The sequence below is a fragment of the Microbacterium sp. UMB0228 genome (assembly GCF_002871415.1).
GTDB lineage: Bacteria > Actinomycetota > Actinomycetes > Actinomycetales > Microbacteriaceae > Microbacterium.
Genome location: NZ_PNFU01000001.1, coordinates 121,264 through 234,894 on the forward strand (window position 1 = coordinate 121,264; position 113,631 = coordinate 234,894).

At 70.3% G+C, this 113,631-nt stretch carries 111 protein-coding genes and 3 tRNA genes (2 of these 114 cut by a window edge); 81 read left to right on the forward strand and 33 right to left on the reverse strand.

The annotated features are described in order from the left end of the window. On the forward strand, positions 1-2,593 hold the 3' portion of the coding sequence (locus CJ226_RS00670; protein ID WP_102208039.1) for an AAA family ATPase. 401 nt of this gene lie to the left of the window's left edge; the window shows 2,593 of its 2,994 coding nt (coding positions 402-2,994); the start codon falls outside the window, past its left edge; the stop codon is at positions 2,591-2,593. A gap of 2 nt (positions 2,594-2,595) precedes the next feature. On the opposite strand, the gene CJ226_RS00675 is transcribed toward CJ226_RS00670, so the two are convergent. Beyond that, entirely contained in the window at positions 2,596-3,153 is a 558-nt protein-coding gene (locus CJ226_RS00675) for a nucleoside phosphorylase (protein ID WP_062635665.1), read from the reverse strand. A gap of 110 nt (positions 3,154-3,263) precedes the next feature. Here CJ226_RS00675 and nadE point away from each other — a divergent pair, with 110 nt between their 5' ends. The 3 genes from nadE to CJ226_RS00690 all read left to right on the forward strand — a co-directional run bounded on the left by nadE (position 3,264) and on the right by CJ226_RS00690 (position 8,451). After that, positions 3,264-4,082, forward strand: a complete 819-nt coding sequence (gene nadE / locus CJ226_RS00680) for an ammonia-dependent NAD(+) synthetase (RefSeq protein WP_062635667.1) — start codon at positions 3,264-3,266, stop codon at positions 4,080-4,082. A gap of 86 nt (positions 4,083-4,168) precedes the next feature. Next, the gene (locus CJ226_RS00685) at positions 4,169-7,651 is read left to right on the forward strand and encodes a bifunctional RecB family nuclease/DEAD/DEAH box helicase (protein WP_102208040.1); all 3,483 of its coding nucleotides are present in this window, start codon (positions 4,169-4,171) and stop codon (positions 7,649-7,651) included. Beyond that, a complete protein-coding gene (locus CJ226_RS00690; RefSeq protein ID WP_102208041.1) occupies positions 7,648-8,451 on the forward strand; it encodes a GNAT family N-acetyltransferase in 804 nt (267 codons plus the stop codon). The genes CJ226_RS00685 and CJ226_RS00690 overlap by 4 nt, the downstream gene beginning before the upstream one ends. A gap of 24 nt (positions 8,452-8,475) precedes the next feature. Here the strand turns inward: CJ226_RS00690 and upp are convergent, their stop codons facing one another. Next, positions 8,476-9,108 carry a uracil phosphoribosyltransferase gene (gene upp / locus CJ226_RS00695; RefSeq protein ID WP_025104476.1) on the reverse strand — a complete coding sequence of 211 codons (633 nt, stop codon included), beginning with the start codon at positions 9,106-9,108 and terminating at the stop codon, positions 8,476-8,478. Between the two features lie 81 nt (positions 9,109-9,189). Between upp and CJ226_RS00700 the strand changes: the two genes are divergently transcribed. Further along, complete coding sequence (locus CJ226_RS00700) at positions 9,190-9,645, forward strand: nucleoside deaminase (protein ID WP_102208042.1); 456 nt, start codon at positions 9,190-9,192, stop codon at positions 9,643-9,645. A gap of 4 nt (positions 9,646-9,649) precedes the next feature. Here the strand turns inward: CJ226_RS00700 and CJ226_RS00705 are convergent, their stop codons facing one another. After that, a complete protein-coding gene (locus CJ226_RS00705) occupies positions 9,650-10,621 on the reverse strand; it encodes a cation diffusion facilitator family transporter (RefSeq protein WP_062635673.1) in 972 nt (323 codons plus the stop codon). Between the two features lie 59 nt (positions 10,622-10,680). On the opposite strand from CJ226_RS00705, the gene proC reads away from it, so the two are divergent. Further along, the gene (gene proC / locus CJ226_RS00710) at positions 10,681-11,520 is read left to right on the forward strand and encodes a pyrroline-5-carboxylate reductase (protein ID WP_062635675.1); all 840 of its coding nucleotides are present in this window, start codon (positions 10,681-10,683) and stop codon (positions 11,518-11,520) included. Positions 11,521-11,838: 318 nt separating this feature from the next. Here proC and CJ226_RS00715 read toward each other — a convergent pair whose 3' ends face one another. The 4 genes from CJ226_RS00715 to CJ226_RS00730 are packed head-to-tail and all read right to left on the reverse strand — an operon-like array spanning position 11,839 to position 16,341. After that, complete coding sequence (locus CJ226_RS00715; RefSeq protein WP_102208043.1) at positions 11,839-13,431, reverse strand: hypothetical protein; 1,593 nt, start codon at positions 13,429-13,431, stop codon at positions 11,839-11,841. Next, positions 13,413-14,189 carry an ABC transporter ATP-binding protein gene (locus CJ226_RS00720; protein WP_062635679.1) on the reverse strand — a complete coding sequence of 259 codons (777 nt, stop codon included), beginning with the start codon at positions 14,187-14,189 and terminating at the stop codon, positions 13,413-13,415. Before CJ226_RS00720 ends, CJ226_RS00715 begins: the two co-directional genes overlap by 19 nt. A 57-nt stretch (positions 14,190-14,246) precedes the next feature. Beyond that, positions 14,247-14,918 (reverse strand): TrkA family potassium uptake protein, encoded by a 672-nt coding sequence (locus CJ226_RS00725; RefSeq protein ID WP_025104470.1) that lies wholly within the window; start codon positions 14,916-14,918, stop codon positions 14,247-14,249. After that, entirely contained in the window at positions 14,911-16,341 is a 1,431-nt protein-coding gene (locus CJ226_RS00730; RefSeq protein ID WP_025104469.1) for a TrkH family potassium uptake protein, read from the reverse strand. Before CJ226_RS00730 ends, CJ226_RS00725 begins: the two co-directional genes overlap by 8 nt. A 104-nt stretch (positions 16,342-16,445) precedes the next feature. Between CJ226_RS00730 and CJ226_RS00735 the strand changes: the two genes are divergently transcribed. Beyond that, entirely contained in the window at positions 16,446-16,862 is a 417-nt protein-coding gene (locus CJ226_RS00735; protein ID WP_025104468.1) for a helix-turn-helix transcriptional regulator, read from the forward strand. A 180-nt stretch (positions 16,863-17,042) separates the two neighbouring features. On the opposite strand, the gene CJ226_RS00740 is transcribed toward CJ226_RS00735, so the two are convergent. Together CJ226_RS00740 and CJ226_RS00745 are read right to left on the reverse strand one after the other, a co-directional pair. Continuing rightward, positions 17,043-17,870, reverse strand: coding sequence for an ABC transporter permease (locus CJ226_RS00740; RefSeq protein WP_082802904.1), 828 nt, complete (start codon positions 17,868-17,870; stop codon positions 17,043-17,045). Beyond that, the gene (locus CJ226_RS00745; RefSeq protein WP_180964501.1) at positions 17,867-18,769 is read right to left on the reverse strand and encodes an ATP-binding cassette domain-containing protein; all 903 of its coding nucleotides are present in this window, start codon (positions 18,767-18,769) and stop codon (positions 17,867-17,869) included. Before CJ226_RS00745 ends, CJ226_RS00740 begins: the two co-directional genes overlap by 4 nt. A 102-nt stretch (positions 18,770-18,871) precedes the next feature. Between CJ226_RS00745 and CJ226_RS00750 the strand changes: the two genes are divergently transcribed. The 10 genes from CJ226_RS00750 to CJ226_RS00795 all read left to right on the forward strand — a co-directional run bounded on the left by CJ226_RS00750 (position 18,872) and on the right by CJ226_RS00795 (position 24,751). Then, complete coding sequence (locus tag CJ226_RS00750; protein WP_062635684.1) at positions 18,872-19,804, forward strand: TetR/AcrR family transcriptional regulator; 933 nt, start codon at positions 18,872-18,874, stop codon at positions 19,802-19,804. Positions 19,805-19,830: 26 nt separating this feature from the next. Next, the gene (locus tag CJ226_RS00755) at positions 19,831-20,757 is read left to right on the forward strand and encodes a cyclase family protein (protein ID WP_102208045.1); all 927 of its coding nucleotides are present in this window, start codon (positions 19,831-19,833) and stop codon (positions 20,755-20,757) included. Positions 20,758-20,832: 75 nt separating this feature from the next. Beyond that, positions 20,833-21,024 (forward strand): helix-turn-helix domain-containing protein, encoded by a 192-nt coding sequence (locus CJ226_RS00760; RefSeq protein WP_025104463.1) that lies wholly within the window; start codon positions 20,833-20,835, stop codon positions 21,022-21,024. Positions 21,025-21,138: 114 nt separating this feature from the next. Beyond that, positions 21,139-21,237, forward strand: coding sequence for a 30S ribosomal protein bS22 (locus CJ226_RS00765; RefSeq protein ID WP_003792170.1), 99 nt, complete (start codon positions 21,139-21,141; stop codon positions 21,235-21,237). A 79-nt stretch (positions 21,238-21,316) separates the two neighbouring features. Further along, on the forward strand, positions 21,317-21,619 hold the full coding sequence (locus tag CJ226_RS00770) for a rhodanese-like domain-containing protein (RefSeq protein ID WP_025104462.1): 303 nt from the start codon (positions 21,317-21,319) through the stop codon (positions 21,617-21,619). Continuing rightward, complete coding sequence (locus CJ226_RS00775; RefSeq protein ID WP_102208046.1) at positions 21,616-21,912, forward strand: glutaredoxin family protein; 297 nt, start codon at positions 21,616-21,618, stop codon at positions 21,910-21,912. Before CJ226_RS00770 ends, CJ226_RS00775 begins: the two co-directional genes overlap by 4 nt. Further along, positions 21,909-22,211: a Dabb family protein gene (locus CJ226_RS00780; RefSeq protein ID WP_062635688.1), complete on the forward strand. Its 303-nt coding sequence runs from the start codon at positions 21,909-21,911 to the stop codon at positions 22,209-22,211. The genes CJ226_RS00775 and CJ226_RS00780 overlap by 4 nt, the downstream gene beginning before the upstream one ends. 143 nt (positions 22,212-22,354) lie before the next feature. Further along, the gene (locus CJ226_RS00785) at positions 22,355-23,167 is read left to right on the forward strand and encodes a basic amino acid ABC transporter substrate-binding protein (RefSeq protein ID WP_062635689.1); all 813 of its coding nucleotides are present in this window, start codon (positions 22,355-22,357) and stop codon (positions 23,165-23,167) included. A 34-nt stretch (positions 23,168-23,201) separates the two neighbouring features. After that, positions 23,202-23,999: an amino acid ABC transporter permease gene (locus CJ226_RS00790; protein WP_060921705.1), complete on the forward strand. Its 798-nt coding sequence runs from the start codon at positions 23,202-23,204 to the stop codon at positions 23,997-23,999. Continuing rightward, positions 23,996-24,751, forward strand: a complete 756-nt coding sequence (locus CJ226_RS00795) for an amino acid ABC transporter ATP-binding protein (protein ID WP_025104457.1) — start codon at positions 23,996-23,998, stop codon at positions 24,749-24,751. Before CJ226_RS00790 ends, CJ226_RS00795 begins: the two co-directional genes overlap by 4 nt. Before the next feature lie 100 nt (positions 24,752-24,851). Here CJ226_RS00795 and CJ226_RS00800 read toward each other — a convergent pair whose 3' ends face one another. The 5 genes from CJ226_RS00800 to CJ226_RS00820 all read right to left on the reverse strand — a co-directional run bounded on the left by CJ226_RS00800 (position 24,852) and on the right by CJ226_RS00820 (position 29,453). Continuing rightward, a complete protein-coding gene (locus CJ226_RS00800) occupies positions 24,852-25,943 on the reverse strand; it encodes an ABC transporter ATP-binding protein (RefSeq protein ID WP_102208047.1) in 1,092 nt (363 codons plus the stop codon). Continuing rightward, a complete protein-coding gene (locus CJ226_RS00805) occupies positions 25,940-26,731 on the reverse strand; it encodes an ABC transporter permease (RefSeq protein WP_062635693.1) in 792 nt (263 codons plus the stop codon). The genes CJ226_RS00800 and CJ226_RS00805 overlap by 4 nt, the downstream gene beginning before the upstream one ends. Next, positions 26,728-27,666: an ABC transporter permease subunit gene (locus CJ226_RS00810; RefSeq protein WP_082802905.1), complete on the reverse strand. Its 939-nt coding sequence runs from the start codon at positions 27,664-27,666 to the stop codon at positions 26,728-26,730. The genes CJ226_RS00805 and CJ226_RS00810 overlap by 4 nt, the downstream gene beginning before the upstream one ends. After that, positions 27,663-28,802, reverse strand: a complete 1,140-nt coding sequence (locus CJ226_RS00815; RefSeq protein ID WP_102208048.1) for an ABC transporter substrate-binding protein — start codon at positions 28,800-28,802, stop codon at positions 27,663-27,665. Before CJ226_RS00815 ends, CJ226_RS00810 begins: the two co-directional genes overlap by 4 nt. A gap of 135 nt (positions 28,803-28,937) precedes the next feature. Then, positions 28,938-29,453, reverse strand: coding sequence for a GNAT family N-acetyltransferase (locus CJ226_RS00820; protein ID WP_062636062.1), 516 nt, complete (start codon positions 29,451-29,453; stop codon positions 28,938-28,940). 105 nt (positions 29,454-29,558) lie between these two features. On the opposite strand from CJ226_RS00820, the gene CJ226_RS00825 reads away from it, so the two are divergent. Next, the gene (locus tag CJ226_RS00825) at positions 29,559-30,332 is read left to right on the forward strand and encodes a TSUP family transporter (protein ID WP_060921721.1); all 774 of its coding nucleotides are present in this window, start codon (positions 29,559-29,561) and stop codon (positions 30,330-30,332) included. 101 nt (positions 30,333-30,433) lie between these two features. On the opposite strand, the gene aspS is transcribed toward CJ226_RS00825, so the two are convergent. Beyond that, complete coding sequence (aspS, locus tag CJ226_RS00830) at positions 30,434-32,212, reverse strand: aspartate--tRNA ligase (protein ID WP_102208049.1); 1,779 nt, start codon at positions 32,210-32,212, stop codon at positions 30,434-30,436. A 132-nt stretch (positions 32,213-32,344) separates the two neighbouring features. Between aspS and CJ226_RS00835 the strand changes: the two genes are divergently transcribed. From CJ226_RS00835 to ccsB, 6 genes are all read left to right on the forward strand, one after another. Continuing rightward, entirely contained in the window at positions 32,345-32,734 is a 390-nt protein-coding gene (locus CJ226_RS00835; RefSeq protein WP_025104449.1) for a DUF5684 domain-containing protein, read from the forward strand. Between the two features lies 1 nt (position 32,735). Beyond that, positions 32,736-33,377, forward strand: a complete 642-nt coding sequence (locus CJ226_RS00840; RefSeq protein WP_102208050.1) for a histidine phosphatase family protein — start codon at positions 32,736-32,738, stop codon at positions 33,375-33,377. A gap of 124 nt (positions 33,378-33,501) precedes the next feature. After that, positions 33,502-34,152: a TlpA disulfide reductase family protein gene (locus CJ226_RS00845; RefSeq protein ID WP_102208051.1), complete on the forward strand. Its 651-nt coding sequence runs from the start codon at positions 33,502-33,504 to the stop codon at positions 34,150-34,152. A gap of 16 nt (positions 34,153-34,168) precedes the next feature. Then, positions 34,169-34,936 (forward strand): cytochrome c biogenesis CcdA family protein, encoded by a 768-nt coding sequence (locus CJ226_RS00850; RefSeq protein ID WP_025104444.1) that lies wholly within the window; start codon positions 34,169-34,171, stop codon positions 34,934-34,936. A gap of 16 nt (positions 34,937-34,952) precedes the next feature. Then, a complete protein-coding gene (locus tag CJ226_RS00855; protein WP_102208052.1) occupies positions 34,953-36,734 on the forward strand; it encodes a cytochrome c biogenesis protein ResB in 1,782 nt (593 codons plus the stop codon). 9 nt (positions 36,735-36,743) lie between these two features. Beyond that, positions 36,744-37,724 (forward strand): c-type cytochrome biogenesis protein CcsB, encoded by a 981-nt coding sequence (ccsB, locus tag CJ226_RS00860; protein WP_062635707.1) that lies wholly within the window; start codon positions 36,744-36,746, stop codon positions 37,722-37,724. A 106-nt stretch (positions 37,725-37,830) separates the two neighbouring features. On the opposite strand, the gene CJ226_RS00865 is transcribed toward ccsB, so the two are convergent. The 3 genes from CJ226_RS00865 to CJ226_RS00875 form a co-directional block, all read right to left on the reverse strand. After that, the gene (locus CJ226_RS00865; protein ID WP_257996425.1) at positions 37,831-38,421 is read right to left on the reverse strand and encodes a 2'-5' RNA ligase family protein; all 591 of its coding nucleotides are present in this window, start codon (positions 38,419-38,421) and stop codon (positions 37,831-37,833) included. 124 nt (positions 38,422-38,545) lie between these two features. After that, complete coding sequence (locus CJ226_RS00870; protein WP_062635709.1) at positions 38,546-40,513, reverse strand: YhgE/Pip domain-containing protein; 1,968 nt, start codon at positions 40,511-40,513, stop codon at positions 38,546-38,548. After that, positions 40,510-43,296 carry an efflux RND transporter permease subunit gene (locus CJ226_RS00875; protein ID WP_102208053.1) on the reverse strand — a complete coding sequence of 929 codons (2,787 nt, stop codon included), beginning with the start codon at positions 43,294-43,296 and terminating at the stop codon, positions 40,510-40,512. The genes CJ226_RS00870 and CJ226_RS00875 overlap by 4 nt, the downstream gene beginning before the upstream one ends. 129 nt (positions 43,297-43,425) lie before the next feature. On the opposite strand from CJ226_RS00875, the gene CJ226_RS00880 reads away from it, so the two are divergent. Then, on the forward strand, positions 43,426-44,052 hold the full coding sequence (locus CJ226_RS00880; protein ID WP_062635712.1) for a TetR/AcrR family transcriptional regulator: 627 nt from the start codon (positions 43,426-43,428) through the stop codon (positions 44,050-44,052). On the opposite strand, the gene CJ226_RS00885 is transcribed toward CJ226_RS00880, so the two are convergent. Then, a complete protein-coding gene (locus CJ226_RS00885; protein ID WP_062636066.1) occupies positions 44,049-45,035 on the reverse strand; it encodes an o-succinylbenzoate synthase in 987 nt (328 codons plus the stop codon). The genes CJ226_RS00880 and CJ226_RS00885 overlap by 4 nt on opposite strands. 112 nt (positions 45,036-45,147) lie before the next feature. On the opposite strand from CJ226_RS00885, the gene CJ226_RS00890 reads away from it, so the two are divergent. The 12 genes from CJ226_RS00890 to CJ226_RS18565 all read left to right on the forward strand — a co-directional run bounded on the left by CJ226_RS00890 (position 45,148) and on the right by CJ226_RS18565 (position 56,326). Continuing rightward, positions 45,148-46,386, forward strand: coding sequence for a Fic family protein (locus CJ226_RS00890; protein WP_102208054.1), 1,239 nt, complete (start codon positions 45,148-45,150; stop codon positions 46,384-46,386). Between the two features lie 142 nt (positions 46,387-46,528). Further along, on the forward strand, positions 46,529-46,861 hold the full coding sequence (locus CJ226_RS00895) for a PadR family transcriptional regulator (RefSeq protein WP_029989612.1): 333 nt from the start codon (positions 46,529-46,531) through the stop codon (positions 46,859-46,861). A gap of 1 nt (position 46,862) precedes the next feature. After that, positions 46,863-47,822: a permease prefix domain 1-containing protein gene (locus tag CJ226_RS00900; RefSeq protein WP_062635717.1), complete on the forward strand. Its 960-nt coding sequence runs from the start codon at positions 46,863-46,865 to the stop codon at positions 47,820-47,822. Positions 47,823-47,827: 5 nt separating this feature from the next. Next, entirely contained in the window at positions 47,828-48,748 is a 921-nt protein-coding gene (locus tag CJ226_RS00905; RefSeq protein WP_102208055.1) for a 1,4-dihydroxy-2-naphthoyl-CoA synthase, read from the forward strand. Positions 48,749-48,763: 15 nt separating this feature from the next. Beyond that, complete coding sequence (locus CJ226_RS00910; protein ID WP_180964502.1) at positions 48,764-49,915, forward strand: AMP-binding protein; 1,152 nt, start codon at positions 48,764-48,766, stop codon at positions 49,913-49,915. A 105-nt stretch (positions 49,916-50,020) separates the two neighbouring features. Then, a complete protein-coding gene (locus tag CJ226_RS00915) occupies positions 50,021-50,812 on the forward strand; it encodes a class I SAM-dependent methyltransferase (RefSeq protein WP_102208056.1) in 792 nt (263 codons plus the stop codon). Between the two features lie 54 nt (positions 50,813-50,866). Beyond that, a complete protein-coding gene (locus CJ226_RS00920) occupies positions 50,867-52,048 on the forward strand; it encodes a sensor histidine kinase (protein ID WP_102208057.1) in 1,182 nt (393 codons plus the stop codon). Further along, on the forward strand, positions 52,045-52,680 hold the full coding sequence (locus CJ226_RS00925; RefSeq protein ID WP_102208058.1) for a response regulator transcription factor: 636 nt from the start codon (positions 52,045-52,047) through the stop codon (positions 52,678-52,680). Before CJ226_RS00920 ends, CJ226_RS00925 begins: the two co-directional genes overlap by 4 nt. A 168-nt stretch (positions 52,681-52,848) precedes the next feature. Further along, on the forward strand, positions 52,849-53,610 hold the full coding sequence (locus CJ226_RS00930; protein ID WP_025104429.1) for an ABC transporter ATP-binding protein: 762 nt from the start codon (positions 52,849-52,851) through the stop codon (positions 53,608-53,610). Next, positions 53,607-55,067 (forward strand): ABC transporter permease, encoded by a 1,461-nt coding sequence (locus tag CJ226_RS00935; RefSeq protein WP_102208059.1) that lies wholly within the window; start codon positions 53,607-53,609, stop codon positions 55,065-55,067. The genes CJ226_RS00930 and CJ226_RS00935 overlap by 4 nt, the downstream gene beginning before the upstream one ends. Before the next feature lie 18 nt (positions 55,068-55,085). Then, positions 55,086-55,745, forward strand: a complete 660-nt coding sequence (locus CJ226_RS00940) for a 2-phosphosulfolactate phosphatase (RefSeq protein WP_062635727.1) — start codon at positions 55,086-55,088, stop codon at positions 55,743-55,745. A 26-nt stretch (positions 55,746-55,771) separates the two neighbouring features. Then, a complete protein-coding gene (locus CJ226_RS18565) occupies positions 55,772-56,326 on the forward strand; it encodes a DUF3054 domain-containing protein (RefSeq protein ID WP_082802908.1) in 555 nt (184 codons plus the stop codon). 25 nt (positions 56,327-56,351) lie between these two features. Here CJ226_RS18565 and CJ226_RS00950 read toward each other — a convergent pair whose 3' ends face one another. The 4 genes from CJ226_RS00950 to CJ226_RS00965 form a co-directional block, all read right to left on the reverse strand. Continuing rightward, positions 56,352-56,840, reverse strand: a complete 489-nt coding sequence (locus CJ226_RS00950; protein ID WP_062635729.1) for a SprT-like domain-containing protein — start codon at positions 56,838-56,840, stop codon at positions 56,352-56,354. A gap of 44 nt (positions 56,841-56,884) precedes the next feature. Further along, the gene (locus tag CJ226_RS00955) at positions 56,885-57,412 is read right to left on the reverse strand and encodes a hypothetical protein (protein ID WP_025104424.1); all 528 of its coding nucleotides are present in this window, start codon (positions 57,410-57,412) and stop codon (positions 56,885-56,887) included. Positions 57,413-57,493: 81 nt separating this feature from the next. Beyond that, positions 57,494-58,354 (reverse strand): spermidine synthase, encoded by an 861-nt coding sequence (locus tag CJ226_RS00960; RefSeq protein WP_102208060.1) that lies wholly within the window; start codon positions 58,352-58,354, stop codon positions 57,494-57,496. 30 nt (positions 58,355-58,384) lie between these two features. Beyond that, positions 58,385-59,650, reverse strand: a complete 1,266-nt coding sequence (locus CJ226_RS00965; protein WP_102208061.1) for an LCP family protein — start codon at positions 59,648-59,650, stop codon at positions 58,385-58,387. A gap of 147 nt (positions 59,651-59,797) precedes the next feature. Between CJ226_RS00965 and CJ226_RS00970 the strand changes: the two genes are divergently transcribed. From CJ226_RS00970 to CJ226_RS00990, 5 genes are read left to right on the forward strand one after another with little or no spacing between them, the layout of a single operon-like run. After that, complete coding sequence (locus CJ226_RS00970) at positions 59,798-61,087, forward strand: sugar ABC transporter substrate-binding protein (RefSeq protein WP_025104421.1); 1,290 nt, start codon at positions 59,798-59,800, stop codon at positions 61,085-61,087. Positions 61,088-61,102: 15 nt separating this feature from the next. Next, positions 61,103-62,077, forward strand: a complete 975-nt coding sequence (locus CJ226_RS00975; protein WP_025104420.1) for a carbohydrate ABC transporter permease — start codon at positions 61,103-61,105, stop codon at positions 62,075-62,077. Beyond that, positions 62,074-62,907, forward strand: coding sequence for a carbohydrate ABC transporter permease (locus CJ226_RS00980; protein WP_025104419.1), 834 nt, complete (start codon positions 62,074-62,076; stop codon positions 62,905-62,907). Before CJ226_RS00975 ends, CJ226_RS00980 begins: the two co-directional genes overlap by 4 nt. Continuing rightward, positions 62,904-64,412: a glycoside hydrolase family 3 protein gene (locus tag CJ226_RS00985; RefSeq protein ID WP_102208062.1), complete on the forward strand. Its 1,509-nt coding sequence runs from the start codon at positions 62,904-62,906 to the stop codon at positions 64,410-64,412. The genes CJ226_RS00980 and CJ226_RS00985 overlap by 4 nt, the downstream gene beginning before the upstream one ends. A gap of 14 nt (positions 64,413-64,426) precedes the next feature. Then, positions 64,427-65,302, forward strand: a complete 876-nt coding sequence (locus CJ226_RS00990; RefSeq protein ID WP_062635737.1) for a MurR/RpiR family transcriptional regulator — start codon at positions 64,427-64,429, stop codon at positions 65,300-65,302. Positions 65,303-65,314: 12 nt separating this feature from the next. On the opposite strand, the gene CJ226_RS00995 is transcribed toward CJ226_RS00990, so the two are convergent. Next, the gene (locus CJ226_RS00995; protein WP_102208063.1) at positions 65,315-66,235 is read right to left on the reverse strand and encodes a sugar kinase; all 921 of its coding nucleotides are present in this window, start codon (positions 66,233-66,235) and stop codon (positions 65,315-65,317) included. Positions 66,236-66,402: 167 nt separating this feature from the next. Between CJ226_RS00995 and CJ226_RS01000 the strand changes: the two genes are divergently transcribed. The 15 genes from CJ226_RS01000 to CJ226_RS01070 all read left to right on the forward strand — a co-directional run bounded on the left by CJ226_RS01000 (position 66,403) and on the right by CJ226_RS01070 (position 85,920). Further along, the gene (locus tag CJ226_RS01000; protein ID WP_062635739.1) at positions 66,403-68,076 is read left to right on the forward strand and encodes an ABC transporter substrate-binding protein; all 1,674 of its coding nucleotides are present in this window, start codon (positions 66,403-66,405) and stop codon (positions 68,074-68,076) included. Between the two features lie 82 nt (positions 68,077-68,158). Continuing rightward, positions 68,159-69,163 (forward strand): ABC transporter permease, encoded by a 1,005-nt coding sequence (locus tag CJ226_RS01005; RefSeq protein ID WP_025104414.1) that lies wholly within the window; start codon positions 68,159-68,161, stop codon positions 69,161-69,163. A gap of 34 nt (positions 69,164-69,197) precedes the next feature. Beyond that, positions 69,198-70,163 carry an ABC transporter permease gene (locus CJ226_RS01010; protein WP_025104413.1) on the forward strand — a complete coding sequence of 322 codons (966 nt, stop codon included), beginning with the start codon at positions 69,198-69,200 and terminating at the stop codon, positions 70,161-70,163. Continuing rightward, the gene (locus tag CJ226_RS01015) at positions 70,160-71,905 is read left to right on the forward strand and encodes an ABC transporter ATP-binding protein (RefSeq protein WP_102208064.1); all 1,746 of its coding nucleotides are present in this window, start codon (positions 70,160-70,162) and stop codon (positions 71,903-71,905) included. Before CJ226_RS01010 ends, CJ226_RS01015 begins: the two co-directional genes overlap by 4 nt. A 276-nt stretch (positions 71,906-72,181) precedes the next feature. Continuing rightward, positions 72,182-75,685 (forward strand): DNA-directed RNA polymerase subunit beta, encoded by a 3,504-nt coding sequence (locus CJ226_RS01020; protein ID WP_025104411.1) that lies wholly within the window; start codon positions 72,182-72,184, stop codon positions 75,683-75,685. An 87-nt stretch (positions 75,686-75,772) separates the two neighbouring features. Next, positions 75,773-79,648: a DNA-directed RNA polymerase subunit beta' gene (rpoC, locus tag CJ226_RS01025; RefSeq protein ID WP_025104410.1), complete on the forward strand. Its 3,876-nt coding sequence runs from the start codon at positions 75,773-75,775 to the stop codon at positions 79,646-79,648. Positions 79,649-79,830: 182 nt separating this feature from the next. Further along, positions 79,831-80,760, forward strand: a complete 930-nt coding sequence (locus tag CJ226_RS01030; RefSeq protein WP_102208065.1) for a PfkB family carbohydrate kinase — start codon at positions 79,831-79,833, stop codon at positions 80,758-80,760. An 86-nt stretch (positions 80,761-80,846) separates the two neighbouring features. Beyond that, positions 80,847-80,931 (forward strand) — tRNA-Tyr (locus CJ226_RS01035). A 72-nt stretch (positions 80,932-81,003) separates the two neighbouring features. After that, positions 81,004-81,495 carry an FBP domain-containing protein gene (locus CJ226_RS01040; RefSeq protein ID WP_025104408.1) on the forward strand — a complete coding sequence of 164 codons (492 nt, stop codon included), beginning with the start codon at positions 81,004-81,006 and terminating at the stop codon, positions 81,493-81,495. A gap of 45 nt (positions 81,496-81,540) precedes the next feature. After that, entirely contained in the window at positions 81,541-82,341 is an 801-nt protein-coding gene (locus tag CJ226_RS01045) for an enoyl-CoA hydratase/isomerase family protein (protein WP_062635745.1), read from the forward strand. Positions 82,342-82,457: 116 nt separating this feature from the next. Continuing rightward, positions 82,458-83,492 (forward strand): hypothetical protein, encoded by a 1,035-nt coding sequence (locus tag CJ226_RS01050; RefSeq protein ID WP_102208066.1) that lies wholly within the window; start codon positions 82,458-82,460, stop codon positions 83,490-83,492. Then, positions 83,492-84,286, forward strand: coding sequence for an inositol monophosphatase family protein (locus CJ226_RS01055; RefSeq protein ID WP_062636069.1), 795 nt, complete (start codon positions 83,492-83,494; stop codon positions 84,284-84,286). The genes CJ226_RS01050 and CJ226_RS01055 overlap by 1 nt, the downstream gene beginning before the upstream one ends. A gap of 119 nt (positions 84,287-84,405) precedes the next feature. After that, positions 84,406-85,674 carry a M23 family metallopeptidase gene (locus CJ226_RS01060; protein ID WP_102208067.1) on the forward strand — a complete coding sequence of 423 codons (1,269 nt, stop codon included), beginning with the start codon at positions 84,406-84,408 and terminating at the stop codon, positions 85,672-85,674. A gap of 68 nt (positions 85,675-85,742) precedes the next feature. Next, positions 85,743-85,814: transfer RNA gene (locus tag CJ226_RS01065), tRNA-Thr, on the forward strand. 32 nt (positions 85,815-85,846) lie between these two features. Continuing rightward, a tRNA-Met gene (locus CJ226_RS01070) sits at positions 85,847-85,920 on the forward strand. 372 nt (positions 85,921-86,292) lie between these two features. Here the strand turns inward: CJ226_RS01070 and CJ226_RS01075 are convergent. Next, positions 86,293-87,117, reverse strand: a complete 825-nt coding sequence (locus tag CJ226_RS01075; RefSeq protein ID WP_257996427.1) for a type II CAAX prenyl endopeptidase Rce1 family protein — start codon at positions 87,115-87,117, stop codon at positions 86,293-86,295. Between the two features lie 159 nt (positions 87,118-87,276). On the opposite strand from CJ226_RS01075, the gene CJ226_RS17940 reads away from it, so the two are divergent. Further along, positions 87,277-87,435: a hypothetical protein gene (locus CJ226_RS17940; RefSeq protein ID WP_168429010.1), complete on the forward strand. Its 159-nt coding sequence runs from the start codon at positions 87,277-87,279 to the stop codon at positions 87,433-87,435. 6 nt (positions 87,436-87,441) lie between these two features. Here the strand turns inward: CJ226_RS17940 and CJ226_RS01080 are convergent, their stop codons facing one another. Both CJ226_RS01080 and CJ226_RS01085 read right to left on the reverse strand, forming a co-directional pair. Continuing rightward, the gene (locus CJ226_RS01080) at positions 87,442-89,109 is read right to left on the reverse strand and encodes an MDR family MFS transporter (RefSeq protein ID WP_102208068.1); all 1,668 of its coding nucleotides are present in this window, start codon (positions 89,107-89,109) and stop codon (positions 87,442-87,444) included. Continuing rightward, on the reverse strand, positions 89,109-89,720 hold the full coding sequence (locus tag CJ226_RS01085) for a TetR family transcriptional regulator (RefSeq protein ID WP_102208069.1): 612 nt from the start codon (positions 89,718-89,720) through the stop codon (positions 89,109-89,111). The genes CJ226_RS01080 and CJ226_RS01085 overlap by 1 nt, the downstream gene beginning before the upstream one ends. Positions 89,721-89,895: 175 nt before the next feature. Here CJ226_RS01085 and CJ226_RS01090 point away from each other — a divergent pair, with 175 nt between their 5' ends. The 9 genes from CJ226_RS01090 (at position 89,896) to CJ226_RS01130 (ending at position 93,968) form a co-directional block, all read left to right on the forward strand. Next, positions 89,896-90,333, forward strand: coding sequence for an Asp23/Gls24 family envelope stress response protein (locus tag CJ226_RS01090; protein WP_082802921.1), 438 nt, complete (start codon positions 89,896-89,898; stop codon positions 90,331-90,333). Continuing rightward, on the forward strand, positions 90,330-90,521 hold the full coding sequence (locus CJ226_RS01095) for a DUF2273 domain-containing protein (protein ID WP_025104398.1): 192 nt from the start codon (positions 90,330-90,332) through the stop codon (positions 90,519-90,521). Before CJ226_RS01090 ends, CJ226_RS01095 begins: the two co-directional genes overlap by 4 nt. Continuing rightward, positions 90,518-90,859, forward strand: a complete 342-nt coding sequence (locus CJ226_RS01100; protein WP_102208070.1) for a hypothetical protein — start codon at positions 90,518-90,520, stop codon at positions 90,857-90,859. Before CJ226_RS01095 ends, CJ226_RS01100 begins: the two co-directional genes overlap by 4 nt. Continuing rightward, the gene (locus CJ226_RS01105) at positions 90,856-91,422 is read left to right on the forward strand and encodes a hypothetical protein (RefSeq protein ID WP_102208071.1); all 567 of its coding nucleotides are present in this window, start codon (positions 90,856-90,858) and stop codon (positions 91,420-91,422) included. The genes CJ226_RS01100 and CJ226_RS01105 overlap by 4 nt, the downstream gene beginning before the upstream one ends. Further along, the gene (locus CJ226_RS01110) at positions 91,419-92,117 is read left to right on the forward strand and encodes a hypothetical protein (RefSeq protein ID WP_102208072.1); all 699 of its coding nucleotides are present in this window, start codon (positions 91,419-91,421) and stop codon (positions 92,115-92,117) included. Before CJ226_RS01105 ends, CJ226_RS01110 begins: the two co-directional genes overlap by 4 nt. A gap of 14 nt (positions 92,118-92,131) precedes the next feature. After that, entirely contained in the window at positions 92,132-92,305 is a 174-nt protein-coding gene (locus CJ226_RS01115) for a CsbD family protein (RefSeq protein WP_025104394.1), read from the forward strand. A gap of 117 nt (positions 92,306-92,422) precedes the next feature. Beyond that, entirely contained in the window at positions 92,423-92,989 is a 567-nt protein-coding gene (locus tag CJ226_RS01120; RefSeq protein WP_102208073.1) for an RNA polymerase sigma factor, read from the forward strand. After that, positions 92,986-93,591 carry a hypothetical protein gene (locus CJ226_RS01125; protein ID WP_102208387.1) on the forward strand — a complete coding sequence of 202 codons (606 nt, stop codon included), beginning with the start codon at positions 92,986-92,988 and terminating at the stop codon, positions 93,589-93,591. The genes CJ226_RS01120 and CJ226_RS01125 overlap by 4 nt, the downstream gene beginning before the upstream one ends. Next, positions 93,588-93,968, forward strand: coding sequence for a hypothetical protein (locus CJ226_RS01130; protein WP_257996430.1), 381 nt, complete (start codon positions 93,588-93,590; stop codon positions 93,966-93,968). Before CJ226_RS01125 ends, CJ226_RS01130 begins: the two co-directional genes overlap by 4 nt. Positions 93,969-93,992: 24 nt before the next feature. Here the strand turns inward: CJ226_RS01130 and CJ226_RS01135 are convergent, their stop codons facing one another. Further along, the gene (locus CJ226_RS01135; RefSeq protein ID WP_102208074.1) at positions 93,993-94,838 is read right to left on the reverse strand and encodes an SDR family oxidoreductase; all 846 of its coding nucleotides are present in this window, start codon (positions 94,836-94,838) and stop codon (positions 93,993-93,995) included. Between the two features lie 93 nt (positions 94,839-94,931). Here CJ226_RS01135 and CJ226_RS01140 point away from each other — a divergent pair, with 93 nt between their 5' ends. The 7 genes from CJ226_RS01140 to glmM all read left to right on the forward strand — a co-directional run bounded on the left by CJ226_RS01140 (position 94,932) and on the right by glmM (position 101,066). Then, positions 94,932-95,297, forward strand: a complete 366-nt coding sequence (locus tag CJ226_RS01140; protein ID WP_102208075.1) for a helix-turn-helix domain-containing protein — start codon at positions 94,932-94,934, stop codon at positions 95,295-95,297. A gap of 98 nt (positions 95,298-95,395) precedes the next feature. Further along, on the forward strand, positions 95,396-96,934 hold the full coding sequence (locus tag CJ226_RS01145; RefSeq protein WP_062635769.1) for an APC family permease: 1,539 nt from the start codon (positions 95,396-95,398) through the stop codon (positions 96,932-96,934). Positions 96,935-96,971: 37 nt separating this feature from the next. Next, positions 96,972-97,820: a tRNA pseudouridine(38-40) synthase TruA gene (truA, locus tag CJ226_RS01150; RefSeq protein WP_025104387.1), complete on the forward strand. Its 849-nt coding sequence runs from the start codon at positions 96,972-96,974 to the stop codon at positions 97,818-97,820. A gap of 53 nt (positions 97,821-97,873) precedes the next feature. Beyond that, a complete protein-coding gene (locus CJ226_RS01155) occupies positions 97,874-98,542 on the forward strand; it encodes an endonuclease/exonuclease/phosphatase family protein (RefSeq protein ID WP_025104386.1) in 669 nt (222 codons plus the stop codon). Between the two features lie 192 nt (positions 98,543-98,734). Then, entirely contained in the window at positions 98,735-99,181 is a 447-nt protein-coding gene (gene rplM, locus CJ226_RS01160) for a 50S ribosomal protein L13 (protein ID WP_025104385.1), read from the forward strand. 26 nt (positions 99,182-99,207) lie between these two features. After that, positions 99,208-99,693 carry a 30S ribosomal protein S9 gene (rpsI, locus tag CJ226_RS01165; protein WP_025104384.1) on the forward strand — a complete coding sequence of 162 codons (486 nt, stop codon included), beginning with the start codon at positions 99,208-99,210 and terminating at the stop codon, positions 99,691-99,693. Between the two features lie 14 nt (positions 99,694-99,707). Next, entirely contained in the window at positions 99,708-101,066 is a 1,359-nt protein-coding gene (gene glmM, locus CJ226_RS01170) for a phosphoglucosamine mutase (RefSeq protein ID WP_062635773.1), read from the forward strand. Between the two features lie 35 nt (positions 101,067-101,101). Here glmM and CJ226_RS01175 read toward each other — a convergent pair whose 3' ends face one another. Further along, positions 101,102-102,541 (reverse strand): hypothetical protein, encoded by a 1,440-nt coding sequence (locus CJ226_RS01175; protein ID WP_102208076.1) that lies wholly within the window; start codon positions 102,539-102,541, stop codon positions 101,102-101,104. Beyond that, entirely contained in the window at positions 102,538-103,323 is a 786-nt protein-coding gene (locus CJ226_RS01180) for a glycosyltransferase family 2 protein (RefSeq protein ID WP_102208077.1), read from the reverse strand. The genes CJ226_RS01175 and CJ226_RS01180 overlap by 4 nt, the downstream gene beginning before the upstream one ends. Positions 103,324-103,382: 59 nt before the next feature. On the opposite strand from CJ226_RS01180, the gene CJ226_RS01185 reads away from it, so the two are divergent. Beyond that, complete coding sequence (locus CJ226_RS01185; protein WP_102208078.1) at positions 103,383-103,829, forward strand: GtrA family protein; 447 nt, start codon at positions 103,383-103,385, stop codon at positions 103,827-103,829. A 9-nt stretch (positions 103,830-103,838) separates the two neighbouring features. On the opposite strand, the gene CJ226_RS01190 is transcribed toward CJ226_RS01185, so the two are convergent. Further along, positions 103,839-105,281: a polysaccharide biosynthesis tyrosine autokinase gene (locus CJ226_RS01190; protein ID WP_102208079.1), complete on the reverse strand. Its 1,443-nt coding sequence runs from the start codon at positions 105,279-105,281 to the stop codon at positions 103,839-103,841. A gap of 73 nt (positions 105,282-105,354) precedes the next feature. Next, positions 105,355-106,722, reverse strand: coding sequence for a polysaccharide biosynthesis tyrosine autokinase (locus CJ226_RS01195; RefSeq protein ID WP_102208080.1), 1,368 nt, complete (start codon positions 106,720-106,722; stop codon positions 105,355-105,357). Between the two features lie 94 nt (positions 106,723-106,816). On the opposite strand from CJ226_RS01195, the gene CJ226_RS01200 reads away from it, so the two are divergent. Further along, on the forward strand, positions 106,817-107,917 hold the full coding sequence (locus tag CJ226_RS01200) for a hypothetical protein (protein WP_102208081.1): 1,101 nt from the start codon (positions 106,817-106,819) through the stop codon (positions 107,915-107,917). A 24-nt stretch (positions 107,918-107,941) separates the two neighbouring features. Here the strand turns inward: CJ226_RS01200 and CJ226_RS01205 are convergent, their stop codons facing one another. Beyond that, positions 107,942-108,538, reverse strand: coding sequence for a low molecular weight phosphatase family protein (locus CJ226_RS01205; RefSeq protein ID WP_102208082.1), 597 nt, complete (start codon positions 108,536-108,538; stop codon positions 107,942-107,944). 158 nt (positions 108,539-108,696) lie between these two features. Between CJ226_RS01205 and CJ226_RS01210 the strand changes: the two genes are divergently transcribed. The 5 genes in view from CJ226_RS01210 to CJ226_RS01230 are tightly spaced (at most 32 nt apart) and all read left to right on the forward strand, a layout consistent with a single transcriptional unit that may run on beyond the window. Further along, complete coding sequence (locus tag CJ226_RS01210) at positions 108,697-110,529, forward strand: nucleoside-diphosphate sugar epimerase/dehydratase (protein ID WP_257996431.1); 1,833 nt, start codon at positions 108,697-108,699, stop codon at positions 110,527-110,529. 14 nt (positions 110,530-110,543) lie between these two features. Then, on the forward strand, positions 110,544-111,662 hold the full coding sequence (locus CJ226_RS01215) for a DegT/DnrJ/EryC1/StrS aminotransferase family protein (protein WP_102208083.1): 1,119 nt from the start codon (positions 110,544-110,546) through the stop codon (positions 111,660-111,662). Positions 111,663-111,694: 32 nt separating this feature from the next. Further along, positions 111,695-112,288 (forward strand): sugar transferase, encoded by a 594-nt coding sequence (locus CJ226_RS01220; RefSeq protein WP_308409676.1) that lies wholly within the window; start codon positions 111,695-111,697, stop codon positions 112,286-112,288. Then, entirely contained in the window at positions 112,285-112,932 is a 648-nt protein-coding gene (locus CJ226_RS01225) for a NeuD/PglB/VioB family sugar acetyltransferase (protein WP_102208085.1), read from the forward strand. The genes CJ226_RS01220 and CJ226_RS01225 overlap by 4 nt, the downstream gene beginning before the upstream one ends. Then, positions 112,929-113,631 carry the 5' portion of a glycosyltransferase family 4 protein gene (locus tag CJ226_RS01230; RefSeq protein ID WP_102208086.1) on the forward strand. It continues 476 nt past the right edge of the window, so 703 of the gene's 1,179 nt are visible here — the first part of the coding sequence; its start codon is at positions 112,929-112,931; its stop codon lies beyond the right edge, outside the window. Before CJ226_RS01225 ends, CJ226_RS01230 begins: the two co-directional genes overlap by 4 nt.

The following is a 113,631-nucleotide window of genomic DNA, read 5'->3' on the forward strand; positions in this document are numbered from 1 at the left end:
CGTGGCGCACGAGCTCGACGACATCCTCCAGCTCAGCCGCGAGCAGTTCCTGCAGGTGATCCTGCTGGCCCAGAACCGGTTCTCGGAGTTCCTGCTCGCAGGCAGCAGGGACCGGCAGGCGCTGCTGCGCCGGCTCTTCGGCACCGAGCGTTTCGAAGACGTGCAGGCGCGGTTCGACGAGCGGCGGCGCCACGCCGAGCAGAGCCTCGGGGCGCGTCTCGCCACGGTGTCCGCCCGGCTGGACGAGGCCGAGCGCCTCGTGGCGGATGCCGACCTGGGGCGCGACGCCGGCGACGCCGACGGTGAGGTCGGACCGGAGGCGCAGGGGGAGGGCATCACGACGGCCGATCGCCTGGCGGAGCTGGAACGGGCGCAGGCTCGCGCTGCGTACCGGGCGGAACGGCGCGCTGCCGAGCGTCAGGAGGCGGAGAAGCGGTTCGAGGCCGCCGATGCTGTTCTGGCCGCCGCACGGGAGGATCAGCGTGCCCAGAGCGAGCGCGACCGTGCCCGTGCGGCGATGGCGCGCCTGGACGCCGAGGAGGAAGCCATCGCCGAGGCGAAGGCGGAGCTCGCCAGGGCGCGGGCGGCCGAGGTGCTGCGTTCCTCGATCACCGCGGCCGACCGTGCCGTGACGGCGGCTGATGACGCGGTGGCTGCGGAGAAGCGCGCACGCGCGGACTGGGATCAGCTCGGTGTCGAGACCGACGACCTCGATGCGTGGATCGCCGACCGGACACGGGCCTCCGGGGTCTGGGAGCGCGCCGTCGTGCTGGAGGCCGAAACACCACGCCGCGCCGCCGAGCGCGTCAGCGCAGAGGAGGCCGTCGCCACCGCCGAGCGCCGGTGCGCCGACGGCGAGGCGGAGCGCGCGGCGCTCCCCGGACGGATCGCCGCCGTCACCGCGGAGCGGGACGACGCCCGTCGGCTCGGCGACCGGCTCCCGGCCATGGAGAGCGCGCGCGTCGCTGCCGAGCTCCGCCGGGAGGCGGCGGAAGAGGCGGCACGTCTGCAGCAGGAGTGCGCCGCGGCCGACCGGGTCCTCGCCGAGGCGACGTCCGCGCAGGCCGCCGCGCAGTCGGCTCTGGCCGACCTGCGCCAGCGCCGGATCGACGGCATGGCCGGCGAGCTGGCGTCCGCTCTGATCGAGGATCACCCGTGCCCGGTGTGCGGGGCGCGGGAGCATCCGGCGCCGGCAGACCACAGCGCCGCGGTCTCCGTGGAGGACATCGCGGCTGCGGAGACCCGGAGGGACGAGGCGGCGCGCCGCGAGCAGCAGGCGAGCTCGACCTGCACGTCGCTGCAGGTCGAGCTCGCTGCGGCTCTGGCGCGCGCGGACGGACGAGACGTCGAGACGGCGAAGGCCGAGCTCGATGCCGCCGTGGCCGCCGAGAAGGAGGCCCTCGCCGCGGCCGAGGCCGCGCGGCTGCGCGACGGCGAGCTCGTCGAGCTCGGGGCCCAGCAGAGCGCGCTCGAGGAGCGGCGCGTCCAGGACGAGGCGGCCCTCGCCGAAGCCCGCGAGCAGCTCGCCCTGGTCGTCCAGCGCGACGAGGCCGCCCGTACGGCGATCGACGAGGCGCGATTGAGCTACGCGTCGGTGGCTGAGCGCATGGCGGAGGCCACCGCCCACCTCGCCGTCGCACGCCGCCTCCTCGACGCCGAAGCCGAACGGGCGCGGAGACAGCAGGCGGCGGCGGAGGCGGCTGCCGAGAGGGAGGCCGCCCTCGACGCCTCCGAGTTCTCCGACGTCGAGGCCGCCACCGCGGCGCTGCGTCCGCCGGCGGTGCAGACGGAGCTGGACGAGCGGGTGACGACGCACGCCGTGCAACGGGAGAAAGAGCGCGCCCTGCTCTTCGACCTCGAGCTGCGCACGCTGCCGGAGGAGCCGATCGACCTCGCGCCTCATGAGCAGGCGGCGCTCGACGCCAGAGCGGCGTGGTCCGCCGCCGTCGACGAGGCCACCAGGGCGGCGGGCGACGCGGTGCGGCTGGCCGGCCTCATCGACGCCGCGAAGGACGAGCACGCCCGCACGGCGGAGGATGCCGCGGCGTTCGAGGTCCTCCAGGCCCTCGCCGACACGATCGCTGGACGAGGGGCGAACACCCGCAAGATGACGCTGGAGACCTTCGTGCTGGCGGCGGAACTCGAGGAGATCGTCGATGCCGCCAACCGCCGCCTCCATGACATGTCGGAGGGGCGCTACCGCCTGCAGCACTCCGACGCCCTGGCTGCGCGCGGTGCCGCGTCCGGGCTGGGCATCGTGGTCGCCGACGCCTTCACCGGGCAGACCCGTCCGCCACAGTCGCTCTCGGGCGGCGAGACCTTCCTCACCTCCCTCGCGCTCGCCCTCGGACTGGCCGAGGTCGTGACGGCCCGCGCGGGGGGCATCCGCCTGGACACGCTGTTCATCGACGAGGGATTCGGGTCGCTCGACGGCGACACGCTCGACGTCGCGATGCGCACGCTCGACGAGCTGCGGCAGGGCGGTCGCACGGTCGGCGTCATCAGCCACGTCGAGGCGATGCAGGAGCAGATCCCGGCGCAGCTCACGGTCCGTGCGCTGCCGAACGGACCGAGCGTCATCGAGACGCGCTGAGGTCAGACCCCGTACTCGGCGCGGATCACCTCGCGCAGCTCGATGCTGCACCGGGCGATGGCCTCGCGGAAGTCGGCCAGGGCACCATCCTCCGCCTGGTCGGAAACGGCGCGGAAGGCGCGGATCGGCACGCCGAACTGCCCCGCCACCCAGATGTAGGCGTAGGTCTCCATGTCCACCAGGGCGGCACCCATCGGCCGGATCACGGCGGTGACCTCGGCGTCGTTCACGAAGTGGTCACCCGTGGCGATCACGACGCCCTCGCGGCCTGTGGTCACCTGCGGCGGAAGCGAGACGTGCCGTCCGACGACGCCGTCCAGGTCGATCACGTCGTGCTGAACCGCGGTCGCGATCTCGTGCACCGCGTACGCACGCCCCTTCTCGATGGAGCCCGCGGTGCCGACGACGACGACCTCCTCGTAGCTCTTCGCGTCGAGGGCGCGGGTCAGGGCGTACGTCGCCGGCAGCTTTCCCGGGCCGGTGACCAGCCGGTCGAAGCCGTCGAGCTCCTCGGGGAAGGCGGACAGTTCGGACTCGAGGGCGGCGACGAGGAGCTTCACCGCTTCAGTCTCTCAGGTCGCGGCCGGATACCGCGTCCCGGCGCAGTGGCGTGACCCGCACGAAACACGGAAGGGGGATACTGGAGCCGAACCGATGAGCGGAGGACAACGTGTCGTTGCAGAAGCAGATCGCGGAAGACCTGGGCGCCCGGCCCGACATCGATCCTGAAGCGGAGGTGGAGCGTCGCGTCGGCTTCCTCGCGGACTACCTGCGCACGACCGGCGCGAAGGGCTTCGTCCTCGGCATCTCCGGCGGACAGGACTCGACGCTCGCGGGGCGCCTCGCCCAGCTCGCGGTGGAGCGCGTGCGTGCGGAGGGCGGGGAGGCCACCTTCCTCGCGGTGCGCCTGCCCTACCGCGTCCAGCACGACGCCGACGATGCGCAGGCCGCGCTGGACTTCATCGCCCCGGACTCGTCGATCGAGGTGAACATCCAGAACGGCGTCGAGGGCGTAGAGAAAGACATCGAGTCCGCCGTCTCCAGCGACATCTCCGACTTCAACCGCGGCAACATCAAGGCTCGCCTCCGCATGGTTACCCAGTACGCCCTCGCGGGGCACGAGGGGCTCATCGTGATCGGCACCGACCACGCCGCCGAGGCCATCACCGGCTTCTACACGAAGTTCGGCGACGGAGCGGCTGACGTGCTCCCGCTGGCCGGTCTCACGAAGCGACAGGGCCGCGCCCTGCTCCAGTTCCTCGACGCTCCGGAGCGCCTGGCCTTCAAGGTCCCCACCGCCGACCTCCTCGACGACCAGCCGGGGCGCACCGACGAGGATGAGCTGGGGCTGACGTACGAGCAGATCGACGATTTCCTCGAAGGGCGGGAGGTCGACCCCGAGGTCGCCGGCCGCATCGAGGCGCGGTACCTCGCGACCCAGCACAAGCGTCACCTGCCGGTGACCCCCGACGACACCTGGTGGCGCTGACCGCGACCCCTGGTGCGGGACCGCCCGCTTTTCGCCGTGTCGGATGCCGCGGATAGTGTCGAAGCAGCCGACAGAACGGGAGAATCGTGCGGATCGACACAGAGGCGCAGCGGGTCATCTGGAGCGCGAGCGACCTCAAGGCGGCCGCCGAGTGCGAGTTCGCGTGGTCCCGGGCGATCGACGCGAAGCTGGGTCGGGTCCCCGCGGTCGAGGAGCCGGAGGACGCGACGCTCCTCCGCGCCGCCCAGCTGGGAGACGTGCACGAGCAGAACGTGCTCGACCGCTACATCCGTGAGCTCGGCGACGAACGGGTGCATCGGATCGCCAAGGTCTCCTCGAGCGATCCTGAGGCGCTCGCGGCCGCCGTCGACGAGACGCTGAGCGCTCTGCGGTCCGACGCGCTGGTCGTCTTCCAGGCGGCTTTCGCCACCGACGAGTTCGTCGGGTTCGCCGACTTCCTCCGCCGGGATGCGGACGGGCGCTGGCGGGTGCAGGACTCGAAGCTCGCGCGCAAGGCTCGGGTGACCGCGCTCATGCAGCTCGCGGCATATGTCGATCAGCTCGACCGACTCGGCATCCCCCGCGCGGACGAGGTCGACCTCATCCACGGCGACAACAGCGTCAGCACGCACGCGGTCGACGACCTCCTTCCGCTGTTCCGGGTGCGCCGGTCGCGGCTGCGCGCTCTCATCGCGGACCGCGCCGTGGCCGATGGCACCGCTGGGGCGCCCCTCGCGTGGGGTGACGACCGCGGCGACCTGCGCGTGGTCGCCTGCGGGCGCTGCGCCACCTGCGAGGAGCAGGTGCTGGCCCACCGGGACCTCCTCATGGTCGCCCGCATGCGTCCGGTGCAGCGGGCCCGTCTCCGCGCCGCCGGGATCCTCACGATCGACGACCTGGCTGCAGCGACGCAGGCCCCCGAGGGCATGAACGTCGACACCTTCGAGAACCTCCGCGCCCAGGCCCGCGTGCAGCTGCGGGCGGATGCCGAGGGCGCGGCGACGTACGACGTGCACTACGCCGCGGCGATCCACACCCTCCCGGTGCCCAGCCACGGCGACATCTTCTTCGACTTCGAGGGCGATCCGCTGTACACCGAGCCCGCCCCCGATGGCGAGGCGGAGTGGGGCATCGACTACCTGTTCGGCTGGGTCGACAACGCCGACCAGTACACCGCTCTCTGGGCGCACTCGTTCGCGGAGGAACGCCAGGCGCTGGAGACCTTCCTCGACTTCGTGAAGGTGCGTCGAGCCGCCCACCCCGGCATGCACATCTACCACTACGCCCCCTACGAGACCTCGCATCTGGTCGCGATGGCCGCCCGCCACGGCGTGCGCGAAGGCGAGGTAGACCGCCTCCTCCGCGAAGGCGTGTTCGTCGACCTGTACCCGCTGGTGCTGCGCACCGTGCGGGTCGGTTCGCGGTCCTACTCCATCAAGAAGCTCGAGCCGCTCTACATGGGGGAGGACGTGCGCACGAGCGACGTCCAGAAGGGCGACGACTCCATCGTGCAGTACGTTGCGGCGCGGGAGCTCGCCGCAGCGGGCGCGCAGGCCGAGGCCGACGCCGTGCTCGCCGACCTCGCCGACTACAACCGCTACGACTGCGTCTCGACCCGCCGGCTGCGCAACTGGCTCATCGAGATCGCGCGCGCAGAGGGCGTGACGCCGGCCCCACCGGACGATGCGGACGAAGTCATCTACGAGCCGTCGCCGCGTTCGCTCGCTCTGCTCGGCGACGCGGAGCGCGCGGTGGAGGCCGGTGACGACGGGCTCGTGCACCGGATCGCGGCGGCCGCCATCGACTACTTCCCGCGTGAGGCGAAGAGCTTCTGGGTCGCGCACTTCCAGCGGCTGCGGGAGCCGGTCACCATGTGGGACGGCACGCGCGATGTGGTGAAGGTCGATGCGACCCGCTCGCGGGTGCGCCGCGACTGGAGCATCGGCGAAGGCCGCCGGGTGCTGTCGCGGGAGCTCGAGATCCGCGGCGAGGTGTCCCCGGGCACGACGCTCGGCCCCGGCGCGCAGCCGTTCGCGCTCTACGACGTCCCGGCCCCGTTCGACACCGACGTCCCGTCGCGGGCCGTGCACGTGCCGCACGGGCTCACGGTCGTCGAGGTGCTGGACGACGGGTACCTCGTGGTCGAGTCCGCCGTGCAGGGACAGACCTGGGACGACCTCCCCGTCGCGCTGACCCCTGCGGCGCCGCCTCGCGTGGTGTCGCTGCAGCAGGCGATCGACGAGTGGGCGGACTCGGTGCACGCGGCCGCCCCGGACTTCCCCGAGGACGCCGCCACCGACATCCTCCGCCGCCTGCCTCCGCGCACGGTGTCGGGGAACGCGCTTCCGGCCGCCGGCGACGATCCGATCGACGCGATCGTCCGCGGAGTCCTCGACCTCGACCGCAGCTACCTCGCGGTGCAGGGGCCTCCGGGCACGGGGAAGACCTACACCGGCTCCCAGGTGATCGCCCGGCTCGTCAACGAGCACGGCTTCCGCATCGGCGTCGTCGCGCAGTCCCACGCGATCATCGAGACGCTCCTGGAGCGCGTCGTCGCCGACGGTGTCGCCCCGGGTCAGGTGGCGAAGTGCCCCAAGGATGACGACGCCGATCCCGGCTACACGGTGATCCCGAAGACCGGGATGGCCGCCTTCCTCGCCGAGCATGAGAACGAGGGGGCCGTCGTGGGCGGCACCGCGTGGGACTTCAGCAACACGCAGCGGGTCGCCAGGGGAGAGCTCGACCTGCTCGTGATCGACGAGGCCGGACAGTTCTCGCTCGCCTCCACCATCGCGGTGGCCGCCGGTGCGCAGCGGCTCCTGCTCCTCGGTGACCCTCAGCAGCTGCCCCAGGTCAGCCAGGGCGCCCACCCGGAGCCGGTGGACACCTCTGCGCTCGGCTGGGTGATGGACGGCGATCCGGTCGTGCGTCCCGAGTACGGCTACTTCCTCGCCCGTTCCTGGCGCATGCACCCGTATGTCGCGGCTCCGGTGTCGAAGCTCGCCTACGCCGGGAAGCTCGCGTCCGCTCCCGGTACCGAGCGGCGCGCGGTCGAGGGCATCGACCCGGGCCTGCACGTGGTGCCGCTGCGGCACCGCGGCAACGCGACCCAGTCCCCGGAGGAAGCCGCCGAGGTGGTGCGTATCGTCCGCGACCTCGTCGGTCGCACCTTCCACGACAACGACGCGGAGGGCACCGTCCGCCCGCTGACGCCGGAGGACATCATCGTGGTGGCGCCGTACAACGCGCAGCGGCAGCTCGTGCACGATGCGCTCGCGGCGGCCGGTTTCGGCGGGGTCCCGGTGGGGACCGTCGACAACTTCCAGGGCAAGGAGGCGGTCGTCTCTATCACGACGCTCGCCGCGTCGAGCGGTCGGGATGCCCCGCGGGGCCCGGAGTTCCTGCTGCTGCAGAACCGGCTCAACGTGGCGATCTCCCGCGCGCAGGTCGTGGCCTACCTCATCTACTCGCCGGCGCTGCTCGACGATCTGCCGTACACGCCCGAGGGCGTCGCGAGGCTCAGCGCCTTCGCCCGCCTGGTGGGCGCGGCTGAAGAGGAGGAATCATGATGTCGTCCGTCCCCCGGTCTGCTTCCGTCGAGACACCGACGGCCGATGAGATCCTGCGCGCCGCCGCCGCATGGGCGTGGTTTCCTCGCGGCAGCGAGGACGTCCGCGACGATCTGCTGCTCGTGCGCTACCCGGAGCGGTTCGGAGGCGGCGTCCGCGGCTCCCAGGTGACGTCGACGCGGCCCGCCGCCGAGGTGCTAGACGGAGCACTGGAACGCACCAGAGCCTGGGGCGAGAACGTCTTCACGTTCTGGACCAACCCCGCGGACGACCCGGACCTCGAGGACGAGCTCCAGCGCCGCGGTGCGGTGCACTTCGACACCGTCACGGTGTTCGCGCGTCCGACCATCGGAGCCGCGGTCGACGTGCCGCCCGGGGTCACCGCCGAGGTCGTGCGCACGAGGGACCAGCTCCGCGAGGTCGACGCGATCAACGTCCCCGTCTGGGAGCAGCAGCCGCTGGACGAGGACGGTCTGGACGCCGAGTTCGCCGAACTCACCGCAGCCCTGTCCGCGGGGGAGGGCTTCCGGGTGCTCGGCCGCATCGACGGCCGCGCGGTGAGCACCGGCGGCTGCACGATCGTCGACGGGTTCACCCGCCTGTGGGGAGCGGCGACACTCGAGGCCGACCGCGGGCGCGGTGTCTATCGGGCGGTCCTCGCGGAGCGCCTGCGACAGAGCGCCGCGCGCGGGGCCGCAACGGCGCTCGTCAAGGGCCGCGTCTCGACCTCGGCGCCGATCCTCGCGAGGGCCGGCTTCACGCGTTACGGCGAGGAGCGCGGCTACCGCCTGACCCTCTGACGCGAGTCGAGAGCGCGAGCGAGGTCAGACGGTGCCGTAGAGGCGGTCGCCCGCATCGCCGAGGCCGGGCACGATGTAGCCCTTCTCGTCGAGGCGCTCGTCGAGCGCTCCGAGGACGAGGGTCACATCACGGTCGCCGGCCATCGCCTCGATCGCTGCCACGCCCTCCGGGGTGCCCAGCAGGCAGATCGCGGTGACGTCCTTCGCGCCGCGGTCGAACAGGAACTGGATGGCCGCGGCCAGCGAGCCGCCGGTCGCCAGCATCGGGTCGATCGCGAAGCACTGACGGTCGGAGAGGTCGTCCGGAAGCCGCTCGGCGTAGGTGGTGGGCTCGAAGGTCTCCTCGTCGCGGACCATGCCGAGGAAACCGACCTCCGCGGTGGGGAGGAGCTTGACGAGGCCTTCGAGCATGCCGAGACCGGCGCGCAGGATGGGGACGACGATGGGCCGCGGCTCGGAGATCTTCACGCCCGTGGTCGTGGTGACCGGCGTCGTGATCTCGATCGGCGTGACCTTCACATTCCGCGTCGCCTCGTACGCGAGGAGCGTCACGAGCTCTTCGGTCAGCTGGCGGAAGACCGGCGACGGGGTGCGCGCGTCGCGCAGCACCGAGAGCTTGTGGGTGATGAGAGGGTGGTCGGCGACGTGAACACGCATGGATACAGGCTAATGCGCGCCGCGTCCGCGCACGACATCGGGCGCCGTGGCGGCCGCCCCGCGCTGCCGTAGGCTCGGGGCATGACCGCCGCCGACCGTCTCGCGATGCAGCGCGCACTCGAGCTCGCCGCCGAGGCCGCGGACGCCGCGGAGATCCCCGTCGGCGCCGTCGTGCTCGACGCGGATGGCCGTGTCCTGGCCGAAGGGCGGAACACCCGGGAGGCCACGCACGACCCGACCGGGCACGCCGAGATCGAGGCGATCCGCGGCGCGGCATCGGTCCGCGGGTCGTGGAACCTCGACGGCTGCACACTCGTCGTCACCCTCGAGCCCTGCGTGATGTGCGCCGGCGCGATCCTCCAGGCACGCATCGACCGCGTGGTCTTCGGCGCGTGGGACGACAAGGCGGGAGCGGCCGGCTCGATGTACGACGTGCTGCGTGACCGCCGCCTGCCCTATCGCGCGGAGGTGATCGGCGGCGTGGACGAGCACGCGTCCATCGCTCTGTTGCGCGCCTTCTTCGAGGACCGGCGCTGAACGCTCAGTCCGAGGACTTGAGGACGAACACGTCCGTCGAGGGCTCCGGATCGATCGCGGGACGGTAGACGTCCGGCTCGATGTAGACGACCCGGGCGACCGGCACGGCGGCGCGGATGCGGGCCTCGATCTCGTCGATGTCGTCGGCGACCTCGCGCAGCGGCTTGTCGGCGTTGAGCGCGATCTTCGCGGCGACCATCAGCTCGTCCGGCCCGAGGTAGAGGGTCTTCATGTGGATGATCTTCTCGATCTCCGGACCGTCGTTGATCGCGTCCACGATGCGGTCGTAATCGGCGGGGGTCGCGCCCTCGCCGACGAGCAGGCTCTTGGTCTCCACACCCAGCACGATCGCGATGAGCACGAGCAGGACGCCGATCATCACGGTGCCCAGGGCGTCGAAGACGGGGTTGCCGGTGAGGAGCGTGAGGCCGACGCCGAGCAGGGCGAAGGTGAGTCCGGTGAGGGCCCCGACGTCTTCGAGGAGGACCACGGGGAGCTCCGGCGCCTTGGACCGCCGGACGAAGGAGAACCAGGACTGGCCCTTCTCGCGGACGACGTTGCTCTCGCGCACGGCGGTGCGCAGCGAGAACGACTCCAGGCCGATCGCGATGAACAGCACGACGAGCGGGAGCCACCACCAGGTCTGGTCGATCTCATGCGGGTGGGTGAGCTTCTCCACGCCCTCGTAGATCGCGAAGAGCCCGCCGACGGAGAAGAGGATGATCGACACGACGAACGCGTAGACGTAGCGCTCGCGGCCGTAGCCGAACGGGTGCGCGCGGTCCGCGTGGCGCTTCGCCTTGCGGCCGCCGAGCATCAGCAGGAGCTGGTTCCCCGAGTCGGCGACGGAGTGGATCGCCTCGGCGAGCATCGAGGCCGAGCCGGAGAGGGCCCACGCGAGGAACTTCGCGAGAGCGATGCCCAGGTTCGCCAGGAACGCCGCGACGATGGCCTTGCTGCCTCCGGATGCACTCATGCGACGAGTCTAGGACGGGAGTCCGAGCGGCACAGGAGCGCCCGCCGTAGGATGACGACATGGCTGATGCGCTCCCGTCCCTCGCGTTCCTCGGTGCCGGATCCATGGGGGGAGCGATCCTCCGCGGCGTGCTCGCCTCCGGCGTCCCGGTGGACGGAGGGATCACCGCGACGAACCGCACGCCGGAGAAGGCGGAGGCGTTCGCGGGCCTCGACGGCGTCACCAGCATCGCGCTGTCCGAGCGGCCGGAGGGCAATGCCGAGGCCGTGGCCGGCGCACGGGTGGTCCTGGTCGGGGTGAAGCCGGCGATGGTCCCGGACCTGCTCCGCGAGATCGCGCCGCACCTCAGCCCGGAGACCGTCGTGGTGAGCCTCGCCGCGGGGGTCACGCTGCAGACCTTCGCGGATGTCCTCGGCCCGGAGACCCGCGTCATCCGCTCGATGCCGAACACCCCGTCGACGATCCGCAAGGGGGTCACCGGGCTCGCGGCCGGCGCCGCGGCGACCCCCGATGACCTCGCGCTCGTGCGCCGTCTGTTCGAGACGGTGGGGGCGGTGGTGGAGGTCCCCGAGTCGCAGATCGATGCGCTCTCGACGATCTCGGGCTCCGGTCCCGCCTACGTCTTCCTCCTCATCGAGGAGTTCACCGCGGCCGCGCGGGAGATGGGCTTCGCCGACGCGGACGCCCGGCTGCTGGCCGAGCAGACCTTCATCGGGGCGACCGCGCTGCTGGACTCGACGGGGGAGGACCCCGCCGAGCTGCGCCGCCGGGTGACGAGCCCGAAGGGGACGACGGAGCGCGCCGTCGCCGTGCTCCAGGACGCGCATCTGTCCGACACCTTCGCCGCCGCTGCCGCCGCCGCCCTCGCTCGCGCGAAGGAGCTCGCCGCCGGCGCCTGATCTCGCCTGTTCTCGCGCGCCTCCGCCTCGCGGAAACAGGCGATCACGCGAGTTCAGGCAGCCAGCACCCCTGGAGCCTGAACGCGCGTGAGTGCCTGTTGCGGCGAGGTGTCGCGGGAGCAGGCGGCCACGCGGAGACAGGCGATCACGCGAGTTCAGGCAGCCAGCACCCCTGGAGCCTGAACGCGCGTGAGTGCCTGTTGCGGCGAGGTGTCGCGGGAGCAGGCGGCCACGCGGGAGCAGGCCGCCACGCGGGTTCAGGCAGCCCGTGCCCCTGGAGCCTGAACGCGCGCGAACGCCTGTTGCGGCGAGGTGCAGCTAGGCCTCGCTGGCGACCTCGGCGAGCACCTCGGGCCAGCGCCGCTGCAGGGTGCGACCGCCGAGTACTGTGCCGCCCCACAGCGCGACACCACCGAGCACGACGGCTGATGCGAGGCTCGCCCAGCCCAGGGGCGGAATCCAGATCGACGCGATCGCGAAGCCGAGGGCGGGGCCGCCGAGCAGCAGGGTGATCGGCGACATGATGAGCATCGCGAGGAAGGACTGCGCGCCCCCGGAGGAGCCGCGTCCGAACGGGTTGGCCTCCGGCGCCGGAGCTCGCCCCGGCAGGAACGCGCCCACCCAGGAGCCCGCGCCCGCCGACACCGCCATGAGTCCGAGAGCAGCGCCCAGGCTGCCCGGAAGCAGATCCGGACGCCCGGCCAGCAGACAGGTCACGACGCACAGGAGGATCGTGATCGGCACCGCCACCAGCGCGAACCCGAGCAGGCGTCCGACGCGGTCGGCCGTCCCGCTCACCCCGGTGAGGATGTGCAGTGCGACGGCGTCGTTGTCGTAGGCGATCGCCATCTGCACGATGCTGCCGGCGAGGAGGGCGTTGATCGCGGGGATGAGGGTGATCGCGGGCGCGAAGCCGGTACTGTCCTGCTGCAGTCCGTTCATGAGCGCGAGCCCGAGGAAGATCGCGGGGAGCAGCAGGAGCATCACGATGTTGACGACCTGACGCGGGTCGCGGCGGAAGTAGCGGAGGGTCCGTCCCGCGATGGCGCCGACGGGCCCTGCGGGAAGAAGACGGTCGAGCACGCCTCCCGAGCGCACGCGTCCGCCTCCGCTCGACTGCAGCGGGGCGACGAGGCGCGCAGCGAGCATCCGGCGCGCGGCGACCCAGAAGACGACGAGGGTGGCGGCGGCGATGAGCAGCCGCAGGACGGCGGTGACGACGTCGCCCTGTGCCACGGCGGCGGGAACTCCGAACACGGCGGCGACCGGCGTCCACGCGGCGATCTCGGCGATCGCGGTGAAGGCGCCACCGACGTCGCGCACGGTCGACAGCGCCTGCAGACCGATGTTGAGGAGGAGGCCGGACGAGGCCAGCAGCACCACGCCGAGGGTGAGCACGAGGTCGCGCGTCCGCCGACGGGCGAGCCATCCCGCGAGCAGCCCGCTCACGACGCGGGCGCCGAGGACGCAGGTCGCGAGGGCCACCGGGACCATGAGCACCGCGACGAGGAGGGCCGGAACGCTGACCGACCATCCCACGAGCATGAGCAGCAGTGCCAGGGCGGTGCCGATGCCGCCGATCGTCGTCATCCCCGCCACGACCAGTCCGGGGAGGAGAGCCCGGGCGGTCACCGGGAGCAGGGCGAAGCGCTCGGGGGCCAGCGAGTCGTCCGCGCTGACGAGGATCGATCCGATCCACCACCCGAGCACGATGATGGCGCCGGTGAGCACCATCGCGGTCACGGCGGCGTCCGGAGCGCCCACCCGCAGCGCGATCAGACCCACGGTCAGCAGCCCCAGCATGCTCAGCGCGATGAGACCCACGATCACGAGGGTCACGATCATCCAGGGGTTGCGCCGGAGCTGATGTCCGAGCTGTCGCAGCCGCAGGCCTACGAGGAGCGCAACCACGCGAGCGTCTCCGTTCCGAGGTCGTGCGCGCCCACGAGGGTGAGGAAGCGCTCCTGCAGTGTGAGCCCGGCCCGCACCTCGTCGAGGGCGCCGTGGGCGAGCAGACGCCCTTCGGCGACGATGGCGACGCGGTCGCACAGCGACTCGACGAGCTCCATGACGTGGCTGGAGAGGACGACCGTGCCGCCGCCGTCCACGAAGGAGCGCAGGATCTGCCGGATCGTCTGTCCGGAGACCGGGTCGACGGCCTCGAGGGGCTCATCGAGGATCAGCAGCCGGGGCGCGTGGATGAGCGCGCAGGCCAGGCCGATCTTCTTCTTCATCCCGGCCGAGTAGTCGACGACGAGGGTGTCACCCGCCTCCGTCAGGCCGAGCGCGTCGAGGAGCTCACCGGAGCGGGAGACGACCTCGGCCTCCGGCATCCCGCGCAGCAGGCCGGTGTACCGCAGCAGCTCGGCGCCGCTGAGCCGGTCGAGCATCCGGATGCCGTCGGGGAGCACGCCCATCCGCGCCTTCGCGGCGGCAGGGTCCTGCCAGACGTCGGCGCCGAGCACCCAGGCCGTCCCGGCGTCCGGGCGCAGGAGCCCGGTGGTCATCGCGAGCGTCGTCGTCTTGCCGGCACCGTTCGGGCCGAGCAGCCCCAGCATCGAGCCCGCGGGGACGTCCAGCGACAGCGCGTCGACGGCGAGCTTCTGGCCGAACTGCTTGCGGAGCCCGCGGAGGGCGAGGACGGGCGGTGCGGGGGCGTGATCGCTCATGCCCCCATCCCACCACGCCTGCCGCGGCCGGCGCATCCGCCGCGGGGATGACCCGGCTCAGCGGTCGAGGGCGGCGAAGCGCTCGATGTCGCTGTTCGTCCCGGAGACGATGATGAGGTCGTGGTTGGTCACGATCGTGTTGGCCTCCGCGTAGCGGAACGGCTTGCCCGGGCTCTTCACGCCGACGACGGTGACCTTGTACTTCGAGCGCACGCCGGACTCGTTCAGGCCGACGCCGCGGATGAACTTCGGCGGGTACATCTTGGCCAGGACGAAGTCGTCGTCGAAGCGGATGAAGTCGAGCATGCGCCCGCTCACCAGGTGGGCCACGCGCTCGCCGGCCTCGCGCTCGGGGTAGATGACGTGGTTGGCGCCCACGCGGGCCAGGATCTTGCCGTGCGACTGGGAGACCGCCTTCGCCCAGATCTGCGGCACCTTGAGGTCGACGAGGTTCGCCGTGATGAGCACGGACGCCTCGATCGAGGAGCCGACGGCGACGACCGCGACCTGGAAGTCCTGGGCACCGATCTGGCGGAGGGCGTCGATGTTGCGGGCGTCGGCCTGCACGGTGTGCGTGACGCGGTCCGACCACTTCTGCACGAGCTCGAGGTTGTCGTCGATCGCGAGCACCTCGCGGTCGAGGCGGTCGAGCTCACCGGCGCACGCGGCACCGAAGCGGCCGAGACCGATGACGAGGACGGGAGCGTCCCCCCGAAGGACTTCAACCAACGATCGGCCTTTCCACGGGCAGTGAGTAGTACTGCGTGCGCGATGTCGCGGCGACTGCCGCAGCGAGAGTCACTGTACCAACGCGGCCCATGAAGATCGTCGCGGCCATGACGTACGAGGCGGAATCCGGAAGCTCCCCGGTGAGGCCTGTCGAGAGCCCGACCGTGCCGAACGCGGAGATAACGTCGAAGAGCACGTGGCTGATGTCGGCCTTGGTGATCTGCGCGATCACGATGGTCGACAGCGCGACGATGGTGGCGCCCCAGGCGACGACGCTGAGGGCGACCCTCTGCACGTCGCTGGGGATGCGGCGGCCGAACGCCTCGACGGACTGGCGGCCCTTCGCCTCGGACCAGACGGCGATCGCGAGGACCGCGAGCGTGGTCACCTTGATGCCGCCCGCCGTCGACGCGGACCCGCCGCCGACGAACATGAGCATGCTGGCGGCGAGCAGCGACGAGCCGTTGAGGTCGTCCATCTCGATGACGTTGAAGCCGCCGGAGCGGGTCATCGCGGAGAGGAAGAACGCCTGGAAGGTCGTGTCGGCCGCGTCCATGGAGCCGAAGGTCTTGGGGTTGTCGTACTCGAGGATGAGGAAGGCGGCCGCGCCGAGGATGAAGAGCAGAACCGTGGTGACGATGGTCAGCTTCGAGTGCAGCGACCAGCGCTTGACGTGCCAGACGTGCTTCGCGAGCGTGTAGATCACCGGGAAGCCGATGCTCCCGAGGAACACGCCGACCATGAGCAGCGACAGCACGAGGTAGTCGTCGGCGAAGACGGCCACTCCGCCGTCGTTCGGGGCGAAGCCGGTGTTGGTGAACGCCATCGCCGAGAAGTACGGGGCCTCCCAGAGCGCGGCGATCGGGTCGACCCCCGCCATCACCAGCGCCGGATACAGGAGGGCGGCGAGGGCCGCTTCGATGAAGAGGGCGGAGAGGGCGACCGTGGTGAGCAGCTGGCCCACCTCGCCGAGGCGCACCGTCTGGCTCTCATTGACCACGCCGCCGTGCGCGCGGAGCGGGTTCGTGTCGCCGGCCGCCATGAGCTTGGCCCGCAGCCCGAGGCGTTTCGAGATGAGCATCCCCATGAGGGAGGCGAGGGTCAGCACACCGAGGGCGCCGATGTTGACCCCGATGAACACGACGACGTGCCCGAACGGCGACCAGTGGTTGGCCATGTCGACGGTCGCCAGGCCCGTCACGCAGATCGTGGAGACGGCGGTGAAGAGCGCGTCGCTGAGCGGTGTCACCGTGCCGCTGGCGGACGCGATCGGCAGCGAGAACAGCACCGTGAACACGAGGATCAGTAGCGCGAAGACGGCGATGGCGAACCGGGACGGCGACGAGGTGATGAGGTGCTTCACCCGGCCGGCGGCTCCGGGAAGACCGGTGCGAGGAGACGACGCCGAAACGATGCCCGACATCGCTGCCCCCTTCTTCCGCGCCGTCCGTTCCACGGCCGCAGCACGGCGCCTCTCGCCGAGCCTTCGTCATGGTACTCCGTGCCGGGGCGCACTACCCTGATCACATGACGGACATCTTCGACGTGATCGCAGACGGTACGAGGCGCGACATCCTCCAGCTCCTGCTCCGACGCACGTCCGAAGGCGAGTCCGGGACGAGCGTGAGCCAGATCGTGGCCGACCTCGGCATCAGTCAGCCCACCGTCTCGAAGCACCTCAAGGTGCTCCGCGACGCCGAGCTCGTCACCGTCCGCGAAGACGGGCAGCGCCGCTTCTACAGCCTGTCCGTCGCGCCGCTGGAGGCCGTCGACGACTGGCTGGTCCCGTTCCTCGTCGATGCGTTCGGCGATGCGGCACCGGACATCGCCTATCCGGGCGCCCCGATCCCCGACGGTGCCGCGCACGCGGCCGAGGTCGTCGGGCGTGCGGCCGCCTCCGCCAAGCACGTGGTCACGAACGCGCTGAAACGTCTCGGCGCCTGATTCCGCGCCCCGCACAGACGGAGAACCGCCCCCGACGGCAGGGGGGATGCCGTCGGGGGCGGTGTGCGGACCCCAGATCCGCGCGGACTCGGCAGGTGCCGGCACGGGTCCTGCACCCGACCCTGGCAGGGCTGTCTGAGCGATCGGACAATGCGGGCTATGCGCGGGCTGGGTGTCGGCTCATCGTCGTCCGGCCTTTCGTCGAAACAGCCACGCGCCCCACAACGCCGCCACGAGGAGGATCGCCACGCACCAGCCGATCGCCCACCATGCCTCCGCCTGCATCGGGGTGTCCATCAGGAGAGCGCGGATGGTCTCCACGATGGGCGTGATCGGCTGGTGGGCGGCGATCGGCTGGAGCCAGTCGGGCATGCTCGCGACGGGGACGAAGGCGCTGGAGAGGTACGGCAGGAACAGCAGGACGAAGCCATAGCCGCTCGCTGCTTCGGGGCTGCCGGCGGCGAGCCCGATCGCGGCGAACAGGTAGGTGATCGCGAGGATGTAGAGCGCGATCATGCCGGCCAGGGCGACCCACTCGAGCGGAGTGGCCGATGGGCGGAATCCGACCAGTACCCCGACGCCGATCACGACGGCGGTCGCCACGAGGTTGCGGAGGACACTGGCGACGACATGCCCGGTGAGCACGGCGCCGGCGCGCAGGGGCATGGTACGGAACCGGTCGATGATCCCCGTGCGCATGTCGTTCGCGACGTACACGGCGGTGGAGGAGGCGCCGAAACCGGCGCACGTCAGGATGATGCCGGGGACCACGTAGTCGACGTAGGCGCCGGAGGGATCGATGGCCCCGCCGAACACCCACGTGAACATCAGCATCAGCATGACGGGGAGCAGGATCGCCATGAGGAGGGACTCGCCGTCCCGGAGGGAGTGGCGGAGGCTGCGCCCGACGAGGACGGTCTCGGCGGTGAGGCCGCGGAGGGGTGGCCGCGGGGCGGGGGCGGCAGCGGGCCCGGAGGTTTCGGGCACAGTGGCGTGGGCGATGTTCATGCGAGCTCCTTCCGGGGCGCGGCGCCTGCGGTCGCGGCGTCGGGGGCGGTGACGGCGAGGAAGACGTCGTCCAGGGTGGGGCGACGGAGCGTGACGGTGCCGGCGCCGCCGTCCTCATCCAGGAGGTCGAGCGCTCGGCGGAGACCGCTCACCGAGCCGTCGGTCGGGATCTCCCGCTGAAGCTCCCCGCGGTCGTCGCGGAGCTCCACCGTGTCGCCGCCGACCCGGGCCTTCAGCGCCGGGGCCGTTCCGAGCGCCGCGATGCGACCGTCGTGGAGCACGGCGATGCGGTCGGCGAGCTGATCCGCCTCCTCGAGGTACTGCGTCGTGAGGAACACCGTCGTGCCGCCGTCCGCGAGGACCCGGATGATGTCCCAGAGGTCACGCCGACTGCGGGTGTCGAGCCCTGTCGTCGGCTCGTCGAGGAAGAGGACCTCCGGGGTCACGACGAAGCTGAGGGCGAGATCGAGACGCCGACGCATGCCGCCGGAGTAGGTGCGGACGGCGCGGCCGGCGGCCTCGCCGAGATGGAAGCGATCGATGAGATCCGCGGCGCGACGCCGCGCGCCGGCACGACCGAGTCCGGACAGGCGGGCGAACATCACCACGTTCTCGGTCGCGCTGAGGGCGTCGTCCACGGCGGCCGACTGGCCGGTGAGGCTGATCCGTCGCTGCACCTCCCGCGGGTGAGTCCGCACATCCCAGCCGGCGACGCGCGCCGTGCCTCGATCCGCCGCCGTGAGGGTGGTGAGGATGTTGATCGTCGTCGTCTTGCCGGCGCCGTTGGGCCCGAGCAGAGCGAACACCTCGCCACGGGCGACGGTGAGGTCGAGATCACGAATGACGGTCTTCGCGCCGAAAGCCTTGTGCAGGTCGTGGACGTCGATGGCTCTGTCCATCACGGTTCCCTTCTGTGTATCCCAAAAACTGTGTATGGGCAACGCAAGTGTGTATGACCGTAACACACTGTTTAAGAAATAAACAGAAGTAGGATGAAAGCCATGACCGAGAAGGAGCCGCCCGAGCTGCCGCGCGGGATCGCGCTCGCCTGGGGTGTCGCGGCCGATCCGCAGCGCGGCCCGAAGCGGGAGATGAGCGTCGAGAAGATCGTGGAGGCGGCGGTCGCCCTCGCCGACGCCGAGGGGCTCGGTGCCGTCTCGATGGCTGCGGTCGCCGCGCGTCTGGGATTCACGCCCATGTCGCTCTACCGGTACGTCTCCGCCAAGGACGACCTCCTGCTCCTCATGCAGGAGGAGGCGACGGGCCTGCCGCCGGAGAGCCATCTCGAGGTCGAGGGGTGGCGCGAGCGGCTGCTCGCCTTGTACGAGGCGCAGATCCTCGTGTATCTGCGGCATCCCTGGATGCTCTCGCTGCCGATCTCGGGTTCACCGATCACACCGAACAGCTCCGCCTGGCTGGATGCGGGCCTCGCCGCCCTCGATGGCACCCCGCTCACGGCAGAGGAGCGGATCGCCGTCGCACTCGCCGTCACCGGCCATGCCCGCTGGTGCGGGATCGTGCAGGCCGGATACACCGAGCAGTCGCGGTCGTCCGGTCTGAGTCCGGACGAGGTCGCGGCCCGTGAGGCCTCGCTGTTCGACCGGGTCATCACCGCTGACGAGTTCCCCGCCCTGCGGCGGGCTATCGAAGACGGCGTCTTCCTGTCGTCGGCCGACCCGTTCCGCTTCGCGGTGGAACGCACCCTCGACGGCGTCGCCGCGTACATGGCGGGCCTCGAACGCGGGGAGCGGCACATCGTCGCGGAGGAGTGGGTCGATCTCGACGTCGCCGAGCTCGCGGGAGACAAGCGGCTCAAAGAGGCGCAGAAGGCCAGCCGTGAGGCGGAGAAGGCCCTTCGCGCCGCGCGCAAGGTCGAGCGGCAGGCCCTACGGGATGCGCGCGAGCGGATCGCTAAGGCGAAGAGATCCGCCTGAGTCCTCCGGTCCGGCAGGATGGCTCCATGACGGACGAGTACCGCGCGCATTTCGACTTCGCGATCACCTTCGCCAACGGTGGCGGGCTGCAGGGGCAGGGGTTCCGACTCGACCTGCCACGGGAGGACGTGACCGCGGACGAGGTCGCAGCCCTGCTCATCGCGCATCTCGGTCTGGCGCTCGTGGGCGAGGTCGAGCTCAGCGACCTGCGGATCGTCGCCGAGCCGCACCGGGGCAGCCGTGGCGTCGCGGCTCCGGCTCGTGGAGACCGCACCGATCGGGTCGTGGACCTGAGCCACCCGATCGCGGAAGGCATGGTCACCTATCCCGGGCTGCCGGCGCCGACCATCACCCCGCACCTCACCCGCGCGGCCTCGCGCGAGCGCTATGCGCCGGGGACGGAGTTCGCGATGGACGTGATCACGATGATCGGCAACACGGGTACTTACCTCGACGCGCCGTTCCACCGCTATGCGGACGGGGCCGACCTGGCGTCGCTAAACCTCGACACCCTCGTGGACCTGCCCGCCGAGGTCTTCCACCTCCGCGACGCGTGGACGCCCGAACGGCGGGGTATCAGGGCGGCGACGCTCGCCGATCGCGAGCTCCGCGGCAGCGCGGTGCTCCTGGACACCGGCTGGAGCCGGCTGTTCGGCACGCCCGCCTACGGCACCGGCTCGCCCTTCCTCACCGAGGACGCGGCGCGCTTCCTCGTGGACGCCGGGGTGCGCCTGGTCGGCATCGACGCGCTCAACATCGACGACACGGAGAGCGGTGGGGAGCGACCGGCGCACAGCATCCTCCTCGCGGCGGGCGTGCACGTCGTCGAGCACCTCACCGCTCTGGATCGCCTCCCCGCGCGCGGGGCGCGGTTCACCGCGGCTCCTCCGGCGATCCGCGGGTTCGGGACGTTCCCGGTCCGGGCGTTCGCGATCGTGCCGACATCCCACTGATCACAACAGCCACGCGGGTTTACACGCGTCCCAGCGACCCCATAGAGTGTGCTCATCGAGAAAGGGGTACGTGGGATGCCCGAGGTTCCAGACGTCCGATTCCTGACGGTGGCCGAAGTCGCCGAGCTCATGCGCGTGTCCAAGATGACCGTGTACCGGCTCGTGCACGCCGGTGACCTCCCCGCCATCCGATTCGGACGGAGCTACCGCGTGCCGGAGTCCGCCGTCGCGGAGGCTCTGCAGCGGCCCATCGCCGACGCCGGCTGACGGAGGGCGCGGGGCACCCTCCTGAGTTTGCTAGGATGATCCGAGGCATTTTTCGTGCTCGTACCCGGGTGTCCGATTCCGGCGACACCCAGCCCCTGACTTAGTGAGGTTTCCGTGGGTTCTGTCATCAAGAAGCGCCGCAAGCGCATGGCGAAGAAGAAGCACCGCAAGCTGCTTCGCAAGACTCGCCACCAGCGCCGCAACAAGAAGTAAGCGGCCAGACACCGAGCGCCTGTCTTCGGACGGGCGCTTTGTGTCTCTGCGCGCCGTTCCGCACCGCCGAGAGGATGTCATGAAGTCGATCACCGTCGCCGAACTCGCCGAGCGCTCCGGCACGCCCCTCATCGATGTCCGGGAGGTGCACGAGTTCCAGGCCGGCCACGTCCCCGGCGCCGTGAACATCCCGATGTCCGAGATCGGCAACCGCCTCGACGAGCTCCCCGCGGAGTCGTTCGACGTGATCTGCCAGGCCGGCGGTCGCTCGGCGCGCGTCGTCGAGGCCCTCGAGGCCCGCGGTTACGACGCCACCAACGTCGAGGGCGGCACCGGCGAGTGGATCGCCCAGGGACGCGAGGTGGAGGTCCCGTCGTCGTGACGACGCTGACCCTCATCGGCAAGCCCGACTGCCATCTGTGCGCCGTGGCCTCCGAGGTCGTCGACGCGGTCGTCGCCGAACTTCCCGACGCCGCCGCGGAGCGCATCCAGATCGTCGAGGCGTCGATCCAGGACGACCCCGCCCTGTACGAGCAGTGGTGGGAGAAGATCCCCGTCGTCCTCATCGACGGACGACTGCATGCGCACTGGCGCGTGTCCCCCGACCGGCTGCGCGAGGCGCTGGAGGAAGCCGTCGGCGCGGAGGCCCGTGCCGACCAGAAGGAGCTGCGATGACCATCCGCCATGTCGTGACCTGGAAGCTCGCCGCGGAGGACGCGGCGGAGCGGCAGGAGCAGGCGGCGGAGGTCGCCCGGCGACTGAATGCCCTCGACGGTGTCGTACCCCAGCTCCGCAGCATCTGGGCCGGTGCGAACGACGTGTACCCCGACGCGAACTGGGACGTGACCCTGGTCGCGGACTTCGACTCCGTCGCCGACCTCGAGCAGTATCAGGTGCACCCCGCGCATGAGGAGGTCGCCGGGTACATCCGCTCGGTCGTCTCCGGCCGTGTGGCGGTCGATGCCGAGCTCTGAGCATCGAGCGTCGTCCCCGCGGCACCGAAACACAAACGTAATGCGGCGCGAGGGGATGTCATTGGTCACGCGACGAGCCGCATGTTTAGATGAACTCCTACCCGTCCGTGGGCTCACCCGCCCCCCGACTCCCAGGAGCCGACATGTCCCGTCGTAACCTCTTCGCCGGCCTCGCGATCGCGGCCACCGCCACCCTCGCGCTCGCCGGATGCGCCACCGGCTCCTCCGACGCGGGCAGCGGCGGCGAGTCCGCTGCCGGTGACGAGTACGGACTCATCGAGGCGGGCAAGCTGACCGTCTGCTCCGACATCCCCTACCCGCCCTTCGAGTTCGAGGGCGACGACGGTGAGTACACCGGCTTCGACATCGACCTCCTCGGTGCGATCGCCGAGCAGCTCGACCTCGAGCTCTCCGTGCAGGATGTGGGCTTCGATGCGCTGCAGTCCGGCACGACTCTCGCCGCCGGCCAGTGCGACATCGGTGCCTCGGCCATGACGATCACCGACGAGCGCAAGGCCAACATCGACTTCTCCGACCCGTACTACGACTCGCTGCAGTCGCTCCTCGTGCGCACCGACTCGGGGATCAAGTCCATCGACGACCTCGACGGCAAGAACGTCGGCGTGCAGCAGGGCACGACCGGCGAGGCCTACGCGACCGAGAACGCGAAGGGCGCGCAGCTCGTGCAGTACCCGTCGGACGGCGAACTGTGGCCCGCGATGCAGGCCGGGCAGATCGACGCCATCCTGCAGGATCAGCCCGTCAACCTCGAGCACGAGAAGGCTGACTCCGCCTACGAGATCGTGGAGACCTACGAGACCGATGAGTCCTACGGCTTCGCCTTCGCCAAGGGGGAGAAGGACGAACTCCGCGAGGCCGTGAACGGGGCTCTGCAGGAGCTCCGGGACAACGGCGAGTACGACACCATCTACAACGAGTACTTCACGGCCAACTGAGTCGAGAGCTGAGTCGGTCGGGAGGACCTTGACAATGGCGTTGAGGCGCACCACGAAACAGAAGCTGTACCGGTACTCGATCTACGCGGTGCTGCTCGCGATCGTCGTCTGGGCGATCGTCAGCACCGACTGGGCGAGGATCGCGCAGCTCTACTTCAACCCCGAGGTCGCGGCGAAGATGCTCCCGGGCATCATCACCACGGCGCTCGTCAACACCCTGTGGTTCACGGCGGTGGCATTCGCTGGCGGCTTGCTGCTCGGCATCCTGCTGGCGCTGATGAAGCTCTCGGTGATCGCGCCGTTCCGGTGGATCGCGACGGCGTGGATCGAGCTGTTCCGCGGTCTGCCCGCGATCCTCACGATCTTCGCGATCGCGTTCATCCTGCCGATCGGTCTCGGTGTGCCGGCGACCCGCCTCGGCGGGCCGGTGGTCCTGGGCCTGATCGGTCTCATCCTCGTGGCCTCCGCCTACATGGCAGAGACCATCCGAGCCGGAATCCAGGCGGTCCCGAAGGGACAGACCGAGGCGGCGCGTTCGCTCGGTATGTCGCCCATGAAGACGACCTTCTGGATCGTGGTCCCGCAGGGCTTCCGGATCATCATCCCGCCGCTGACGAACGAGTTCGTGCTGCTGCTGAAGGACACCTCGCTGCTGTTCGTCGCCGGCTCCTTCATCTGGTCGAAGGAGCTCACGAACTTCGCGCGCGACGCAGCGACGCAGAACGCCAACGGAACGCCGCTCATCATGGCGGCGATCCTCTACCTGATCGTGACGATCCCGCTCACGCGTCTCAGCGCGTGGCTGGAGCGTCGGATGGCGAGGACACGATGAGCACCGACCTGATCGACGTGCAGGCCCCGGCGATCGCGATCCAGGACCTGCACAAGAGCTTCGGCGACAACGAGGTGCTCAAGGGCATCGACCTGACGGTTCTGGCCGGCGAGGTCGTCTGTGTGATCGGACCGTCCGGTTCCGGGAAGTCGACGCTGCTCCGCTCGGTGAACCTCCTGGAGGAGCCCACGGGCGGCAAGGTGCTCATCGAGGGCATCGACATCACCGATCCCGACATCGACATCGACCGCGTGCGCACCCGCATCGGGATGGTGTTCCAGAGCTTCAACCTCTTCCCGCACCTCAGCGTGCTCGGCAACCTCACGATCGCGCAGCAGCGGGTGAAGAAGCGCTCGAAGGCCGAGGCCGACAAGGTCGCGCGCGCCATGCTCGAGCGCGTCGGTCTCGCGGAGAAGGCCGACGCGTACCCCGGGCACCTCTCGGGTGGGCAGCAGCAGCGCGTGGCCATCGCCCGGGCGCTGTGCATGAACCCCGACATGATGCTGTTCGACGAGCCGACGTCGGCCCTCGACCCGGAGCTCGTCGGCGAGGTGCTGCAGGTCATGCGGTCGCTGGCCGACGAGGGCATGACGATGCTCGTGGTCACGCATGAGATGGGCTTCGCGCGCGAGGTCGGTTCGCGGCTGATCTTCATGGACGGTGGACACATCGTCGAGGAGGGCGACCCCCGCGAGGTGCTGGCGAATCCGCAGCACCAGCGCACGAAGGACTTCCTCTCCCGCGTCCTCTAACTCTCCCCGCCCCGGTGTCGCCGAGACCCCTGGCATTCGCCGAGACCCCCGGCTGCAGACGTCTGCAGCCGGGGGTCTCGACGTGAACCCGGGGTCTCGGTCAGCCGCGGGGGCGCGCGACCACAGGGGCGGGGGTCACCGCGATGCGGACGCGGTCGCCGAACGACGGGTGCACGGTGGGATCGTGCTGCACGCGGACGAGCTCGCCCGACTCCGTGCGCACGAGGGTCCGCCGCATGCTGCCGAGGAACGTGCTCTCCTCCACGAGGGCATCGGTGGCGGCGTCCTCCGCGGAGGTGAAGCGGACGTTCTCCGGACGGAGGTACACGTCGACGGGGCCGTCGGCGGGGGTCTGCAACGGGAGACGCTGCCCCCACACGACGACGTGCTCGCCGTCCGCGACGCCGGACACGACGCTGGAGAGGCCCACGAACGCGGCGACCTCGGCGGTCGCGGGAGTCGTGTACAGCTCTTCCGGGGAGCCGATCTGCTCGATGCGACCGGAGTTCATGACCGCGATCCGGTCCGACACCGCGAGGGCCTCCTCCTGGTCGTGTGTGACGAAGACGGTCGTGATGCCCAGCCGCAGCTGGATGCGCCGGATCTCGTCGCGGAGCTGCACGCGCACCTTGGCGTCGAGAGCCGACAGGGGCTCGTCGAGCAGCAGCACCCGGGGTTCCGTGACGAGGGCGCGAGCCAGGGCGACTCGCTGCTGCTGTCCGCCGGAGAGCTGGTGCGGGAACCGGTCGGCGAGGTCGGCGAGGCCTACGAGGGCGAGCGCATCAAGGGCACGCCGCGCCGCCTCGGGCGTGCCGACACCCCGACGACGGAGCCCGAAGGCCGTGTTGTCGACGACGCGGAGGTGCGGGAACAGTGAGTACGACTGGAACACCATCCCGATGTCGCGCCGGTTCGTCGGCACCCGCGAGACGTCCCCGCCGCCGAGGAGCACCGTCCCCTCCTCGGCGCCCTCGAGTCCCGCGAGCACGCGGAGCAGTGTCGTCTTGCCGCAGCCGGAGGGACCGAGCAGCGAGACGAACTCCCCGGGGGCGATGTCGAGGTCGACGCCGTGCAGCACCCTCGTGCCGCCGTAGCTCTTGACGATGCCGTGGAGCTCGACCCGCGTGCCGTCGCCGGCCTGGGCGAGCAGCAGGTTGTCCTTGGTGCGCGGGAGCGCGTGATCGAGGGTCATGAGCGGGCCTTTCGCGGACCGCGGGCGACGCGGCCGATGAGCAGGAGCAGGAGGAAGACGAACGACAGGGCGAGCAGCGTGAAGATCGCGGGGGCATACGGGTCCTGCTTCTGCACCACGACCATCGCCGTCTGGAACACCTGCCGGTTGAGGAGGGACGCGATCGTGAACTCCCCGAGCACCACTGCGATGGAGATCAGCGAGGCGGCGAGCAGGCCCTGGCGGAGGTTCGGCGCGAGCACGCGGAGCACGACCGTCGGCCAGCCCGCCCCGAGCGAGCGCGCCGCTTCGGACAGCGTGCGCAGGTCTGCCGCATCGATCGACGCCTGGATCGAGCGGAAGGCGAAGGGGAGGACCGTGATGCCGTAGGCGAAGGCGAGGGTCCAGGTGCCGGTGCCCACGGTCCGACCGATCTGCAGGTAGATCGGCGTGAGCCCCACGACGAGCACGATCGCGGGGATCGAGATCGGCAGGAGCGCGACGAACTCGAAGGCCGCCTTCAGCCGCGGGAAGCGGAGGTTCACGAGGATCATCGTGGGGGCCAGGAGGAGCAGCACGATCGCCACGGTCACCACCGCGAGGATCAGCGAGTTCCCGAGCCCCGTCCAGAGAGGCTTCAGGGCCGCCGACGCCGCGGGGTCGAAGAGGGCGGTCCAGTGCGCGAACGAGAGGCCGTCGGTGTCGCGCAGCGTGAAGAGGAACGTCGACACGAGGGGCACCGCGAAGAACGCCCCGACGACGATGCCGATCACCGCACGGGTCGCGCGGGACGGGGCGAGGCCGTTCATGCCTGCCACCGCGAAGCCCGGCGCTGGATGAGGGAGTACAGCGCCATCACGACCCCGACCACGATGATCATGCCGAGGGCGAGAGCGCCGGCGAGGTTCTCCCGACCGAGCAGGGTCTCGCTCGTGAGCGCCGTGCGGATCTGCAGCGGGACGATCTGCGAGCCCTGACTCGCGAGCGCCGCGGCCGTGGCGTACGAGGAGAACGCGTTCGCGAAGAGCAGCAGCAGACTGGCGAGGAACGACGGCGCCAGCACCGGGAGGCCGATCCGCAGCCAGAAGCTCGCTCTGCTGCCCCCGAGGGTGAGGTTCGCCTCGACCCACTGCGGCTTCAGCGCGGCGAGGGCGGGCAGGAAGGTGATGACCATGAGCGGCACCTGGAAGTAGATGTACGGGAGGACGAGGCCGGGAAGCTCGTACAGCCACGTGCCCTCGGCGAAGATGTCGATGCCGAAGGTGTCGCGGAGGAAGACCGTGACCACGCCCTGGATGCCGATCGTGGCGATGAAGGCGAACGCGAGCATGACGCCGCCGAACTGCGCGAGGACCCCGGCGGCCGCGTCCACGGAGCGGCGTACGACACCGTCCGGGTTCATGCCGAGCAGGGCATAGGAGACGAGGGCGCCGACGAGGGCGCCGACCGCCGCGGTGAGCAGCGACAGCCCCGCCGAGTTCGCGAAGGTCGTCAGCACGACCGGGTCGCCGAGGGCGGCGACGTTCGTCCAGGTGAAAGCACCGTCGCCGTCGAAGAACCCGGAGCCGATCGCGAGCACGGTCGGCACGGCGAGGAAGAGCAGCACGTAGGCGGCGAACGGTATGAGCCCCAGCCACGCCACGGACGGCGCCGACCGCCGGGCCCGCGTGTGCGACGCGGGTCCGGCGGCGGTGGCGGGGGCGGACGCCGCGGCATCCACCCCCGGGGCGACGACGGTGGTCACTGGACCGCCGCTGCCCACTTCTCGCCGAGCAGCGTGCCGGCGTTCTCGGACTGCTCCTCGGTCGGCACGACCGTCTCCTCCGGGGCATCGGGGAGAGCGGCCGCGAGCTTCTCGTCGATCGTGCCGGCCTCGGTCATCGCCTCCATGCGCACCGGACGGGCGCCGCCCTTCAGCCACAGGTTCTGCACCTCGTCGCTGTAGAGGAACTCCTGCCACAGACGCGCGGCGGCCGGGTTCGGAGCGTCGACGTTGATGGCCTGGTTGTAGTAGCCCGCGTAGCCGGTGCCGTCGAAGACCACGACCTTCCAGTCCGGGTTGTCGGCCGTGTGCGCCGCGTTCAGGTAGTCCCAGTCGAAGACCACGGGGGTCTCGCCGCTGGCGACGGTCGCGGTCGTGACGTCGACCTTGAGGAGGTTCCCGGCCTTCTGCAGCTCGGAGAAGAAGTCGATGCCCGGCTGGAAGTCGTCGAGCGTGCCGTCCGACTGCACGGTCGCCAGGCCCACGGCGGCGAAGGCCGCTCCGGCCTGCGTCGGGTCGCCGTTGATGGCCACGGCGCCCTTGTAGTCGGCGGAGAGGAGATCGGACAGCTCGGCCGGCCCCTCGAAGGCCGAGGAGTCGTAGCCGATCGACATGTAGCCGCCGTAGTCGCCGACGAAGAGGCCGGTGGGCTCCTTCAGCTCGTCGGGGATGTCGTCCCAGGTCTGGACCTTGTACGGGGCGAAGGTGTCGGTGTTCTGCAGGGCGACGGTCAGGCCGAGGTCGAAGACGTCGGGAGCGGTGTCGAGGCCCTTGTTCGTCTCGGCCGCCTGGATCTCCTCGGCGCTGGAGACGTCGGGTGAGGCCTCGTTGATGGTGATCTCGGGGTACTTCTCCGCGAACAGGTCGAGGATCTCGCCGTAGTTCGCCCAGTCGCGGGGGAGGGCGATGACGTTGAGCTGACCCTCCTCCTTCGCGGCCGCCTCCAGGTCGGCGAACGAGCCGAAGTCCTCGACGGAGGTCGCGCTCGCCGCGTCCACGGCGTCGTCACCGGCGGCCGGGGTGTCGGTCGCGGAGGCGCAGGAGGTCAGAGCGATGACGGCCGTGGTGGCCAGGGCGATGCCGGCGCCGATGCGTGCGCGGCGGATGGAGCGTGCCATGAGTGTCCTCTCGGTGTCCGGCGCTGTGAGCCGGTGTCGGGTTGCGAGAGGACACTATGAGTCCGAGGTAGCCACGCGGAGCGGTGCGGGTGAACGGTCGGTGTCGGGCGGGTGGCGCGGGGATGCGCTCCGGATTCAGCGCTGCGGGACGGTGTACTTGAAGCCGCGGTGCGAGCCCACGTAGCCGAGGCGCTCATAGAACCGGTGCGCGTCGGTGCGGGCGGCGTCGGAGGTGAGCTGCACCATGGCCGCACCGAGGGCGGGCGCCGCGGTGTCGCCGACCCAGCGCATGACCGCGGAGCCGATGCCCGAGGACCGGAGGTCGCTGCGCACCCGGACCGCCTCGACGAGCAGCCGCCGAGCGCCGCGGCGCGCCATTCCGGGGATCGAGGTGAGCTGGAGGGTGCCGACCACGGCGCCGTCGAGCTCGACCACGAGGAGGTCGTTGGAAGGGTCGGCCAGGATCTCGCGGAGGCCGCGTTCATACGCCGGCCGGTCCTCATCGGACGCCACGTCGCCGCGGGCGGCGCTGATCGGGTCGTCGGCGAGCAGCGCGATGACGGCGTCGGCGTCGGCCTCGGTCGCACGCCGGAGCACGGCGTCCCCGCTCCTCGACGCGAACGGATGCGGAAGCGGGAGAGCGGCGAGCATGAGCCCAGTCTGCCAGCGGAGGATGCGGGACGGCGCCCGCGGGTCTGGAATCATGGCGGAGTGGATATCGGCAGCCTCCTCGGACTCGAGCAGCTCACCTGGGGGATGCTGATCCTCATCATCGTGGCGGCGTTCAGTGCCGGGTGGATCGACGCGGTCGTCGGCGGCGGAGGGCTGCTGCAGCTCCCGGCGCTGCTCCTCATCCCCGGTATCGCCCCGGTCCAGGCGCTCGCGACGAACAAGCTCGCCTCCGTGTTCGGGACCGCGACCAGCAGCATCACCTACTACCGCCGGGCCAAGCCCGATCTCCGCACAGCTCTGCCGATGGCGGTGATCGCGTTGATCGGCTCGTTCGGGGGCGCGGCGGTCGCCACGGTGCTGCCCCCGGCCGCCTTCAAGCCCATCATCGTGATCGCGCTGCTGGCGGTGGCCCTGTTCACGGCGCTCCGGCCGCAGCTCGGGGCGGCGACGCAGCTGCGCTTCCACGGGCACAAGCACCACATCATGGCCGGGCTGGCCGGGCTCGGCATCGGGTTCTACGATGGGATGATCGGTCCGGGCACGGGCACCTTCCTCGTGATCACCCTCGTCGCGCTGCTGGGCTACGACTTCCTGCAGGCGAGCGCGAAGGCCAAGATCGTCAATCTCGCGACGAACGCGGGGGCGCTGCTCCTCTTCATCCCGCACGGCTCGGTGCTGTGGCTGCTCGGGGGCATCCTCGCGGTCGCGAACGTCGGAGGCAGCTACCTGGGTTCGCGGATGGCCATCTCCCGCGGCACGACGTTCATCCGCGTGGTGTTCCTCGTCGTCGTGGTGGCTCTCATCGCGAAGCTCGGCGTCGACGTGTGGAACGAGAACCTCGCCCCCCTCTTCGCCTGATTCTCATTCTTTCTTCGCCGAGACCCCGGGTACGCGACGAGACCCCGGGCTGCCGGCGGCAGTGTCCCGGGGTCTCGGCGGAAAGACGGGGTCTCGGCGGGTCAGGCCTCGTCTTCAGGAGTGAAGTCCACACCGGCCTCGGCGCGCTGCTCGGGGGTGATCGGCGCGGGAGCGGAGGTGAGGGGATCGAAACCGTTCCCGGACTTCGGGAAGGCGATGACGTCGCGGATGGACTCGGTCTTCGTCAGGTGCTGGAGCACGCGGTCCATGCCGAGTGCGATGCCGCCGTGCGGCGGAGCGCCGAACTTGAACGCGTCGAGGAGGAAGCCGAACTGCTCCTGCGCCACCTCGTCGCTGATGCCCATGACCTCGAAGACCCGCTTCTGGATGTCCTCGCGGTGGATGCGGATGGACCCGCCGCCGAGCTCCGAGCCGTTGCACACGATGTCGTACGCGTAGGCGAGGGCCGATCCAGGGTCGGTGTCGAACGTGTCCTCGAACTCGGGCTTCGGGCCCGTGAACGCGTGGTGCACGGCCGTCCAGGCACCCGCGCCGACCGCGACGTCTCCGGAGGCGACCGCGTCGGCGGCCGGCTCGAACATGGGGGCGTCGACGACCCAGGTGAAGGCGAACTCGTCCGGGTTCAGGTACCCGAGGCGACGGCCGATCTCGACCCGCGCGGCGCCGAGCAGCGCCCGGCTCTCCTTGGTGGCACCGGCGGCGAAGAACACGCAGTCGCCCGGCTCGGCGCCCACGAACTCCGCCAGGCCCGCCTGCTCGGCCTCGGACAGGTTCTTCGCGGCGGGCCCGCCCAGGGTGCCGTCCTCGTTGAACAGCACGTAGGCGAGACCACGGGCGCCGCGCTGCTTGGCCCAGTCCTGCCAGGCGTCGAGCTGCTTGCGTGGCTGGCTCGCACCGCCGGGCATGCGCACCGCACCGACGTACTCGGCCTGGAACACGCGGAACGGGGTGTCCTTGAAGTACTCGGTCGCCTCGACGAGCTCGAGTCCGAAGCGGAGGTCGGGCTTGTCGGAGCCGTACTTCGCCATGGCGTCGGCGTACGTCATCCGCGGCAGCGGGGTCTGCACCTCGACGCCGATCGTCTTCCACATCGCCACGATGAGCGACTCCATGAGGGCGATCACGTCCTCCTGGTCGACGAAGCTCATCTCGATGTCGAGCTGCGTGAACTCGGGCTGACGGTCGGCGCGGAAGTCCTCGTCGCGGTAGCAGCGGGCGATCTGGAAGTACTTCTCCACACCGCCGACCATGAGCAGCTGCTTGAAGAGCTGCGGCGACTGGGGCAGGGCGTACCAGCTGCCCGGGTGCAGACGGGCCGGGACGACGAAGTCGCGGGCGCCCTCCGGCGTGGAACGGGTGAGGGTCGGGGTCTCGACCTCGGTGAAGTCCTCGGCGTGCAGCACGTCGCGGATCGCCTTGTAGACGTCGGACCGCAGGCGCAGCCCGGAGGCGGCGGCCGGGCGGCGGAGGTCGAGGTAGCGATACTTCAGGCGCGCCTCCTCCCCGACGGTCTCCGTGTCGGCCAGAGCGGTCGAGACCTGGAACGGCAGCGGCGCCGACTCGTTCAGCACCTCGACGTCGGCCGCGATGACCTCGATCTCGCCGGAGGGGAGGTTCGGGTTCGCGTTGCCCTCGGGGCGCCGCGACACCTCGCCGGTGACCTTGAGGACGAACTCGTTGCGCAGCGGGTGGGCGATCTCCTCGTCGCGGATGACGACCTGGGCGATGCCCGACGCGTCCCGCAGATCGATGAAAGCGACGCCTCCGTGGTCACGACGACGATCGACCCACCCGGTGAGGGTGACGGTCTGACCGATGTTCTCGGCGCGCAGGGAGCCTGCGGAGTGGGTGCGCAGCACGGAGGATTCCTCCTGATCCGGGGAAAGATGAACCCGCCCAGTCTACGCGGGCGTCCCGGCCCTTCCCGGCCGGGTCGCCAGCGCGGAGCAGCGGCACCTCAGTAGGATCGCCACGACGAAAGGCGGACCCCCATGCACCTCTCCATCTCGGACGGCAACGGCCTTCCCGACCTGTTCGGCGCGATCTTCTCCGGCACGACCGGACTCATCGCCCTCATCTTCTACATCCTCGTCGTGGTCGGACTGTGGAAGGTCTTCACGAAGGCGGGGTACCCCGGCATCCTCGCGATCATCCCGATCGTGAACGTCGTGTTCCTCGTGAAGATCGCCGGGATGTCGGGCTGGTTCGCCCTGCTCTACCTCGTGCCGATCGCGAACTTCATCCTCGGGGTCATCGTCGCCTTCAAGCTCGGCGCGCGCTTCGGCAAGGGCGGGGTGTTCTCCTTCTTCCTGCTGTTCCTGTTCCCCTACATCGGCTATCTGATCCTCGGGTTCGGCGACTCCCGCTACCGCGAGGTCTGACGTGGCGGCATCACTTCTGCACCTCGTTCGCCACGGCGAGGTGCACAACCCGTCCCGTGTGCTCTACGGACGGCTGCCCGACTATCACCTCAGCACCGCGGGGGAGGAGATGGCCCAGGCGGCGGCGGAGCACGTGGCGGGGCTCGGCGATCCGGTGGCCGCGCTGTTCGCGTCGCCGCTGGAGCGTGCGCAGGAGTCGGCCGCCCCGTTCGCGGAGGTGTTCGACCTCGAACCCGAGACGGACATCCGTCTGATCGAGCCGACGAACGTGTTCGAGGGCACCCGGATGCGGCGGTCGCTCATGAACCCGATGAACTGGTGGCACCTGCGTCAGCCGTCGCTCCCGAGCTGGGGGGAGCCGTACGCCTCGATCGCGGAGCGCATGCTCGGGGTGATGGACGAGGCATGGACGGCCGCGGCCGAGATCCCGACCGCGGGGGACATCGTGATGGTGTCGCATCAGGCGCCGATCTGGATCACGCACCTCCGCGTCGCCGGCCTGCCGCTGCAGCACGACCCGCGGACCCGCCGCTGCGCCCTGTCGAGTGTGACCTCGTTCGCGCGCGTCGGCGACGTCTGGCGCGAGGTCTCGTACGCCGAGCCCGCCGCGACCGGCGGTGCTGTCGACGTCGGGGCCGTCTGACCCCCGTTCGAATCGCCTGAATGGCCCCATCCGGCCCGGAAATGGGACCAATCGGGCGATTCGAAGTCAGACTCCCCCGGGGTACCCGGCCGATGCATAGGAAGCTCTGCGTAAACTCGGAGACGTGTCCCGCGCTTCCAGGATTCACCCGATCCGCAACGGCCGCCCCTCCCGTCTTCGGCCCCTCGGCCGCCTGGGCGGAGCCGCGCTCGCTGCGGTGCTCGCCGTCGGTCTGAGCGCCTGCGCCCCCGATGCCGTGAGCGAGTCGTTCCTGAACGGCGAGAACACCGGCTACGTCGCCGCCGACGGCGCGATCGTCGAGATCCCGGTCGCCGAGCGCGGGGAGCCGGTCGAGTTCGCCGGGGTCACGGAGCACGGCGAGGACTTCGACAGCGCCGACATCGCCGGGAAGGTCGCGGTCGTCAACTTCTGGTACGCCGGCTGCGCTCCGTGCCGCGTCGAGGCCCCCGACCTGGAGGCCGTCTGGCAGGAGCACAGCGACGGGGACGTGCAGTTCATCGGCATCAACACGCGCGATCAGGCCGACACGGCTGTCGCGTTCGCCGACGAGTTCGGGATCACGTACCCGAGCCTCATCGACGTCGACACCGCCCAGGCCAAGCTCGCCTTCGCCAAGGTCGTGCCGATCTCGGCCACCCCCACCACGCTCGTGCTCGACAAGCAGGGCCGCGTCGCCGCGAAGATCATCGGGCCGATCGACGGCACCTCCGTGCTCTCCACGCTCGTCAAGGACGCGCTGGCGGAGGACTCCTGATGTCCGCGAGGTCGTCGTGAACCCCGACGCGATCATCGGATCCGGAGCCCTCTGGATCGCGGTCCCGGTGGCGATGCTCGCCGGACTCGTCTCGTTCCTCTCGCCGTGCGTGCTCCCACTCGTTCCGGGCTACCTCGGCTTCCTCGGGGGAGCCGTCACGCCGCGGAACACCTCGACGACCGGCGACGGCGCCACCCAGACCGCGACGCGCAGCCGCCTGGTCCTCGGCGTGCTGCTGTTCATCCTCGGCTTCACCGTGGTCTTCATCCTCTACACGGTGCTCGGCGGCACCGCCGGCGTGTTCCTGCTCCAGTGGGGCGACCTCATCACCCGCATCCTCGGCGTCGTCATCATCGCGATGGGCCTGGTCTTCCTCGGGCTCTTCGGGTTCGCGCAGAAGGAGCTCCGCTTCCACGTCGACTCGAAGGCCGGGATGGTCGGGGCCCCGCTCCTCGGCGTCGCGCTCGGCATCGGCTGGGCGCCCTGCATGGGCCCCACGCTGGCCGCCATCCTCGCGCTCTCCTTCAACGCGGGCGACCCCGTGCGCGCGGGCTTCCTCGGCCTCGCGTACTCCCTGGGCCTCGGCATCCCGTTCCTGCTCGTCGCCCTCGGCTTCGGCTGGGCGACCAAGGCGATCGGGTTCCTGCGCCGCCACATCCGGGTCGTGAACATCCTCGGCGGCGTGCTGCTGATCCTCCTCGGTGTCCTGATGGTCACCGGCCTGTGGACCGACATCATGTCGCGACTGACGGCGGTGATCGGCAGTGTCATCCTCCCGCTCTGACCGCTCCGAGACGACCATGACGAAGAACAAGGGTGCCGTGACCACCGACTCCAGCGATCCGCTCCGCCCGTCCGACCACGTCGACGGCGACGACACGATCACCCAGCCGCGGCTCGGGTTCGTCGGCTGGCTCCGTTGGGGGTGGCGTCAGCTCACCTCGATGCGCACGGCGCTCGTCCTGTTGCTCGTGCTGGCGATCGCGGCCATCCCCGGATCGATCTTCCCGCAGCGGATGGCCGACCCGAACGGCGTGACGCAGTGGGAGCGCGACAACCCCGACCTGTTCCCGGTCCTCGACGCGCTCAAGCTCTTCGACGTGTACCTGTCGCCCTGGTTCTCGGCGATCTACCTGCTGCTGTTCACCTCGCTCGTCGGCTGCGTCATCCCCCGCATCAAGCACCACGCCAAGGCGCTGCAGGCCCGCCCGCCGCGCACGCCCGCGCGGCTGCGACGCCTGGAGGACTACCGCGCCGTCACCCGCGACACCGTCGCCGACTCCGGCACGCGCACGGGGGACGCCGCTGCGGAGGCCGCCGCCTCGATCGACGTCGCCACGAAGCAGCTCAAGGCTCTCGGCTACCGCGTGGAGCGCTACGACCGCGGCCGCACGTACTCGGTGTCCGCCGAGCGCGGCTACTGGCGGGAGACGGGCAACCTGCTCTTCCACCTCGCCCTCGTCGGCGTGCTCGTGACGATCGGCGTCGGCGGCGGCTTCGCGTACACGGGCCAGCGCGTGCTCGTCGAGGGGGAGACCTTCGCCAACACGCTGCTCGACTACGACTCCATGAACCGCGGGCGCTTCGTGGCCGACGACTCCTTCGCGCCGTACTCGATGCGGCTGGACTCCTTCGACGTCACGTATCAGCCGTTCGGCGAGCCCGGCTCCGGCCAGGCCGGGAACTTCTCTGCGAACATGACCATCCAGGAGAACGGCGAGGAGCGCGAGGGCGCCGTCAAGGTCAACGAGCCGCTGGGCGTGGCCGACGACGACGTGTTCCTGCTCGGCAACGGGTACGCCCCGACGGTCACCGTGCGCGACCCCGAGGGCAACGTGGTGTTCCACAACAGCACGCCGTTCCTCCCGCAGGACAACAACATGACCTCGCTCGGCGTGCTCAAGGTGCCGGACGGCCTGGCCGAGCAGGTGGGCCTCGTCGGCTTCTTCTACCCGACCACCGGCGTGCTCGACACGGGCGCCTTCTTCTCCGCCTACCCCGACCTCACCAACCCGACGCTCACGCTCGACGTGTACACGGGCGACCTCGGGATCAACGACGGCGTGCCGCGCTCGGTCTACGTGCTCGACACCTCCGACATGACCAAGCTCACCGGACGCAGCACCGACGTGGAGTCGATCGAGCTGTCCCCGGGTGAGACCGCGCAGCTGCCGAACGGCCTGGGCTCGGTCACCTTCGACGACGAGTCGCCCGAGGGCGCCACCGACGCCTCGGAGTCCGTCAAGCGCTTCGCCTCCCTGCAGATCCACCGCGACGAGTCCGGGGTGTTCGTGCTCGGGTTCGCACTGCTGGCGCTCGGCGGCCTCATGCTCGCCCTGTTCGTGCCGCGTCGGCGCGTGTGGGTGAAGGCCACCGCGGCGGACGGCGCGGTCGACCTCGAGTACGCGGCCCTGGCCCGAGGGGAAGACCCCACGCTCGCCCGCGCCGTCGACGACCTCCGTGCCGGCCACGCCCGGCTGCTCGACGCCGCGGGCGGCACGACCGCCCGTACCCCTGAAGACGCCGACGAGGATGCCGCGGACGCCGCCGCGGACCCTGCGGCCCCGGCACCCGGAAAGTAGACTGACACCATGCTCGAGCTCACCGTGATCTCGCCCGTCCTGCTGTGGACGGCGATCGCGATCTACGCGGCGGCCTTCGTGGCCTACGCCTTCGATCTCGCGCGCCGCTCGCAGGCGACGGCCGACGCCCACACCGTCCGCGAGGGCGAGCTCGTGGCCGCCGGTCGTTCCGGTGGCGTCTCCGCTCCGCTCGATGCGACCGGAGCACCGACGGCGGCGCCGCAGCGGTTCGTCATGGCGCGAATCGGCACCTCGCTCACGGTGCTCGGCTTCGTGTTCCACCTCGCGGCGACCCTCACCCGCGGTATCGCCGCGGGACGGGTGCCCTGGGCGAACCTGTACGAGTTCGCGATGGTGGGGACGCTCCTCATCATCGCCGTCTACCTCGTGGTGCTGACCCGCCTCGACCTGCGCTTCCTCGGCACCTTCATCACGGGCCTCGTAGTGGTCCTCCTGGGCCTCGGCGCGACGAACTTCTACGTCGAGGTCTCCCCGCTGATGGACCCGCTGAAGAGCGTCTGGCTCATCATCCACGTGTTCGTCGCCTCGCTCGCGACCGCGTTCTTCGCCCTCGCCTTCGCGCTCTCGGTGATCCAGCTCATGCAGGCGCGACGCGAGCGGCTGCTCGGCGAGGGCGCGGCGAAGACCGGCCCCGGATTCCTGCGCACCTTCCCGCCGGCGGAGCGCCTGGAGAGCCTGGCGTACCTGTTCACGATCATCGGCTTCATCCTCTGGACCTTCACGCTCATCGCCGGGTCCATCTGGGCGTACTACGCGTGGAGCCGCTTCTGGGGCTTCGACGTGAAGGAGACCTGGACCTTCGTGATCTGGGTGCTCTACGCCGGGTACATCCACGCCAGGGCGACGCGCGGCTGGCGCGGCAACCCCTCGGCCTGGCTCTCGATCGTCGGCTTCACCGCCGTGATCTTCAACTTCACCATCGTCAACGTCTTCTTCAAGGGCCTGCACGCCTACTCCGGCCTGAGCTGAGCCCGCCGAGCACAGCTTCGGAGATCGCGAGGGACACGCCGACGGGCGCGGCTCGGTCACGGCGTGTTGTCCGCCATCTCCGAAGTCGTGCCCGCCGGAGCAGGGCTCAGCCGCCGAGGGGGATGACCTCGGCGTGCTCGACACCGCCCTCGTACCAGACGAACTCGACCTCGGTGACGACCTCCGTCGGGGCGGGTGTGAGCGGACGAGCCTCGGTGGCGGCGAGCTGCTGCCATGTCTCGGGATTCAGCGTCTTGCCGTAGAGCACCGAAAGGTGGAAGGTCCAGTCCTCGACGGAGAGCTCGTCGAGGCGGCGGAAGTCCGTCGGCCGGAGCACCTCCGTCAGCGAGGCGTAGGCCTGCACGAGCGCGGGCGTGCGGGCGAGGCGCAGGATCACGATCTGCCACGGCGCGGGGAAGACGTCCACGGCGTCGGCGGTGAGCTCGAGAGGACCCTGTTCCGCGGCCCAGGCCCGGATCACGGCCCGCAGCTCCTCCCGACGCTCCGGCTCGAAGAAGCCCCGAAGCGTCACGTGCTCCGTGTGCGGATGCCGGAGCGGCGTGTCCAGACGACCGAGCGCGGCCTCCTGGATGGCCCGGTATGCTGCGGCGACGGCCCCGGTCGGCCGGAGGACGAGATACTGCTGCCCGTCGAGGCTCGCGAGCTGGTCCGGAGTGTCCATGAACGGTCGGCGCATGGCACGAGGGTACGGGGTACCGTCGTCGCGTCCGGGCACTCTTTCGGAGATCGCCACACGACACGCCGCCGGAGCGGGGTGCCCGGCGGCGTGTCGTGCGTGATCTCCGCAGCTGTGCCCGGGGTCAGGCGGTGACGACGGCGCGGGCCGTGGTCGTGCGGCGGACCGCGACGACCACCGTCGTGGCGACGAGCGACAGCACGCCCCAGACGACGAGGGCGGCGACGGCGGCCCCGCTCGCCTCCACGAGACCCGCGAAGGCCGGTGCGGTCGGGAGGGCGGCCCCGATGCTCGCGAGCCAGTCGGGCACGGTCGAGATGAGTCCCGTCGCGACGGCGATGACACCGATCAGTGCGGCGATCCAGCGTCCGATGCCACCGAACACCGCGACGAGGGCCTGGTTCACGGCCGCGAACACCATCCCGGCGAGGACGGCGGTCCCCGCGAACGCCCACCACTCCGCCACGTCGTAGTCGGCCACGATCTGCACGATGAGCGAGACGAGCAGGCCCTGTGCCGCGCCGATCGCCGCGGCCGGCCAGAACGCGCGGAGGGTGAGGGAGGCGGAGGAGCGTCGCGAGGTGAGCGTGCGCGCCGTGTGGGCACGGAGCACGAGGAACGACGCGAGACCGCCGAACCACAGCACCACCGCGGTGAGCAGCGGGATCGCGGTGGGGCCGAAGAGCGAGCCCATCGAGGAGTCGGTCGCCACCGGGTCGGCGATCACCGACGCCAGCGATGTCGACTCCTCGTCGGTGAAGGAGGGAAGGGAGTCCGCCGCGGTGCGCAGTCCGCCCGCGAGGTCGCCGGTGCCGGTCGCGAGGGTGTCGAGGCCGGTGGCGAGCTCCGTGCTGCCGTCGGCGAGCTGGGTCGCGCCGTCGGCGAGCTGCGCCGCGCCGGACGACAGCGCCCGCGCTCCCGCGGCCGACTGATCCACACCCTCGGTCGCGAGACGGTTGAGCCCGCCGGCGAGCTCGGTCGCCCCGGCACCCGCCTCGCCGAGCTGGGTGGCCAGCGTGGAGAAGGATCCGGGAAGTGCGGCGATTCCGCCCGCGACCTGGGGGCTGTTGAGGATGCCGGAGGCGGTCCCCGCAGACTTCGCCGCTGCTTCGGCCTTCGAGGCGAGGTCGGAGAGCTGCCTGCACTCCGACGAGTACTGATCGGCGGTGCACGCGGTGGTCGCCATCTTGCCGAGCGTCTGCGCGACCGCGGCCGAGTCCGTTGCGGCCGATCCCGCCGACGCGGCTGCCGACTGGATCCCGCCCGTGAGCTGCTGCACGCCCGCGACCCGGCCCTGGAGCTCGGTCGCCCCGGAGCTGAGTCCCGCCCCGATGGTGCCGGCCCCGGTCGCCGCCTGCCGCGTCTGCCCCGCGATCGTGTCGAGGCCGGACGCGAGGGTCGAGGCCCCGGTGCCCAGCTCTCCGGCACCCGCGGCGAGCTGCGTCGCACCCTCCGGGAGGGCCGCGGCGCCGGTCGCCGCGTCACGCGCCCCCTTTGCCAGCTCCAGGGCCCCGTCCGCCGCATCGCCGATCTGATCGCCGATGGTGGTGAAGCCGACGAGGATGTTCTCGGTCGTGGCCTCGGACAGCGTGGTGCCGAGCGTCGAGGCCGCCACATCGGCGATCTGCCCGGTGATGAGGTCGTCGGCCACGAGGCCGTCGTCGGGCGTCGTCACCTGGATCGTCGCCTGCTCCGCGTCCCCGCCGCCGTCCGCGACCGCCTGACCCGCGGAGGTCGCCGCGGCCGAGAAGTCCTCGGGGATCGTGATGACGGCCTGGTAGGTGCCGTCGGCGAGCCCGTCGGCGGCGTCCTCCTCGTTGGAGATGACCCACGTGAGGTTCGAGTCGAGATCGTCCGAGCCCTCGACGAGCCCGGAGGCGAGCTGCCGCCCGAGGGGAGCGGTCTGGCCGTCGATCTCGACGGGTTCGTCGAGGTTCACGATCGCCGCGGTCATGGAGTCGAGACGCTCGGTCGGGTTGTAGAGCGCCGCCATGAGGATGCCGCCGATCGCCGCCGGCAGCAGCAGCACGCCGAGGACGGTGAGCCAGGTGATGGGCTTGCGTGAGCGGGCACGCTCGAGGGGGAGGGTCATGCGGGCACCTCGGTCGTTTCTGCGGCGCTCGGGCGGGGCGCGCGCGTGTCGAGTACGTCGGCGGACGGCCATCCGGCGTCCGCGAGGAGGGAACGGGCCGCGTCGGCGTCGACGGCGGTGGCGAAGACGGCGAGCTCTCGGCGCGCCTTCGCGTCGCGCAGCATCGCGGCGACCTGGTCGCGCTCGCCGCCGCGGAGCCGGTCCGCGCCGTCGATCACCACGAGCTCGGAACGACCGCGGAGGGCTTCGCGGAGGTCGGCGAGCACCGGGGCGTCGTCTTCCGCGAGCACGCAGCCCACGTGGGAACGGACCCAGGCCGCACGACCGGGGAGCAGGTGTCCGGCGACGCGGAGGCGTCCGTCGGTCGGGGGGATGCGGGCGCCGACGGTGAGAGCGAGGGCCCGCAGCGTCCCGGCGTCCGCGCCGCTCGCGACCAGGGCTGCGCCGGGAGCGAGCCGCAGCGACAGTCGCTCCGTCGCCGCGGCGCCCGCGCCGAGCTCCAGGTCATCGGCCGCGACGAGCGAGCCGTCGCCCGGCCACGCCTCGAGGTGCCGTTCGCGTTCCACCGCCTCGCCTTCGATGTCCACCCGGGGGAGGATCCGCTCGAGCCAGGACGGGATCTCCCAGGCGCGCTCGCCGAGGATCGCCATGAGCGCCGGGATCAGCGTCATGCGCACGAGGAAGGCGTCGAAAGCGATGCCGGCGGCGAGTCCGAGGGCGATGGGCTTGAGGGAGGAATCGCCCTCCGGCACGAAGGCGACGAACACCGCGAACATGATGAGGCCGGCGGCCGTGACGACCTTCGCCGAACCGGTGAACCCGCTCCGTACGGCGCGCAGAGCTGCGGCCCGCCGGGTGGCGCGGTTCACCGATCCCGCACCCGGGCGGAGGTCGGGATCGTGCACGAAGTCCTCGCGCATCCGCGACACGAGGAACACCTGGTAGTCCATCGCCAGGCCGAAGAGCACGCCCATGAGGATGATCGGCATGAAGCTGATGATCGGGCCGACCTTTGCAACGTGCAGGAGGTCGGCGAACCAGCCCCACTCGAAGACCGCCCCGACAACGCCGAAGGCGGCGACGATCGACAGCAGGTAGCCTGCCGCGGCGGTGATCGGCACCCAGAGGGAGCGGAACACGATGGTGAGGAGGATCAGCGAGAGGCCGATCACGAAGATCCCGAACGGCAGCAGAGCCGCCCCGAGCTGATCCGAGATGTCGATGCCGACGGCGGTGAAGCCGGTGACCTTGAGGTCGATGCCGAACTCGTCCAGCCACTCGTCGTGGTGGCTGCGGAGCTCGCGCACGAGGTCGGCCGTCGCGGGGTCGTCGGGAGCCGTCTCCGGGATGATCTGGACGATGCCGGTGTCGGCGGTCTCGTTCGGCGTCGCGAGGGCGACCTCCTTCACGCCGGGAACCTTGGCCACCGCGTCTCCGAGGTCTTCCATGAGACCGAGCGGGTCGGTGGAGGTGACGATGGTGCCGGTGAGGATGAGGGGGCCGTTGAAGCCGGGGCCGAACTGCTCGCCGACGAGGTCGTAGTTCTGTCGCGCCTCGGAGTCCTTCGGCAGGACGCCGGCGTTCGGCAGGGCGAGGTCGAGGCTGAGAGCGGGGACGGCGACGATGCCGAGGCCGAGGACGACCGCGAGGGAGACGAGGACGGGGTGCTTCGTCACGCCCTCCACCCACCGACGGCTGCCGCGGGGCTTCGTGACGGCGTCCTTCGCGGCCGCCTTCTTCGGGGCCTTCGCGCGCTTCGGCCGTCCGGCCACGCGGCCCTTGAGGAATCCGAGCAGCGCAGGGGTCAGGGTCACCGCGATCGCCACGGCGACCGCGACGGCCACCGACGCCGCGACGCCCATGGTGGTGAGGAACGGGATGCCCGCGAAGCCCAGGCCGATCAGTGCGATGAGCACGGTGACGCCGGCGAAGACGACCGCCGATCCGGCGGTGCCGACCGCGCGGGCGGCCGACTCCTCGGGCTCCACGCCGTCCCGGACCTGGTCCTGGTGGCGCGCGACGATGAAGAGCGCATAGTCGATCCCGACCGCGAGCCCGAGCATCAGGGCGAGCAGCGGCGTGGTGGAGGAGACGGTCGCGAAGGCGGTCGCCGTGAAGATCCCGGCCATGGAGATGCCGACGCCGAGGATGGCGGTGAGCAGGGGGAGCCCGGCGACGACGAACGAGCGGAACGTGACGATGAGCACGAGGAGCGCGATGAGCAGGCCCACGGCCTCGGTGAGCGTGACGCCGGGGATCGAGATCGCGAAGAGGTCGCCGCCGAGAGAGGCCTGCGCACCGTCGGGGAGGTCGGCCGCGAGCTCGTCGACGGTGGAGCGCAGGGCGTCCTTCGTCTCCTCGGAGACGTCGGTGGACTCGCCGTCGAACTGCAGGCGCACGATGGCCGCCGTGTCGTCGTCGTTGATCATGCCGTTGACCATCTCGTCGTACGGCGAGGTGGCGGCGAGGACCTCGTCGAGGTCGCCGAGCTCCGACACGGCATCCTCGATGGGCTCGCGGTACGCGTCATCGGTGATCTCGTCGCCGTCCGCGGCTACGACGATGAACTGGGCGTTCGTGCCGCTCACCTGGGGGAAGGAGCGGGAGAGCTGCTCGAGGCCGGCCTGGGACTCGGTCCCGGGAATGGAGAACGTGTTGTCGGTGCCGGCGCCGAGGACCACGGCTCCGGCTCCGGCGATGCCGAGGGCGAGGAGCCAGGAGACGAGGACGCGCCACGGGTGGCGGAAGGACCAGCGTCCGAGGGACGAGAGGAGTGTGGACACGCGAATCTCCGTGAGGTGCCGGGTGGATACACAGGTGTATCCGATACATAGATGTATCGTAAGGTCATCCGCTATCCGGAGTCTGTGCACCGGGTGTGAATCATCGAGAGGGAAGGCCAGGAGGTTCCGATGTCGACAACCGCCACCCGCAGCCGGGAGAACACGAAGGCGCGGCTGCTCGAGGCCGCCGCGCAGGTGTTCGCCGAGGTCGGCCTGGACGGGGCCTCGGTCGAGGCGGTCTGCGAGCGCGCCGGGTTCACGCGCGGGGCGTTCTACTCGAACTTCGACTCGAAGGACGAGCTGTTCCTGACCCTCGCGGCCGGGGTCGCCGACGCGAGGGTGGCAGCCGTGCGGACTCGCGTGGAGCAGATGCGGGCGGACGGCGAGCTCGCCGATGACTGCGACCCGAAGGATCTCGTCCAGCAGATCATGGAGCTCGGCAGCGACGACCGCCTGGGCGTGATGCTGATGAGCGAGATCCGGATCCGCGCCCTGCGCGACCCGCAGTTCGGCGAGGCCTACCTCACCCAGGAGCGCGAGATGGTGGCGAGCATCGCGCGCATCGTGGAGGACATCGTGGAGGCGGCGGGCACGCTGCGTCTCCGGCTGCCCGCGACCGATGCGGCGCGCATGCTCATGATCCTCTGGGAGGGCATGACGGTCCGCGGTGCCATGGCCGGTCGTGACGACGCGGCCCTGCGGCACTCCGGCGGCGAGGAGCTCGGGCGGCTCGTGGAACTCCTCGTCGAGTCCTAGGCGCTGCGGGCTGCGAGCAGCTCGTGGTGGCAGCGGGCCAGTCGGGCCAGCCACCACTCCCGACGCTCGTCCGCGGCGGCGAGACGGGTGAGCGCTGCCGGGTCGGGGGACAGGCGCCCCACCGGGATCTCTCCGTCCACGGGGCGGAGGTCGGCGACGTCGTCCTGGAACAGGGAGGCCGTGCCCAGACCGCAGTCGTAGTCGAGGGTGGGGAGCGCGGCGGCCAGCGCGGCCCCCTGCGACAGGCCGATCGCGGTGTCCAGGGCGCTGGAGACGACCGCCGGGAGGCCGGCCGCGGTGACGATCTGCAGGGCGTGGGTGAGGCCGCCCAGCGGCTGGGCCTTGATGACGACGATGTCCGCCGCGCCCGCGCGTGCGACGGCGAGGGGGTCGCCGGACTTCCGGATGCTCTCGTCCGCCGCGACCGGGATGCCCATGTAGGCGATGCGCCCGCGCAGCTCGACGAGCTCGGGCACCGACGCGCAGGGCTGCTCGACGTACTCCAGGTCGAAGGCGGCGAGGGCGTGCACGGCGTGCTCGGCCTCGTCGACGTTCCAGAGACCGTTCGCGTCGATCCGGATGCGACCCTCCGGTCCGAGCGCCTCGCGGACGGCCTGGACCCGGGCGACGTCGTCCGCCAGCACCTGTCCCGGCTCGGCGACCTTGACCTTCGCGGTCCGGCACCCCGAGAACCGCGCGAGGACCTCGGGCACGCGGGCGGCGTCGACGGCGGGCACGGTGGCGTTGACGCCGACCCGCTCCCGCAGCGGCGCGGGCTGCGGCGCGTAGGCGTAGTCGATCGCGGCGGCCAGCCAGGTCGCGGCCTCGGCATCGTCGTACTCGACGAACGGCGAGAACTCCGCCCAGCCCTCCGGCCCCTCGAACAGCAGGGCCTCCCGGGTGTCGACGCCGCGGAAGCGGGTCTGCATCGGCAGGGCAACGACGCGGGCGGAATCGAGGAGCTCCGTGACGGCGGGGATCATGACCCCATTGTGCGCCACGACCACCGTGATGATGCCGCACGCGGGTTTCGTCCCGATGGTTCGACGTCGCGCAACCAACAGATAGTGCAGTAAGCGTTGGTAAGCTTGGTGAATGGCAACAGAAGCTGCCCCTGCACCCATTGTGATTGAACCCGTCTCGCACGAGCCCTTCGAGTGGGTGCCGCGCGCCCCTGAGATGTTCTCCCGCGCCGAGGTGTCGCGCCAGACGGGTCGGTACGACGCCACCGTCACGGCGCCGATCGCTCAGTGGCATCCCCTGCTATCCGGTGAAGACTCGGCCGACGTCGAGGATGCCACCCGTCAACTGGTCGAGTTCGATCAGCACGCGCAGAAGAAGCTCGGTACGGACCACCCCGCTCTCGGCCCGATGACGGCGATACTGCTTCGCACAGAGTCGGCCTCGAGCTCGCAGATCGAGCAGCTGACGACCTCGGCGAAGCAGCTCGCCCTGGCCGAGATCGAAGAGGGCGACAAGGCGAACGCGCTGACAGTCATCGGCAACGTCCGCGCCATGGAAGCCGCGCTCCAGATGGCTGACGACATCAACGAGGACTCCATCCTCGCCATGCATCGCGCGCTGCTCACGCATCAGCGCGGTCTCGAGCACGAAGCCGGCCGCTACCGCCAGGAGCAGGTCTGGATCGGGACCGGGAACGCCGGCCCCCGCTTCGCGACGTTCGTCGCTCCACACCATGACCGCATCCCCGGTGCGATCGCGGATCTGGTCTCCTTCATCGACCGTGAAGACGTGTCGGTTCTGGTGCAGGTGGCCGTCGCACACGCCCAGTTCGAGACCATCCATCCGTTCGTCGACGGCAACGGTCGCGCCGGGCGCGCCCTGGCGCAGTCGATCCTGCGCAACAAGAAGCTCGTCGGGTCCACCGCGGTGCCGATCTCCGCGGGACTTCTCGTGGATACCGAGCGCTACTTCGCAGCCCTCGGAGCGTTCCGCGACGGCGACGCCGGCCCGATCGTCCGCGAGTTCGCGATGGCCAGCCGCATCGCTGCGAAGACGGGCACCTGGCTGGTCGATGGCCTGGTGGAGCAGCTCGACGAGTCGCGTCAGGAGATGAAGGGCATCCGTGCGGATGCCGCGGCGTGGAAGGTGCTCCCCTACCTCGTCGGCCAGCCCGCCGTGAACACGAAGTACCTCATGGCGGAGCTCGGTCTCGGAGAGATGGCGGCGCTGCGCGCGCTCGACGCGCTGACGGAGCGAGGAGTCCTGACCGAGACCTCGGGAAAGAGCCGAAACCGCGTCTGGCAGCACCGCGGCATCTTCGGCGTGCTCGACGCCTACGCCGCCGAGATCCGCCGCATGACCGTCCGCTGAATCGAGAGGCAGCGCTGAAGCTCGTCGACTACCCCGGTCGCGCAACAGGACCAGTGCACGCGGGCGCTCGGGGCGGGTGAAAGACGTGTCGCGCGATATGTGTCGTTGACAATGGTGTGTGACGCACACTACTGTGATCGACATGAACGAGACGCTCGACACGCATCTGCAGGAACTGCGCCGCGGCACCGTGGTGCTCGCCTGCCTGCAGCTGCTGCGCACGCCGGAGTACGGGTACGCGCTGCTCGAGCAACTCGAGAGCCGCGGGTTCGCCACCGACGCGAACACGCTCTATCCGCTGCTCCGCCGTCTGGAGAAGCAGGAGTACCTGACGAGCGAGTGGAACACCGACGAGGCCCGGCCCCGCAAGTTCTACCGCACCTCGGAGGCCGGGACCCGGCTAGCCGACACCCTCACCGACGAATGGCGCGCGCTCACCACCGCGATCGCCTCCCTCACCCCCGAGGAGAACTGACATGACCGCGAGCACCCTCACCGAGCGCTACATCAGCGCCACGATCCGCAGCCTCGCGCCGGAGGCGCAGAGCGAGGTCCGCGCCGAACTCGAAGCCGCCATCGCCGATGCCGTCGACGCGCGGCGGGAACAGGGCGAGAGCCAGGAGGAGGCGGAGCGCGCCGTCCTCACCGACCTCGGTGACCCGGGCATCCTCGCCGCCGGATACGCCGACCGCCCGCTGCACCTCATCGGCCCTCGGTACTACCTCACCTGGTGGCGGCTGCTGAAGCTGCTCCTGTTCATCGTGCCGCCGTTCGCCGCGGTGGGCGTCGCGATCGGGCAGCTGATCAACGGCGGCGGACCCGGTGAGGTCATCGGCGCGGTCGTCTCGGTCACGCTGTCGGTGATCGTGCACCTGTGCTTCTGGGTCACGCTCGTCTTCGTCGTGCTGGAGCGCACCGGCGCGGACACCGGCGTGCGATGGAACGTGGATCAGCTTCCGGAGCCGACGGAGCACGGGGCCGCCCGCGCCGACGTGATCGCCTCGCTCGTGTTCCTCCTCGCCGGCATCGGCGCGATCGTGTGGGACGCGACGCTCGGATTCTTCCCGACGGGCGGCGACTCCATCCCGATCTTGGCGCCCGCGCTCTGGCCGGTGGGCATCGGCATCCTCCTCGCGCTCATGATCGCGGAGGCCGTCCTGGCCGTCGCCGTGTACGCGCGTCGGCGGTGGACCGTCGCCGCCGCCGTCGTGAACACCGTCCTCGCCGTCGCCTTCGCGGTGTGGGCCCTCACCCTGCTCCTGCAGGGCGAGCTCCTCAACCCGGCCTTCCTGGAGTTCGTGTTCACGGACAACGGGGTGGATGCCGGCACGATGCGCGTGCTCACGGTGATCACCGGCATCGGCCTCGTGGCCTTCCCGGCCTGGGACATCGTCGACGGGTGGATGAAGACGGCGCGTGCCCGGGGAATAGGCTGAAGACCGTGACCGATGCCTTCGTCTCCGACCTGTTCGATCCCGCCGAGTGGGAGCTGGCGCCCGGCGCCGAGCACTACACCGACATCACGGCGCACGTGAGCCGCGACGGCGGGGTCGCCCGCATCGCCTTCCACCGGCCCGAGGTGCGCAACGCCTTCCGCCCGCACACGGTCGACGAGCTCTACCGGGCGCTCGACATCGCGCGACAGGACGCGCGGATCGGGGCGGTGCTGTTGACCGGCAACGGACCGAGCCCGAAGGACGGCGGGTGGGCGTTCTGCTCCGGAGGGGATCAGCGCATCCGCGGCCGGGACGGGTACAAATACTCGGACGCCGAGACCGCCGTCGTCAGCGGAGCGTCCGCGGCGGCTGTCGGGCGGCTGCACATCCTCGAGGTGCAGCGGCTCATCCGGTTCATGCCGAAGGTCGTCATCGCCGTGGTCCCGGGATGGGCGGCGGGTGGCGGGCACTCGCTGCACGTGGTGTGCGATCTGACCATCGCGTCGGCCGAGCACGCGCGCTTCAAGCAGACGGACGCCGACGTCGGCAGCTTCGATGCCGGGTACGGCTCCGCCTACATGGCTCGGCAGACGGGACAGAAGTTCGCGCGGGAGGTGTTCTTCCTCGCCGAGGAGTACTCGGCGCAGCGGGCCTACGAGGCGGGGGCCGTGAACCGCGTGGTGCCGCACGCCGAACTCGAGCGTGAGGCGCTGAAGATGGCGCGCACCGTGCTGACGAAGTCGCCGACGGCGATCCGGATGCTCAAGTTCGCCTTCAACGCCGTCGACGACGGGCTCGTGGGGCAGCAGGTGTTCGCGGGCGAGGCCACCCGTCTCGCCTACGGCACGGACGAGGCGGTGGAGGGGCGGGATTCGTTCCTCGAGAAGCGCGCCCCCGACTGGTCGTCCTTCCCCTGGCACTACTGAGCCGGAGAGACGATCGTGACCGCCCTCATCCCGACCGACGCGGAAGACACCGTGCTCCTGCGGGAGGCGCTGCTCCGAGCTCTCGACGAGGGACCGGCTCTCGGCTTCGGCATGCTCGCCGACGCTCCGGCGGAGGTGGACGACGGCATCGCCGCAGTGATCGCGACCTCCGGATCCAGCGGCGTCCCGAAGCGGGTGGCGCTGAGCGGCGAGGCACTGCGGGCGAGTGCGGAGGCCACCTGCGCCCGGATCGGCAGCGGTCGCTGGCTGCTCGCCCTGCCGGCCGGCTACGTCGCGGGGCTGCAGGTGATGGTGCGCTCGATCCTCGCGGGCACGGAGCCGACCCGGATCCAGGGACGGTTCACACCGCGGGCGTTCGCCGAGGCCACGCGGAGCATGCGGCACGCCACGACCGCGGGCGTCCTCCCCGCCCTGTACACCTCCCTCGTCCCGGCGCAGATCGCGACGCTGCTCGACGCGAGTGCCGAGCCGGGAGTGCTCGCGGCGCTGCAGGCGTATGAGGCCATCCTCGTCGGGGGCCAGGCGCTCCCGGAGCCGCTGCGGGAGCGGGCGGCCGACCTCGGGGTGCGTCTCGTCCGCACCTACGGCTCGACGGAGACCAGCGGCGGCTGCGTGTACGACGGCGTCCCGCTCGACACCGTGAACGTCCGGGCGGTCGACGGCGAGCTGCGGATCGCCGGCCCCATGCTCGCGGAGGGCTATCTGGGCGACCCGGCGCTGACCGCGCGCACCTTCGCGCGGGACGAGCACGGAATCCGCTGGTACCGGACGGGCGACCTCGGGCTCCTCGAGGACGGCGTGGTGCGCGTGCACGGTCGCGCGGACAACGTGATCGTGTCGGGCGGCATCAACATCTCGCTCGACCGGGTGGAGCGCATCGTCCGCGCTGTGCCCGGGCTGCATCAGGCCGTGGTCGTGGCTGTCGACGATGAGCGCTGGGGGGAGGCCTCGGTCATCGTCGCGGCGCGCGGCGAGGCCCTGCGGCGCAGCGAGTCCGAGCAGCTCGCCCAGGCCAGGGAGGCGGTGGCCGGCGAGATCGGCGTCCACGCGCGTCCGTCCCGCCTGATCCTCGTGGACGAACTCGACGTCCTCTCCTCCGGCAAGCCCGACCGCGAGGCGATCCGCCGCATGGTCTCCTCGCTCTAGACCGTCGACCCACCCCTTTCGCGCCGCCCCGGCCCTTTGCGGGCGTCCGGAAGGGGCCGGGACACACGGAAAGGGGTGGGTCGGCGGGAGTGCCAGACTGAGCGCATGGCCTCGTACACGCATGGACACCACGAATCCGTCCTCCGCTCGCACAGTGTGCGGGACATCGCGAACTCGGCGGCCTACCTTCGACCGCACCTCACGGCAGAGACCCGGCTCCTCGACGTGGGAGCGGGGCCCGGATCGATCACGGTGGACTTCGCGGGAGTGGTCGCGCACGTCACGGCGACCGAGATCGACGACGCCGCGCTGTCCCTCTCCCGCGACCTCGCCGCCGCGCGGGGAGTCGCGAACATCGCCTTCTCCGTCGAGGACGTGCACGCGCTGAGCTTCGCCGACGACTCCTTCGACGTCGTGCACGCGCACCAGGTGCTGCAGCACGTCGCCGATCCGGTGCAGGCGTTGCGGGAGATGCGCCGGGTCGCGAAGCCCGGGGGGCTCATCGCCGCCCGCGACGCCGACTACGCGGGCTTCCTGTGGTTCCCGGTGCTCCCGGAGCTCGACCGGTGGCTCGCGCTGTACCGCGCCGCGGCCCGGGCGAACGGCGGAGAGCCGGATGCCGGCCGCCGCCTCCTGGCCTGGGCACGCGCCGCGGGCTTCGAAGACGTCACGGCGACCGCGTCGACCTGGTGCTATGCGACGCCGTCCGAGCGCGCCTGGTGGGGCGGGATGTGGGCCGACCGCATCCTGGAGTCGGCGCTCGCCCGGCAGCTCGTGGACGAGGGGATGGCCTCCGCGGCCGACCTGCAGGAGATCAGCGACGCCTGGAAGCGCTGGGCCGACGACGGCGACGGCTGGTTCCTCGTGCCGCACGGGGAGATCCTCGCCCGCGCCTGACGGATACATCCCGCGACGGATGCCGCGCCCGAGTCGCTCGCGTAGCGTGGGGGAGTGATCCGTCCGCTGTCCCGTACCGGCCTCGTCCTCGACATCGTCGGGGCGGTGCTGCTGTTCGCGCTCCTCACGCCGCTCGGTGTCGTGTTCTATGCGCCCCAGCCGGACGTGGCCGGGTCCTCCGCGGTCAACGTCATCGGTCTGATCTCGTCGTCGGTGTTCCTGTTCGGCGGTGTCGCGATCGGACGTCTGGCCCCCGGCCTCGCGCTCGCCGCGGCCTGGGCCGGAGCCGTCGTGCAGATGCTCGCCGGGTTCGGGCCGCTGCCGACCGACTTCGCGATCCTCCTCGTGCTGTACGCGACCTCCGCGTGGGGCACCCGCCGCGTGCTCTGGTGGGGGTTCGGATCCGTGATCGTCGGCGGCATCGTCGCCTCGCTGTACATGGTCGTCGTCGGGGGCGTCATGTTCGGCTCCGGCAGCGGCTGGGAGCTCGTGACCGGAGGCACCCTGCTCGTCGCGGCCTCCATCATGGCGCTGGGGTTCGCGTGGGTGTGCGGCCTCCTCTGGCGGGTCGTGCTGCGCAACCGGCGCACGCGTTCGGCGCAGCTGCAGGCCGAGGCCCTGGCCGCCGAGGAGCAGGAACGGGTGCGCATCGCGCGGGACATGCATGACGTCGTGGCCCACTCGCTCGCGGTCGTCATCGCCCAGGCCGACGGTGCCCGCTATGCCGCGGCCGTGAAGCCGGAGATCGCGACGGAGGCCCTCGGCACGATCGCGCAGACCGCCCGCGGAGCACTGAGCGACGTGCGGATGCTCCTCACCCAGCTCCGTCATCGGCAGGGCGACGGTCCGCAGCCGACCCTCGCCGATCTCGAGACGCTGTTCGGCCAGGTGCGCCAGGCCGGCATCGAGCCGCGGGTCACGGTCGACCCGATGCCGCCGGGGGAGCCGCCGGGGGCCATCCAGCTCGCCGTCTACCGGATCCTCCAGGAGGCGCTGACGAACGCGATCCGCCACGGCGACGGCGCGGTGGACGTGCATCTCGCGTGGCTGCCCGATCGCGTCGACATCGAGGTCCGCAACACCGTCTCGCCGGAGTCGACGCCGGGGACCCCCGGGGGACACGGGCTCATCGGCATGCGCGAGCGGGCCCAGCTCGTGGGCGGTAGTCTGCAAGCCGAGCGCCGTGGTGCGCAGTTCGTCGTCCAGAGCAGCCTTCCGATCGGAGCCCCGCAGTGATCAGAGTCGTGCTGGTGGACGACCAGGCGCTGTTCCGGGCGGGTATCCGCATGCTCGTGGCCTCCCAGCCGGACCTCGAGGTCGTGGGGGAGGCGGGCAACGGGCGCGAGGCTCTCGACGTGATCGCCGCGACCCGGCCGGACGTGGTGCTCATGGACATCCGGATGCCGGTGATGGACGGGCTGACCGCGACCGCCGAGATCCTGTCCCGTCCGGAACCCCCGCGCATCGTGATGCTCACGACGTTCGACCTCGACGAGGCGGCGGCGCGGGCGATCCGGCAGGGGGCGAGCGGCTTCCTCCTCAAGGACGCCGATCCGGAGTTCCTGCTCGCCGCGATCCGGACCGTGCACGCGGGGTCGAGCGTGATCGCGGCCTCGGCGACCCGGGAGCTGTTCGAGCACTTCGCGGAGGCTCCGAAGCCCGTGCCGCCGCAGTACGCCGAGCTGACGGAGCGGGAGCGGGAGATCTTCGCGCTCGCCGCCCGGGGACTCTCGAACGCCGAGATCGCGGCGCGGGAGTTCCTCAGCGAGGCCACGGTGAAGACCCACATCAGCCGCATCCTCACGAAGCTCGCCCTCCGCGACCGCGTGCAGCTCGTCGTGTTCGCTTTCGAGCACGGCCTCGCCTGATCCCGACCCACCCCCTTCCGTCCGACCCGGCCCCTTGCGGCGGTCCGTAGAGGGGTGGGAGGAACGCAAGGGGGTGGGTCGGGAGGACGCGGGATCATCCTCCCGATGTAGCGGGATGCTCCGGGCGGGCGACGCGACGAGGCGGAGTGCGGAAATAGCGTCGTGGACATGGAGATCACGACCACCGACCTCGGGCTCGCCGCCCGCGTCCAGCACCTGAAGAAGACCTACGGCTCGGGCGAGGGCACCGTCCGCGCGCTCGACGACGTGAGCGTCGGCATCCGCCGCGGACAGTTCACCGCCATCATGGGTCCGTCCGGCTCGGGCAAGTCCACCCTCATGCACATCATGGCCGGCCTCGACAGCCCGACGGAGGGGCGGGCGTGGATCGGCGACACCGAGATCACGGGTCTCGGCGACCTCGACCTGACCATCCTGCGCCGCCGCCGGGTCGGGTTCATCTTCCAGGCGTTCAACCTCGTCCCCACGCTCGACGCCCTCGGCAACATCCTGCTGCCGTTCGAGCTGGACGGCCGCCGCCCCAGCGCCATCGAGCGGGCACGGATCGACGGTCTCATCGAGACGCTCGGCCTCGGCAAGCGCCTCGGTCACCGGCCGCACCAGCTCTCGGGAGGGCAGCAGCAGCGCGTCGCGATCGCCCGCGCCCTCGCCACCGCCCCCGACCTCGTGTTCGCGGACGAGCCCACGGGCAACCTCGACTCTCAGACCGGTCGAGAGGTGCTGCGCCTGCTCGCGGCCGCCAGCCGGGAGCACGGCCAGTCCATCGCGATGGTCACGCATGACGCGATCGCGGCGAGCCACGCCGACCGGGTGCTCTACCTCGGCGACGGCCGGATCGTGGCGGATCACCCGCGGCAGACCGCGGAGCAGATCTCGGCCTACATGCTCGCCGCGGAGGTGTCGGCATGACCGCGCTCGCCACGGTCGTCCCGGAGACGCGGACGACCGGACCCCGGCTGGCCTGGCTCCGCGACCGCGGCATGGGCGCGAGCGTCCTCGTCGCCGCGCTGTCGTCGGCGTTCGGCGTCTTCCTCGTCGAGATCACGGCCTACATCGGCGCCGTGCTCCAGGCCGATCCGTTCATCGGCGACAGCGGCACGCTCGCGGTCGTCGTCGCGATCCTGTCGGTGCTGCTCACCGCCGTCGCGATGTACGTGGCCGCGATCGTCACGGCGAACACCTTCTCGACGATCATCGCGGGGCGCACCCGGCAGATCGCGCTCATGCGTCTCATCGGGGCGACCGCGCGCTCGCAGCGGGCGCAGGTCGGCCGGCAGGGGCTCGTCGTCGGGCTCCTCGGCGCGGGGCTCGGCCTGCTCGCCGGACTCCTCCTCTCCGCGGCAGCCGTCCAGCTCGGCGGACAGCTCGTCGCCACCTCGCCGTCGTCCTTCTCGCTCGCCCAGCCCGCTCTCGCCCTCCCGGCGGTCGGCGTCGCGCTCACCACCTGGGCGGCCGCCTGGGTGGGTTCGCGTCGCGTGCTCGCGGTGACGCCGCTGCAGGCTCTGGGCGGCGCCGTCGAGCGCACCCGTGACGAGGTCTCGGGGCGCAAGGGTCGCCATGTCGGGGCCTGGGTGCTGCTGATCTCCGGCGCGGCTCTGCTCGCGGGCGGCGTCGTCCTCGGACTCGTCACACCGCTCGGTGTCGTGGTCGCATTCTTCGGCGGCATCCTCTCCTTCACCGGGCTCGCCCTGGGGTCCGTGCTGTTCATGCCGCCGGTGCTCCGGCTCGTGGGGCGCCTGTTCGGTTCGAGCGCGACCGCACGCCTCGCGGCCGAGAACGCCCTGCGCTACCCGGAGCGGTCGTCGCGGATGGCCATCGGCGTCGTGATGGGCGTGACCCTGGTGACCATGTTCGCGGTGGCGCTGGAGTCGTCGAAGCGCCTGATGACCAGCCAGACCACGGAGGAGATCCCGGCGGAGTTCTTCGCGCCGTACGACGCCTTCGCGGCCATCATGATGGTGCTCGTCGCGGTGTCGGCCGTGATCGCGGCCGTCGGCCTCGTCAACCTCCTCACCATCGGCGTCGTGCAGCGGCGCCGCGAGCTCGGACTGCTGCGCTCGATCGGTCTGTCCAACCGCCAGGTGCGCCGCATGGTGTTGCTGGAGGCGACGCACATCACGGTGGCGGCGACCCTCACCGGTCTCGTGCTCGGGGTGCTCTACGGGTGGATCGCTGCCCAGTCGCTGCTCGGCTCCGTTCCGGTCCTGCCGGAGTTCACGCCCGCCGGTCTGATCGCCCCGCAGGTGCCGTGGCTTCCCGTGGCGATCATCGTCGCCGCGACCGCGCTGCTCACGCTCGTGGCCGCCGCGACGCCGACCCGGCTGGCGACCAGGGTGGCTCCGGTCGAGGCACTCGCGGCGGACTGACGGCTCTAGGCTGGACGGATGCCGTCGCCGTTCGATCAGTCCCCGTATCAGGTCCGACTCGACTGGGGGATGTCCGGGCTCGCCCGCCTCGCCCCGGCCGACGTCGTCGTGGTGATCGACGTCCTCCGGTTCTCCTCGACGGTCGCCGATGCGGTGGCCGCGGGAGCGGAGGTCGAGCTGGCCGGAGCGCTCGACTGGTCGCGGAACGGGGCGGCGGTGGCAGCCGCCGCCCCGACCGGGGCCACGGTCCTGCTGGGCTCGATCCGCAACGCCGGTGCCGTGGCCAGGGCCGTGCAGGTGGAGCAGGAACGCCGCCAGGGCCGCACCTCGGTGGCGCTCGTCCCGGCCGGCGAGCTCGATGCCGCGGGGGAGCTGCGCGTCGCCGTGGAGGACCAGCTCGGGGCCGGAGCGATCGCGGCGGCGCTCACCGATCTCGGCATCGACCACACGGCCCCGGACGCCGCCGTGGCCGCAGAGGGCTTCCGCGCGCTGCGGCGTGCACTGAAGCACCTGATCGGGGCGACGGGCTCCGGACGCGAGCTGCAGGCCGGGGTCTCCGCGACCGATCGCATCCGGGCCGCCGGACTGGTGCCGACCAGCACCGCGGACGCCGCCGTCCTGGACGCGGTGGACGCCGTCCCCGTTCTGCGCGACGGGCGGTTCACGCGCTTCGAGTGAGCACGCGATCCGCGTAGGGTCGAGGAATGAGGTTCCTCCCCGCTCTCCTCGTCGACGCCGTCCTCGTCCTCGTCTTCGCCGCCATCGGTCGCGCCTCCCACCAGGAGGACCCGGCAGGGTTCCTCCTCACGGCGTGGCCGTTCCTCGTGGCCCTGCTGCTGGGGCACGCCGCTGCGCTGCTGCTCCCCGCACGGCCGCGGCGGCCGTGGTCGCTGCCGTGGGGCGCGGTGGTGTGGGTGGTGACGGTCGTCGTCGGCATGCTGCTGCGTCTGCTCAGCGGAGACACCGCGGAGGTGCCCTTCGTCATCGTGGCGACGCTCGTGCTTGGCGTGTTCCTGCTCGGCTGGCGGGGTCTCACCGCGCTCGTTCGTCGACGCCGCCGTCACCACGAGACCGCAGCCGAGTCGGAGTCCGGGCTGACCCCGTCGACCGAACCCGCGGCACATCGCGACGCGGCCGCCGGTCAGGCACCCTCGGACGCGGAGGAGGACGCCGCGCCTGCTGCGGAGGACGCCGGGCCGGCCGAGGAGGACGCCTCCGCGTCCGAAGAGCAGCCGCGCTCCGGCGGTTCAGCGGTCTGAGCGTGCGACCCCGCTCCCTCGGCCCTCAGCGCGGGGCCTGCGCGGCGAGGCGGGCGTCGGTCGTGATCTCGCGACGCGTCCAGGCGAAGAGGTGCTGGGCATCGAACGTGCGGGAGCAGCGGGCGCAGGACGTGGCCCGGCTCGGGCGGCGGTGTCGATACGTGACATGACCGGCCGGGCAGCGGCCCACCCACGGAGCGAGCTCGACGGCGGTCTCCCCGTGGTGCGTCGTGCCGCCGACGTAGCCCAGGTCGCGCGCCACGCGCTTCCAGGCGGGGCCGTGGGCGGCCTGGTGCCCGGCGAGGGCGTGGGCCACCTCGTGCAGGAGCACCTGGTGGATCTCGTCGTCCTCGAAGCGGGCGGCGAGATACCGCGACACGGTGATGCGCTTGCGCGTGTAGTCGCACTGGCCGGCGCGACGCTTGGCATGGTCGAAGTCGAACGACCAGCTGTCGTCGAGATGCAACCGGATCAGTGCCTCGCCCCAGACGCGCACGCGGTCAAGTTCCGCCATGCGCTCAGGCTAAGGCATGCCGCGGACACTCGGGCGCAACGACGTCAGCCGGCGACGAGCTGCGCCGGACGACGGCGCTCCACGGCCTCGATGGCGAGGAGCACGGTCTCCAGCTCCCGGTCCTCCGCGCCGGACTCGCGCCGCAGGAACAGCGACTGCTTGAAGCTCTCCCGCGCGGTCTCGTAGTCCTCGGCGTCGTAGGCGTTCTTGCCGTGGTGCTGATAGGCGAAAGCGGCGATCGACAGCCAGCGCTGCCCCTCCGCCTCCGCGGCGCAGGTCGCCAGCTCCTGCTCGGCGGCGGCGTATGCGCCCCGGTACTGCAGGATCGTCGCGTGCAGCACACGGGCGCGGAGCACGTCCTTGCGGGTACCGGCCATCCGGGCCTGCCGTACGGCTTCGTCGGCGAGCGCGAGGGCGTCGTCGAGGCGTCCCAGCACCTTCAGCAGCCAGACCCGCTCCAGCAGGGCGGGAAGGCTGCGCTGCTCCTCGATCTCGGCCAGGCGTGCCGCGCACTCGTCGAGATCGACCTGTTCGCGGAGGCTCTCCCGGTCGTATCCCCGGATCAAACTCATTGCTCTCCTTCCGCGCGTCCCCGCACCTGTCCCCGTCCAGTCTGCCTGTCGCTTCCGCGCTCCTCGGGGCGGCGCGCCCGATCAGCGCAGGAACAGCGAGGCATCGGGTCGCGGGGACGCGACGGCGTCGGCGTCCGTGACGATCCGGGCGCCCTGGAGGAAGGCGCGGGCCTCGTCCCCCTGGGCGATCTTCGCGGGATGCGGACCCGCGGCGAGCATCCGCGGCAGCCACTCCGTCGGGAGAGGAGCGGCGGACGCCGCGACCACGAGGTTGCCGAAGCGGCGGCCCTTGAGCACCTGGGTGTCGGCGAGGATCCCGATCTCCGGGAGCACCTCGGCGATGGTCGCGGCCTGTCGACGGGCGAATGCGAGACCGGGGCCGTCGGCGACGTTGACGAGCAGGACGCCGCCGGGGGCGAGCAGCGCGGCGAGCTCCCGGTAGAACTCGACGCTCGTGAGGTGGGCGGGTGTCTGCGCGCCCGAGTACACATCCGAGACGACGAGGTCGCAGGCGCCGTGCAGGGCCGCCGGAAGCTTCCGGACCCCCTCCCTCGCATCGCCGATGCGCAGCCGGATGGCCGCTCCCTTCGGCAGGGGGAGGTGCTCGCGGACGAGCTGCACCAGCGGGGCCTCCAACTCGATGACCTGCTGGCGTGACCCGGGGCGGGTCGCGTCGATGTAGCGGGGGATGGTGAGGGCCCCGGCGCCGAGGTGCACCGCGGTGAGCGGCCCGGGGCGGAGCTGATCGATCACCGCGCCCATCCGCACGATGTACTCGAAGTGCAGGTGCGTGGGGTCGTCGAGATCGACGTGCGACTGCGGGGTGTCGTCGACCACGAGCTCGAAGCCGCTCGTGAACTCCGAGGGGACGATGCGGGCGAGGCCGCCATGGTCGAGGCGGGTCTGCGGGTGCTCGGCGTCCCGTGATCGCGTCCGTCCCATGCCGTCGAGCCTACGCCGCGGCCGCGGTGGTCAGCGCTGGTTGCCCACTGCGCAGGTCTCCTGCTCGAGGGTCTGCCCCGACACCTCCGGCGGGAGCGTCGCGCGCGCGTCCGGCGTGGCGCTCGCCTCGGGAGTGGATTCCGTCTCCGGCGTCTCCGGCGCCGTGGGCGCGGGGGTGACCAGCTCCACGCCGCGGTGCGTCGTCACGTCGCCGGTGAGCTGGAGCGGCTGTCCGGCCCGCACCGCATCCCACAGCGCGGCCGCGGCCTCCTCGTCCGGCACGACCTTGTCGTCGTCGAACGGATCGGCGATGTTCGGGTACTGCACGAACACGAAGTCGCTGAAGTTCACATCCTTGAGGGCGAGTGCGAGCTGGGCCAGGCGCAGCGGGTCGGCGAGCTCGTCGCTGGGATCGATGTTGTCGGCGATGGCGTTCGTCAGTCGCAGCACCTTGGGGATGTCGGTCAGGGTGTCTTCGCTGAGCACCTTCTTGGCCAGCCGTGACATGTACTGCTGCTGGTTGGAGATGCGCGCGAGGTCGCTCTCGTCCCCCACACCGTGCCGGGTGCGGATGAACTGGAGGGCCTCCACGCCCGAGACCGTCCGCAGGCCCGCCGGCCAGTCGATGCCCGTGTGGCGATCGCGGATTCCGTCCCCGGCGATGCAGACCTCGACGCCGCCGATCGCGTCGGTGACGGCCATGACGCCGTCGAAGCTGATCTTGGCGGCGAACTCGATGGGGATGTCGCCCAGTTCGCTCACGGTCTTCGCGATGCAGGAGAGGCCGGCGTGCTCGAACAGCGAGTTCATCGACGCCTTCTCCATCGCGGATGCGACGGAGCCGTCCTCACGGGTGCACTCCGGTACGGGGACGCCGAGGTCGCGGGGGAGCGAGACGACGGTCACGTTCCGGGGTGCGGCGGAGACGTGCACGAGGAGGTTCACGTCGTTCCGGCTGAGTCCGTCCGCCTCGGCGCAGCGTTCGTCGAAGAGTGCGGTGGCCTTCGGGCCGCACTCGTCCGTCCCCACGATGAGGAGGCTGAACGCCTTGTCGTCGGGGTAGGCGCCGACCGTGGGCGGGTCGACCTTCGGGGCGCCCTCCAGGGTGACGGCCCCGTCCCCCACGCGGTTGAACACGTCCCAGACGAGGAATCCCGCGACCGCCACGGCGGAGACGAGGACGACGGCGAGCCCGATCCCGAGGCCTCGCAGGACCCGGGAGGTCCGGCCACGCGTCGACGCCGGTGCGTGCCGGGGGAGCGGAGGGCGGTCGACGTCTGATCCTCGGCGGGGCATGCGGGGAGCCTACCCCGGAGGCCCGATGTTACGGGGGTATGACGATTCTGGGAGCAACTTGCAGGGAATTAGTTAGTCGTGAATACTTTTTCCTATCCCCGGTACGCACCCGATGCACACCTGGACTTTCAAAGAGGAGATCCCCCCATGCACAAGCGCATTCTTCCGGCGGTGGCGCTCGGCGCCGCTGCCACGATCGCTCTGGCCGGCTGCGCCGGCGGCAGCGGCGACAACGGCTCGACCAACGGCGAGGGCCAGGAGCTGACGGTCTGGATCATGAAGGGGACCAACCCCGACGCGACCGCCTTCTACGACAAGGTCTCGGACGCCTTCGAGGAGGAGACCGGCGCGAAGGTCACCATCGAGGAGATCCAGTGGGCCGACGCCCACGACCGCTTCGTCACCTCGATCGCCGGCGGCACCACCCCGGACATCGCTGAGACCGGCACCACCTGGACCGCGGAGTTCGCCGACGCCGGCGCGCTCCTTCCGCTCGACGAGTACGTCGACGCCGAAGACGGCCTGCGTGACGACCTCGTCGAGGGCCTCGCCGTCGCCGGCACCTACGAGGACGAGCTCTACGGCATGCCGTGGTACGCGGGTGTCCGCTCCATCGTCTACCGCACCGACGTCTTCGAGGAGCTCGGTCTCGAGGCTCCGAAGACCTGGGACGACATCGTCGCCGCGGGTGAGGCCATCAAGGCCGCCAAGCCCGACATGCTGCCCTTCCCCGTCGCGGGTGACGCCGAGTTCCAGGTCTACCCCTGGGTCTGGGGCGCCGGCGGCGAGATCGCCACGAAGGACGGCGACACCTGGACCAGCGAGCTCGACAGCGCCGAGTCGCAGGCCGGCATCGAGTTCTACACGGGCCTGGCCACCGAGCACGGCTTCTCGTCGGCCGGCGCGACCACGTGGAAGGAGACCGACCTCCGGGACGCCTTCACGCAGGGCAACGTCGCGATGATGCTCTCCGGCTCCTGGACGCCGAACGCCCTCATCGAGGCCAACCCCGAGCTCGAGGGCAAGATCGGCGCGGCCGTGATCCCCGGCCAGGACGGCGGCATCGCTCCGTCCGTGCTCGGCGGCTCGCACCTGTCGGTGTTCAACACCACGAAGAACGCCGACCTCGCGTGGGAGTTCGTCAAGCTCATGACCACCGGTGAGTTCGCCGAGCAGTGGTCCGACGAGACCGGCTACTTCCCGGGCGTCCAGTCCGCGATGGAGGAGGCCCTCGCCTCGACCGACCCGCTCGTCGCTCCGTTCGCCGAGCAGATGGTCGACGGCGGCGCGTCCGTCCCGGTCACGCCGAACTTCGGCGCCGTGCAGGCGAAGAAGACCACCAACGCCATGATCCAGGCCATCCTCAGCGGGCAGAAGGACGTCGCGACCGCGACGAAGGACGCCGCCGCCGAGATGACCGAACTGCTCAACCAGTAAGGAACCATTCCTTCCATGTCGATGGTGCAAGCGCCACTGCCGGCCACGAAGGCGGAGCCCTCCTCCGCCTCCGTGGCCGGCGGCCGGAAGCGTCGCGGTCTCTCGATCGTCACGGCCCGCCCCTGGCTCCTCCTCGCCCCCGGGCTGATCATCCTCGCGGGGCTCATGCTCTGGCCGCTCGTGCAGGTGTTCCTCTATTCGCTGCAGGACTACGGTCTGCGCGAGATCAACACCGGTGAGAGCAACTGGATCGGGCTGGCCAACTACGCCGAGGCGCTCACCAATCCGACCCTGTGGACGGTGGTGCTCCCCAACACGGTCGGCTTCGCGGCCGTCGCGGTGTTCACCACCGTCGCACTCGGAACCCTCGTCGCGCTGCTGCTGGCGCGCCTGGGCACCGTGTGGCGCACCATCGTCTCCAGCTGCATCATGGTCGCGTGGGCGATGCCCGCGGTGACCGGCACCTACGTCTGGACCTTCATCTTCGATGCCGACCGCGGCATCTTCAACAGCGTCCTGCAGGACCTCGGCCTCATCGACGGTCAGGTCAACTGGTTCACCAACCAGTGGTCGTTCTACGCGATCGTGCTGCTGAACGTCGTCCACCACGGCTTCCCGTTCGTGGCCATCACCGTGCTCGCCGGGCTCCTGGGCGTCTCGAAGGAGATGCTCGAGGCGGCGGCGCTCGACGGGGCCGGCGCATGGCGCCGCTTCTGGAAGATCATCTTCCCGACGCTGAAGCCCGTCTTCTCCGTCGTCATCATCCTGTCGACGATCTGGGACTTCAAGGTCTTCGCGCAGGTGTACCTCATGCCCGGCGGCAGCGGCGGCAACCGTCAGGTGCTCAACCTCGGCGTGTGGTCGTACGTGGAGTCGTTCGGTCAGAACCGCTACGGATTCGGTGCCGCGCTCGCGGTGCTGCTGACCCTCGTCCTGATCGGCATCACGATCGTCTACATCCGCTCCCTCATGAAGGAGGACGAGCTGTGAACCCCCGCCCCAGGCTCCGGTCGCGGATCGGACTCGGCATCGGCGTCGCCGCCGTCCTCGTCTTCACGCTGTTCCCCGTCTACTGGATGGTCTCCAGCGCCTTCGACGCCAAGGCGTCCAGCGGCGGGCAGTCGCTCCTGCCGCAGGAGTTCACGTGGGACAACTTCGCCTTCGTGCTCACGGAGGGCGGCTTCGGCACGTACCTGCGCAACTCGGCGATCGTGGCCCTCGTCACGGTGCTCGTCAGCGCCATCGTCTGCCTGCTCGCGGCGGTCGCCGTCGCGCGCTTCCGCTTCAAGTTCCGCACCACGGTGCTGATGATGATCCTCGTGGTGCAGATGGTGCCGCTCGAGGCACTCGTCATCCCGCTGTTCCTCCAGGTGAAGAGCCTCGGTCTGCTCAACAGCATCATCGGCCTGATGGTCGTCTACGTGGCGCTGTCGCTCGCGTTCGGCATCTGGATGCTGCGCGGCTTCGTCGCGGCCGTCCCGGTCGAGCTCGAAGAGGCCGCGTACATCGACGGCGCGAGCTGGTGGCGGATGTTCCGCTCGATCCTGCTGCCGCTCGTGATGCCCGGTCTCGTCGCGACGAGCATCTTCAGCTTCATCACGGCGTGGAACGAGTTCATCTTCGCCATGACGATCCTCGGCGCGCAGACCGACCAGTACACGGTCTCGATCGGTCTGAAGTCGTTCTTCGGTCTGTACTCGAACGACTGGGGCAGCATCATGGCCGCCTCGACGATCATCACCGTGCCCGTCATGATCTTCTTCGTCATCGTGCAGCGCCGGCTCTCCGCCGGCATGGTCGCGGGGGCGGTGAAGGGATGACCGACGAGCTCGAGCGCCTCGCGAACGGCGTGCTCTGGCCCGGATTCCTCGGCACCACGGCCCCCGCCTGGCTCGTGGAGGAGCTGCGCGACGGCCTGGCCGGTGTCGTGTACTTCGGCCAGAACGTCGGCGAGGGACTGCCGGCGCTGAGCGCGCAGATCCTGGACGCGAACCCGGACGCCCTGATCGGCGTCGACGAGGAGGGCGGCAGCGTCACGCGCCTGGAGTCCGGGAGCGGCTCCACCCTCCCCGGTGCCGCGCAGCTCGGCGCCCTCGACGACGTCGTCGCATCGGAGCGGACCGGGTCGGAACTCGCCCGCCGCGTGCGCGCCGTCGGTGCGAACGTCGTGCTCGGTCCGGTCGCCGACGTCAACACCGACCCGCGCAACCCCGTCATCGGCGTGCGCTCGTTCGGGTCCGAGGAGGCGCTGGTGACGCGCCATGTCGTCGCCACGGTCGACGGCATCCAGGACGGCGGGGCGGCCGCGTGCGTCAAGCACTTCCCCGGTCACGGCGACACCCACCTCGACTCCCACCACGCGCTGCCCGAGATCGCGCTCGACGTGGCCGAGTACGAGCGCGTGCACCTCGAGCCGTTCCGCGCCGCCGTGGAGGCGGGGGTGGACGCGATCATGACCGCGCACATCGTCGTCCCCGCGTGGGGCGCGCAGCCGGCCACCCTCAACCCGCGCGTGCTCGGCATGCTGCGGGAGTGGGGCTTCCAGGGCGTCATCATCACCGACGCGCTGGACATGGCCGCGATCCGCGAGACCGTCGGACTCGGCGGGGGCGCCGCCCTCGCTCTGGCCGCCGGCGCCGACCTGCTGTGCATCGGCAACCCCACCAACCCCGGCGAGGCCGCTCTTCCCGACCAGGACCGTCGCGACTTCCTCGCCGCCCGCGACGGGATCGTCGCCGCGCTGCGGGACGGCTCGCTCTCCCGGGAGCGCGTCGAGGAGGCCGCCGCGCGGGTGTCGGCCCTCGCCACCCGACTGCGCGCGAGCGCGACCTCGGACGAGGAGGACGCCGTGTTCGACGCCGCCGAGATCGTCCGCCGGTCCGTGTCGCTCGCCGGCGATGCCCCCGAGGCTGCGGAGGCCCTGGCGGTGATCGATGCGCGACGTCGCTCGACGCTCGCGGTGGACAGCGCCGCCTCGTACGTCGCGGAGGCGCTCGCGGGAGACGGCATCCGCGTGCGGCTCGACGTGGCCGCACGGCCCGTGGCCGAGCAGGACGCCGTGATCGACGAGGTCGCCGCGGCGACCGGCACGACGGTCGTCCTCGTGGATCGACCGGATGCGGAGCCGGCGCAGCGGGCACTGATCGAGCGGACCGCGGTCCGGGACCCGGGTGCGGTCGTGGTGAACGTCGGCCTGCCCGTGCAGGAGCCGCTGCCGCTGCCCACCGTCGAGGTCGGCGCCGCCAGCCGGCTCGGTGCCCAGACCGCGCGGGACGCGCTCCTCGGCCGGTTCCGGCCGCGACAGAGGACGACCGCCGCCGGTTGAGACGGGATCAGCGCATGGACGACGACGTTCTGGCCGTGGTGCGGCGCTCCCTCCCCAAGCTCAGCGCGGCGGAGGGACGCGTCGCCGAGAGGATCCTCGGAGACCCCACCCTCGTGGTGGACCTCGCGATCAACGATCTCGCGCAGCTCTGCCAGACCTCGCTGTCGACCGTCGCCCGCTTCGCGCAGTCGCTGGGCTACAGCGGCTACCGGGAGCTGAGGGTCGCCGTCGCGCGGGCGGTCACCCTGGCCCAGGCGCAGCAGGCCCGGTTCGGACTCGACTCCACGGCGATCGGCCGCGACGACGGCCCGGCCGCGATCGCCGCGAAGCTCGCGGCCCAGGAGATCGACGCCATCGAGAAGACGGCCAGGGCTCTGGATGCGGACGCCCTCGACCGGGTGGCGCGGGCGGTGGTCGTGGCGCGGCACATCGACCTGTTCGGGCAGGCGGCGTCGTCGCTGACGGCCCAGGACCTGCAGCTCAAGCTCTCCCGGATCGGCTGCTCCGTGAGCCACTCGGCCGACCCGCACCTCGCGATGACCGCGGCCGCGCTGCGATCCTCCGCGGATGTGGCGATCGCCTTCTCGCACGGGGGTGAGACGGCCGAGACCGTCCGCGCTCTGGAGGTCGCGCGGGCGACGGGTGCACTCGCGGTGGCCGTGACGAGCGCCGCCGACTCCCCGCTCGCGGCCCTCGCCGACGTCGTGCTCCTCAGCCAGGCCCAGGAATCGCCGTTCCGGATGGCCGCCATGTCGAGCCGGATCGCGCAGCTCGCGCTCATCGACGTGCTGTTCGTGCGCATCGTGCAGCACCGGGGCGAGCACGTCGCGGTGTCCCTGCAGCGCACGCACGACGCGGTCCCGCCACGGCGCGGGCACCCCGCGGACTGAGCCGCCGCCTGCTCAGTCGACGTGGTCGCGCGTGCTGGCGATCGCGCGCGTCGCGATGCGGTGGGCGCGGGCCAGGCTCCCGTGCAGCGTCAGGCCGGTGAGGACGCCGGCGAGGAAGCCGGCGGCGAAGGCGTCGCCCGCGCCGATCGTCTCCACGACGGGTGCATCGAGAGCCTCGCTGCCCACCCGGTCCGCGCCGTCGAACGCCACGGCGCCGGCGGGCTCGGTCACGACCAGGTAGCGCGGCTCGGGGAACAGTGCCCGCAGCTCGTCCGGTGCGCTCGTGCCGAACACGGCCTCGGCGTCGGGGCGGGTGCAGAACAGGACGTCGGCGCGATGGGCGAGATCGGTGAGGACGGCGCGTCCCTCGTCCTCCCGGCCCCGCCACAGCGCGGGGCGCCAGTTCAGATCGAAGCTGACGAGACGGCCCGGTCGCGGCGCCGCGACCAGGGCCTCCTGGGCGGCGCGTGCGGAGGGCGAGAGCGCGGGCGTGATGCCGGAGGTGTGCACGAGGGCCGCCGCGGCGAGCAGGTCCACCGCCACGGGCGACTCCAGCGAGGCCGGCGACAGCGCCGCCGCGGCCGACCCGGCACGGTAGTAGTGCATCGTCCCTTCCACGGCGCCGTCCGCCCGCGGGGAGAGCTCTTTGACGTAGAGGCCCGTCGGTGCGATCGGGTCGATCTCCACGGCCCGATCGTCGACGCCGTGCGCACGGAGCTCGGCGGTGAGGAAGCGTCCGAAGCCGTCGTCGCCGACACGGGACACGACCGCGGTGCGGATGCCCGCGGAGGACAGCGCGATCGCGGTGTTCCATTCGGCCCCGGCGAGGGAGCGGTGGAACGTGCGGCAGGTCTCGAGCGGTCCGGCGGTGGCGGCGACGAGGGCGACCAGGCCCTCGCCCAGGCACACGACGCGGGGAGTGGTGTCCGGCACGTTCTGGACATTACCGGATCACGGGCGGCACCGCGTCGATACCGGATCGCAACATCGGACTCTTGGCATCCGCCTGGCCGCTGGGTACCTTCGAGGAATCACCGTCTCCGCGGCGACGATGCCCGGAGACGCGCAAGGAAGCGCCCGACAGGGAAGGTCATACACCCATGCACCAGTCAGCCATGCCTCGGCGAGGAATCGCCGTCATCACCGGAGCGACCATCGCCGCTCTCGCTCTCGCCGGATGTGTCGCCAGCGAGCGCGGGGACAACGGGTCGGAGGGTTCCGGTGATGTCGACGGCACCTTCGTCTTCGCCGCCTCGTCGGATCCCGCGAGCCTCGACCCGGCGTTCGCGCAGGACGGCGAGACCTTCCGCGTCTCCCGCCAGATCTTCGAGGGTCTGGTGGGCACGGAGCCCGGCACGGCCGACCCGGCGCCGCTGCTGGCGGAGTCGTGGGAGTCGTCCGAGGACGGCATGTCTCACACCTTCGCGCTGAAGGAGGGCGTGACCTTCCAGGACGGCACCCCGTTCAACGCCGAGGCCGTCTGCGCCAACTTCGACCGCTGGTACAACTGGACCGGTCTCGCCGCCTCCGAGGCCTTCGGGTACTACTACAACAAGCTCTTCAAGGGCTACGCCTCCAACCCGGAGGACGCGGTCTACAAGTCCTGCACGCCCGACGGGGAGAACTCCGTCACGATCGAGCTGAACAAGCCGTTCGCCGGCTTCATCGCCTCGCTGTCGCTCCCGGCCTTCGGCATGCAGAGCCCCTCGGCGATGCAGGAGTTCGGCGCGGACGAGGTCGGCGGCACCGCCGAGGCCCCGCAGCTGTCCGAGTACGCCATGGGCCACCCGGTCGGCACAGGCCCCTACCAGTTCGAGGAGTGGGCGCCGGGCGAGCAGGTCACGCTCAAGGCCTACGACGACTACTGGGGCGAGGCCGGACAGATCGACCAGATCATCTTCCGCACCATCGACGACCCGACGGCGCGTCGTCAGGCGCTCGAGTCGGGCTCCATCGACGGCTACGACCTCGTGGGCCCCGCCGACACGAAGGCGCTGGAGGAGGACGACTTCACCATGGTGTCGCGTCCCCCGTTCACGATCCTCTACCTCGCCTTCAACCAGGCGATCCCGGAGCTGCAGGACCCGAAGGTGCGCGAGGCGCTGTCCTACGCGATCGACAAGGACGCCCTGATCAGCCAGGTCCTCCCGGAGGGCACCGAGAAGGCGACGCAGTTCGTCCCGCCGGTGGTCAACGGCTACAACGACGAGGTCACGACCTACGACTACGACCCGGAGAAGGCCAAGGAGCTGCTCGCGGAGGCCGGCTACGACGAGGCGAACCCGCTGTCGCTGGACTTCAACTACCCGGTCAATGTCTCGCGTCCGTACATGCCGGACCCCGAGCAGATCTACACCGTCCTGTCCTCGCAGCTCTCGGAGGTCGGCGTGGAGACCACTCCGGTCTCCGAGGAGTGGGTCGAGTACCTCGACCGCACCAGCGGCACCGCCGACCACGGCATCCACCTGCTCGGCTGGACCGGCGACTACAACGACACGGACAACTTCGTCGGAGTGTTCTTCGGCCAGCAGAGCTCGGAGTGGGGCTTCGACAACCCGGAGCTCTTCCAGGCGCTGACCGAGGCGCGCGGGGTCTCCAACCTCGACGACCAGACGGCCCTCTACGAGGACATCAACGAGATGGTCGCGGAGTTCATCCCCGGCGTCCCGCTCGCGCACCCGGCGCCGACGCTCGCCTTCGACCCGCGCGTCGAGAGCTACCCCGCCAGCCCGGTGAACGACGAGGTCTTCACGGACATCGTCCTCACGAAGTAGGCCTGACCATTTGATATGCCGAGCCCCGGTTCCGCCTCGCGGGACCGGGGCACGGCGTACCTTCTGATCGACGGAGAACTCTGTGCTGCGCACCATCGGCAGGCGACTGCTGTTCCTCATCCCCACCCTGTTCGGGCTCAGCATCCTGCTGTTCGCCTGGGTCAGGGCCCTCCCCGGCGGCCCCGCGGTCGCCCTCCTCGGCGAGAAGGCCACCCCGGAGGCCATCGCCAGGGTCAACGAGCTCTACGGCTTCAACAAGCCCCTCATCGAGCAGTACTTCATCTGGGTCACGCGCCTGCTGCAGGGCGACTTCGGCACCTCCATCCAGACCAACCGGCCGGTCACGGAGGAGTTCCTCCGCCGCTTCCCCGCGACGATCGAGCTGAGCGTCGCGGCGCTCATCTTCGCGGTGGGCGTCGGCATCCCGCTCGGGTACTGGGCGGCCCGCCGCCACGGCAAGTTCACCGACCACGCGTCGGTCGTGCTGAGCCTCATCGGGATTACGATCCCGGTCTTCTTCCTGGCCTTCATCCTCAAGTACGTCTTCGCCGTGCAGTTGGGGTGGCTCCCCTCGGACGGCCGCCAGGACCCCCGGATCGATGCCACCCATCCCACCGGCTTCTACGTCTGGGACGGCATCATCACGGGGGAGTTCGACGCCGCGTGGGATGCGATCCTCCATCTGATCCTCCCGGCGCTCGCGCTCGGCACCATCCCGCTCGCGATCATCGTCCGCATCACCAGGGCGAGCGTGCTGGAGGTGCAGAACGCCGACTACGTGCGGACGGGGCGGGCGAAGGGCGTGGGCTCCGGCACGCTGCGCAGCCGGTTCATCCTCCGGAACGCCATGCTCCCCGTCATCACGACGATCGGACTGCAGACCGGACTCCTCATCTCGGGGGCGGTGCTCACCGAGACCGTGTTCGCCTTCCCCGGCATCGGATCGTTCCTCGCGCGCGCCATCTTCACGCGCGACTTCCCGGTGCTGCAGGGATTCATCATCTTCATCGCGATCGCCTACGCCCTCATCAACCTGGCCGTGGACGTGTCGTACAGCCTCATCGATCCGAGAGTGAGGGTGCAGTGATGTCCTCCTCCCTCATCCGAAAGGAGGCGCTCGCATGAGCATCGCCCTCCCACCCGCACAGGGGCCGTCCGCCGAGAGCGGCGGCAGCATCGACACCGTCGCCATCGCCCAGGCCGACCTCAAGGAGAGCGGCGGCGGGTTCTGGCGCGACGTGTTCCGCCGGCTCCGCCGCAATCCGACGGCGTGGATCGGCGCCGTCATCGTGCTCCTCTTCCTCCTCGTCGCGGTGCTCGCGCCGGTCCTCGCTCCGTACCCCGAGACGGCGCTCCCGGGGGCGAAGGAGATCACGCCTACGCACATCCCCGGCCCGGGCGAGCTGCCGCAGTTCCCCCTCGGTCTGGACCGGTTCGGCGGCGACGTGCTGTCCAAGCTCATCTGGGGCGCGCAGGCGTCGCTGCTGATCGGCGTGGTCTCCACCGCGATGGGTCTCGTCGGCGGCATGATCCTCGGACTCCTCGCCGGCACGTTCGGAGGCTGGGTCGACACCGTCATCATGCGCGTCGTCGACATCATCCTCTCGGTGCCGAACCTCCTGCTGGCGGTGTCGATCGCCGCGATCCTCGGACAGACGCCGTACGCCGTGATGATCGCCATCGGGGCCTCCCAGGTGCCGATCTTCGCGCGCCTGCTGCGGGCGTCCATGCTCCAGCAGCGCTCCAGCGACTACGTGCTCTCGGCGCAGACGCTCGGCCTCGGCCGCGGCCGGATCACGATGTCGCACGTCCTCCCGAACGCGATCGGGCCCGTGATCGTGCAGGGCACCCTGACCCTCGCGACCGCCGTGATCGATGCGGCGGCGCTGTCGTTCCTCGGTCTCGGCGGCGGCGGCCCCGCGACGGCCGAGTGGGGTCGCATGCTCACCTACGCGCAGGCAGAGCTGGCGATCGCCCCGTGGCTGGCGTTCCTCCCCGGCATCTGCATCGCCGTCACCGCGCTCGGCTTCACCCTGCTCGGTGAGGCGCTGCGCGAGGCCATGGACCCGAGGACGAGGGCACGATGAACATCCGCGACGAGGGCGCCGTGCGCGCCGCGAAGGAGAACGGCATGGCGGACCAGCCCCTGCTGTCGGTCGAGGGCCTGGCGGTGGACTTCGCCACCATGGACGGCGTCGTGCATGCCGTCGAGGGCGTCGACCTCGAGATCCGCCCCGGGGAGACCGTGGCGATCGTCGGCGAGTCCGGTTCCGGCAAGTCGACCACCGCGATGGCGATCATCGGGCTGCTCGCGGGCGGAGGGAAGGTGGCCGCCGGCAGCATCAAGCTCGACGGACGCGACATCTCCCGTGCCTCCGAGAGCGAGCTGCGATCGATCCGCGGACGGGATATCGGGCTCGTGCCGCAGGACCCCATGTCGAACCTCAACCCGGTCGCGAAGATCGGCACCCAGGTCGCCGAGACGCTGCTCGCCCACGGCCTCGCCACCCGGCAGAACGTGCAGTCCAAGGTCGTCGAGGCGCTGACCGCGGCCGGTCTTCCCGATCCGGAGCGTCGGGCCAAGCAGTACCCGCACGAGTTCTCCGGCGGCATGCGCCAGCGGGCGCTCATCGCCATCGGACTGGCGTGCAAGCCGCGGCTGCTCATCGCGGACGAGCCCACCAGTGCCCTCGACGTGACGGTGCAGCAGACCATCCTCGACCAGATCGGCGAGATGACGAGGGAGCTGGGCACCGCCGTGCTCCTCATCACGCACGACCTCGGTCTCGCCGCGGAGCGGGCCGAGCGCGTGATCGTGATGCACCGCGGCAAGGTCGTCGAGCAAGGGCCGGCGCGGCGGATCCTCGAGGACCCGCAGCACCCGTACACCCAGTCGCTCGTGAAGGCGGCGCCGTCGGTGGCGGTGGCCCGGCTCCGTCCGGAGGCCTTCGTCCGGGACGCTTCGACGGGCTCAGCAACCCAGGAGGACGCTTCGACGGGCTCAGCGACCCACAGTGAGTCTGGGTCCCTGAGCTCGTCGAAGGGCAACATCGTCGAGATCGAGAACCTCACGAAGGTGTACCCCGTGCGCGGCAAGCACGAGGACTTCGTGGCCGTCGACGACGTCTCGCTCGCGATCCCGCGTGGGGAGACCGTCGCGATCGTGGGGGAGTCCGGATCGGGCAAGACGACGACCGCGCGCATGCTGCTCAAGGTCATCGAGCCCACGAGCGGCCTCATCCGCTACGAGGGCAAGGACATCTCGACGCTGAGCCGTGCGGAGACGAAGGACTTCCGGCAGCGGGTGCAGCCGATCTTCCAGGATCCGTACTCCAGCCTGAACCCCATGTTCACGATCGAGCGCCTGATCGCGGAGCCGCTGGAGTTCTACAAGCGGGGGAGCGGGGCGGACCGGCGCAAGCGCGTGCGACAGCTCCTGGACGACGTCGCGCTACCGCAGTCGATGCTGCGGCGCTACCCGTCCGAGCTCTCCGGCGGGCAGCGTCAGCGTGTGGCGATCGCGCGAGCGCTGGCCCTCTCGCCGGACCTCATCGTGTGCGACGAGCCCGTGTCGGCACTCGACGTGCTCGTGCAGGACCAGATCCTGCGGCTGCTCGGCGACCTCCAGCGCGAGTACGGCCTGAGCTACCTGTTCATCTCGCATGACCTCGCGGTGGTGCGGCTCATCAGCGACTACGTGTGCGTGATGAAGGACGGGAAGCTCGTGGAGGCCGCGTCGTCGGAGGAGATCTTCACGAATCCTCGCGACCCCTACACGCGCCGCCTCCTCGCCTCGATCCCCGGCAACGAGCTCAACATCGCCTCCTGACCCGAGACCCCGGTTTCGGGTCGAAACCCCGCCCTGCCTCCGCGGCGAGGGCGGGGTTTCGGCGCCCAGGCGGGGTCTCGGCGGTCTCATTACCGCAGCATCGAAGATTGGTCAAGGATTGCGCTTGCCATGTCGCGAGATCGCGTCTATAGTTGGTAGTTGCGCTCGCTTCTCCCTGCCCTCATATGGTGGTCGGCATCTCGTGAGCTTCTGAGCGCACTCCACCTGACGACAAAGGAATCGAGAAGCCCTGCGGGGCTCACGGAGGTTATTCCCTTGGCTGCTGCTCCCAACGCATCCACATCCACCACCACCAAGAACGGACGCGGAGCTTCCCGTCTCTCGTTCGCCAAGATCTCCGACACGCTGACGGTCCCCGACCTTCTCGCCCTGCAGACCGAGTCCTTCGGTTGGCTGGTCGGCAACGACGCCTGGAAGGCGCGCGTGGCCGAGGCCAAGGCCGCCGGTCGCACCGACGTGAACGAGAACAGCGGTCTGGGCGAGATCTTCGAGGAGATCTCCCCGATCGAGGACCTCGGCGAGACGATGCAGCTGTCGTTCACGAACCCGTACCTCGAGCCCGAGAAGTACTCCATCGAGGAGTGCAAGGAGCGTGGCAAGACGTACGCGGCCCCGCTCTACGTCGAGGCCGAGTTCATGAACCACCTCACGGGTGAGATCAAGACCCAGACGGTCTTCATGGGCGACTTCCCGCTCCAGACCGACAAGGGCACGTTCATCATCAACGGCTCCGAGCGCGTCGTCGTCTCGCAGCTCGTGCGTTCGCCGGGTGTCTACTTCGACAAGACCCCCGACAAGACGAGTGACAAGGACATCGTCTCGGCGCGCGTCATCCCGAGCCGCGGTGCCTGGCTCGAGTTCGAGATCGACAAGCGCGACCAGGTCGGCGTCCGCGTCGACCGCAAGCGCAAGCAGTCCGTGACGGTCTTCCTCAAGGCGCTGGGCATGACCAGCGAGGAGATCCTCGAGGAGTTCGCCGGCTACACCTCCATCGAGGAGACGCTCGCGAAGGACACGATCGTCACCAAGGAAGACGCGCTGCGCGACATCTACCGCAAGCTGCGTCCGGGCGAGCAGGTGGCCGCCGAGGCCGCCCGCGCGCTGCTCGACAACTTCTACTTCAACCCGAAGCGCTACGACCTCGCCAAGGTCGGCCGGTACAAGATCAACCACAAGCTGGGTCTCGACACCCCGCTGACGGAGTCGGTGCTGACGGTGCAGGACATCGTCGCCACGATCAAGTACCTCGTGCGTCTGCACGCGGGCACCGAGGAGACCTTCGAGGGCATCCGCGGCGGCAAGAAGACCGAGATCCGCCTCGCGACCGACGACATCGACAACTTCGGCAACCGTCGCATCCGCGCGGTCGGCGAGCTCATCCAGAACCAGGTCCGCACGGGTCTGTCCCGCATGGAGCGCGTCGTCCGCGAGCGCATGACCACGCAGGACATCGAGGCCATCACGCCGCAGACCCTGATCAACGTGCGCCCCGTCGTCGCCGCGATCAAGGAGTTCTTCGGAACCTCGCAGCTGTCGCAGTTCATGGACCAGAACAACCCGCTCGCGGGTCTGACCAACAAGCGCCGTCTGTCGGCTCTCGGCCCCGGTGGTCTGAGCCGTGACCGCGCCGGCGTCGAGGTCCGTGACGTCCACCCCTCGCACTACGGCCGCATGTGCCCGATCGAGACGCCGGAAGGCCCGAACATCGGTCTGATCGGTGCGCTCGCGACCTTCGCGCGCATCAACTCGTTCGGCTTCATCGAGACCCCGTACCGCAAGGTCGTCGACGGTGTCGTGACCGACCAGATCGACTACCTGACCGCCTCCGAGGAGGTCGACTTCAACATCGCGCAGGCCAACGCGCCGCTCGATGCGAAGGGTCGCTTCCGCGAGAGCCACGTGCTCGCGCGCCCCAAGGGCGGCAGCGGTGAGGTCGACCTGTTCCTCCCGGAGGAGATCGGCTACATCGACGTCTCGCCGCGCCAGATGGTGTCGGTCGCGACCTCGCTCGTGCCCTTCCTCGAGCACGACGACGCGCAGCGCGCGCTCATGGGCGCCAACATGCAGCGTCAGGCCGTGCCGCTGCTCCGCAGCGACTCGCCGCTCGTCGGAACCGGTATGGAGGGCTACACGGCCATCGACGCCGGTGACGTGATCACCGCCGAGAAGGCCGGTGTCGTCTCCGAGGTCTCCGCGGACCGCGTCGTCGTCATGCTCGACGAGGGCGGCACGCAGGAGTACCACCTGCGCAAGTTCGACCGCTCGAACCAGGGCACCTCCTACAACCAGAAGGTCGTCGTCTCGGCCGGTGAGCGTGTCGAGGTCGGAGAGGTCATCGCCGATGGCCCCGCCACCGAGAACGGCGAGCTGGCCCTCGGGAAGAACCTCCTCGTCGCGTTCATGACGTGGGAGGGCTACAACTTCGAGGACGCCATCATCCTGAGCCAGGACCTGGTGAAGGACGACACCCTCTCGTCGATCCACATCGAGGAGTACGAGGTCGACGCCCGCGACACCAAGCTCGGCAAGGAGGAGATCACCCGTGACCTCCCCAACGTCAGCCCGGAGCTGCTGAAGGACCTCGACGAGCGCGGCATCATCCGCATCGGCGCCGAGGTCCGCCCCGGCGACATCCTCGTCGGCAAGGTCACGCCGAAGGGTGAGACCGAGCTGTCGGCCGAGGAGCGTCTGCTCCGCGCGATCTTCAACGAGAAGAGCCGCGAGGTCCGCGACACGTCGCTGAAGGTGCCTCACGGTGAGCAGGGCACGATCATCGCGGTCAAGGAGTTCAACGCCGAGGACGGCGACGACGAGCTCGGCTCCGGCGTCAACCGCCGCGTCGTGGTCTACATCGCCCAGAAGCGCAAGATCACCGAGGGCGACAAGCTCGCCGGCCGCCACGGCAACAAGGGTGTCATCGCGAAGATCCTGCCCGTCGAGGACATGCCGTTCCTCGCGGACGGCACCCCGGTGGACATCGTCCTCAACCCGCTCGGCATCCCGGGTCGAATGAACTTCGGCCAGGTCCTCGAGACCCACCTCGGGTGGATCGCGAAGCAGGGCTGGAAGGTCGAGGGCACCCCGGAGTGGGCCGCCAAGCTGCCGCAGCAGGCGTTCGAGGCCGCGCCCGGCACCAAGGTCGCCACCCCGGTGTTCGACGGTGCCAGCGAGGAGGAGATCTCCGGTCTGCTCGACTCGACGCTCCCGACCCGTGACGGCCTGCGCCTGATCGACTCGAGCGGCAAGACGCAGCTGTTCGACGGCCGCTCCGGCGAGCCGTTCCCGGCGCCGATCTCCGTGGGCTACATGTACATCCTGAAGCTCCACCACCTGGTGGACGACAAGATCCACGCCCGCTCCACCGGTCCGTACTCGATGATCACCCAGCAGCCGCTCGGTGGTAAGGCGCAGTTCGGTGGACAGCGCTTCGGCGAGATGGAGGTGTGGGCCCTCGAGGCCTACGGTGCGGCGTACGCCCTCCAGGAGCTCCTCACGATCAAGTCCGATGACATCCTCGGCCGCGTCAAGGTGTACGAGGCCATCGTCAAGGGCGAGAACATCCAGGAGCCCGGCATCCCCGAGTCGTTCAAGGTGCTCATGAAGGAGATGCAGTCGCTCTGCCTGAACGTCGAGGTCCTCTCGGCCGACGGCACGCTGGTCAACCTCCGCGACACCGACGACGAGGCGTTCCGCGCCGCAGAGGAACTCGGTATCAACATCTCCAGCCGCTTCGAGGCCGCCTCGATCGACGAGATCTAATCCTTCGACAGGCTCAGCCGTCCCCGCGACGGCTGAGCCGGTCGAAGCCCAGACTTCTCAAAAAGAATTTCCGACACAGGAGAACTAGTGCTCGAGTCCACAACCTTCGATGAGCTTCGCATCGGCCTGGCGACCGCAGACCACATCCGCGCGTGGTCCTACGGCGAGGTCAAGAAGCCCGAAACCATCAACTACCGCACCCTCAAGCCGGAGAAGGACGGTCTCTTCGGAGAGCAGATCTTCGGCCCGTCCCGTGACTGGGAGTGCGCCTGCGGCAAGTACAAGCGCGTCCGCTTCAAGGGCATCGTCTGCGAGCGCTGCGGCGTGGAGGTCACCAAGAGCTCCGTCCGTCGTGAGCGCATGGGTCACATCGAGCTCGCCGCTCCCGTCACCCACATCTGGTACTTCAAGGGCGTGCCCTCGCGCCTCGGCTACCTGCTGGACATGGCGCCGAAGGACCTCGAGAAGGTCATCTACTTCGCCGCGTACATGGTCATCTCGGTCGACGAGGAGGCCCGTCACCGCGACCTGGGTACCCAGGAGAACAACATCCGTCTCGAGCTGAAGACGCTCGGCGACCGCCGCGACGCGAAGATCGCGGAGCGCCTGGCCAAGCTGGAGGAGGAGCTCGCGGCCCTCGAGGCCGAGGGTGCCAAGGCCGATGCCAAGAAGAAGGTCAAGGACGCCGCCGAGAAGGAGATGTCGCTCATCCGCAAGGGTGCCGACGAGGCGATCCTGAAGCTGGAGCGCGTGTGGGAGGACTTCCGCACGCTCGAGGTCGGTGCCCTGCGCCCGGAGGACGACGTCTTCCACGAGCTGCAGGACCGCTTCGGCCAGTACTTCGAGGCCTACATGGGTGCCGAGGCGATCCAGCGTCGCCTGGCCGCGTTCGACCTGGCCGCCGAGGCCGAGAGCCTGCACCTGCAGATCTCGGAGGGCAAGGGCCAGCGCAAGATCCGTGCGATCAAGCGCCTCAAGGTCGTCAACTCGTTCCTCGAGACCGGCATGAGCCCGGCCGCGATGGTGCTCGACGTCGTCCCGGTGATCCCGCCGGAGCTGCGTCCGATGGTCCAGCTCGACGGTGGCCGCTTCGCGACCTCGGACCTGAACGACCTGTACCGCCGCGTGATCAACCGCAACAACCGTCTCCGTCGCCTGATCGACCTCGGTGCCCCCGAGATCATCGTCAACAACGAGAAGCGGATGCTGCAGGAGGCCGTCGACGCGCTGTTCGACAACGGCCGCCGCGGTCGCCCCGTCACCGGTACCGGCAACCGCGCCCTGAAGTCCCTGAGCGACATGCTCAAGGGAAAGCAGGGTCGCTTCCGCCAGAACCTGCTCGGCAAGCGTGTCGACTACTCGGGCCGTTCGGTCATCGTCGTCGGCCCGCAGCTCAAGCTGCACCAGTGCGGTCTGCCCAAGCAGATGGCGCTCGAGCTCTTCAAGCCGTTCGTCATCAAGCGCCTGATCGACCTCGGTCACTCGCAGAACATCAAGGCCGCCAAGCGCGCCGTCGAGCGCACCCGTCCCGAGGTCTGGGACGTTCTCGAGGAGATCATCCGCGAGCGTCCGGTGCTGCTGAACCGTGCACCCACCCTGCACCGTCTCGGCATCCAGGCGTTCGAGCCGCAGCTCGTCGAGGGCAAGGCTATCCAGCTGCACCCGCTCGTCTGCGCGGCGTTCAACGCCGACTTCGACGGTGACCAGATGGCCGTGCACCTGCCGCTGTCGGTCGAGGCTCAGGCCGAGGCCCGCGTGCTCATGCTCGCGTCGAACAACATCCTGAAGCCGTCGGACGGCCGTCCGGTCACCCTGCCCTCGCAGGACATGATCATCGGTCTGCACCACCTGACCACGGTCAAGGCCGGCGCCAAGGGCGAGGGCCGTGCGTTCGGCTCCGTCGGCGAGGCACAGCTCGCGTACGACGAGGGCACGCTCGACCTGCAGGCGAAGGTCCGCATCCGCATCCCGGGTCTGGCCTTCCTCGAGGGCGAAGCTCCCGAGGGCTACGAGAAGCACGGCCTGGTCGACGCTTCGCTGGGTCAGGCGATCTTCAACGACGCGCTGCCGAAGGGCTACCCGTTCGTGCGCGAGCAGGCCGACAAGGGCAAGCTGTCGCAGATCGTCAACAAGCTGGCCGAGGAGTACCCCAAGGTCGAGACGGCCGCCACGCTGGACCGCATCAAGGATGCCGGTTTCTACTGGGCGACCCGTTCGGGTGTGACCGTCGCGCTGAGCGACATCCTCACCCCGCCGAACAAGGCGGAGATCGTCGCGGGCTACGAGAAGCAGGCCGCGAAGGTCCAGTCCCAGTACGAGAAGGGCCTCACGACCGACGCCGAGCGTCGTCAGGAGCTCATCAAGATCTGGACCGAGGCGACCGACGAGGTGCAGGCCGCGATGAAGGCGCACTTCCCGGAGGACAACACCATCAACCGCATGGTGTCCTCTGGCGCTCGTGGTAACTGGCTGCAGATCCGGAACATCGCCGGTATGCGTGGTCTGGTGAACAACCCCAAGGGTGAGATCATCCCGCGTCCGATCATCTCCTCGTACCGCGAGGGTCTGTCGGTGGCGGAGTACTTCATCGCGACGCACGGTACCCGTAAGGGTCTGGCCGACACCGCTCTGCGTACCGCCGACTCGGGTTACCTGACCCGTCGTCTGGTGGACGTCTCGCAGGACGTCATCATCCGCGAAGAGGACTGCGGCACGTCGAAGGGCCTCGAGCTCCCGATCGCCGCTCCGAACTCGCAGGGTGAGCTGGTGCGCGACGCGAACGTCGAGAACTCGGTGTTCGCCCGTACGCTGGCCTCCGACGTGGTGAACGCGTCGGGCGAGGTCCTGGCCGCGGCCGGCGACGACGTGGGCGACGTGCTCATCGACAAGCTGGTCGCCGCGGGCGTGGAGACCATCAAGGTCCGCTCGGTCCTGACCTGCGACTCCGCCGTCGGCGTGTGCGCGCAGTGCTACGGCCGTTCGCTCGCGACGGGCAAGACCGTCGACATCGGCGAGGCCGTCGGCATCATCGCGGCCCAGTCGATCGGTGAGCCCGGTACCCAGCTGACGATGCGTACCTTCCACACCGGTGGTTCGGCGTCGGCGGATGACATCACGCAGGGTCTGCCCCGTGTGCAGGAGCTGTTCGAGGCGCGTACCCCCAAGGGTGCATCGCCGATCGCGGAGGCCGACGGCCGCATCACGATCGACGAGACCGAGAAGGCCAAGAAGGTCATCCTCACGCCCGACAACGGCGACGAGCCCGTCGTCTACCCGGTGCTGAAGCGTGCCACCCTCCTCGTCGAGGACGGCCAGCACGTCTCGGTCGGTCAGCCCCTGCAGGTCGGCACGCTCGACCCCAAGGAGGTCATGCGCGTCATGGGTGCCCGCGAGGTGCAGAAGTACCTCGTCGGCGGCGTCCAGGGCGTCTACCGCTCGCAGGGTGTGCCGATCCACGACAAGCACATCGAGGTCATCGTCCGCCAGATGCTCCGCAAGGTCACCGTCGTCGACCACGCCGACACGACCCTGCTGCCCGGTGAGATGGTCGACCTGAAGCGCTACCAGCAGATCAACCGCGAGGCCGTGGCCGAGGGCAAGCGCCCCGCGTCCGGTCGCCCGGAGCTGATGGGTATCACGAAGGCGTCGCTCGCGACCGAGTCGTGGCTGTCCGCTGCGTCCTTCCAGGAGACGACCCGCGTGCTCACGCAGGCCGCCATGGAGGGCAAGCGCGACCCGCTGGTCGGTCTCAAGGAGAACGTCATCATCGGAAAGCTCATCCCCGCCGGAACCGGTCTCTCGAAGTACCGCGACGTCACGGTCGAGGCCACCGAGGAAGCCAAGAGCGAGCGCTACCCGAACCGGATCTTCGCATCCGACGGCGCGTACGCGGACGGCGACTTCGGCTACGTCGACTTCGACGCGTTCTCGACGGACGACATCACCCCCGGTACCTACAACTGAGGTGTGAGTGAGTGAACGAAGGCCCCGGGGTTCTCCCCGGGGCCTTCGTCGTCCCTCGGCGCGGTCGGGGTGTGCATGGCTTCGGAGATCCGGCGCGGCGCGCCGCCGGTGGGCCTCATCCATCGGGGTGTCGGGTGTCATCTCCGAAGCTGTGACCGGGGCGGGCGCGGTAGGGTCGGCGAGTGACCACTGAGACTTCCCCCGGCGGCGCGGCCGTCGTCATCGGAGACGCCCTGATCGACGAGATCCGGGATGAGGCCGGCGTCCGCGAGTTCGTCGGCGGAGCCGCCCTGAACGTCGCGGTGGGGCTGCGCCGGCTCGGAATCCCCACGACGCTCATCGCGATGGTGGGGGAGGATGTCGCCGGCGCGCACATCCGCGAGTATCTGGCCGATCACGGCGTGCGGCTGATCGCGAGCGCGGCACCGCACGGGTCGTCGCGGGCCGTCGTCACGCGGGCCGCGAACGGCGAGCCGAGCTATGTCTTCAACCGCGCGGCCCAGGAGCGCACGATCCGGTACGCCCACGAGGCGAGGGCGGCCATCGCCGAGGCGGACATCGTCGCCGTGAGCTGCTTCCCCTTCGATGTCCCGGCCGAGGTCGACGCCCTCGCCGCCGCGGTGGAGGGTGCGCGGCTGGCGATCGACCCGAACCCGCGCACCGGCATGCTGTCCGACCGCGAGGAGTTCGTCCGCGGCTTCGAGCGGCTGGCGGCGCGGGCGGACCTGGTGAAGGTCGGCGCCGACGACGCCGCCGTGCTCTATGACGGCGACCTCGACGCCCTGCGCGCGCGGCTCCGGAACCTCGGAGTCTCCGCGGTGCTCGCGACGGCCGGGGCGGAGGGCGCGGTGCTCGAGTCGGACGCCGGGTCGGTCTCGGCGCCCATCTCGGCGCTGCCTGGTCGCGTGGTCGACACCGTGGGAGCGGGGGACGCGACACTCGCCGCTGTCGCCGCCGGGCTGGTGGAAGGCTCCCCGAAGGCGGCCGAGGGCTGGTCCGCCCTGCTCGAGCGCGCGATGGATGTGGCCGCCGCAACCTGCCGCGCCGAGGGCGGGCTGCTGCGCACACCGGAGTCGCTCGCCGCCGCCGACCGCGGCGTGTACGGAAGCTGACGCCTCGATTTCTCGCGCCCGCATCCGGCAGGTATGATTGTTCTTCGTGCCCCCGGTTGGCTGTTCAAGTCGGACGGGTGCGCTCTGGCGAGTTACCCAAGTGGCCAAAGGGATCTGACTGTAAATCAGCCGTCTTCGACTTCGGGGGTTCGAATCCCTCACTCGCCACCACGGAAGCCCCCGCTCGCGGGGGCTTCTCCCGTTCCCGGCCTCACCTCCGCGCCGAGTTCCTAGACTGGAGCGATGCGACCTCTCACCGAAGCCGACGTCCGGGCCTCGTTCGTGAACGCGGACGCCGACGAGCTGCGCGTCATGGAGATGCCGCACGACTTCCTCCTCGTGGACTGGGACTACCTCGACTTCTTCGCCTGGCGCGACCCGAGTGCCGGCAAGCGCGGCTACGTCCTCATCCCGCACGAGGGGCGTGTGGTCGGCGTGGTGCTGCGGGCGTCGGAACCAGGGCGCGGGCGCTCGGGCATGTGCAACATCTGCCACACGATGCAGCCGGGCAACCAGGTGGCGCTGTTTGCGGCGCGACGCACGGGAGAGGCGGGGGAGCGCGGCGACTCGGTCGGCACCTACATCTGCGCCGATCTGTCCTGCCACGAGAACGTACGCCTCGCGCATCCGCTCGCACCGAACGAGATCCGGGCGGCGGGACAGGTCGACTTCCGGCTCGATGGCACCCGGCGACGGATGGAGCGGTTCGTCGCTCGCGTCTGGGAGGGCGCCTGAGCGCGACTAGCCTGGAGGCATCCGCCTGTGCTCGAAGGAGAAGCCATGAGTGATGCCATCCTGTTCGCCGTCGACGAGGGGCTGGCGCGGCTCACGCTCAACCGTCCGACCCGCCTCAACGCCTTCAACGCCGATCTGGCGTACGCCTGGCGGGATGCGACCGTCGAGGCGACGTCGCGCGACGACGTGCAGGCCATCCTCATCGACGCGGCGGGACCGGCGTTCTGCGCGGGCGGTGACGTGATCGACATGGCGACGACCATGGGGTCGTCCGGGGCGGAGATCACCGCGCTGGCGGAGGTCATCAACACCGGAATCCGCGCGCTCACGGAGTCGAGCGTGCCCGTGGTCGCCGCGGCGCACGGGACGACGGCCGGTGGCGGACTCGGCATCCTGCTTGCCACGGACTACGCGGTGGTGGGCTCGCGGTCGCAGCTCGGGAGCCTGTACGCGAACATCGGCCTCACTCCCGACCTCTCCGTGTCGGCGCAGCTCGCGCGGGCCGTGGGTCAGCGCCGCGCCCTCCAGCTCGTGCTGCAGGACCGCCTGCTCACGGCCGCGGAGGCCCTCGACTGGGGGCTGGTGGCCGAGGTCGTGGAGGGCGAGGACGGCAGGACGGAGGCCGGCCTGGTCCGTGCGCGGGCCGAGGAGGTCGCGCGGTTCTGGCTCGCCGGGGCCGCCGACGCGTACGGCCAGGCCAAGCGGCTGGTGCGGTCGCAACCGGAGCGCACCTTCGCCGATCAGTTGAGCGAAGAGGCCCGGTCCATCGGTGCCGCCCTGGAGACCCCGGACGCACAGGCGCGGGTCGCAGCCTTCGCGGCGGCTTCCGCGAAGAAGGCCGGCTGACCCTTCCTCCCCAGATCGCGGTCCGTTCCCGATCTCCTTCGGACTCGAGGGAAGCCGGAACAAGCGGGCCCGCGCGTGGCAGGATGAAGGCATCGCCGCTCGACGAGAGGATCCCCATGTCCCATCCGGACACCGCCCGGCTGCAGCCGCAGGGTGACAAGAAGAACATGTCGCTGCTCATCAGGGGCTCGCTGTGGGTCGCGATCGGCGCCCTCATCGCCGCGGCTCTGGTCTGCGTCGTATGGGTCCTGGTCGGCGATCAGAACGGCCTCATCGGTCGCGCCTTCCTCACGATCCTCCTGCTCGCCGCCTTCGCCGGGATCGCCATCCTCGAAGCGGGGCTCGCGACGAACCGTCCGGACTGGCTCCAGCTCGCGAGCATGGTCACGTGGGTCATCGCGCTCCTCGTCGGCCTCGTGAAGATCTGGCTCCCGGAAGACGGGCTCTACTTCGGTGCGGAGCGCTTCTTCCAGCTGCTGCTCGTGATCGGGATCCTGCAGCTCGCACTGCTCCATGTGCGGCTCTTCACCCGTGCCGCGCAGCGCCACGTCACGACCTTCACGAAGGTGATCCACATCGTGACGATCGTCTTCCTCGGCGCCCTCGTCGCCCTGCTGGTCTTCTTCCTCGCGTTCCCCAACACCTTCGACTACACCGAGCTGTACTGGCGCATCGTCGTCGCCCTCACGATCCTCGTCGCCGTCGGCACCACGCTGATTCCGCTGCTCAACGCCCTGTTCGCGCCGAAGAAGGCTCCTGCCGCCCGGCCCGTCGCCTCCGCACCGTCCTGGCCGACCTACGCCGACGGGATCACGCCGCTCCCGGCTCTTCCCGACGGAAGCCCGGACTGGAACGCCTATTACACGGGGTACCCCTCGGCGGCTCCCCAGGCCCTGGGTCAGGCGGCCGCCGCGGGGTTCTCCGTGGCGACCCCGCCCCTGGCGCCCACCGCTCCGGCCCTCCCGGACTTCGCGGCGCCTCCCGCTCCTGGCCCTGTGCCTCCCGCGCCCGACCTGCCGGCGCCGCCGCAGCCGGCGTCGCCCTCGTCGGCACCTGCGCAGCCGGCGCCGCCGCAGCCCGCTCCGCCCGCCCAGGGCGAGCCCCCGGCCTTCCCGCCGCCGCCGCCCGCGCCCTCGCACCCGGCGCCGTGATCGACGCTCTCGAGCTCAGCGCGCTGGCGACGGAGATCGCCGAGGAGGCGGGTGCGCTCGCCCGCACCCGACGCCGGGAGGGCGTCCGGCTCGCGGCCACCAAGTCGACGCTCGCCGACATCGTGACCGAGGCGGACCGCGAGGTGGAGGCGCTCATCCGCGAGCGACTGCGCGCGGCGCGGCCGGCGGACGGCTTCCTCGGTGAGGAGTCGGGGGCGGCCACCGGCGACAGCGGCATCACGTGGGTGGTCGACCCGATCGACGGCACGGTGAACTACGCCTACGGCATCCCCGCGTACAACGTGAGCATCGCGGCCGTCAGCGGTCCGCCGGAGCCTGACGCCTGGGTGGCGCTGGCCGCCGCCGTGCACGCGCCCGCTGTGGGCGAGACCTTCACCGCGGCACGCGGGCACGGTGCCTGGTCGGACGGCGTCCGGCTCGCGGTGACCGCGGTGACCGACGCCGGGGCACTCCTGGCGACCGGGTTCGGCTACGACCCGGCGACGCACGACGGCGACCTCGCGACGGTCCGCCGGGTGATGCCCATCGCCCGGGATCTCCGCCGTATGGGATCGGCGGCCCTGGACCTGGCCTACGTGGCGGCGGGCCGATTGGACGGATACTTCGAGCGCGGCCTCAAACCGTGGGATCACGCGGCGGGTGCCCTGCTCGTCCAGGAAGCGGGTGGGCGCGTGAGCCGGATCGATCGGGAATCGCCGCGGCCCTTCCTGATCGCGGGTGGCGTGACCGTGCACGACCGACTCCGGGATATCCTCGATGAGGAAAAACCCTGACCGATCCATGGCTTTCACAGGAGGATCGGGGTAGTGTTTACCCGATCGTTACTTTCACCACCCGAAGGTGAGAGTTGTCATTGCGCCCCCGAGCATCACGAACGACCGAGAGATTAGCTTTGCCCTTCGAGAACCCCCAGGCTGCCGCTGCGCCCACGCGCCGGTCCAGCCGCCCTCGCACTGCGGCCTCCGAGGCCTCGGCGAGCGGGTCGACGGCACCCCTCGCTGACGCGGAGACCGTGATCGCCCTCGCTGCTGTCATCCCCCTGTCCCGTCGCGCCGCGCGTCAGCGTCAGGCCGAGGTGCCCCCGGTACCGCTCGCACCCGAGGAGCCCTTCATCGCCGCGGCTGCGCCGGCCATCGCCGATGTCCCCGCGGTGCCCGTCGTCGCCAAGATCGTCGAGAAGTCCGAGGACACGGTCCCGGTCGAGGACATCGCCCCGGCATCCGAGCCCTTCGTCGCCGAGGCTGACGCCGAGGGCGACGCCTTCGAGCGCGCCTCCCGCGCCTTCCGTGAGACCGGCTCCATCCCGACGCCGTCGGCGTCCCGCCGTTCGACTTTCACTGCGAACGCCGCATCGCAGGCCGCGCCGAAGATCGACACCGCCGGCCTCGCGGCCGTCGGCCCTCGCCGCACCCGCCGCATTCGCAAGACCCTCGCCGCCGGTGCCACCGTCGGCGCGATGGGGCTCGCCGGACTCCTGGCCGTGTCCATGACCCTGCCCGCGGAGGCCGTCGCGGCCGCCCAGGGCGGATCGCTCGCCTCGACGTCCCTCGTCACCGCGGCCGCCGCCGATGCGGCAGGCTCGGCGGACGACGAGATCCAGGCCTTCGTCGCGCCGTCCGGTGTGCAGAACGAGCCGCTCTCTCGCGCCGACAACTTCAGCACGGTCTCCCTCGTCGAGGTCGCCGCCGAGCAGGGCATCAACTACTCCGGTGAGATCTTCACGAACGACCCGGACGCCGCCATCCAGTGGCCGTTCCTCGTCGGCGTGGGTATGAGCTACGGCTACGGCATGCGCAGCGGCCGCCTCCACGAGGGCATCGACTTCGTGCCGGGCAACGGTGCGCCCATCCAGGCGATCGCCGACGGCACCGTCCGCATCGCGACCGAGCAGGGTGCCGCCTACGGTGTCACGGTCTACATCGACCACGTCATCGACGGCTCGGTCATCACGAGCCACTACTCGCACATGCAGTACGGCTCGCTGCAGGTGAAGGCGGGCGACAAGGTCAAGGTCGGCGACATCGTCGGCAAGACCGGTAACACCGGCCGCTCCTACGGGGCGCACCTGCACTTCGAGCTCATCGTGAACGGGACGACCATCGACCCGATGCCGTGGCTCAAGAAGAACGCCGGACGCACGTCGCTCACCTCGGAGGAGTGACCGTCTCGATTTCATGAGGACGCCACAAGGATGGTATTCTCGTGTGGTTGCCCCGCGAGGGGCAGCACGCCCCGATAGCTCAGTGGCAGAGCACTTCCATGGTAAGGAAGGGGTCGTCAGTTCAATCCTGACTCGGGGCTCGGAGTTCGCATCTGCGATGCGGATGCCGTGCGGCAGGGTAGCTCAGTTGGTGAGAGCGCACGACTCATAATCGTGAGGTCGCGGGTTCAAGCCCCGCTCCTGCTACAGATGAAAACCCCCGGAACCTTCCGGGGGTTTTGTCGTTTCCGACCTCCGTGCCGGGATACCGTCCTCACCCCGCGCGGAGCGTCCGAGAGTGTGTGACGCGTCGGCCTCCCAGCTGGCCACCGAGATGGCGAGCATCGAGGGACGAGGTCAGCCGTGTCTGCGCCCGATCGCCGTGCGACCATCGTGTTCCGGGACGCCCGGCGAGCCCTGGAGGAGGCCGTCGCGGAGGGTTGCGGCCACGGCCTCGGGCTCGATACGCCGCGCGCCGCAGGAGTCGTGGGACGTATTGGTCGCCGGAGGGTACGGGCGCGCGCTGCTGACCGGCGCCCTCGCCGGGGCACTCGCCGGGCTGCGCCGTGATGCGGGACGTCAGTGCGGGGGAGCGAAGGTGTCGCGTGCGGAGGTGCCGACCCGCCCGCGGATGAAGATCATCAGCACGAGACCCGCGACGATCACGACGATGTTGCCGAGCCCCGCGACGGCCGTGAGCCCACCCTCGGCGGGGTACAGCGTCTGCAGGAAGATGCTCGGATCGGTGCTCGCGTGGAGGAGGATCGGGGCGATGATCGTCCCCGTGACGCGGAGCGCGAGGTACATGCAGATGCCGAACGCGAAGGTGTAGACGAGCTGAAAGGCCGTCGGCAGCAGGTCCTGCCCGGTCAACAGGTTCCCCGCATGGAGAGCGGCGAAGACCGCCGCCGAGACGACCGCGACGACGAGCTCGCGCGCGCCCGCATCACGCATCAGCTTCACGACGAGTCCGCGAGTGAGAACCTCTTCCGCGAAGCCGATGGCGAGTCCCGCGAGCAGCCATGTCGCCACCGCGTCCAACCCTACGCGGCTGTAGTCGACCGTGAGGAAGCGGAGGATGTTGAACACCAGCACTGCGGCGACCGCGACCCACATCCACCCGGCTCCGCGGATCGGCTGGCGACCGAAGACCGGTCGCCACCACCGGACCGATGCGATGAAGGCGACCAGCAGCAGACCGCCGACGAGGATCGGCAGGGTGTCATAGACGAGGACGCCCGCCGCGCTGTTGGGGTCGTCGACCCGGGCGGACAGCGGTAGGAACGCGAGCGAGAGCGCCTGGTAGAGCCCGTAGTACACGGCGGCGAGCAGGAGCGCACGCCACCAGCCCCCGCGGTCCCAGAAGTTCTGCCAGGCGGAACGGTGGGGGGCGGTCTCGATCACGGATGCTCCTCGACGGGAAAGGGCTGGACAGCTCTAGTGTGGCGGCTCCGTGTCGGGCGGGCAGGCGCTCGGCCTGCGACACGCCGTGTCAACCCCCTCTGCGGGAGGCCGTGCGTCCGCGCAGACTAGCGGTCCGGATCCCCAACGTCAGGAGGCGCCATGTCCGACACGTCGAACAGCCAGGACAACCAGGAGGAGATCGAGGCCATCGGCGTCGACCCCGACTTCGTCACCACCGACCACGACCCCGAGCCCGACGAGCTTCCGGCGACGGGCGGCGGGGAGGACGACGACGTCGACGTCGCCGACCTCCCCTAGCGCGGGCTACCTGCCTGTGGGCGCCGAGCCGGTCTCTCCCGGCTCGGCGTCCGTGCGTCCGGCATCGCCGCGCCCTGCCGAGCGGAGTTCGGCCTCCAGACGCTCGGCCTCCTCGCCGCTGATCGCCTCACCACGGGCCACGAGCCCGGCCTGGTCCGACAGCGGGATCTGCTTGAGGAACAGCGACAGGATGAGCGCGAGCGCGATGAAGGGCACGAGGTACCAGAACACCGGGGCGAGCGCGTCCGCGTACGCCGTGACGATGCCGTCGCGCACCTCGTCCGGCAGGCTGTTCAGCGTGGCGGGGTCGATCGTGGATGCGGCCTGGGACGCGGCCTCGGGGGATGCCCCGGCGCCGGCGAACACGCCGAGGAGGTTCTCCGTCAGCCGCGTGGTGAAGATCGTGCCGAACACCGCGGTCCCCAGCGAGGCGCCGACCTCGCGGAAGTAGTTGTTCGTGCTCGTGGCGGTGCCGATCTCGCCTGCCGGGACGGCGTTCTGCACGACGAGCACGACGACCTGCATGATGAGGCCGAGCCCGGCGCCGAAGACGAACAGGAACGCGCAGATCAGCCAGATCGGCGTCTCCGCCGACAGGGTGGTCATGGCGACCATCGCGATGCCGGTGATGATGGTGCCGAGGATCGGGTAGATCTTGTACTTCCCGGTCTTCGAGATCGCGATGCCGGAGAAGATCGAGGTCCCCATGAGGCCCACCATCATCGGGATCATCAGCAGCCCGGACGCGGCGGCGGACGTTCCGGACGACATCTGCAGGAACGTCGGGACGAAGCCGATCGCCGCGAACATGCCGATGCCGAGGACCAGGCCGATGGCGGTGGCGTTCACGAAGATCGGGTTGCGGAAGAGGCTGAGCGGGATGATCGGGTCCTGCACGCGGGACTCGGTGATGACGAACGCCGTCGCCGACACCACGAGCCCGGCGCCCCAGGCCCAGGTCGCCAGGGAATCCCAGCCGAACGCGGCGTCGCCGCCGAAGTCGGTGAAGAAGATGAGGCACGTCGTGGCCGCGGACAGGAAGAGCACGCCGAGGATGTCGATCGGCTTCTCCGCCTTCTTGCTGGGGAGCTTCAGCGCCACGAGGGCGATGAGGAACGCCCCGATGCCGACCGGGATGTTGATGTAGAACGCCCACTGCCAGGTCATGTGGTCGACGAAGAAGCCGCCGAGGAGCGGTCCGGCGACCGCGGAGAGGCCGAACACCGCGCCGAGCGGGCCCATGTACTTGCCGCGCTCGTTGGCCGGCACGATGTCGGCGATGATCGCCTGCGAGAGGATCATGAGCCCGCCGCCGCCGAGACCCTGGAGGGCGCGGAAGACGACGAACATCCAGAAGTCCGACGCGAACGCGCAGCCGACCGAGGCGAGCGTGAACAGGGCGATGGCGACGAGGAACAGCGATCGTCTGCCCAGCACGTCGCCGAACTTGCCGTAGATGGGCATGACGATGGTGGTGGCCAGCAGGTAGGCCGTGGTGATCCAGACCTGATGGTCGACGCCGCCGAGCTGGCCGACGATGGTGGGCATCGCGGTCGACACGATCGTCTGGTCGAGGCTCGCGAGCAGCATGCCCGCGATCAGGGCGCTGAAGATGATCCAGATGCGGCGCTTCGTCAGGAGGAAGGGCGCATCCGCGGTGGCGGTGGCGGACATCAGTGGGCTTTCTGTGAAGGGGAGTAGAGGTCGCGCGCGAGGCGCAGCCGGCGGGTGATGAGGTCGGCGAACGGTTCGGTGGAGTGGTGGTGCAGCAGCTGCTCCATGCACAACCGCACGAGCGCGCCGACGGAGTGGACGAGCACCTCCGCGCGCAGCTCCGCGTCCGGCTCCGCGCCGAGGCGGCGGGCCACGAGGGCGATGTCGCGGCGCTCGTGCTTCTCCTGCTGCTCGAAGGCGGCCCGCAGCAACCGCGGCTCCTGCTCGATGACGGCGAACAGCTCCGCGGCGTGCTCGATGGGATCGAAGAGGGCGAAGCGTTCGATGGTGAGCTGCACGAAGTCGTCCAGGAGATCGCCCTCGCGGTCGAGGAAGGCCGCTTCGAGCTCCTCCTGGCGGGAGTCGATGACGGCGAAGCCGAAGACGGCGTTCTCCTTGCTCTCGAAGTAGTTGAAGAACGTGCGCCGGGAGACCCCGGCGTCGGCGCACAGCTCCTCGACGGTGAAGCCGGCGAAGCCCCGCTCGGTGGTCAAGCGGCGCGCGGCTTCGGTGAGCGCGCGCGTGGTCCGACGCTTGCGCTGCTCCCGTGTGGATTCTGCACTGTTCTCCATAAAGTGCAACTTTGCACTCTGAACCTTGGAGTGCACTGAGAGTCGCCGCCGAGAGGCGAGCCGAAATTCGTTCGGAGAAGTTTGTGACATTCTGTGCTCCCCGACCGTCTTAGTGGTGTCGTGAGAACACGGCCCGCGCGGGAACCGCGTGGTCACACGGATGAAGGAGCTCGAGATGGCGAACGTGACTGGGGGCACCCAGCCCAAGGCTCAGGTCGTTCCGGCGGCGCAGGGGGCGGCGGGGAAGACCACGATCGAGGATGCGGTGGTCGCGAAGATCGCCGGCATCGCGGCACGAGAGGTGGACGGGGTCTACGCGCTCGGCGGCGGCGCCGCACGCATGATGGGCGCCATCCGCGACGCCCTCAACACGACCGACCTCGCGCAGGGGATCAGCGTCGAGGTCGGCGAGACGCAGGTGGCCGTCGACGTGACGATCGTGGCGGAGTACCCCGTGTCCCTGCAGAAGGTGGCCGACCAGGTGCGGGCCGCGATCCACCGGGCCATGGTGGAGCTGGTGGGCATGGAGGTCGCCGAGGTGAACGTGACCGTCAACGACGTGCACATCCCCTCCGAGGACGACGACGAGGCTCCGGAGGCGCGAGTCCAGTGAACGCCTCGGTGATCGGCGGAGCTGCGGCGACGGTGCTCGCGCTGACCTGGATCGTCTGGGGGTTCTGGGCGTTCCTGCTCGTCACCCTCGCGATGCTCGTCGGTGCGGTCGTCGGCCGCATCGTCGACGGTCGCCTGGACGTGCGGGCGCTCGCCGACGTGGTGCGCGGGCGGCGATCGTCCTCATGAGCGTCGCAGTGACGGACGGGCCGACGACCGTGGCGGGGGCCACGGTCGTCGAGGCCCGGGCGCTGCATCGGCTCGCGCTGGGGATCGTCCGCGATGTCGCCGGAGTCGGCACGGGAGACGCGAGCGTCGACCTCGCCGACAGCCGCGGCGACCTGCGAATCTCCGTGGCGGTCCCGGTCGTCCTGGGGAGCCGCGCGGGCGGTCCCGTGGCGGTCCGCGCCGACGCCGTGCGCGACGCGGTCGTCCGCGGGATGCGCGAGCTGGCGGCCCGCCGCGTGGGAGCGGTGGACGTGCGTTTCACCGGAGTCCGGCGTGAGGAAGAAAGGAGAGTGGCATGACGGCGAACACGACGACGTCGCGGCGACTGCTTCGTCGAGAGGCGAGGGCGACCCGCCGGGGCCCGGCGATCGCGCTCGCGGTCGTCCTCGTGATGCTTCTCCTCGCTCTGCTGGGCGCGGTGGTCGCCGGGACTCTCGACGCGGGGTTCCGCGCGCAGGTCACCGGATGGCTCACGCCCGTCACGGCTTCCGCCGCGGCGCCTGCGGTGATGATCGCCGCCGGGGCCGTGCTCGTGGTCGTGGCGCTGCTCCTCCTCGGACTCGCCGTGCTTCCCGGTCGGCGGGCCCGTCGCACGCGCCTCGCCGCACGGGCCGCGCTGGTGATCGACGACGGGGTACTCGCCGACGCCATCGCCGACGGCACGGCGCGCCGGATCGGCGTGCAACGCGGCCAGGTGCGCGTGACCGTGGGACGACGCACAGTGCTGATCCGGGTCACGCCCACGAGCGGGGTCCCGGTGGATGCGGCCGCCGCGGGAGACGCGGCCCTGCGCGTGCTGGACGAGGCCGGATTCCGGCTCTCGCCGCGGGTGCAGGTGGCACGGGAAGGAGTGATCGCATGACGTCGGCAGGGACCGTCGCGAACCGGATCGTCCTCCTCGGAGGAGCCGCGATGCTTCTGGGCGGGGGCGTCGTCCTCCTCGCTGCGGGACTGCGGGGCGCGGGGGCGCTTCCGGCCCCCGCCGAGGATGTGCTCGCCGAGGCCGACGGTGTCGTGGCGTGGTCGGGGGCCTGGGGCCTCGACATCCCCGGTGCGGGCTTCGTGCCGCTGTGGGCGCTCGCGGGGCTCGCCGCCGCGGTGCTGCTCGTCGTCCTCCTCCTCGCGTTCCTGCTCACCCGCAGGCCGCGGCGGGAGCGCACCCTTCTCCGGCTCGTCGGTGAGGGCGGCACGACCACCGTCGACCGGAGTGTGGCGGAGCAGCTGCTCGCAAGCCCCCTCGCCGATCGAGCGGACGTGCTGGCCGCCCGGGTGACAAGCCGGAAGGCCGGCCGCGAGATCGCTCTCGGCCTCGTGGTCACTCCACGTCCCGGCGCGGCCCTGGGGCAGGTGCTCGCCGCCGCCGACGCGGTCGTGCAGGAGTGGGACGCCGTCACCGGGACGCGGATGCCGGTCATCGTGCACATCGCGGACCGCGGCTGGCGGGAGCTCTTCCGCTCCCGGCAGCGGATGCGCCGTTCGCTGGTGGCCGGAAAGAGTACGGCGGCGCGTGAGCCGCACAGCACACAGACATCGACCCCGACCGTCGGGGTCGTGTGAGGAAAGGAGGCGCCATGAGCGCGGAGGACAAGATCAAGGCCGCAGCCGAGAAGGTCGCAGGCAAGGCCAAGGAGGTCGTCGGCGAGGTCACGAACAACGACAAGCTCGTCGCCGAGGGCAAGGCCGAGCAGGCCAAGGGCGACGTCAGGAACGCGGCCGAGGATGTCAAGGACACGTTCACCAAGTGACGGAAGGGGAGGAGACGCCCGGAGGGGCGTCTCCTCCGCTCGCGCGCAGAGGGTCGATCCGATCCGATGCGGCGCGGGCTCCGAATGCCTGGGGAACCGTGAACGAGGGGTGGGGGAATGGCAGCCGATCACTGGGGTGAGGCGCTGGAGCACGCCGGGGACCGTATCGTCGCCGGCCGTGCGATGGACGGCGACGTCGCCGCGTTCGCGGTGCTCGTGCGGAGGTACACGCCGATGATGAGGGCCTACACGCAGCGGATGCTCAACGCGTCCGCGGAGGTCGACGACATCGTGCAGGACGCATTCGTGACGGCATGGCAGCGGTTCGGTGAGCTGGAGGACCCCGCGAAGGTCAAGAGCTGGCTCATGCGGATCGTGAGCCGCAAGGCGGTGGATCGGCTGCGCCGGACGCGCCCCGCGCTCGACGTGGACGAGATCGACCGACCGGCGCCGCCGCAGGCGTCGCCCCATGCGGTCGTCGAGGCGAGAGCGGGCGTCGAGGCCCTCGGCGCGGCCCTGCGCGAACTCCCGGAGGCCCAGCGCGAATGCTGGGTGCTGCGGGAGCTGGCCGGCTACAGCTACGACGAGATCGCCGAGGAGCTCGGCATCCCCGTCAGCACGGTGCGCGGACTGCTGTCCCGCGCGCGACGGTTCCTGATCACACGGATGGAGGCGTGGCGATGACCGATCACCACGAGGACGACCAGCTGCGCCGCCTCGGCCTGGAGCCCGCCGACCTCGACGGGCACACGATCGAGGAGCTCAGCGACTACCTGGACGCCGCCCGCACCCCGCGGAATCCCGCCATCGAGGAGTCGCCGGGGTGCCAGCTCGCGCTCGACGCCCTGGAGAGGCTGCGCGGGCTGGGCAGCGCCCTGATGGATGAGGACGTCTCCTCCGCGCCTGCCGCGGACGAGAGCTGGGTGGAGAGGATCCTCAGCGGCATCGCGATGGACGCCCAGGCGGGGCGCCGCATCCCCTACGCCTCCGATGATCCGGACGTGGAGCTGGCGATCACCGAAGGCGCCGTGCGCGGACTGATCCGCGCCGCGGAGGAGGCCGTCCCCGGCGTGCTGGTCGGCCGGTGCCGGCTGGAGGGCGACGTTACCGAGCCCGGAGCGCCGGTGCGGGTCGCGATCGACGCGAGCGTCCGCCTCGGCGACCCCCTCCGTCGCGTCGCCGACCGGCTGCGCGCCGAGGTGGATGCCCGGCTGCGTCGTCATACCGAGCTGCAGGTCGTGGCTATCGACGTCGCGATCACGGACGTGAGGGAGGGGTCGCGATGACCGGCACCGAGCTGTCGAAGGAGGAGCGCGCGGGTCTCGCGCGCCGGATCGAGGCGGCGCTGCGCGCCTGCTCCGGGGTGCGCGGCGTGTACCGGTCGGGGTCGCTCGTCTCCCACCTCCTACGTGCGGGCGCGTCGGCGTGGGGGAACGAGCGCGGAGTCGAACCGATCGTGTCCGTCGCCGCCGGAGCGGACGGCGTGGCGGTGGAGGCGGCGATCGGCGTCGACGGGCGGGTGCGCAGCGTCGCGACGCTGCGGCATGCCCGTGACGCCGTGGACGCGGTGCTGCGGGCCGGGGGCCTGCGCCGCGGGAGCCTCACGCTGACCGTCGCCTACGTGCAGAGCCCCACGGAACTGGGGGAGCGCCGCCGCCCGTGACGGGGACCGGCGGCGCTCCGCGGGTCACACCAGGGCGCGGAGGCCCTCGACGAGCGGGGTCGTCGGGCGGCCGATGAGGCGGCGGAGGGTGCCGTCGGTGTCCGCCAGGGCGCCGTCGCGGATGCCGGCGTCCAGGGCGACGACGAACCCGGCGGTGCCCTCGTCGAGGCCGGCGGCGCGGAGCGCGGCGAGCTGCTCGTCGGCGGAGAGCGGGACGAACACGACCTCGCGGCCCGTCACCTCGGTCATCGCGGCCGCGAGGTCGGCGTAGGTCCATGCGACGTCCCCGCCGAGCTCGTAGACCGCACCAAGATGTCCGTCCTCGGTGGCGACGGCGGCGGCGGCCTCGGCGTAGTCCTTCCGGCTGGCGGAGGCGACGCGGCCCTCTCCGGTGCCGGCGCTGAGGGTGCCGGTCTCCGCTGCACGAGCGAGGTCGGCGGCGTAGTTCTCGGTGTACCAGTTGTTGCGGAGGATCACCGCGGGAAGGCCGGCGGCCGCGATGAGCTCCTCGGTGGCCTTGTGCTCGGGAGCCAGGACGAGGGAGCTTGTAGTGGCCTTCGGAGCGCTCGTGTAGACGAACTTCGACACCCCGGCATCCTTCGCGGCCTCGATGACCGCCTGATGCTGCGCGACGCGCTGGCCCACCTCCGAGCCGGAGACCAGCACGACGGTGTCCACGCCGTCGAGCGCCGCCGCGACCGAAGCCGGGTCGGTGTAGTCGAGACGGACGACGGGCACGCCGAGGTCGGCCCCCTTGGCGAGGTCGCGGGCGCCGGCACGGATCGTCTGCGGGTCGACGCCGCGCGCGAGCAGGGCGGCGACGATGAGGCGGCCGAGGTGACCGGTCGAACCGGTGACGAGGATGGTCATGGGAGTCCTTTCGTTGCTGACTCCCCGGACAACCCCGGCAGCCGTGCTCCGCATTCCTTTCGGCGGGTACCCACTTTTCGGTAAGGTACCCACATGACGGTGAGTTTTGCGCAGATCCGCGATTCCCAGCCCGCTCTCTTCGACCAGGGATGCGGCACGCGCGTGATCCTCGACCACATCATGAGCAAGTGGGGCGTGCTCGTGCTCTCCTGCCTCTCCGACGGCACGCGGCGCTGGGGCGAGCTGCGTCGGGAGGTGGACGGCATCAGCGAGAAGATGCTCGCGTCGACCCTGCGGAGCCTCACCGACGACGGCCTGGTGCACCGGGAGTCGCTGCCGACGGTGCCGCCGCATGTCGAGTACAGCCTCACGCCGCTCGGGCGTGACCTGATGGAGCGGATGCTTCCTCTGATGGAGTGGGTGGCCGCACACGCCGACGGAATGCTCGGTCGCGACTGACCCACGGAATCCTTCGCGTATCTGAACGCGACGCATGGATTCCGTTGCAGAAACAAAAGGATTGACGGGATACCGCGGCGAGCCGTACTGTTCAGGACATGGCAACGACGCCCATCCACCTTGAACGCCCCGACGGCAAGGGCCTGGCCGCAGGCACCCTCGGCCTGTGGGGCTCCACCGTCATCGGGCTCGCCTCCACGGCCCCCGTCTACTCGCTCGTGGCGACGCTCGGCTTCGTCGTGCTCGCCGTCGGCGCGCAGGCGCCGATCGCCTTCATCATCGCCTTCGTGCCGATGCTGCTGATCGCCTTCGCCTATCGCGAGCTCAACAACGCCGTCCCCGATTGCGGCACCACGTTCACCTGGGGCACCAAGGCCTTCGGGCCGTGGGTGGGCTGGATGGGCGGCTGGGGCGTCGCGGTCGCCGGCATGGTCGTGCTCGCGAACCTCGCGCAGATCGCCTCCGTGTACTTCTGGTCGCTGATCGGGCAGGACCTCGAGAACAACGACTGGCGCGTCGTCGTCGTAGCCGTGCTGTTCATCGCGGCGATGACCTGGGTGAGCTGGCGCGGGGTCGAGATCGGCGAGCGCATCCAGAACGTGCTCCTCGCGATCCAGTACCTCGCGCTGGCGGTCTTCATCGTGGCCGCCCTCTGGCAGTTCTTCACGGGCGACGCCCCCGCCGCCACCCCGTTCTCGTGGGAGTGGCTGAACCCCTTCGGCTTCACCGACTGGTCGGGCTTCACCGAGGCGATCCTCCTCGCGCTCTTCATCTACTGGGGATGGGACACCTGCCTCGCCCTCAACGAGGAGACGAAGGACCCGAAGCGCATCCCCGGTCGCGCCGCGGTGCTCACCTGCGTCATCCTCCTGGTGACGTACGTCGCGGTGACGATCGCCGCGATGATGTACGCCGGACTCGGCGAGGACGGCACGGGACTCGGCAACGAGGCCAACGCCGACGACTTCTTCCTGGCCATCAAGGACGGGCTGCTCGGACCGTTCGGCTGGGTGCTCGTGGTCGCGGTCATCATCTCGGCGATCTCGTCCACCCAGACGACCATCCTCCCGACCGCCCGCGGCACGCTCGCGATGGGCGTGTACCGGGCGCTCCCGGCGAAGTTCAAGGACGTGCACCCGGTCTACAAGACGCCGTCGTTCTCGACCATCGTCATGGGCGTGGTGGCTTCCCTCTACTACGTCGGCATGACCCTCATCAGCGACAACATCCTGCAGGACTCGATCCTCTCGCTGGGCCTCGCGATCGCGTTCTACTACGCCATCACCGGTTTCGCCTGCGTCTGGTACTTCCGTGCCGACCTGCGCCGCTCGACCCGCGACCTGTTCTTCAAGGGCATCTTCCCGCTGCTCGGAGCGCTGCTGCTGACCGGCGCGTTCGTGCAGTCGGCGATCGACATGTGGGATGTCGACTACGGCTACACCGTGCTCTTCGGCATCGGCGGCACGTTCGTGATCGGCATCGGGTCGCTGGCGATCGGCCTCGTCCTGATGCTCCTCTGGTACCTCTTCCCGCGGTCGAAGCGGTTCTTCCGGGGCGAGAGCCTGAACCGTGAGACCGAGGTGATGGTGCCGGAGGAGCCGGGCGCGATGATCCGCTCGGTCGACGGCGGCATCTGAGCGCAGGGTGCGCGCGCGGCTGTCCTAGGCTGGCCTCGTGCGCATCCGGCTCGACATCGCCTACGACGGCACCCATTTCCGCGGGTGGGCCACGCAGCCCACGCTCCGCACGGTCCAGGGGACGCTGGAGGCGGCGCTCGCCCGGATCGTCGGCTCCGACGTGCGGTTCGTCGTCGCCGGGCGGACGGACGCCGGCGTGCATGCGAGCGGACAGGTCGCGCACGTGGATCTCGACGAGGCGCAGTGGGCCCGGATCCAGGCACGACACGGCCGCGCCGCCGAGGATCCCGCGGGCAGCATCGCGGCGCGCATGCGCGGGGTGCTCGGCGCCTACCCCGACGTGACGGTCGTGCGCTCCTCCCTCGCCCCCGAGGGCTTCGACGCGCGCTTCTCCGCCGTCTGGCGGCGCTACCGCTATCGCCTGGCCGACGACCTTGCCGGCTATGACCCGCTGCGGCGTCTCGACACCACGACGATCCGCGGCCGGTTGGACGCCGAGGCCATGGACGCCGCCGCCCGGACCCTCATCGGTCTGCACGACTTCGCCGCCTACTGCAAGCCCCGCGAGGAGGCCACGACCATCCGCACACTGCTCGACTACCGGTGGCAGCGGGACGCGGACGGGGTGCTCGTCGCGGAGGTGAAGGCGGACGCGTTCTGCCACAGCATGGTGCGGGCCCTCGTCGGCGCCTGCGCGGCGGTGGGGGAAGGGCGCCTCGACGTCGGCGACCTCGTCGTGCTCCGCGATGCCCTCACGCGGACCAGCGAGTTCAAGGTGCTCGCCGCCCGCGGGCTCACGCTCACCGAGGTCGGATACCCCGCCGACGACCTCCTCGCCGCGCGGGCAGCCCAGACCCGCGCCCGCCGGGACCACGAGACCGACTGATCGTCCGGATCCGGAGCCGGGGCACAGATGGGGCGGGTAGCGTGGGGACGATCATGAAGGTCATCTCCTACAACCTGCGCAAGCACCGGGCCGCCGGCGAGCTCGCGGCGCTCGTCGATGAGCATGATCCCGACATCCTCTGCCTGCAGGAGTGCGACGTCCCGGAGCTGCCGGACCGGATCGGCGGTCTCGTGCTGGCGGATGCGACGCAGGGCAACCGCCTCGGACTCGCGCTCTTCTATCGCGAGAGCACCTACCGTCTGCAGGGCATCCGCACGCTGGGCCTGAAGAAGTCGCTGCACGATCGGATCGCCAAGCCGGCGCACGAGCGCGTGCTCGGCGCGCGCCTGCGCGACATCGACGACGGCGGCGAGTTCATCGTCGCGTCCTTCCACGCCGCGCCCCTGACGGCGTTGAACTCGCTGCGGCGGCATCAGATCCGTGCGGCGCTCGCCGAGCTCGCGACGCTGGGCGAGGGGCTGCCGCAGCTCATGGTGGGGGATTACAACTACCCCGTGTTCAAGGAGAACCTCGGGCAGGCCGTGCGCGACCAGGGCTACGCGCTCTCCCTCAGCGACGACCACACCTACACGCGCTACCGCGTCTTCCGCGGGCACTACGACTTCGCGACGTCGTCCGGCTTCGAGATCGAGCGCATCACCACGCTGCCGCAGCGTTCCAGCGACCACCGCCCGATCCTCGTGACGGTCCGCCCGGACTGAGTCCGGGCCGCCGGCGGGTTTGGGAATGCCGTTCCGGTGGCGTATGCTGACTCTTTGGTGCCCTTCCCTGTCCTGCGGGGAAGACGCACATCCGAACGTGAGCCCTCCACTGGCGTGTTCCTCCCCGTAGGGAAGAACCACCCCGGAGTGGGATTCACGAACACCTCCGTTCGACAAGAAAGCAGCACTATCGTGACGCGCACTTACACCCCCAAGGCTGGCGAAGTCCAGCGCGACTGGGTCGTCATCGACGCCACCGACGTCGTTCTCGGCCGTCTGGCTTCGCACGCGGCGACGCTCCTGCGTGGCAAGCACAAGCCGACCTTCGCCAACCACATCGACTCGGGTGACTTCGTCATCATCGTGAACGCCGACAAGGTCGCGCTCACCGGTCAGAAGCTCCAGAAGAAGATGGCGTACCGCCACTCCGGTTACCCGGGTGGCCTCAAGGCCGTCAGCTACGCCGAGCTCCTCGAGAAGAACCCGGTCCGCGCCGTGGAGAAGGCCATCCGTGGCATGCTCCCGAAGAACAGCCTGGGCCGCCAGCAGCTGTCGAAGCTGAAGGTGTACGCCGGTGCCGAGCACCCGCACGCCGCGCAGCAGCCCCAGCCGTACACCCTCGACCAGGTCGCCCAGTAAGCGCCGTACAGACTAAGGACATACTCGTGGCTGACATCCAGGACTCCACCGAAAACCTCCAGAACTTCTCGACGTCGACCCCGGAGACCGACGCGGTCGAGGCGGCTCCCCGCCCCGTGCTGAGCGTCCCCGGCGCCGCTGTCGGCCGTCGCAAGCAGGCGATCGCCCGCGTGCGTCTGGTTCCCGGCTCGGGCACCATCACGGTCAACGGCCGCACGCTCGAGGACTACTTCCCGAACAAGCTGCACCAGCAGCTCATCAACGACCCGTTCACCGCGCTGAACCTCGCCGGTGCCTACGACGTGATCGCCCGCATCTCGGGTGGTGGCGACTCCGGCCAGGCCGGCGCGCTGCGTCTCGGCATCGCCCGTGCCCTCAACGGCATCGACGCGGAGAACAACCGTCCGACCCTCAAGAAGGCCGGCTTCCTCTCGCGCGACGCTCGCGTCAAGGAGCGCAAGAAGGCCGGACTCAAGAAGGCCCGTAAGGCGCCTCAGTACTCGAAGCGTTAAGGTCCACTGCTCCGATGCCGATCTTTGGCACGGACGGCGTGCGAGGACTCGCCAATGGCATCCTCACCGCCGACCTGGCGCTCACCCTGGCCCAGGCGACTGCTGTCGTCCTGGGCCAGGGCCGTACGGCGGAGGCTCGCAAGGCCGAAGGCAAGCGACTCACCGCCGTCGTCGCCCGTGACCCTCGGGTCTCCGGGCATTTCCTGACTGCCGCCGTCGCCGCGGGGCTCGCCTCCTCAGGTGTCGACGTCCTCGAGGCCGGGGTGATTCCCACGCCGGCGCTGGCATTCCTCGTCGCGGACCGCGACGCCGACTTCGGCGTGATGATCTCCGCGTCGCACAACGCGGCGCCCGACAACGGGATCAAGATCTTCGCCCGCGGCGGACGCAAGCTCCCTGACATCGTGGAGCAGCGCATCGAGGAAGCCATGCACGGCGAGATGCTGCGCCCGACCGGGGCCGGTGTCGGCCGCATCGACCGCTTCTCGGACGCCGAGGACCGCTACGTCGTCCATCTGCTCGCCTCGCTCCCGCATCGCCTCGAGGGCATCCACGTCGTGCTCGACTGCGCCCACGGCGCCGCCTCCGGTGTCTCGCCGGAGACGTTCCGCGACGCGGGCGCCGAGGTCACGGTGATCGGTGCCGACCCCGACGGCTGGAACATCAACGACGGCGTCGGTTCGACCCACCTCGACAACCTCGCCGAAGCCGTCGTCCGGCTCGGCGCCGACGTCGGCATCGCGCACGACGGCGACGCGGATCGCTGCCTCGCGGTCGACGCACAGGGCAACGTCGTGGACGGCGACCAGATCATGGCCATCCTCGCCGTGTCGATGAAGGAGCGCGGTCGTCTCACCGACGACACCCTCGTGGCCACGGTCATGAGCAACCTCGGCCTGCACGTCGCGATGCGCGAGCACGGGATCACGGTGCGGCAGACGGCCGTCGGCGACCGCTACGTGCTCGAGGACATGAACGCCGGCGGCTACGCCCTCGGCGGCGAGCAGTCCGGACACGTCATCATGAGCGAATACGCCACCACCGGCGACGGCCTGCTCACCGGTCTGCACCTGGTGGCCGAGATGGCACGGCAGGGGAAGTCCCTCGCCGAGCTCGCGTCCGTCATGACCGTGTACCCGCAGCTGCTGATCAACGTCCGCGACGTCGACAAGGATCGCGTCGCCGATGACGAGGTCGTGCAGCAGGCGGTGCGCGACGTCGAAGCCGAGCTGGGAGACACCGGGCGTGTGCTGCTGCGCAAGTCCGGCACCGAGCCGCTCGTGCGGGTCATGGTCGAGGCGGCCGACTCCGCGTCGGCACGGGCCCACGCCGAACGACTGGCTGCCGTGGTGCAGGAGCGCCTCGCCCTCTGACCCGCGGTGCGGGTCCGGTCACCGCCGCTCCCTTCTCAGGGCGCGGCGCAGATCCGGTACAGGCCCGCGTCCACGAGCGTCTCCGTGGTGCAGAGTGCGGCGGTGAGGCGGGGGGTGTCGGCCATCGCCGGCGCGTCGTGAAGACCGAGATGCGCGCCGGAGAGGACGACGGGCGCGACGGCGATGCCCCACGGTTCCGCCGCGATCCAGGCGATGTCGTTCTCCCGCACCCAGTCCGCGAGCGGTGCGACGGCCTGTCGCTGCTGCTCCAGGGTCAACGGGCGAGGGGCGGACGCACTCGTGACGTGGACCGCGGCTCCCGCCGCGACGATGAGCGCGAGGACCGCCGCGGCGGCTTTCGCCCAACCTCGATCCACCACCCGTGTCGCGGCCCAGACAGCCACGGCGGCGAGGACGGGGAAGAAGGCGAGGATGCCCGGCGCCGGGTGTCGGACCCACAGGGGCAGCCGCGAGGCCGTGGCCCACCATCCGACGAAGGCGAGAGCGCCCACGCCGGCGGCGAGAGCATAGGCGATCACCACGCGATCCGCTTCCCGCGAGGAGCGCCAGCGGCGGATCACGCCGGTCGCGGCGAGGCCGAGCGCGATGGCGGCGCCGACGAGCGCGACCCACGCGGGAAGCGACCAGGAGTCGGCCAGCGTGGCCAGCTTCTGGATGAGGGACGTCCCCGCGTCTCCCTGTCCTCCGCTGCGGACGAACCGGATGAGCTCGCGGACGTGCTCGATGAAGGCCGCGGGGCCGAGCGAGAGCAGCGCCGCGAGCTCGAAGAGCGCCGTCGGCAGGGCGACCAGAGCCAGCGGGAGCCAGGAGCGGCGCAGCGTCCTCCGGATCCGCGCCCAGCCCGATCCCTCGGCCAGCACCCACAGGGCGACGGCGAAGGCGGGCAGCGCCAGCAGGGCGATGAGCTTGGACTGCACAGCGAGACCGACCAGAAGACCGGCGAGCCAGGGCCGGCGCTGCAGGACCACCAGCGCCCAGACGAGCAGAGCGGCGGCGGGGATCTCGCCCAGGAGGTCGGCCGGACCCTGGATCGGCGACACTCCGGCATCCGCCGTGAACGCGAGCGGGACGGCCGCCGCGAGCAGGCTCGCTGACGGTCCGGCGATCCGCCACCCGAGGACAGCCGAGCCCGCCACCAGCAGGGCCCAGAAGGCGAGAGGGACGAGGCGCGCCGCCAGCACCGGGTCCATCCCGGTGGCGAGTAGGGCGGACACAGGCAGAAGCACGACCGGTCCGGTGGAGATCCGTGGGTCGAACGGCGTGATCGTCGAACCGGAGAGGGCGCCGTCGCTCGCATAGCCGAGGCCCGCGAGGAGGTTGCGGGGGACGGTCAGATTGAACGCCTCGTCCTCCCAGAACGGACGGGTGAGCAGGCTGTGCCAGACGACCACGACGTGCCCGGCCAGCAGGGCGGCCGCGGCCACCCAGAAGAGGAGGGTGCGAGCCCGGCTCATGATCCCACATGCTCCGGTCGCGGCAGGTGCCGCAACGGAGCAGACGGACGGAGGGAGAGCTGCCAGGCCTCGGCGAGAGCGGCGCGCACGAACGTGCGGAGTCGCTTGGGCGGAAGGGAGATCCCGCCCGCTCGGCCCCACATGGTTCCGGTGCTCGATGCGCCGCGGCGCGGAATGCTCTCCACGCGCAGATAGCGCACTCGGAAGCCGCCCCGGGCTTCCGCGAGGGAGAAGTGCACGTGCGGCACCGTGGCGTCCGCAGGCACGGCGTCGATCAGCACGCGCAGCGCCTCCGGTCGGTAGGCCCGGAGGGGGGTGTTCACATCGGGGATGCGCTGGCCGGCGGCGACCGCGATGAGAAGCCCGACCGCGCCGGTGAGGACCCTGCGATACCAGGGGTCGGTGCGGCCGTCCCGTACCCCGTGCACCACATCCGCGTTCTCCGACATGAGCGCCTCGATCAGGCGGGGGAAGTCCGCGCCATGGAACTGGCCGTCGCCGTCGACGTGCACGAGGACCTCCGGATCGACGGAGAGGCCCGCGCGGTAGGCCGCGAGGGCCGTCGGGCCGTGGCCACGATTCACGGCCTGCACCTCCACCACCGTGTCGGCGACGCCGTCGAAGGCCGCCGCGGTGGCATCCGTCGACCGATCGTCGGCGACATGGAAGCTGACCACCTCCGTCAGCGGGGTGACGGCGGTGCGGATCTCATCGATGAAGCCCCGGATGCCTTCTACTTCGTTGTAGGCAGGCATGACGATGGCGAGGTGGCGGAGAGTCACGGAGTCCTCAGGTGCGGGTGACGGGTGGCGGGCTGCTCAGCAAGTAGCCTAGTTGAGCCATGAATCCTCCCTCGCGACTGCGCCGCCTCGCCGGCGTCGGCAGTCGGTTCCTCGTCGTCGGCGCGCTGAGCACCCTCATCGAGGTCGGCGTCTTCAACCTCCTCGTCTTCGTGTGGGGATGGGACGTCGTGGCGGCCAAGATCATGGCATCGCTCGTCGCCCTCGTGAACGCGTACATCGGCAACCGCGAGTGGACGTTCCGCCACCGCGATCGCCGCGGGCGGACCGCCGAGGTGCTGCTGTTCCTCGCGACGAATGCCGTATGCACGGCGCTCGGCGCCGTGCTCGTGTGGGTCGGCGTCGAGGCGATCGGCGGCGTGCTCGGCCGCACACCGGGAGCGGTGGCCGTCAACGTGGTGAATCTCGTCAGCATCGTCATCGTGGTGCTGCTGCGCTTCGTGCTCTACCACGGCGTGGTGTTCCGGGTCACGTCGCCGAAGGCCTGAGGGGACGAGTCAGGCGGTCGCCTTGGCTCGTCCTCTCCGGGGGCGGGCGTCCGACCTCTTGAGCTGGACCGGATCCTGCTCGATCGTGGTGGTCGCGCCATAGGTGTACGCGCCGTAGCCGTAGCTGTCAGGGCCCTTGGTCGGGAGCATCGTCACGACGGTGCCGAGCATCGCCACGCCCGCTGTCTCGAGGGTGCGGATCGCGCCGGCGAGCTCCTGCTTCTTCGTCTTTCCGGAGGCGGCGACCAGGATCACCCCGCTTGTCTTCTTGCCGATCACCGCGGCGTCCGTCACGGGCAGGAGCGGCGGCGCGTCGATGAGGATGTAGTCGAAGTACTCCGTCATCGACGACAACATCTGGTCCATCGCCGAGGACCCGAGGAGCTCACTCGGGTTCGGCGGAACGGGGCCGCTGGGCAGCACATACAGCTGGTTCGGTCCCCATTTCTGCAGCGCGTCGGCGACGTCGACACGTCCGATGAGCACCGTGGTCAGACCGACTCCACCCTCGATTCCCATGTAGTCGGCGATGCGTGGCAGACGGAGGTCCCCGTCGATCAGGGCGACCCTGACCCCTGTCTCCGCCAGGGCGATCGCAAGGTTGGCCGTCGTCGTCGACTTGCCTTCGCCCGGCCCGGAACTCGATACGACCATCGCCCGTGGGCCCGAGTCCACGCGAAGGAACTGCAGGTTGGTGCGGAGGGTCCGGAAGGACTCCGATCGCGGGCTGCGGGGGTCAGCGTGCACGATCAGTGGACGTTTCTGGGCTTCGGGATCGAAGGCGATGCCGCCCAGCATCGGGCGATCCGTGATCTGCTCGAGGTCGTGGAGCGTGTGGATGCGTACGTCGAGGATCTGCCGCAACACGGCGATGGCCGCGCCGGCGCCGAGACCGAGCAGGCCACCGAGCAGGATGAGCAGCGGGACGTTCGGACTGGAGGGAGCGGTCGGAGCGGTCGCCGGGTCGGTGACCGTGATGCTCACCGGGCTCGTCGCGCCCTCGGCGGTCGGCTTCTCCAGGGTGTTCTGCACGGCAGCGGCGAAGCTGATCGCCGTCTGGTTCGCGATCTGCGCCGTCCGCTCGGGATCGGTGTCCGTCGCGGTGATGTTGATCGTGACCGTGTTCAGAGGAGTCGTCGCCGTCACCTGAGAGGCGAGACCTGTGACGGTCGTATCGAGACCCAGCTCGTCGATGACCGGCTGCAGAACCAGTTCGGTGCCGATCACGTCGACGTACGTCGTGACCATCTGCCGCGCGAACGTCGTGCCCTGGACGAGGTCGCCGGTCGCGGCACCCTCGCTGCGCACGGAGACATACAGCTGGGTGGACGCCACGTATCTCGGCGGCTGGGCGAGGGCGTACGCGGCTCCGGCGAGCACGCCGATCAGCAGCAGCACGAGCATGATGATCCAGTTCCTGTGCAGGATGCGCAGGTAGTCGCGAAGTTCCACGCGGGAGATCTCCTGAAGTCTGTGGGGGGGAGAATGCGGTCATTCTCGCATAGCGGGGTGGGCGGGTGAGTTCTCAGCGCAGGATCTTCGCGCCTCGCTGTCTCGACGACGGAGACCGTCTGGAGGTCGTTCCGGGCAGCATCGTGACGACGGTGCCGAGAACCGTGGCGCCGACCTTGTCGATGCTGTCGATGGCTGCGCGCAGCCGTGGGACCGTCGTCTTTCCGGCGGCGACGACAAGGAGCGCTCCGTTGGCTCGGCCGGCAAGCACTGCGGCATCCGTGACGAGCAGAACCGGTGGCGCGTCGATGATGACGATGTCGAATGCGGCACGGAGATCGGCGAGCAGGGACGACATCGCGGCGGAGCCTAGGAGTTCCGCCGGGTTCGGGGGGATGGTGCCGGCGGGAAGCAGGAAGAGCGCGCCGCGGCCCCAGCGCTGCAGCGCCTCGCTCGCAGCGAGGCGCCCGGCGAGTACGTCAGTGAGCCCGGCTCCTCCCTCGATCGAGAAATAGTCCGCGACGCGCGGCATGCGCAGGTCGCCGTCCACCAGCGCCACCCGCGAGCCGGACTGGGCGAACGCGATCGCCAGATTCGCCGCGGTCGTCGACTTCCCCTCTCCTGGGCCCGCGCTGGTGATGACGAAAACCGGGGCTGTGCCGGCTGCGGCGAGGAAGTCGACGTTTGTGCGAAGGGCGCGGAAACCCTCCGTCCGAGGATCGCGCGGATCGGCGGCGACTATCAAGGGTCGCCGGTGAGCTGCGGGATCGAAGGCGATAGCGCCGAGGATGGGCAGCGAGGTCGCGCGCTCCACGTCGCTGATGGATCGGACGCGTGTGTCGACGATGGTGCGAAGTGCCGTCAGGGCGAATCCGGCAGCGGCGCCGACGATCGCGCCGAGCATCAGCGAGGTCGCGAAGCTCGGGGCGACGGGGGTCACCGGTACCTGCGCCATCTGCAGCGTGTCGATGCGGATGGGACTCGCCGAGTCGTCGGCGCGCTTCTCCAGTTGCTCGACGACAACCGTCGCGAAGCTCTCTCCGATCGCGTTGGCGAGGCGGGCGGATTGACTCGGGCTGCCGTCGGAGACGGTCACGGAGATGGCCAGGCTGTTCAGCTCGGCGGATGCCGTGACCTTCTCGGCCAGTTGCGCGGGACGGAGGTCCAAGCCCAGGTCGTCGATGACAGGCTGGAGGACGAGGGCGCTGGGCACGAGCGCGACGTAACTGGACACCGCCTGCTGGGCGTAAGTGCGACCGAGGTTCAGATCGGTCGAGTCCGCCGACGAGGCCTGTACGGAGACGAACAACGTGGTCGTCGAGTCGTACCGCGCCGGAGCGTTCAGGGCGACGAAGGCTCCGCCTGCGACACCGATGAGCACCGCTGAGACGAGCAGCACCGCATTGCGTCGCAGGACGCGCACGTAATCGTGAATCTCCATCGTCCCCCGAACATGACCGCTTCGTCGTCCGACGCCGGTAGTAGTGTTTCTCGAGACTATCCTCCTCACGCCCCTCTCGTACGGAAGCAGCCCGATGAGCACGCTCGACGATCTCTTCGCGGGCGATCGTCACGCCCCGAGCGGTGCGCGCGATCACGGCTCGACGGTCGTCAGTGCGAAGCTGGAACGCCTGATCGGGGAACCGCGGAGGGAACCCCTCCGCGTCCACGGCGACGCGGAGACGTTGCGGCTGCGAGAGATGGTCACCGCTCCTCGGCCCGCGGGGGCGGTGGAGGGCGTCTCGCCCCCGCGCGCTCCGGCCGCGCCATCGCGTCGAGCGCGCCGGCGCCGGCTCCGTATCGACGGGGTCAGCGCCATCGCGGCGGCTCTGGCCATCGCCGCTGTTGTGGGAGCTGCGGGGTTCGCAGGCGTGAAGGCGGCGAGCACGTCGCCTGCCGAGACGGCTGCGGAGGCCCTGACGGAGGACCGGGCGGCCCTCGACAGCGCCATGCAGGGACTGCAGGCCGCCGCGGGGCGCCTCAACGCCCAGACGTCAGCGGAGAGCGAGGCGGCCGCCGCCGCGCGCTCGATGCTCGTCGAACTCGACGTCACCGTCGTGGATCCCGTGGCGCGCGACGCGGCGGTCGCGGCGGCCGACACCTACATCGGCGCACTGCGGACGTTGGTGACGCCGGCGCTGCCGCAACTGAAGCCGCCGTCGCCGGTGGACACCGGATCTCTCCCGGACGTCGCAGCGGCCATCGACGATGTGCGAGCGCAGGCGCAACTGGTCGACGAGAGACTCACTCAGGTTCGTCTGCTCCGAGCCACCGCCGAATCGCACCGCCCTCCCTTCATTCAGGCCCTGAGCTCCTTCGCCGCCGGGTTCTCCGACCGGGCTGAACGTGAGGTCCGGGCGAATCCGGCGGCTACTGCGCAGTTCCGTGACGCCGTCACGGCGGCAGCCGCGCGCGTCGCGACTGCGGCGCTGAACGAGCCCGACGGCCAGGCGGCGCTCCTCGCGTATCAGGAGGCGGTCCGGGCTCTTCGGGCCGACGACCGTCGCGAGCGTCTCGAGGTCGAACAGGCACAACGCGGGCAGGCAGACCAGAGCGCCGAGGAGCAGGGGGGGGACCCCACTGCGCCGCCAGAGGTCGAGACGGCTCCCGAGAGCGGAACCGAACCTCAGCCGTGATCGGCGCTCGCGGGTGACGGCAGGTCAGCGCTCGGCGACGGCGAGACGGACCACCCGGACGACCTGCGAGACGGCTGGCACGAGCTGACCGGCGGATCGTTCGTATGTCGCCAGGGACCGGCGGTACGGGTCGACGATGTCGTCGTCCTCGGCGCTGAGGGGCGGCGGCGCCATGCCGCGACGGCCTGCGACTACCCCGACGGCGGCGCGCAGCTTCGAGGAGGGATCGGCGTGGTGAGACGCCGCCTCTCGAAGCTCGGTGTCGGATGCGTCGGCGGCCAAGCGGGCGAACTCGCGAAGCGTGAAGGCGGCTCGCAGACGGGCCGGTGCCAGCTCCACGACGGACCGGCGATGCTCCCGTGACATCGCCAGGATCAGGTCAGGTGTTTCCAGCAGGGAGGCGGTGAGTTGGCGGGACCGATGCGCTGTTGCGACGTCGTGGGCGACCCCGTACCGAGTGGCGAGGGCGATCGCCTCCTCCGGCATACCCGCGCCCGCGAGGCTTCGGGTACCCGCGCTGGTGATCGTCCCCGGAAGATCGGCCAGACCGGCGCGGAGCAGCTGTTCGGCCAGCGGGGAGCGGCAGATGTTGCCGGTGCAGATGGTGGTGATCTCGAACACGGGAGCCTTTCATGGCGGTCGAGGTCAGCGTAGCCGTGTTCCGAGTCGACCTCGGTCGTCCGCGAGGGCCGAACCGATATATGGATAGGCTGTGCCTCAGCTGAACCCCACGCGAGGGACAGCGCGAGCGGTGCAATCCGGGGAGCGGGAGGACGACGGTGAGTCCTGAAGGTGTTGCCGCGACCCCACAGCGGCGTCGCGCTCTCGCCGCGGCTGTGGACGCCGGCGCGTGGGCGCTCGGAGTCGTCGCCGCCGTGGTGCTGCGTTTCGAGTTCGCGATGACGGCGGCGACCTGGGCGGCGACGCTGGCCCTCGCCCTTGTCGCGGCGGCACTGCACGTCCTGCTCGGGCTTCAGTTCGCGCTCTACCGCGGGAGGCTGAGCTACGGCTCCTTCGAGGAGGTGCGCTCGCTCGGACTGGTCGTGATGGGGGAGTCCATCCTGCTGGGAATCCTCGTGGTCCTGTTCGGCAACGCGGTCGGGATCCCGCGGGGTACGGTGTTCCTCGCCTTCCCCTTCGTCCTTCTCACGATGTACGGCGTTCGGTACCTCACCCGCTTGCTCGCGGAGCGGACGCGCAAGCCGGGCGATGAGGCGGAGCCGGCCATCATCGTCGGCGCGGGGTTCCTCGGCGACAACGTGCTGCGCAGCATCCTCACCGACCCCGCATCTCCGATCCGGCCCGTGGGGCTCCTCGACGACGACCCCGCCAAGAAGCACCTGCGCCTGCGCGGTGTGCCCGTCATCGGCTCGACGAGTGACCTTGCGGAGGCTGCCGCGAGGACCGGCGCTACCGCGCTCGTGATCGCCGTGGCACGCGCCGACGGCGCGCTGCTGCGTGAACTCACGGATCGCGCAGAGGCCGCCGGGATGAGCGTTTCGGTGACGCCGAGCCTCACGCAGATCCGCTCCGGCGAGGAATCGCCGGCCGATCTCCGTGACGTCAGCATCGAGGACCTCATCGGCCGCCACCCGGTGGACACGAACGTCGAGCTCATCGCGGGCTACATCACCGGCAGGCGGGTGCTCGTCACGGGAGCCGGCGGCTCGATCGGCTCGGAGCTGTGCCGACAGCTCGCGAAGTTCGGCCCCGCTGAGCTCACCATGCTCGACCGCGATGAGACCGGGCTCCAGCTCGCGCAGATCCGCACCGCAGGGCACGGGCTACTCGACACGAAGGACGTCGTCCTCGCGGACATCAGGGAACCCGAGATCCTCCGCCGTGTCTTCTCCGAGCGGCGGCCTGAAGTCGTCTTCCACGCAGCGGCACTCAAGCACCTCCCGATGCTCGAGCAGTACCCGGACGAGGCCTGGAAGACCAACGTGCTCGGGACTCTCAACGTGGTGCAAGCGGCCCGCGAATCCGGGGTCACGACTTTCGTCAACATCTCCACCGACAAGGCGGCCAATCCGACGAGCGTACTGGGTCATTCCAAGCGCCTCGCCGAGAAGATCACTGCCTGGGCCGGAGAGGAAACCCGGATGCGCTATCTCTCCGTGCGGTTCGGCAACGTGATCGGAAGCCGGGGCTCCATGCTGCCGACCTTCCAGGCGCTCATCGAGTCCGGCGGACCGCTCACCGTCACGCACCCCGACGTCACGCGGTACTTCATGACCATCCCCGAGGCCTGCCAGCTCGTCATCCAGGCTGGCGCCGTAGGGCGGTCCGGCGAGGTGCTGATCCTGGACATGGGCGAGCCGGTGTCGATCCTCGAAGTGGCCAAGCGGATGATCGCGATGTCGGGCAAGGCGATCGAGATCGTGTTCACGGGCCTCCGGGAAGGTGAGAAGCTGCACGAAGAGCTCGTCGGCGACCACGAGAGCCTCGAGCGGCCCTTCCACCCCAAGGTGTCGCACACGCAGGCCCACCCGATCGCACCCGAGCAACTGGACCGTGCCGGGTGGTATTCACGGATGGGCACCACGCCTCCGTCGAACAGCACGGTGTCGGTCGCGCCGATGCATCTCATCGACACGGAGGCCGCACCGTGAGAGAACGTATCTACATGTCATCGCCCGACATCGGCGAGGCGGAGCAGGAGGCGGTCCTCGCCGCCATGAGGTCAGGCTGGATCGCTCCTCTCGGCCCTGACGTCGATGCATTCGAACGAGAGCTGGCGGCGCGAGTCGGCGTCGCGCACGGCGTCGCCCTCAGCTCCGGCACCGCGGCGCTGCACCTGGGGCTGATCGTGCTCGGAGCGGGGCCGGGAACAGTGGTTCCCACGTCCACCATGACTTTCGCGGCCACCACGAACGCGATCGTGTACACCGGAGCGGAGCCGTACTTCATCGACGCCGATCCCGCGACCGGCAACATGGACCCGGCTCTCCTGCGAACGGCTCTTCATGAGCTCCGTGCCTCCGGTGCCAGCGTGCCGGCGATCGTCCCGGTCGACCTGCTGGGGAAGGCGGCCGACTACACCGCCATCCTCGCGATCGCCGCCGAGTTCGACGTGCCCGTGCTCGCCGATGCCGCGGAGTCTTTGGGCGCCACCCACGCGGGGCGGGCGGCGGGCAGCTTCGGGTCGGCGTCGGCGGTGTCCTTCAACGGAAACAAGATCATGACCACCTCCGGCGGGGGGATGCTCCTCACCGATGACGGCGATATCGCCCGCCGCGTGCGCTATCTCGCCACTCAGGCCCGCCAGCCCGTCGTCCACTACGAGCACACCGACATCGGCTACAACTACCGCCTGAGCAACCTGCTCGCAGCACTCGGCCGCGCACAGCTCGGACGCCTGGACGAGATGATCGGCCGGCGCCGAGAGATGCGAGCGGCGTACAAGGCCCTCTTCTCGAACGTCCGGGGCGTCGAGGTCTTCGGCGCAGCAGGCGACGAGACCGACAACGCCTGGCTCACTTCGATTCTCGTTGATGCGGACGAGACCGGGTGGACGCCTGCGGAGCTCTCCGCTCACCTCGGCGATGACGACATCGAGACGCGTCCCCTGTGGAAACCGATGCATGCGCAGCCCGTGTTCGCCGGTGCACGAGGAATCATCACCGGAGCGGCGGACGAGCTCTTCCGCCGTGGGCTCACCCTCCCCAGTGGTTCGGCGCTGACGGACGAGCAGCGGGAGCGGGTGCTCACCCGGATTGGCGGGTTCCTGGACGGGCGGCGATGATGGCTGTCCGAGTCGCCTCCTCGTATGACCCGGTGAAGCGAACGCTCGACATCCTCGGCGCTGTCATCGGTCTCGTTCTCCTGTTGCCGGTGATCGCCCTCACCGCGGTCTGCGTCGCCATCGATGTCGGTCGCCCGGTGATCTTCGCACAGCCTCGTCCCGGCCGCCACGGCCGGATCTTCACGCTCTACAAGTTCCGCTCCATGCGCAGCGTCGATGACCGGCACCGATTGGTCACGGACGCCCAGCGCGTGACGAAGTTCGGACGCGTTCTCCGCGGATCGAGTCTCGATGAGCTCCCATCGCTGTGGAACGTGCTGCGAGGGGAGATGAGCGTCGTCGGTCCGAGACCCCTGCTCGTCGAGTACCTCGACCGCTACACGCCGGAGCAGGCTCGGCGGCATGAGGTTCGTCCGGGTCTCACCGGACTCGCGCAGGTCGCGGGCCGGAACACCGTGAGCTGGGAGCGTCGCTTTGCACTCGACGTGGCCTACGTCGATGCCCGCAGCCTGCGTCTCGATGCTCGAATCCTCGCGCGAACCGTGGGCCTCGTCCTCCGACGCGAAGGGATCGCCGCCCCCGGCTCGGTCAGCGCCCACACATTCGAAGGGACCGGTCACGCATGACCTCTTCGCCGACCTCGCTGGTCATCATCGGAGCAGGAGGTTTCGGGCGGGAAGCCCTCGACACCTACCTGGCGGCGAAGTCCGCTGGACTGATCGACGTCGATCTGCTCGGGATCGTGGACGATGCGATCACGGAGCAGGACGCGGCGAAGCTCGACCGTGTCGGCGTGAGGTACCTCGGTACGCGGGAGGATCTCGGCGCACAGGCGAGGGTGCGGCTCGCTGTGGCCATCGGGGACCCCCGGGTCCGAAGCAAAGTGACAGCGGAGTGCCTCTCCCTCGGGTACGAGCTGCACTCCCTCGTGCACCCCACAGCCGTCATCGGATCACTCACGACGGTGGGCCCGGGAAGTATCATCTGTGCCGGGGTCCTCGTCTCCACCTCGGTGCGCCTGGGCCGTGGCGTCCACCTGAACCCGGGCGCCACGATCGGTCACGATGCAACGCTCGAGGACGACGTCTCCATCAATCCACGCGCCGTCATCTCGGGGAACGTCATCGTCGGACGGGAGGCGCTGGTCGGGGCCGGGGCCGTGGTGCTGCAGGGGCTCGAGGTCGGGGCTGGCGCGACGGTGGGCGCCGGTGCCTGTGTCACCCGCGACGTCGTCGCCGAGCGGATCGTGAAGGGAGTGCCGGCCCGATGACGCGGACCGTCGCCATCGTCCTGAAAACCGCGGCGGGGGGACTATGGATCCTCCCGCAGGTACGCGCGTTGCGCGAAGCAGGTGCGCTCGTCACCGTGTTCCTCCCCGATGCGCCCGGTCGCCTCGGTGACCGTCTCGCCGAGATGGCTGCTGTCGACGACGGCCTCGCGATCCGGCGGACCCGCTATCAGTTCGGGCTCGTCCCGAAGCCGGCGAACGTCCGTGACTTCCTGTCCTTCTCCCGCGACCTGCGTTCTCTCCATCCGGACGCCGTGCTCTACCACCTTTATGCCAGCGCCCTGGCGACGCGGATGGCACTGCTCGGTCGCCGGACCAGGACCGTGCACATGGTTGCGGGACCCTTGCATCTCGAGACACCCGTGATCCGGCTCGCCGAGCGGGTTCTTCACCATGCCGACGACGTCATCGTCTGCGGGTCGGACGACACCCTACGCCGATACGCCGAGGTGGTCCCCGGCGCCGACAAGCTCGTGAGCATCCCCTACGGCGTGGACACCCGCGTCTTCATGCCACCGCGCGGCGGTGACCGGCCGGTGGCGGCCGAGGCGCACCGCCCTGGCTCCACTTTCGAGGTGATCATGGTGGCGTTCGTGTATGCCCCCAAGCGTCTCGTGCATCGCGGGCACGGTATCAAGGGACACGCGGAGCTCCTGCAGGCGTGGGCCGCGTTCGTCCGTG

Coding starts and splice junctions, on each gene's coding strand:
- CJ226_RS00690 (WP_102208041.1), top strand. CDS start 7,648: ATGATGTCGTCCGTCCCCCGGTCTGCTTCCGTCGAGACACCGACGGCC.
- upp (WP_025104476.1), bottom strand. CDS start 9,108: ATGCGTGTTCACGTCGCCGACCACCCTCTCATCACCCACAAGCTCTCG.
- CJ226_RS00700 (WP_102208042.1), top strand. CDS start 9,190: ATGACCGCCGCCGACCGTCTCGCGATGCAGCGCGCACTCGAGCTCGCC.
- CJ226_RS00705 (WP_062635673.1), bottom strand. CDS start 10,621: ATGAGTGCATCCGGAGGCAGCAAGGCCATCGTCGCGGCGTTCCTGGCG.
- proC (WP_062635675.1), top strand. CDS start 10,681: ATGGCTGATGCGCTCCCGTCCCTCGCGTTCCTCGGTGCCGGATCCATG.
- CJ226_RS00720 (WP_062635679.1), bottom strand. CDS start 14,189: ATGAGCGATCACGCCCCCGCACCGCCCGTCCTCGCCCTCCGCGGGCTC.
- CJ226_RS00730 (WP_025104469.1), bottom strand. CDS start 16,341: ATGTCGGGCATCGTTTCGGCGTCGTCTCCTCGCACCGGTCTTCCCGGA.
- CJ226_RS00735 (WP_025104468.1), top strand. CDS start 16,446: ATGACGGACATCTTCGACGTGATCGCAGACGGTACGAGGCGCGACATC.
- CJ226_RS00740 (WP_082802904.1), bottom strand. CDS start 17,870: ATGAACATCGCCCACGCCACTGTGCCCGAAACCTCCGGGCCCGCTGCC.
- CJ226_RS00745 (WP_180964501.1), bottom strand. CDS start 18,769: ATGGACAGAGCCATCGACGTCCACGACCTGCACAAGGCTTTCGGCGCG.
- CJ226_RS00750 (WP_062635684.1), top strand. CDS start 18,872: ATGACCGAGAAGGAGCCGCCCGAGCTGCCGCGCGGGATCGCGCTCGCC.
- CJ226_RS00755 (WP_102208045.1), top strand. CDS start 19,831: ATGACGGACGAGTACCGCGCGCATTTCGACTTCGCGATCACCTTCGCC.
- CJ226_RS00760 (WP_025104463.1), top strand. CDS start 20,833: ATGCCCGAGGTTCCAGACGTCCGATTCCTGACGGTGGCCGAAGTCGCC.
- CJ226_RS00770 (WP_025104462.1), top strand. CDS start 21,317: ATGAAGTCGATCACCGTCGCCGAACTCGCCGAGCGCTCCGGCACGCCC.
- CJ226_RS00780 (WP_062635688.1), top strand. CDS start 21,909: ATGACCATCCGCCATGTCGTGACCTGGAAGCTCGCCGCGGAGGACGCG.
- CJ226_RS00785 (WP_062635689.1), top strand. CDS start 22,355: ATGTCCCGTCGTAACCTCTTCGCCGGCCTCGCGATCGCGGCCACCGCC.
- CJ226_RS00790 (WP_060921705.1), top strand. CDS start 23,202: ATGGCGTTGAGGCGCACCACGAAACAGAAGCTGTACCGGTACTCGATC.
- CJ226_RS00795 (WP_025104457.1), top strand. CDS start 23,996: ATGAGCACCGACCTGATCGACGTGCAGGCCCCGGCGATCGCGATCCAG.
- CJ226_RS00800 (WP_102208047.1), bottom strand. CDS start 25,943: ATGACCCTCGATCACGCGCTCCCGCGCACCAAGGACAACCTGCTGCTC.
- CJ226_RS00805 (WP_062635693.1), bottom strand. CDS start 26,731: ATGAACGGCCTCGCCCCGTCCCGCGCGACCCGTGCGGTGATCGGCATC.
- CJ226_RS00815 (WP_102208048.1), bottom strand. CDS start 28,802: ATGGCACGCTCCATCCGCCGCGCACGCATCGGCGCCGGCATCGCCCTG.
- CJ226_RS00820 (WP_062636062.1), bottom strand. CDS start 29,453: ATGCTCGCCGCTCTCCCGCTTCCGCATCCGTTCGCGTCGAGGAGCGGG.
- CJ226_RS00825 (WP_060921721.1), top strand. CDS start 29,559: ATGCTGATCCTCATCATCGTGGCGGCGTTCAGTGCCGGGTGGATCGAC.
- CJ226_RS00835 (WP_025104449.1), top strand. CDS start 32,345: ATGCACCTCTCCATCTCGGACGGCAACGGCCTTCCCGACCTGTTCGGC.
- CJ226_RS00855 (WP_102208052.1), top strand. CDS start 34,953: ATGACGAAGAACAAGGGTGCCGTGACCACCGACTCCAGCGATCCGCTC.
- ccsB (WP_062635707.1), top strand. CDS start 36,744: ATGCTCGAGCTCACCGTGATCTCGCCCGTCCTGCTGTGGACGGCGATC.
- CJ226_RS00865 (WP_257996425.1), bottom strand. CDS start 38,421: ATGCGCCGACCGTTCATGGACACTCCGGACCAGCTCGCGAGCCTCGAC.
- CJ226_RS00870 (WP_062635709.1), bottom strand. CDS start 40,513: ATGACCCTCCCCCTCGAGCGTGCCCGCTCACGCAAGCCCATCACCTGG.
- CJ226_RS00880 (WP_062635712.1), top strand. CDS start 43,426: ATGTCGACAACCGCCACCCGCAGCCGGGAGAACACGAAGGCGCGGCTG.
- CJ226_RS00885 (WP_062636066.1), bottom strand. CDS start 45,035: ATGATCCCCGCCGTCACGGAGCTCCTCGATTCCGCCCGCGTCGTTGCC.
- CJ226_RS00890 (WP_102208054.1), top strand. CDS start 45,148: ATGGCAACAGAAGCTGCCCCTGCACCCATTGTGATTGAACCCGTCTCG.
- CJ226_RS00895 (WP_029989612.1), top strand. CDS start 46,529: ATGAACGAGACGCTCGACACGCATCTGCAGGAACTGCGCCGCGGCACC.
- CJ226_RS00900 (WP_062635717.1), top strand. CDS start 46,863: ATGACCGCGAGCACCCTCACCGAGCGCTACATCAGCGCCACGATCCGC.
- CJ226_RS00915 (WP_102208056.1), top strand. CDS start 50,021: ATGGCCTCGTACACGCATGGACACCACGAATCCGTCCTCCGCTCGCAC.
- CJ226_RS00930 (WP_025104429.1), top strand. CDS start 52,849: ATGGAGATCACGACCACCGACCTCGGGCTCGCCGCCCGCGTCCAGCAC.
- CJ226_RS00935 (WP_102208059.1), top strand. CDS start 53,607: ATGACCGCGCTCGCCACGGTCGTCCCGGAGACGCGGACGACCGGACCC.
- CJ226_RS00940 (WP_062635727.1), top strand. CDS start 55,086: ATGCCGTCGCCGTTCGATCAGTCCCCGTATCAGGTCCGACTCGACTGG.
- CJ226_RS18565 (WP_082802908.1), top strand. CDS start 55,772: ATGAGGTTCCTCCCCGCTCTCCTCGTCGACGCCGTCCTCGTCCTCGTC.
- CJ226_RS00950 (WP_062635729.1), bottom strand. CDS start 56,840: ATGGCGGAACTTGACCGCGTGCGCGTCTGGGGCGAGGCACTGATCCGG.
- CJ226_RS00955 (WP_025104424.1), bottom strand. CDS start 57,412: ATGAGTTTGATCCGGGGATACGACCGGGAGAGCCTCCGCGAACAGGTC.
- CJ226_RS00960 (WP_102208060.1), bottom strand. CDS start 58,354: ATGGGACGGACGCGATCACGGGACGCCGAGCACCCGCAGACCCGCCTC.
- CJ226_RS00965 (WP_102208061.1), bottom strand. CDS start 59,650: ATGCCCCGCCGAGGATCAGACGTCGACCGCCCTCCGCTCCCCCGGCAC.
- CJ226_RS00970 (WP_025104421.1), top strand. CDS start 59,798: ATGCACAAGCGCATTCTTCCGGCGGTGGCGCTCGGCGCCGCTGCCACG.
- CJ226_RS00975 (WP_025104420.1), top strand. CDS start 61,103: ATGTCGATGGTGCAAGCGCCACTGCCGGCCACGAAGGCGGAGCCCTCC.
- CJ226_RS00985 (WP_102208062.1), top strand. CDS start 62,904: ATGACCGACGAGCTCGAGCGCCTCGCGAACGGCGTGCTCTGGCCCGGA.
- CJ226_RS00990 (WP_062635737.1), top strand. CDS start 64,427: ATGGACGACGACGTTCTGGCCGTGGTGCGGCGCTCCCTCCCCAAGCTC.
- CJ226_RS01000 (WP_062635739.1), top strand. CDS start 66,403: ATGCACCAGTCAGCCATGCCTCGGCGAGGAATCGCCGTCATCACCGGA.
- CJ226_RS01010 (WP_025104413.1), top strand. CDS start 69,198: ATGAGCATCGCCCTCCCACCCGCACAGGGGCCGTCCGCCGAGAGCGGC.
- CJ226_RS01015 (WP_102208064.1), top strand. CDS start 70,160: ATGAACATCCGCGACGAGGGCGCCGTGCGCGCCGCGAAGGAGAACGGC.
- CJ226_RS01040 (WP_025104408.1), top strand. CDS start 81,004: ATGCGACCTCTCACCGAAGCCGACGTCCGGGCCTCGTTCGTGAACGCG.
- CJ226_RS01045 (WP_062635745.1), top strand. CDS start 81,541: ATGAGTGATGCCATCCTGTTCGCCGTCGACGAGGGGCTGGCGCGGCTC.
- CJ226_RS01050 (WP_102208066.1), top strand. CDS start 82,458: ATGTCCCATCCGGACACCGCCCGGCTGCAGCCGCAGGGTGACAAGAAG.
- CJ226_RS17940 (WP_168429010.1), top strand. CDS start 87,277: ATGTCCGACACGTCGAACAGCCAGGACAACCAGGAGGAGATCGAGGCC.
- CJ226_RS01080 (WP_102208068.1), bottom strand. CDS start 89,109: ATGTCCGCCACCGCCACCGCGGATGCGCCCTTCCTCCTGACGAAGCGC.
- CJ226_RS01085 (WP_102208069.1), bottom strand. CDS start 89,720: ATGGAGAACAGTGCAGAATCCACACGGGAGCAGCGCAAGCGTCGGACC.
- CJ226_RS01090 (WP_082802921.1), top strand. CDS start 89,896: ATGGCGAACGTGACTGGGGGCACCCAGCCCAAGGCTCAGGTCGTTCCG.
- CJ226_RS01100 (WP_102208070.1), top strand. CDS start 90,518: ATGAGCGTCGCAGTGACGGACGGGCCGACGACCGTGGCGGGGGCCACG.
- CJ226_RS01105 (WP_102208071.1), top strand. CDS start 90,856: ATGACGGCGAACACGACGACGTCGCGGCGACTGCTTCGTCGAGAGGCG.
- CJ226_RS01110 (WP_102208072.1), top strand. CDS start 91,419: ATGACGTCGGCAGGGACCGTCGCGAACCGGATCGTCCTCCTCGGAGGA.
- CJ226_RS01115 (WP_025104394.1), top strand. CDS start 92,132: ATGAGCGCGGAGGACAAGATCAAGGCCGCAGCCGAGAAGGTCGCAGGC.
- CJ226_RS01120 (WP_102208073.1), top strand. CDS start 92,423: ATGGCAGCCGATCACTGGGGTGAGGCGCTGGAGCACGCCGGGGACCGT.
- CJ226_RS01125 (WP_102208387.1), top strand. CDS start 92,986: ATGACCGATCACCACGAGGACGACCAGCTGCGCCGCCTCGGCCTGGAG.
- CJ226_RS01130 (WP_257996430.1), top strand. CDS start 93,588: ATGACCGGCACCGAGCTGTCGAAGGAGGAGCGCGCGGGTCTCGCGCGC.
- CJ226_RS01135 (WP_102208074.1), bottom strand. CDS start 94,838: ATGACCATCCTCGTCACCGGTTCGACCGGTCACCTCGGCCGCCTCATC.
- CJ226_RS01140 (WP_102208075.1), top strand. CDS start 94,932: ATGACGGTGAGTTTTGCGCAGATCCGCGATTCCCAGCCCGCTCTCTTC.
- CJ226_RS01145 (WP_062635769.1), top strand. CDS start 95,396: ATGGCAACGACGCCCATCCACCTTGAACGCCCCGACGGCAAGGGCCTG.
- CJ226_RS01155 (WP_025104386.1), top strand. CDS start 97,874: ATGAAGGTCATCTCCTACAACCTGCGCAAGCACCGGGCCGCCGGCGAG.
- glmM (WP_062635773.1), top strand. CDS start 99,708: ATGCCGATCTTTGGCACGGACGGCGTGCGAGGACTCGCCAATGGCATC.
- CJ226_RS01175 (WP_102208076.1), bottom strand. CDS start 102,541: ATGAGCCGGGCTCGCACCCTCCTCTTCTGGGTGGCCGCGGCCGCCCTG.
- CJ226_RS01185 (WP_102208078.1), top strand. CDS start 103,383: ATGAATCCTCCCTCGCGACTGCGCCGCCTCGCCGGCGTCGGCAGTCGG.
- CJ226_RS01195 (WP_102208080.1), bottom strand. CDS start 106,722: ATGGAGATTCACGATTACGTGCGCGTCCTGCGACGCAATGCGGTGCTG.
- CJ226_RS01200 (WP_102208081.1), top strand. CDS start 106,817: ATGAGCACGCTCGACGATCTCTTCGCGGGCGATCGTCACGCCCCGAGC.
- CJ226_RS01215 (WP_102208083.1), top strand. CDS start 110,544: ATGTCATCGCCCGACATCGGCGAGGCGGAGCAGGAGGCGGTCCTCGCC.
- CJ226_RS01225 (WP_102208085.1), top strand. CDS start 112,285: ATGACCTCTTCGCCGACCTCGCTGGTCATCATCGGAGCAGGAGGTTTC.